The organism is Mycoplasma sp. 2261 (genome assembly GCF_053851575.1).
Window position 1 is genome coordinate 1 of sequence record NZ_JBSQAX010000001.1, and the last position, 111,990, is coordinate 111,990.

Annotated in this window: 78 protein-coding genes, 10 tRNA genes, 1 pseudogene and 1 riboswitch; of the genes and pseudogenes, 18 read left to right on the plus strand and 71 right to left on the minus strand. The window is 28.5% G+C overall.

The features are described from left to right. Window positions 1-155 precede the first annotated feature (155 nt). From ACWXVM_RS00005 to leuS, 4 genes are all read right to left on the minus strand, one after another. Window positions 156-341 (minus strand): hypothetical protein, encoded by a 186-nt coding sequence (locus tag ACWXVM_RS00005; protein ID WP_455993596.1) that lies wholly within the window; start codon window positions 339-341, stop codon window positions 156-158. Between the two features lie 358 nt (window positions 342-699). Next, the gene (locus tag ACWXVM_RS00010; RefSeq protein WP_455993598.1) at window positions 700-1,407 is read right to left on the minus strand and encodes a hypothetical protein; all 708 of its coding nucleotides are present in this window, start codon (window positions 1,405-1,407) and stop codon (window positions 700-702) included. Continuing rightward, entirely contained in the window at window positions 1,377-1,931 is a 555-nt protein-coding gene (locus tag ACWXVM_RS00015) for a hypothetical protein (RefSeq protein ID WP_455993600.1), read from the minus strand. The genes ACWXVM_RS00010 and ACWXVM_RS00015 overlap by 31 nt, the downstream gene beginning before the upstream one ends. Window positions 1,932-2,509: 578 nt before the next feature. Beyond that, window positions 2,510-4,915 carry a leucine--tRNA ligase gene (gene leuS / locus ACWXVM_RS00020; protein WP_455993602.1) on the minus strand — a complete coding sequence of 802 codons (2,406 nt, stop codon included), beginning with the start codon at window positions 4,913-4,915 and terminating at the stop codon, window positions 2,510-2,512. Between the two features lie 149 nt (window positions 4,916-5,064). Between leuS and ileS the strand changes: the two genes are divergently transcribed. The 3 genes from ileS to ACWXVM_RS00035 all read left to right on the plus strand — a co-directional run bounded on the left by ileS (window position 5,065) and on the right by ACWXVM_RS00035 (window position 8,633). Then, window positions 5,065-7,740 carry an isoleucine--tRNA ligase gene (gene ileS, locus ACWXVM_RS00025; protein ID WP_455993604.1) on the plus strand — a complete coding sequence of 892 codons (2,676 nt, stop codon included), beginning with the start codon at window positions 5,065-5,067 and terminating at the stop codon, window positions 7,738-7,740. After that, window positions 7,727-8,311, plus strand: coding sequence for a signal peptidase II (locus ACWXVM_RS00030; protein ID WP_455993606.1), 585 nt, complete (start codon window positions 7,727-7,729; stop codon window positions 8,309-8,311). Before ileS ends, ACWXVM_RS00030 begins: the two co-directional genes overlap by 14 nt. A gap of 82 nt (window positions 8,312-8,393) precedes the next feature. Further along, the gene (locus tag ACWXVM_RS00035) at window positions 8,394-8,633 is read left to right on the plus strand and encodes a hypothetical protein (protein ID WP_444704768.1); all 240 of its coding nucleotides are present in this window, start codon (window positions 8,394-8,396) and stop codon (window positions 8,631-8,633) included. A gap of 61 nt (window positions 8,634-8,694) precedes the next feature. Here the strand turns inward: ACWXVM_RS00035 and rpmE are convergent, their stop codons facing one another. The 11 genes from rpmE to rplJ form a co-directional block, all read right to left on the minus strand. Next, complete coding sequence (gene rpmE, locus ACWXVM_RS00040) at window positions 8,695-8,904, minus strand: 50S ribosomal protein L31 (protein ID WP_438340297.1); 210 nt, start codon at window positions 8,902-8,904, stop codon at window positions 8,695-8,697. Between the two features lie 72 nt (window positions 8,905-8,976). Next, the gene (locus tag ACWXVM_RS00045) at window positions 8,977-11,358 is read right to left on the minus strand and encodes a phosphoketolase family protein (protein WP_455993608.1); all 2,382 of its coding nucleotides are present in this window, start codon (window positions 11,356-11,358) and stop codon (window positions 8,977-8,979) included. Window positions 11,359-11,944: 586 nt separating this feature from the next. Continuing rightward, a complete protein-coding gene (locus ACWXVM_RS00050; protein WP_444704770.1) occupies window positions 11,945-13,321 on the minus strand; it encodes an MSC_0618 family F1-like ATPase beta subunit in 1,377 nt (458 codons plus the stop codon). Next, window positions 13,321-14,865 carry an MSC_0619 family F1-like ATPase alpha subunit gene (locus tag ACWXVM_RS00055; protein ID WP_455993610.1) on the minus strand — a complete coding sequence of 515 codons (1,545 nt, stop codon included), beginning with the start codon at window positions 14,863-14,865 and terminating at the stop codon, window positions 13,321-13,323. Before ACWXVM_RS00055 ends, ACWXVM_RS00050 begins: the two co-directional genes overlap by 1 nt. Continuing rightward, window positions 14,855-15,343 carry an MSC_0623 family F1-like ATPase-associated protein gene (locus ACWXVM_RS00060; RefSeq protein WP_455966474.1) on the minus strand — a complete coding sequence of 163 codons (489 nt, stop codon included), beginning with the start codon at window positions 15,341-15,343 and terminating at the stop codon, window positions 14,855-14,857. The genes ACWXVM_RS00055 and ACWXVM_RS00060 overlap by 11 nt, the downstream gene beginning before the upstream one ends. Window positions 15,344-15,442: 99 nt before the next feature. Beyond that, window positions 15,443-15,703, minus strand: coding sequence for a 50S ribosomal protein L27 (rpmA, locus tag ACWXVM_RS00065; protein WP_438340302.1), 261 nt, complete (start codon window positions 15,701-15,703; stop codon window positions 15,443-15,445). A gap of 3 nt (window positions 15,704-15,706) precedes the next feature. After that, window positions 15,707-16,009, minus strand: a complete 303-nt coding sequence (rplU, locus tag ACWXVM_RS00070) for a 50S ribosomal protein L21 (RefSeq protein WP_455993612.1) — start codon at window positions 16,007-16,009, stop codon at window positions 15,707-15,709. 168 nt (window positions 16,010-16,177) lie between these two features. After that, window positions 16,178-20,638 (minus strand): DNA-directed RNA polymerase subunit beta', encoded by a 4,461-nt coding sequence (locus ACWXVM_RS00075; protein ID WP_438340304.1) that lies wholly within the window; start codon window positions 20,636-20,638, stop codon window positions 16,178-16,180. Further along, window positions 20,638-24,231 (minus strand): DNA-directed RNA polymerase subunit beta, encoded by a 3,594-nt coding sequence (gene rpoB, locus ACWXVM_RS00080; RefSeq protein WP_455993614.1) that lies wholly within the window; start codon window positions 24,229-24,231, stop codon window positions 20,638-20,640. Before rpoB ends, ACWXVM_RS00075 begins: the two co-directional genes overlap by 1 nt. A gap of 144 nt (window positions 24,232-24,375) precedes the next feature. After that, window positions 24,376-24,747: a 50S ribosomal protein L7/L12 gene (rplL, locus tag ACWXVM_RS00085; protein WP_438340306.1), complete on the minus strand. Its 372-nt coding sequence runs from the start codon at window positions 24,745-24,747 to the stop codon at window positions 24,376-24,378. A gap of 44 nt (window positions 24,748-24,791) precedes the next feature. Beyond that, window positions 24,792-25,283 carry a 50S ribosomal protein L10 gene (gene rplJ, locus ACWXVM_RS00090; protein WP_438340307.1) on the minus strand — a complete coding sequence of 164 codons (492 nt, stop codon included), beginning with the start codon at window positions 25,281-25,283 and terminating at the stop codon, window positions 24,792-24,794. A 563-nt stretch (window positions 25,284-25,846) separates the two neighbouring features. Between rplJ and ACWXVM_RS00095 the strand changes: the two genes are divergently transcribed. After that, window positions 25,847-26,065, plus strand: a complete 219-nt coding sequence (locus ACWXVM_RS00095) for a hypothetical protein (protein ID WP_455993616.1) — start codon at window positions 25,847-25,849, stop codon at window positions 26,063-26,065. 508 nt (window positions 26,066-26,573) lie between these two features. Here the strand turns inward: ACWXVM_RS00095 and ACWXVM_RS00100 are convergent. Next, entirely contained in the window at window positions 26,574-26,732 is a 159-nt protein-coding gene (locus tag ACWXVM_RS00100) for a hypothetical protein (RefSeq protein ID WP_455993618.1), read from the minus strand. 101 nt (window positions 26,733-26,833) lie between these two features. Here ACWXVM_RS00100 and ACWXVM_RS00105 point away from each other — a divergent pair, with 101 nt between their 5' ends. Next, entirely contained in the window at window positions 26,834-27,274 is a 441-nt protein-coding gene (locus ACWXVM_RS00105; protein WP_455993620.1) for a hypothetical protein, read from the plus strand. A 412-nt stretch (window positions 27,275-27,686) separates the two neighbouring features. Then, window positions 27,687-29,057, plus strand: coding sequence for an APC family permease (locus ACWXVM_RS00110; RefSeq protein WP_455993622.1), 1,371 nt, complete (start codon window positions 27,687-27,689; stop codon window positions 29,055-29,057). Window positions 29,058-29,229: 172 nt separating this feature from the next. Here ACWXVM_RS00110 and ACWXVM_RS00115 read toward each other — a convergent pair whose 3' ends face one another. The 11 genes from ACWXVM_RS00115 to ACWXVM_RS00165 all read right to left on the minus strand — a co-directional run bounded on the left by ACWXVM_RS00115 (window position 29,230) and on the right by ACWXVM_RS00165 (window position 44,467). Continuing rightward, the gene (locus ACWXVM_RS00115; protein ID WP_455993624.1) at window positions 29,230-30,066 is read right to left on the minus strand and encodes a hypothetical protein; all 837 of its coding nucleotides are present in this window, start codon (window positions 30,064-30,066) and stop codon (window positions 29,230-29,232) included. Further along, complete coding sequence (locus ACWXVM_RS00120) at window positions 30,066-31,538, minus strand: putative cysteine peptidase (protein ID WP_455993626.1); 1,473 nt, start codon at window positions 31,536-31,538, stop codon at window positions 30,066-30,068. Before ACWXVM_RS00120 ends, ACWXVM_RS00115 begins: the two co-directional genes overlap by 1 nt. A gap of 505 nt (window positions 31,539-32,043) precedes the next feature. After that, window positions 32,044-34,836, minus strand: coding sequence for an Ig-specific serine endopeptidase MIP (mip, locus tag ACWXVM_RS00125; protein ID WP_455993628.1), 2,793 nt, complete (start codon window positions 34,834-34,836; stop codon window positions 32,044-32,046). 32 nt (window positions 34,837-34,868) lie between these two features. Next, complete coding sequence (locus tag ACWXVM_RS00130; RefSeq protein WP_455993630.1) at window positions 34,869-37,226, minus strand: putative immunoglobulin-blocking virulence protein; 2,358 nt, start codon at window positions 37,224-37,226, stop codon at window positions 34,869-34,871. Window positions 37,227-37,560: 334 nt separating this feature from the next. Continuing rightward, window positions 37,561-39,654, minus strand: coding sequence for an elongation factor G (fusA, locus tag ACWXVM_RS00135; RefSeq protein WP_455993632.1), 2,094 nt, complete (start codon window positions 39,652-39,654; stop codon window positions 37,561-37,563). A 44-nt stretch (window positions 39,655-39,698) separates the two neighbouring features. After that, window positions 39,699-40,169, minus strand: a complete 471-nt coding sequence (rpsG, locus tag ACWXVM_RS00140) for a 30S ribosomal protein S7 (RefSeq protein WP_438340318.1) — start codon at window positions 40,167-40,169, stop codon at window positions 39,699-39,701. Window positions 40,170-40,197: 28 nt separating this feature from the next. Then, a complete protein-coding gene (rpsL, locus tag ACWXVM_RS00145) occupies window positions 40,198-40,614 on the minus strand; it encodes a 30S ribosomal protein S12 (RefSeq protein ID WP_438340319.1) in 417 nt (138 codons plus the stop codon). A gap of 150 nt (window positions 40,615-40,764) precedes the next feature. Continuing rightward, the gene (locus ACWXVM_RS00150) at window positions 40,765-41,343 is read right to left on the minus strand and encodes a hypothetical protein (protein ID WP_438340320.1); all 579 of its coding nucleotides are present in this window, start codon (window positions 41,341-41,343) and stop codon (window positions 40,765-40,767) included. A 12-nt stretch (window positions 41,344-41,355) separates the two neighbouring features. After that, complete coding sequence (locus ACWXVM_RS00155) at window positions 41,356-42,531, minus strand: hypothetical protein (protein ID WP_455993634.1); 1,176 nt, start codon at window positions 42,529-42,531, stop codon at window positions 41,356-41,358. A gap of 15 nt (window positions 42,532-42,546) precedes the next feature. Further along, window positions 42,547-43,503, minus strand: coding sequence for a hypothetical protein (locus ACWXVM_RS00160; RefSeq protein ID WP_455993636.1), 957 nt, complete (start codon window positions 43,501-43,503; stop codon window positions 42,547-42,549). A gap of 67 nt (window positions 43,504-43,570) precedes the next feature. Further along, a complete protein-coding gene (locus ACWXVM_RS00165) occupies window positions 43,571-44,467 on the minus strand; it encodes an RluA family pseudouridine synthase (RefSeq protein WP_455993638.1) in 897 nt (298 codons plus the stop codon). Window positions 44,468-44,502: 35 nt separating this feature from the next. Between ACWXVM_RS00165 and ACWXVM_RS00170 the strand changes: the two genes are divergently transcribed. Both ACWXVM_RS00170 and ACWXVM_RS00175 read left to right on the plus strand, forming a co-directional pair. Then, window positions 44,503-44,850, plus strand: coding sequence for a YigZ family protein (locus tag ACWXVM_RS00170; protein ID WP_438340324.1), 348 nt, complete (start codon window positions 44,503-44,505; stop codon window positions 44,848-44,850). A 904-nt stretch (window positions 44,851-45,754) separates the two neighbouring features. Further along, complete coding sequence (locus tag ACWXVM_RS00175) at window positions 45,755-48,349, plus strand: hypothetical protein (RefSeq protein WP_455993640.1); 2,595 nt, start codon at window positions 45,755-45,757, stop codon at window positions 48,347-48,349. Window positions 48,350-48,742: 393 nt separating this feature from the next. Here the strand turns inward: ACWXVM_RS00175 and ACWXVM_RS00180 are convergent, their stop codons facing one another. The 27 genes from ACWXVM_RS00180 to ACWXVM_RS00310 all read right to left on the minus strand — a co-directional run bounded on the left by ACWXVM_RS00180 (window position 48,743) and on the right by ACWXVM_RS00310 (window position 74,020). Then, on the minus strand, window positions 48,743-49,078 hold the full coding sequence (locus ACWXVM_RS00180) for a hypothetical protein (protein WP_455993642.1): 336 nt from the start codon (window positions 49,076-49,078) through the stop codon (window positions 48,743-48,745). 160 nt (window positions 49,079-49,238) lie between these two features. Beyond that, window positions 49,239-50,042 carry a SemiSWEET family transporter gene (locus ACWXVM_RS00185; protein WP_455993644.1) on the minus strand — a complete coding sequence of 268 codons (804 nt, stop codon included), beginning with the start codon at window positions 50,040-50,042 and terminating at the stop codon, window positions 49,239-49,241. Between the two features lie 184 nt (window positions 50,043-50,226). After that, a tRNA-Phe gene (locus ACWXVM_RS00190) sits at window positions 50,227-50,302 on the minus strand. A gap of 1 nt (window position 50,303) precedes the next feature. Then, window positions 50,304-50,380: transfer RNA gene (locus tag ACWXVM_RS00195), tRNA-Asp, on the minus strand. Between the two features lies 1 nt (window position 50,381). Further along, a tRNA-Met gene (locus ACWXVM_RS00200) sits at window positions 50,382-50,457 on the minus strand. A gap of 6 nt (window positions 50,458-50,463) precedes the next feature. Further along, window positions 50,464-50,554, minus strand: a tRNA-Ser gene (locus ACWXVM_RS00205). A 1-nt stretch (window position 50,555) separates the two neighbouring features. Further along, window positions 50,556-50,631, minus strand: a tRNA-Ile gene (locus ACWXVM_RS00210). 27 nt (window positions 50,632-50,658) lie between these two features. After that, a tRNA-Met gene (locus ACWXVM_RS00215) sits at window positions 50,659-50,735 on the minus strand. A gap of 4 nt (window positions 50,736-50,739) precedes the next feature. Beyond that, window positions 50,740-50,816, minus strand: a tRNA-Ala gene (locus tag ACWXVM_RS00220). Window positions 50,817-50,821: 5 nt separating this feature from the next. Next, a tRNA-Pro gene (locus tag ACWXVM_RS00225) sits at window positions 50,822-50,898 on the minus strand. Between the two features lie 65 nt (window positions 50,899-50,963). Next, window positions 50,964-52,235 (minus strand): GTPase ObgE, encoded by a 1,272-nt coding sequence (gene obgE / locus ACWXVM_RS00230; RefSeq protein WP_444704788.1) that lies wholly within the window; start codon window positions 52,233-52,235, stop codon window positions 50,964-50,966. 105 nt (window positions 52,236-52,340) lie between these two features. Continuing rightward, the gene (locus ACWXVM_RS00235; protein WP_455993646.1) at window positions 52,341-53,381 is read right to left on the minus strand and encodes a hypothetical protein; all 1,041 of its coding nucleotides are present in this window, start codon (window positions 53,379-53,381) and stop codon (window positions 52,341-52,343) included. A gap of 103 nt (window positions 53,382-53,484) precedes the next feature. Then, window positions 53,485-55,050: a methionine--tRNA ligase gene (metG, locus tag ACWXVM_RS00240; RefSeq protein WP_455993648.1), complete on the minus strand. Its 1,566-nt coding sequence runs from the start codon at window positions 55,048-55,050 to the stop codon at window positions 53,485-53,487. Continuing rightward, a complete protein-coding gene (locus tag ACWXVM_RS00245) occupies window positions 55,043-55,840 on the minus strand; it encodes a tRNA1(Val) (adenine(37)-N6)-methyltransferase (protein ID WP_444704791.1) in 798 nt (265 codons plus the stop codon). The genes metG and ACWXVM_RS00245 overlap by 8 nt, the downstream gene beginning before the upstream one ends. Window positions 55,841-56,043: 203 nt before the next feature. Continuing rightward, a complete protein-coding gene (locus ACWXVM_RS00250; RefSeq protein WP_455993650.1) occupies window positions 56,044-56,826 on the minus strand; it encodes a hypothetical protein in 783 nt (260 codons plus the stop codon). Window positions 56,827-57,128: 302 nt separating this feature from the next. After that, the gene (gene secA / locus ACWXVM_RS00255; protein WP_455993652.1) at window positions 57,129-59,717 is read right to left on the minus strand and encodes a preprotein translocase subunit SecA; all 2,589 of its coding nucleotides are present in this window, start codon (window positions 59,715-59,717) and stop codon (window positions 57,129-57,131) included. Between the two features lie 95 nt (window positions 59,718-59,812). Continuing rightward, entirely contained in the window at window positions 59,813-60,004 is a 192-nt protein-coding gene (locus tag ACWXVM_RS00260; protein ID WP_438340334.1) for a hypothetical protein, read from the minus strand. 3 nt (window positions 60,005-60,007) lie between these two features. Beyond that, a complete protein-coding gene (locus tag ACWXVM_RS00265; protein WP_455993653.1) occupies window positions 60,008-61,042 on the minus strand; it encodes a carbohydrate ABC transporter permease in 1,035 nt (344 codons plus the stop codon). After that, entirely contained in the window at window positions 60,984-61,994 is a 1,011-nt protein-coding gene (locus tag ACWXVM_RS00270) for a carbohydrate ABC transporter permease (RefSeq protein WP_455993655.1), read from the minus strand. The genes ACWXVM_RS00265 and ACWXVM_RS00270 overlap by 59 nt, the downstream gene beginning before the upstream one ends. Further along, window positions 61,994-63,949 carry an ATP-binding cassette domain-containing protein gene (locus ACWXVM_RS00275; protein ID WP_455993657.1) on the minus strand — a complete coding sequence of 652 codons (1,956 nt, stop codon included), beginning with the start codon at window positions 63,947-63,949 and terminating at the stop codon, window positions 61,994-61,996. Before ACWXVM_RS00275 ends, ACWXVM_RS00270 begins: the two co-directional genes overlap by 1 nt. Further along, entirely contained in the window at window positions 63,950-64,918 is a 969-nt protein-coding gene (locus ACWXVM_RS00280) for a thermonuclease family protein (protein WP_455993659.1), read from the minus strand. 53 nt (window positions 64,919-64,971) lie between these two features. Beyond that, window positions 64,972-67,089 (minus strand): P68 family surface lipoprotein, encoded by a 2,118-nt coding sequence (locus ACWXVM_RS00285; RefSeq protein ID WP_455993661.1) that lies wholly within the window; start codon window positions 67,087-67,089, stop codon window positions 64,972-64,974. 249 nt (window positions 67,090-67,338) lie between these two features. Next, window positions 67,339-68,193: a DNA-binding protein WhiA gene (gene whiA, locus ACWXVM_RS00290; RefSeq protein ID WP_455993663.1), complete on the minus strand. Its 855-nt coding sequence runs from the start codon at window positions 68,191-68,193 to the stop codon at window positions 67,339-67,341. Between the two features lie 83 nt (window positions 68,194-68,276). Next, a complete protein-coding gene (gene lysS, locus ACWXVM_RS00295; RefSeq protein WP_455993666.1) occupies window positions 68,277-69,743 on the minus strand; it encodes a lysine--tRNA ligase in 1,467 nt (488 codons plus the stop codon). Between the two features lie 29 nt (window positions 69,744-69,772). Then, window positions 69,773-70,096 carry a histidine triad protein HinT gene (gene hinT / locus ACWXVM_RS00300; RefSeq protein WP_438340342.1) on the minus strand — a complete coding sequence of 108 codons (324 nt, stop codon included), beginning with the start codon at window positions 70,094-70,096 and terminating at the stop codon, window positions 69,773-69,775. Window positions 70,097-70,108: 12 nt separating this feature from the next. After that, a complete protein-coding gene (locus ACWXVM_RS00305) occupies window positions 70,109-71,839 on the minus strand; it encodes a HinT-interacting membrane complex lipoprotein P60 (protein WP_455993668.1) in 1,731 nt (576 codons plus the stop codon). Window positions 71,840-71,866: 27 nt separating this feature from the next. Further along, window positions 71,867-74,020, minus strand: a complete 2,154-nt coding sequence (locus tag ACWXVM_RS00310) for a HinT-interacting membrane complex protein P80 (protein WP_455993670.1) — start codon at window positions 74,018-74,020, stop codon at window positions 71,867-71,869. Between the two features lie 209 nt (window positions 74,021-74,229). Here ACWXVM_RS00310 and ACWXVM_RS00315 point away from each other — a divergent pair, with 209 nt between their 5' ends. Beyond that, window positions 74,230-74,991, plus strand: coding sequence for a hypothetical protein (locus ACWXVM_RS00315; protein ID WP_455993672.1), 762 nt, complete (start codon window positions 74,230-74,232; stop codon window positions 74,989-74,991). Window positions 74,992-75,366: 375 nt separating this feature from the next. On the opposite strand, the gene ACWXVM_RS00320 is transcribed toward ACWXVM_RS00315, so the two are convergent. The 9 genes from ACWXVM_RS00320 to ACWXVM_RS00360 all read right to left on the minus strand — a co-directional run bounded on the left by ACWXVM_RS00320 (window position 75,367) and on the right by ACWXVM_RS00360 (window position 93,123). Continuing rightward, window positions 75,367-76,281, minus strand: a complete 915-nt coding sequence (locus tag ACWXVM_RS00320) for an ABC transporter ATP-binding protein (RefSeq protein ID WP_444704803.1) — start codon at window positions 76,279-76,281, stop codon at window positions 75,367-75,369. Further along, window positions 76,281-84,647, minus strand: coding sequence for an ABC transporter permease (locus ACWXVM_RS00325; protein WP_455993674.1), 8,367 nt, complete (start codon window positions 84,645-84,647; stop codon window positions 76,281-76,283). Before ACWXVM_RS00325 ends, ACWXVM_RS00320 begins: the two co-directional genes overlap by 1 nt. A 124-nt stretch (window positions 84,648-84,771) precedes the next feature. Further along, complete coding sequence (gene rsmG, locus ACWXVM_RS00330; RefSeq protein WP_455993676.1) at window positions 84,772-85,476, minus strand: 16S rRNA (guanine(527)-N(7))-methyltransferase RsmG; 705 nt, start codon at window positions 85,474-85,476, stop codon at window positions 84,772-84,774. Further along, window positions 85,463-86,434: a ribose-phosphate diphosphokinase gene (locus ACWXVM_RS00335; RefSeq protein WP_438340349.1), complete on the minus strand. Its 972-nt coding sequence runs from the start codon at window positions 86,432-86,434 to the stop codon at window positions 85,463-85,465. Before ACWXVM_RS00335 ends, rsmG begins: the two co-directional genes overlap by 14 nt. Window positions 86,435-86,558: 124 nt before the next feature. Then, window positions 86,559-89,351, minus strand: coding sequence for a magnesium-translocating P-type ATPase (mgtA, locus tag ACWXVM_RS00340; protein ID WP_438340350.1), 2,793 nt, complete (start codon window positions 89,349-89,351; stop codon window positions 86,559-86,561). A gap of 208 nt (window positions 89,352-89,559) precedes the next feature. Next, window positions 89,560-90,303, minus strand: a complete 744-nt coding sequence (locus tag ACWXVM_RS00345) for a phosphonate ABC transporter ATP-binding protein (protein ID WP_455993678.1) — start codon at window positions 90,301-90,303, stop codon at window positions 89,560-89,562. Window positions 90,304-90,493: 190 nt separating this feature from the next. Next, window positions 90,494-91,462 carry a lactate/malate family dehydrogenase gene (locus tag ACWXVM_RS00350; RefSeq protein ID WP_455993681.1) on the minus strand — a complete coding sequence of 323 codons (969 nt, stop codon included), beginning with the start codon at window positions 91,460-91,462 and terminating at the stop codon, window positions 90,494-90,496. Then, window positions 91,455-92,798 (minus strand): hypothetical protein, encoded by a 1,344-nt coding sequence (locus tag ACWXVM_RS00355; protein WP_455993683.1) that lies wholly within the window; start codon window positions 92,796-92,798, stop codon window positions 91,455-91,457. The genes ACWXVM_RS00350 and ACWXVM_RS00355 overlap by 8 nt, the downstream gene beginning before the upstream one ends. After that, entirely contained in the window at window positions 92,788-93,123 is a 336-nt protein-coding gene (locus tag ACWXVM_RS00360) for a hypothetical protein (protein ID WP_444704808.1), read from the minus strand. Before ACWXVM_RS00360 ends, ACWXVM_RS00355 begins: the two co-directional genes overlap by 11 nt. Window positions 93,124-93,330: 207 nt before the next feature. Beyond that, a riboswitch (TPP riboswitch) is annotated at window positions 93,331-93,421 on the plus strand. 39 nt (window positions 93,422-93,460) lie between these two features. Here ACWXVM_RS00360 and cypl point away from each other — a divergent pair. Continuing rightward, window positions 93,461-94,594, plus strand: a complete 1,134-nt coding sequence (gene cypl / locus ACWXVM_RS00365; protein ID WP_455993685.1) for an ABC transporter thiamine pyrophosphate-binding lipoprotein p37/Cypl — start codon at window positions 93,461-93,463, stop codon at window positions 94,592-94,594. A 310-nt stretch (window positions 94,595-94,904) separates the two neighbouring features. Continuing rightward, entirely contained in the window at window positions 94,905-96,245 is a 1,341-nt protein-coding gene (locus tag ACWXVM_RS00370; protein ID WP_455993687.1) for an ABC transporter permease subunit, read from the plus strand. 51 nt (window positions 96,246-96,296) lie between these two features. Here ACWXVM_RS00370 and ACWXVM_RS00375 read toward each other — a convergent pair. Next, window positions 96,297-96,372: transfer RNA gene (locus ACWXVM_RS00375), tRNA-Lys, on the minus strand. A 3-nt stretch (window positions 96,373-96,375) separates the two neighbouring features. Next, a tRNA-Leu gene (locus ACWXVM_RS00380) sits at window positions 96,376-96,462 on the minus strand. A gap of 224 nt (window positions 96,463-96,686) precedes the next feature. Here ACWXVM_RS00380 and ACWXVM_RS00385 point away from each other — a divergent pair. The 6 genes and pseudogenes from ACWXVM_RS00385 (at window position 96,687) to ACWXVM_RS00410 (ending at window position 103,999) form a co-directional block, all read left to right on the plus strand. After that, window positions 96,687-97,064 carry a hypothetical protein gene (locus tag ACWXVM_RS00385; RefSeq protein WP_455993689.1) on the plus strand — a complete coding sequence of 126 codons (378 nt, stop codon included), beginning with the start codon at window positions 96,687-96,689 and terminating at the stop codon, window positions 97,062-97,064. Window positions 97,065-97,179: 115 nt separating this feature from the next. Beyond that, entirely contained in the window at window positions 97,180-97,365 is a 186-nt protein-coding gene (locus tag ACWXVM_RS00390) for a hypothetical protein (protein WP_455966384.1), read from the plus strand. A 438-nt stretch (window positions 97,366-97,803) separates the two neighbouring features. Next, on the plus strand, window positions 97,804-98,136 hold the full coding sequence (locus ACWXVM_RS00395) for a hypothetical protein (protein ID WP_455993691.1): 333 nt from the start codon (window positions 97,804-97,806) through the stop codon (window positions 98,134-98,136). A 375-nt stretch (window positions 98,137-98,511) separates the two neighbouring features. Next, window positions 98,512-99,708, plus strand: a pseudogene (locus ACWXVM_RS00400) (DUF4011 domain-containing protein); the annotation flags it as partial. Window positions 99,709-99,912: 204 nt separating this feature from the next. Further along, entirely contained in the window at window positions 99,913-103,206 is a 3,294-nt protein-coding gene (locus ACWXVM_RS00405; protein WP_455993703.1) for an AAA domain-containing protein, read from the plus strand. Between the two features lie 289 nt (window positions 103,207-103,495). After that, on the plus strand, window positions 103,496-103,999 hold the full coding sequence (locus ACWXVM_RS00410) for a nicotinamide mononucleotide transporter (RefSeq protein ID WP_455993693.1): 504 nt from the start codon (window positions 103,496-103,498) through the stop codon (window positions 103,997-103,999). A gap of 1,047 nt (window positions 104,000-105,046) precedes the next feature. On the opposite strand, the gene adhP is transcribed toward ACWXVM_RS00410, so the two are convergent. From adhP to lepA, 4 genes are all read right to left on the minus strand, one after another. Further along, window positions 105,047-106,099 carry an alcohol dehydrogenase AdhP gene (gene adhP, locus ACWXVM_RS00415; protein ID WP_438340362.1) on the minus strand — a complete coding sequence of 351 codons (1,053 nt, stop codon included), beginning with the start codon at window positions 106,097-106,099 and terminating at the stop codon, window positions 105,047-105,049. Window positions 106,100-106,329: 230 nt separating this feature from the next. Beyond that, window positions 106,330-106,554 carry a YneF family protein gene (locus ACWXVM_RS00420; protein WP_438340363.1) on the minus strand — a complete coding sequence of 75 codons (225 nt, stop codon included), beginning with the start codon at window positions 106,552-106,554 and terminating at the stop codon, window positions 106,330-106,332. 6 nt (window positions 106,555-106,560) lie between these two features. Further along, a complete protein-coding gene (locus ACWXVM_RS00425; RefSeq protein ID WP_455993695.1) occupies window positions 106,561-107,487 on the minus strand; it encodes an MSC_0882 family membrane protein in 927 nt (308 codons plus the stop codon). A 3-nt stretch (window positions 107,488-107,490) separates the two neighbouring features. Next, window positions 107,491-109,287: a translation elongation factor 4 gene (lepA, locus tag ACWXVM_RS00430; protein WP_455993697.1), complete on the minus strand. Its 1,797-nt coding sequence runs from the start codon at window positions 109,285-109,287 to the stop codon at window positions 107,491-107,493. A gap of 71 nt (window positions 109,288-109,358) precedes the next feature. On the opposite strand from lepA, the gene ACWXVM_RS00435 reads away from it, so the two are divergent. Further along, a complete protein-coding gene (locus tag ACWXVM_RS00435; protein WP_455993699.1) occupies window positions 109,359-110,222 on the plus strand; it encodes a diacylglycerol/lipid kinase family protein in 864 nt (287 codons plus the stop codon). A 123-nt stretch (window positions 110,223-110,345) separates the two neighbouring features. Here ACWXVM_RS00435 and ACWXVM_RS00440 read toward each other — a convergent pair whose 3' ends face one another. Beyond that, complete coding sequence (locus tag ACWXVM_RS00440; RefSeq protein ID WP_438340367.1) at window positions 110,346-110,690, minus strand: DUF4190 domain-containing protein; 345 nt, start codon at window positions 110,688-110,690, stop codon at window positions 110,346-110,348. 303 nt (window positions 110,691-110,993) lie between these two features. Further along, on the minus strand, window positions 110,994-111,990 hold a 997-nt coding region (locus ACWXVM_RS00445; protein ID WP_455993701.1), incomplete at its 5' end, for a hypothetical protein.

Below are 111,990 nucleotides of genomic sequence, written 5' to 3' on the forward strand. Positions count from 1 at the left end.
TAAATTACTAATTTCATTCTTAAATTGTTTTATAGTTTGATTAAGACTAAAATCTCTGCTAGATAATTCACCTATTTCTTGATTAGTTAAATCAAGATTTTTAATTAAATCTTTTTGTTTAATTTTAGTGTTATTTAATGTATGCTGTGCTTTTATTAGTATTTTCTTTGCAACTTCAATCTCTTTTGTTCCTTCTGTTTAATGATCGAAATACTATTATTTAATAAATTTTGATTTTTATTAACTAGTGAAACATAAGTTAATGTTGCTCCAGCAGTAACTACCAGCCCCGATGCAATCGCAAGGTATATTCCTAATTTATTTTTTTTAGTTCTTCTCATAAAAATAACTCCTCAATGAATAAAAAATGGATTATATTTCACCACATATTAAATTAAACTAGATAAATTTTAGTCAAGATTTTAAACCATAAGTTTATTTACGGGTGGATCTTATATGATAATTATATATATATTGATAAAAAGGTTAAAAATTCTTTAATAACCATTGAATATATGAAATATTTTAACTAATAAATTAACAATTATGTCTATAAATTCATACATATATTTATTTTTAGCAAATAAATAGCCTTCATTAAAAAGGTTTATAGTTGCGATTTTAAAAAATAAAAAAGGTGAGTTTAACACCTTTATTAAATTTTTTTATTTTAAATATTTACTTTTTTAGGATGGATTTTTAGTTGAAATTAATAGTTGTCGAATCTTCTTTTAGCTTTTTTAGCTTTTTTTGCTGTTCAACAATTATCTTATTGATAAAATTATGCATTTTTTCAACGGCATTATATGGATTAGTATAAAACGAATCAATTAAATTTTTGTATATATATATCTTAAATTGAATTTTTTCTCGCAATTCTTTAAAGGCTTGTTCACGATATTTAATAAGTTCTTCCTTAGGATAAGTAATACCAATATTAGATAAATCAGATTCCTTTATTGCTTTTCCATCAGAGGTAATAAATGTATTTCCAAAATCTTTATATTGTGAATATGTTTTTTCTAAAGTTTGAACTTGTTTGATATACTCTTTAACTAAATTAGCTCGTTGCTCAACATTTCAAAGAGTTGTTGTGTCGTTAATTGGACCATTTATCATATTGAAATAATCATAAATTTGATCTTCAATTTCTTCTATTTGAATTTCCAAAACATCTTCAAAAAAATTTTTAACCTTCTTAATTTCAGATTCAACAAAACCACTAAATTTAGCACTTATTTCATCTTCTAATTCTTTATGATTTTTTGTATCCTTCTTTAAATCTCTTAATAAAGTATCTTTTTCTTCCTGAGTAAATGGCAATTTTTTACCACTAAAAACTTCGAATAATGCATTTATTTTTTGATCACTTGTTATTATATAAAAGGTTCATCATCTTCATCTCAAGGAACATTGTGTTCTGGTTCATTTGGAAACAAAACTATTCCTTTATCATTGTTTAATAAAAAATCAAAACCTTGCTTGCCTTCTTTTGATCTATCATAATGTTTATATAAATTCTTGTAATAAAAATTATCAATTACATTCTTAATTTCTTCATTAGTTGGGTCACTAAAATCAATTTCAATTTTTGGTGCTTCATTTTTTATATTATTTATAAGATTATTGTTAGTGTTAATTGAATCAACTGAGTCTAGTTTAATTGCATTCTTAATTAATAGATCTTTAATTGGTTTATTTTGTTTTATTAAGTCTGTAAGAACTTCTTTTGAATGATGTTTCTTTAAATCTTCATAAACAATTTTAATATTATCGCCAAACTGTTGATTTTTATCTTCATTTGGAGTTTCTGGTTTCTTTGGTTCAGCTGGTTTTTCTGGCTTCTTTGGTTCAATTGGTTTTTTTGGTTCTTCTGGTTTAGCAGGATTTGCACATGATAGAGCTATAATTGGTGTTGCCAAAACAGGCAAAAATCCTAAAAAAAAGTAATTTGCTTTTTTTCATTTTTTTTCCTTTCAATTTAGTATTTTTTATAATTATATGACCAACCAAAAAAAAATAGCGCTTTTTTTAAAGAAAAATCATATTTTAAATTAAAAATTTATGGCTAATTTAACTTACTATACACTTTTTTTCCATCACTTAATTTTTGTATAATATTTCTAATTTTAGGCTTAAAAAAACTAAAGTTTTATACTGTCATAAACCAATGCAAATAAAAACATAAATAATTCATTAATACATATTAATAAAAAACGCGATAAAAAAATGAAAGTCACAAATTAAGCTTAAATTAAACATAAAATAAATAGTTTATATATTAATATTTAAGAATTTTTTAACCGATATTTCATTTTTAAAAAATATATACTTTAATAATATATGTTATCGGCCTTGATTATACTCATTTTTTGTTTCACTAGAGGCATTTATAATAATTGATACACGAAATAAAATAATAAAAAACTCAAATCATTATTTGTGACTTGAGTCTAATTATTTTATTTTGCCTAATGTATTCTTATTTTTGGTTATTATCTAAATTTCCTTATTTAATTAGAATGTTCAATATTTTATTTTCAATATAAATAACTTTAATCACTTGCTTGTCTTTTAATCATTTTTTAATTGAATCAAGCTGCATTGCCTGCATAACAATTTCATCATTGTTCCAAATTGGTCGAATTTCTAACTGACCACGCAACTTTCCGTTAATTTGTACACCAATTTGCGGATTTTTTTCAATAATTAAATTAGTTTTGGCAATTGGTCATTTTTGGTAAAATATCGATTTTTCACCAATCATTTCCAAAAATTCTTCTGCTATATGAGGAGCGAAAGGTGAAAATAAAATAGCAAAGTTTTTAATAATTTCTAATGAATTAATTTTTTCAATATTCGCAAGAAAATTAATAAAGACCATAAACTTGCTTATTGCTATATTAAACTTATATTTTTCAATATTTTCACTAATATCCAAAATAAGTTGATTAATATTGCTATCAAGTTCCTGATTTTCATCAGTTATATCAATGTTTTTTCTTAATTTATCAACAATAAGATAAATTCTATCGAGTCATTTTCTAATTCCGTTGAGAGAATCTGTATTTCATGACTTTGACTCAGTTAAGGGGCCCATAAACATCTCATATAACCTTAGGGCATCAGCACCATGTGATTCAACTAGACCATCAGGATTGATGACATTGCCAAGAGATTTTGACATTTTTTGTCCATCTGGTCCTAAAATTAAACCTTGGTTTATTAACTTTTGAAATGGTTCCTTGGTATTGACAATGCCTAAATCATATAAAAATCTATGTCAAAATCTAGCATATAATAAGTGTAATACGGCATGCTCTTGGCCGCCAATGTATAAATCCACTGGCAACCATTGATTAAATCTTTCCTTTGCTTCTTGACTATCAAGCGGTAAATATGTTCCGTCATCATTTTTTAAAATATAGGCCAGGAAATATCAACTAGACCCTGCTCATTGGGGCATTACATTAGTATCATGTCGATATATCTTATTATCAACTTCAACATATAATCAATCCTTAATGTTGGCAAGTGGTCCTTCTGTTGAGCCTGATGCTTTAATATTATTAACCTCAGGAAGTTTTACTAAATTATCAACTAAATAAATTTTATTATTTTCATCAAATAAAACCGGAAACGGTTCGCCCCAATATCGTTGACGTGAAAATACTCAATCTCTCAATTTAAAATTAGTTTTATTATCAACGACGCCCATCGCATTTAATTTATGATAAATAACTTCTGTTGCTTGTGCTTTTTTAAGGCCGTTTGCGATATCAGAATTAATATGTTTAGAATCGTCAACAAACGGTAACTTCTCCGCTTCTAATACTTGTTTAATAGTTAGATTATATTTTCTTGCAAACTCATAATCCCTGGCATCATGAGCAGGAACAGACATTATTGCTCCTTCGCCATAACTCATTAAAACATAGTCAGAAACTCAAACCGGAATATTTTCATTTGTTAGGGGATGACTAACATATGCCCCAGTGAACAAACCTGTCTTGTCTTTATTAAGTTGCGTTCTTTCAAGGTCGTTTTTTGTTTTTGTTATATTTATATAATCGATAATTAATTTCTTATATTCATCTGTACAAATTTCTAAAAGCAATGGATGCTCAGGACTAATAATAATCGATGAAACACCATAGATAGTATCTAATCTGGTTGTGAAGGTTGCAATATTTTTCTTTGAATTTTTAAGATTTCATCTAACAATATGACCTTGTGATTTTCCGATTCAATTTTTTTGTAATAATTTTAAACTTTCGGGTCAATCAAGGCTATCCAATCCCTCTAGGAGTTTATCAGCATATTTAGTGATCTTTAGGACTCATTGCTTCATCGGCTTCTTGACGACAGGAAAATTACCGCGCTCCGAAACTTTTTGCCCGTTAATTTCAATAATTTCTTCGTTGGCCAATACTGTGCCCAATCCTTCGCATCAATTAACGTCAATTTCCTCAATTGAAGCAAGTCCATGCTTATATAATTCCTTAAAAATTCATTGAGTTCAAATATAAAACTTGGGATCAGTAGTATTAATTTCTTTATCATAATCATATGAAAATCCCATTAGTTTTAATTGTCTACGAAAGTTATTAATATTTTTTATTGTGAAGGGGGCTGGGTGGTTTCCGGTCTTAATTGCATATTGCTCAGCAGGTAACCCAAAAGCATCTCAGCCAATTGGATGCAATACATCAAATCCGTTTAATCTTTTGTAACGTGAAATTATATCTGTTGCAGTATAGCCTTCAAGATGTCCAACATGTAAACCAGACCCCGAAGGATATGGGAACATATCAAGAATATAGGCCTTTTTATTGCTTTTTTTTGTTGTCTTAAATGATCTATTTTGTTCTCAAAAATCTTGTCATTTTTTTTCTATTAGTTTATGGTTATACATGTTATTAATTTTACATTAATATCTTTTTTTGCAAATATAATGTTGTTTAATTTCTTGCAAAAAACATTAGCACTGTTTTTATATAAATTATTGTAAAATTTAATATATTATTTTTAACTGTAATACAACAAAACAATAAAGGAAAAAATATGGCTGAAGAAAGTAAAGATTATAAAGACACATTATTAATGCCACAAACAGAATTCTCAATGAAAGCAAATCTTGCTGATAAGGAAATTATCTTCCAAAAAAAATGAGAAGATGAACAACTATATCAAAAAATTTTAGCTTCCAACAAAGGGAATAAAACATTTGTTTTGCATGATGGACCTCCATATGGGAATGGGAATATTCATGTTGGTCATGCGTTAAATAAAATCCTTAAGGACATAATTGTACGATTCAAAAATATGCAAGGCTTTTATGCTCCATTTACACCCGGCTGAGATACTCACGGGCTTCCTATTGAACACAAAATGTTAGTAGAACGAAAAATGACTGCAAAAGATTTTTCAGTTGTGGAACTAAGAAGAGCATGTGAAGAGTATGCCCTAAGTCAGGTTGCAAAACAAATGGAACAATTTAAAAAGCTTTCATTGCTAACTGATTTTAAAGAAATTTATGTTACTTTAGATAAAAGATTTGAAGCACAACAATTAAGACTTTTTAAAAAAATGCTATTTGATGGTTTGATATACAAGGACCTAAAACCAATATATTGATCGCCTTCTTCACAATCTGCCCTAGCAGAGGCTGAAGTTGAATACGCAGACCATATTTCACCATCAATATTTGTTGCCTTCAAGATTACAAAAGGCAATAATATTGTTTGTAAGGATGAAAAACTAATTATATGAACAACTACTCCGTGAACATTAATTGCAAATTCAGGTGTAGCTATCAATTCAGAATTTGAATACATCAAAATAAAAGTTAATAATATTACTTACATTTTAGCCGAAGGCCTAGTTGAATCAGTTGCTCAACAATGTAAATGAGAAAAATATGAAATTATTGGAAGCAGTTTCAAAGGTAAAAACTTATTAGGAATAAAATACGAAAGTCCAATTAATAAACTAATTTGTCCAGTCGTTGAGGGACACCATGTTACACTTGAAAATGGGTCAGGATTAGTCCATATGGCGCCTTTATTTGGCGAAGATGATTTTATTATTGGAAATAAAAACAACCTTGAAAAAATTATGCACGTCAATGATGATGGGACATTAAATGAAAAAGCACTTCAATTTAAGAACATTTTCTATGATGATGCTAATCCATTAATTGGTAATTTCTTAGAGGAAAATAATTTATTGCTTGGATTCAAAAAGATAAAACACTCATATCCTCATGATTGAAGAACCCATCTTCCAATTATGTATCGCGCCACTCCTCAGTGATTTGTATCCGTTAAAAAGGTTAAAGATAAAATTCTAAATGAAATAAATAATGTTAAAACATATAACGAGTGATCAAAAAACCGTCTTGAATTAATGCTTGAAAATCGCGATACTTGATGTATTTCAAGACAACGAAGTTGAGGTGTTCCTATTATTGTTTTTTATGACAAAAACAAAAATCCAATATTGGAAGAAGAAATATTTGACTATGTCATAAATCTTATAGAAAAACATGGCTCAAACATATGATATGAAAAAACAGCAGATGAATTATTACCTGAAAAATATCAAAAACTTGGATACACTAAGGAAAATGATATTATGGATGTTTGATTTGATTCAGGATCAACTTCACTAGGCGTTAAACCGGCTGCTATTGAGGCGCCATTTGACTTATATCTTGAAGGTTCAGACCAATATCGTGGTTGATTTAATAGCTCAATGATAAATTCGGTTGCTTGAAGAAATAAAAGTCCCTTTAAGTCATTTCTATCGCATGGTTTTACCCTCGATGGCAAGGGGCGCAAGATGTCTAAATCATTAGGAAATACAGTTGACCCGCTAGAAATAGTAAAAAAATATGGTTCAGATATTTTAAGATTATGAGCTGCAAACTCTGAATACACGGCCGATATTACAATTGATAATAAGATTTTGGAACAAAATGTCGAAATTTATCGTAAATTAAGAAATACAATCAAATTTATGCTAGGAGCACTATTTGACTTTGATTTTAATTATGTTAGTCTTGAATCTATTCATGCATTAATGTTTGAAAAAATAAATAACTTGGAAGCTAAAATTCTATCCTTTTATGAAAATTATAAATTTGTAAATGTTATTAAAGAAGTAAATAATTTTATCATTGATTTAAGTTCTTACTACATCACAATTACAAAAGATATTTTATATCTAAATAAACAAGATAACTATGAAAGAAGACAAGTTCAAACCGTTTTTGCCAAAACCATTAAAACTTTATTGCAAATACTTGCTCCTATACTTCCAACAACTATGGAGGAAGTATATCAATATTATAACGAACCTAATAAGCAAGAATCTGTACACTTATTAAAATGAAATCTAAATAAAACTTTTTCAACAAAGCTAAGCGATAAATGACAAGAATTTTTTGATCTAAAAGACGAGGTTTATAGATTAATTGAAGAAAAGATTAAATTGCAAGAAATTAAGAGACAAAACGAGGCATTTGTAACTATTACAACTAAATCAGAATTCATAAAATCATTACCACTAGCTAAATTACTAATGATTGCTAAATTGACCATCGGAAACGAAATGAAGGTTGAAAAACGCGAATCATATAAATGTCTAAGATGTTGAAATCACTTTGAAAAAGATCAATTTAGTTTTAAAAATGAAATTTGCTTTAGATGCGAGGAGGTTATTGATGCAAGAAAATAAAAAGGAAAAATACTTTTCAAAAGAATATTGAAGAACAAATTGAAAATTCATTCTTGTTAACATAGCAATTTTTTTGGGAGCATTATTTATTTTCTTATTAATAGACCAACTTACAAAGGAATATATTTTTAGATGAAAAGATAAAAGCATTTTATCTCCAGATCTAGACTATGAAATCGGCAACAAATTTATAATCTTTAAATCAGTTTTTCACGCTGGCACTACTTTAGGTTTTTTTGAAAGCAATTTGCCAGTCTTGCACACATTTAGTTTTGCCATTATTTTAGGTTCACTATGAGGCGTAACTTTTGTTAGAGAAAAGCATTCAATATGCATAACTATTTTTCTTGGTTTAGTAAGTGCTGGATCTATGGGTAATATGATTGATAGATTTATATTCGGTGGCGTAAGAGATATTATGAATTTTCCGTGAGCAAACCAAGGAGTTTTAAATTTTGCTGATATTTGATTAGTTTTAGGAGCAATAAGTGTGGTTTTATCGATTGTAACCATACATTGAATAAAACATTATAAAAAGAACAAACTAACAAAAGACGAAAATAAGGTTTAACTAAACCTTATTTTTTTCGCTCTTTTTTCATATATTTGTTATATTTCCAAGTTTATAAATTAAAAATTTATAGGGAGGAAAAATGAAAAAATTAAGTGAAAAAGAATGTGATGAAATTGCTGGCGGATTTGCTATATCAGCCTTAATTACTTCTATATTAGGAGCAATTCCAATAATCACCTCAGCAATAAGCTCTACCGTAGGTCTAATAAGATCAGTAAATTCTTCAAAGGGCGAAATTAAAACTAAAGATTTCAATGCAAAATGGGAAGACACTGATAATAACATTGGCTTCAATGTTGGCTTTCATTACTGCTTGTAAATAAAAAACTAGGAAACTTTCCTAGTTTTTTATTATTAATCTTCTTTTTTGAAATAAGTACTTATTTTTTTGATTTTTCTAATATCTTGTTAAATCTTTCTACACGACCACGTGCCTTAACGTCTGTACGATTTCCGGTGTAGAATGCATGACAATTAGAGCAAACATCTAAAGATACTTTTTCAGCGGTTGAACCAAAAATAAAATCTGTGCTACACGATGAACATGTTGCATGAATTTCAGAATATTTTGGATGAATTTCCTTTTTCATAGAATATGCTCCTTATATATTATTTATTGAAGTTAATTAACTAGCAAAAATTATAACATAAAAGCGTTATTTTTACTCATTAATATTTTTTCATTTTCACTCAACAACTTCTGGCATATCGTAGCCAAATTCATGAATATATTCATTATGTTCTTGTATTTTTTTGTTCATTAAATCGATAAAATTTTGTTCCTTAGAACCATATAATTTCTCTATTGCATCTTTAGCAATGTGGTATCTATCCATTTCACTTAATTGTCTGATATCAAAACTAGTTGTTATATCACCATTTTCACGATAACCATGAATAATTAAATTGTGATTTGTTCGATCAAAGAAAATATCTCTTATTAAACCTTCAAATCCATGGAAAGAAAACACAACTAGTTTATCTCTTGTAAATGCTTTATCAAATTCCTCGTCACTAATTCCACGTGGATCGATCTTAGGATTTCTTAATTTTAATAAATCAACAACATTAATATACTTGATTTTAAGCTTAGGAAAATGACTATGAACAATAGAAATTGCTGCTAGTGTTTCTAGGTTCGGTTCAACACCAGAGGATGCAAAGACAATATCAGGCGTTTCTGTTTCCTTAACATTTGAAGCTCAATCAATAACCTTATAGCCTTTTTCAACAAGTTCTTTTGCTTCATCGATATTGAAAAATTGTTCTCGCGGTTGCTTAGAAGCAACAATTAGATTGATAACATTTCTTTCAGTTAATGATTTTTCCATAACAGCCAAAAGTGTATTAGAATCTGCAGGCAAATATTCTCTTATTAATTCAGGACGTTTGTCGGCAAGATGGCCTAAAAGGCCAGGATCTTGGTGCGTATAACCATTATGATCTTGTTGAAATGCTGTTGAAGTTGCAATAATATTTAGAGATGGATAATCATTTCTTCATTTCAATTCTAAAGACTTCTTTAATCACTTCATATGCTGAGTTAACATTGAATCGATAACCCGTAAAAATGATTCATATGAAGCAAAAAAACCATGGCGTCCAGTCAAAACATAACCTTCTAAAAAGCCTTCAGCCTGGTGCTCACTTAATTGTGAATCAATAATTCTACCAACAGGACCAACAAATTCATCATATTTGTCCGAATATTCCTCTAATCATTGACGCTTAGTAACTCTAAAAAGTTCAAATAATCTATTTGATTTTGTTTCATCAGGACCAAAGACCCTAAAATTATCAGGATTTTTTGTTACAACATCAGCCATATATTTTCCTAGTTCAACCATATCCTGCCCTTTATTTTTACCAGGATATTCAACATTAGTAGCAAATTTTTCTCATGGAGATAAATCTAGATAGCGTGAATTGATTCCTCCGTTTGTTATTGGATTTGTTGCCATTCTTTGCTTACCTTTTGGAGCCAGGTTTTTAATTTCGGCTAGAATAGTTCCGTTTTCATCAAAAAGTTCTTCAGGTTTATATGATTTTAGTCACTTTTCTAACTCTTTAATGTGAGTAACATTAAAAGCACTAACAGGCAAGGGCACTTGATGTGCTCTAAAACTGCCTTCAATTGCTTGTCCATCTCAATCTTTTGGACATGTCCAACCTTTCGGGGTTCTAACAACTAGCATAGGCCATAATGGTCTTGTTACATTATTTGGCCCGACTAATTCTGCCTTAGCCTTAATATTTAGAATATCTTCAATAGCTTGATCCATGATTTTAGCCATTTCTTGATGAATTTCAACACTAGTTTTATTGCCACTTCATTCAAAGAAATATGGCTTTCAACCTAAACCTAAAAAATATTGTTCAATTTCCTTTTTTGGTTTTCTTGCTAAAAGAGTTGGATTAGAAATTTTCCCACCATTTAGATGAACGATAGGAAGAACAACACCATCATTCACTGGATTAATAAACGAATTTGAAAATCATCCAGCACAAAGGGGCCCAGTTTCAGCCTCACCATCACCTATAACCGCAGCTACAATCACACCAGGATTATCCAATATTGCTCCTGTTGCATGCGATAATGAATAACCTAACTCTCCACCTTCATGAATTGATCCAGGTGTTTCAGGAGCAGCGTGACTTGCTGTTCCACCAGGAAATGAAAAACGCTTGCACATTCGTTGTATCCCTTTTTCATCCTGTGAAATTTGGGGATAAATTTCTGAATAAGAACCATCCAAATATGAGTTAGATATCATGACTTGGCCGCCATGTCCAGGACCCTCTATATAAAACATATTTAAATCATATTTATTAATAACACGGTTTAAATGGGTATAAATAAAATTTTGTCCAGGAATTGTTCCTCAGTGACCAATAGGATATAATTTAATATCATCTTTTGTTAATTCTTTTTTTAATAATGGATTGTTTCTTAAATAGATTTGAGCAACACTTAAATAATTAGCTGCTCTAAATCACTTATCCATTAATTCAAAATATTCTTTTTTATCAAAATTACTATTCATATTCCTCCATAATATATTTTTGCAAAAAATATAGTAATAATATTTTACATCAATTTATTAAGAAGTAAAGGGGTTAATAGCTAATCATACATAAAAACAAAAAATGCCCTACAATAAACATAGTCATTTTTTTAAAAACACATTTTATTGTCAATTTCTCCAAAAAAGCGTATGTCGAGTTTCTTGATTTAATGACAACTGTAATCTTTTTTGTTATATCAATTTATTATAATTTTCTACAATAGTTTTTAGTTATAAAAAGCCATTTTTTTAACATATGTTTAATAACTAAATCTAGATCATTTACTGAAAATAAATTTTAATTGAGAATTTTATTTGTTTTGTGATGAATTACAACTGATAAATAAATATAATTTAATTTTTTGATGTTTCAATATATGAAACACAATGTTTGGCGTATCTCTATTACAATTTCTTTTTTTACATAATCAATAAACAAAGAACTCAAGCCTCTTATTTCTTCTTCTTTTTTTCTTTTAGCTATTTCCTATTAGCAACTAATTAAAAAAATCCAAGCACAAATGTGACTGGATTTTTTATCTATGTTCAACAAAAGCAAGTAATTTTATAATCCTAATTCTTCATCAGTCGGAATATCTAGATTTGAACCAACATAAGCAAAAATTTCGGGACTTTGTTTTAAATATTTACCATCTAAAATTCTTTGAACAGATTTTATCGTATCTTCCAACGAAACATAAACACCGGGAGATTTTGTAAAGTGTTCAGTCATAAAGAAGTTTTGAGTAAAGAAATTTTCCAATTGAAGAGCCTTTTTAACTGTATTCTTACTTTGTTCATCTAATTCATCAAATCCTAGAATCAAAATAACATCTTCAAGGTCTTTATATGCTTTTAAAATTCTTTTTGTTTCTATGATAGCGTCAAAGTGTGCTTTACCAATAATTTTTTCATCAACAGAGTGTGATGAAGAAGCTAGAGGGTCAAAAGCAGGGAAAATATTTTTTGAGGTTTGATTACGCGATAAAACAAGATTACCATCAAGGTGGTTAAATACTGCAACGGCTGATGGATCACTTAAATCATCCATTGGCAAGAAAATAGTTTGGAATGATGTTATTGATCCATTTTTGTTTCTAAATAATCTATTTTCAACATTAGCAACATCTGATTCTAATGTAGATTGATAACCACCTACAGAAGGTTTTTTACCCAATGAAGCAGAAACCTCGTTTTCAGCCTGAATAAAACGATAAATATTATCAATAAATAATAAGACATCATCTTTTTCATAATCTCTTAAATATTCGGCAGCTGTAATACCAATTGGTACAATCGACATTCTAGCTCCTGGTGATTCATTCATTTTTGAAATATACATTACTGAATTCTTCATTAAATTTGATGATTCTAACTCATCAAATAATTCAATAGCTTCACGTGATCTTTCTCCGGAACCAATAAAAATATTTGAAGTCTTTGTTGATTTTTTATTAACATTAAAAATAATTTCCTTCATTAAAACAGTTTTACCAACACCGGCGCCACCAAATATACCCAATTTATATCCTTTAATAATTGGCATAAAGAAGTCAATTGCCTTAATTCCTGTTTCAACTATTTCTAGATTACTCTCTAGATAGCGATCGTTGTTAATAATTGAATTCATTTCAATATATATAGGTTTTGTTCCACGTTTTTCAAGTAACGGTTTTCCCTCAAATGAATAGATATTATTTTTGGAACCTGAACCAACTGGAACCATAAAACTTTGTTTGGTATTAATAATTTCATCATTGATGTTAATTTCTTTTGAAGAATAGATAATAATAGCTCTAATTGTTTCCTCATCAATAATTCTTTTTACCAATAAATAAGTTTTGCCGTCATTCGTTGTTAGTAATTGATTAACTAATGGCAACTCTTTTTTATTAAATTTAACTTCAATAATGTCAGATCATAATTTAACTATTTTTCCCATTATTTATCTCCTAACTTTTTAGCAACTAATTCTAAATATTCCTTACTAAATTCAACAAACTCATGTTCATATTCAACATCTCATCCTAAATTTAAATAATCTGAATATTGTTTTAAAGCATATGCAAAAAAGTTTTTCATAATCTTATCATCATAATCTGTACTTGTTTGCATAGTATTATAAGCATTTTTAGCTTCCTGATTTGTTTCAATTAAAAGATCGATAAATCTTAGCGCTTTTTCTTCATCCTTAATCCCATGTAATATAGTTCATGAAATTAGTTTAGACATCAATAAAACAAATTTATTCGAATATAATGTATATCCTTTTTGGATAAACATCTTATCAATCATTTTTCCTTTGTACAATAATGTTGCGGTTTCTTTATTCAATTCATAATCAAGAGCAGCAAGCTTTAAATGTCTCTTATATTGTTTAAAGATTTTACCTACTTCTGAAGCTACTTTTGACATAATTCTATTTTGTACTGATGAACCAGTTCTTGAAACTGATAAATTAATATTGATAGCCGGTAAAACACCTTGAGAAAATAAGTCAGCGCTAGTTACAATTTGACCATCAGTAATTGATATAACATTAGAAGAAATTAATGAAGTTATATCGCCATCAATAGTTTGTAAAATTGGCAAAGCAGTAATTGTTTTTCTATTTTTAAATGAACCAGCACGTTCTAATAATTGTGAATGAGCAAAAAATATGTCGCCGGGCATTGCTTCCTTACCAACAGGCTTATCAGTTAATAAAGCAATTTCTCGAATAATATTAGCATGCTTTGTTAAGTCATCAAATATAATAACAACATCATCAGTTAATGAAATGTTTTCAGCATGTGCCATACCTACATACGGAGCTAGATATTGCTCGTATGCACTAGTAGCAGGCGCATCAACAATAATAGTATTTTTTAAAGCGTCATGTTCTTTTAAGGTATTATAAATTTTAGATATGCTTTCTCTTTTTTGTCCAATTGCAACATAAACACACTTGGTATTGGTTTTTGCTTGATTTAAGATAACATTAATTGCTATGTGAGTTTTTCCGGTTTGTCTATCCCCAATAATTAATTCACGTTGTCCTTTTCCGATAGGAATTAATAAATCTATTGATGTGAATCCTGTATATAGTTGCTCATTTAATGTTTGAACACTCATTAATTGATGAGCAAGTTTAAATGTGGCACTTTCAGGATCATTTTTTTGTTTTTCAACAGCAAGCTTTTTAGGTAAAACAACATCACCAAAAATATCGACTACATTTCCAAAATGTTGTTTTGAAGTAAATACATCACGCTTTTGGGTAGCGATTATTGTATCATTAATTTTTAACTCTTTATTTTCATTATTAGCTAATAAAAACGCGTGATCATTTGTAGCACTAATAAGAATTAATTTAATATTTGTATCTCTTTCGCAAACAAATTGTTGTCCTTGTTCATAAGGAAATTGTCCTGATACTTCAACAATATAACCAAAAATAGAAATTATCTTGGGATTTTTATTTGGTTTAGCATTACTATTTTCCATTTTCTTCTCCTTTATTATTCATAAAATAACTTTTTTTAATATATAACTTCAAAATTCCTGCTATGTCTGAGAAATATAAAATAATGTTAGGCAAGAATTCAACATAATATCCATCTTTTATTAGGTCCTTAAGAATCTCATTATATAATTTTTCGAAGTCATTATTTCATTCAAATTCTTCATTATTCGCATAAATTAATGGAACTTTTTTATAAATGCTAAATATAGCGTTTTCTTCGAAGTTAACAATAAAATTGGCAAATTTTATAGGTAGATAATCCATAAGTGATTTCTTAATTCTCTCTAGAAAGTCAATTACACGGGAATCCTTTGTATTAAAATTACCTTTAAATAAAATAGTTGAAATAAGTTTATTAAAATCAATTAATTTAATTTCATTTTGATTTTTTTGATCTTCAAACCAGAACAAAATTCTATCTTTATTTCCATCTATTAATATAGATTTTTTTTCAGGCATTTTTCTCCTTAAAATAAGTTAAATAATAAAACAACATTATTATAACCATAATTTCCTAATAATTTAGGAATTGATAATAAAAAAATAATAGCAAAGCCATTATTTTTCTACAATAGGATATACTGAAGCAAATTTTCTATTAATTCTATTTTCGAATTTTACAATACCATCTATTAAAGCAAATAATGTATCATCTTTTCCTTTGCCTACGTTATTGCCAGGAAAGATTTTTGTTCCTCTTTGTCTATAAATAATGCTTCCGGCTGTTACAAATTGTCCATCAGTAGCCTTAACTCCTAATCTTCTACCAGCCGAGTCTCTACTATTCGAGGTTGTTCCACCAGATTTCGTATGTGCCATGTCTTATTTCTCCTTAATTTCTGTAATTTGAACTTTTGTATAAGGTTGACGGTGACCTAATTTACGTTTATGAGTTGATTTAGCATTGTGTCTATAAACAACAATTTTCTTTGCTTTCCCTTGTTTTTCAATGATACCTAAAACAGAAGCAGCTTCTAAATATGGAGTTCCAATTTTATTTTCGACTGCTAAAACTTTATCAAAAACAACCTTGTCCCCTGCATTTCCATCGATTTTTTCGATATAAATAGAATCGCCTTTTTTAACGATTAATTGTTTACCACCTGTTTCGATAATTGCAAACATTTAAAATCTCCTTATATTTTGTCACATCTTTGAGGTACTTTTAAAAAGTTTAAAAACCTGTTTAGAATGGTTACTCTATAAGTAACTTGATTATTTTACCACAAATTTGCGTATATTTCGGCAAAATAAAAAAACAAGGAAATTATTCCTTGTCCTTATTCTAATTAATTATTCGTAATCTATTTTATTATCATCAAATTCTTCTGATTCATTATCATCAGTCTCAAAATCTTCATTGTCATAAAAATCATCAGCAAAGTCATTAACAAAGCCTTTATCGCTAAGACCTTCTTCGTCATATTCTTGTGTCAAAGTATCTAAATCAATCATATTTTCATCGCCTAATTCAATATCGTCTTGTTCTTCATTTTCATCAAAATTTGTAAAGTATTTAATCGATGGTTTAATATCGTATTTAGAATGTTCTTCAAATGAATATAATGCAGTTCCTGAAGGGATTTTCTTTCCAACAATAATATTTTCTTTTAGACCACTTAAATTATCTGTTCTAGAAGAAATGGCAGCATTAACAAGAATTTTCGAAGTTTCTTGATATGAAGCGGCAGCCAAAAACGAATCAGACAACAGCGGAACTTGTTTAGCACCTTTAATAACAACACTTCCATATGCTGGAATTTTGTTTTGGGATAATAATAATGAATTTTCTTCTTGATAATCAAAGATATCAACAATAGCACCAGCAAAGAATTTTGAATCTCCGGGATCACTAATAACAATTTTAGACATCATTTGTCTAATAATAATTTCAATATATTTATCACTAATAGCAATACCTTGAATACGATAAATTCTTTGAATTTCTTTTAGTAAGTAATTTTGGACTGTTCTAACATCAGTTAGTGCTAATAACTCTTTTAGAATAATTGGACCTTCTGAAAGCTTTTGGCCGACTTTAACATCATCACCAATAGAAACTCTTAATTTCTTATTAGTATTAACTAAAATAGATCTAGTTTCAATTTGATTTTTATTATTCAGAATTTCGATATAAACAACATAATCGTTATCAGATTTTTCAAGTTTTTCAATATCAACTACAATACCTTGATATGGCGAAATTGTTGCTGGTCTACCTCATGGTTGTTCATGAGCATCAATTAATTCAATTAATCTAGTAAAACCGCCAGTAATATCTTCAACACCAGCAACCCCACCAGTATGGAATGTACGCATAGTTAGCTGTGTACCAGGTTCACCAATTGATTGAGCAGCTATGATACCTACTGCTTCACCAATATTAACAACACGGTTTGTTGCTAAGTCTTTACCAAAACACATTTTACATACACCATTACGAGTATTACATCCAAGGATCGATCTAATTTCAACTTCTTCAATACCAGCATCAATAATTTTTTGTGCTATCTTATTAGTAATTAGGATGTTTCGGCTACAAATCAAATTACCTTCTTTATCATAAATTGGCTTATTTGAAAATCGACCAATTATTCTTTCTTTTAGAGATACAATAATTTGTTTTGTTTTAGTATCAATGATATTTCTAGCTAAAAATCCATATTCCGAACCACAATTTTCTTCTCTAACCACAATATTTTGAGCAACATCAACCAATCTTCTTGTTAAATAACCCGATTTAGCAGTATTAAGTGCAGTATCAGTAAGACCTTTTCTAGCACCATGGGTTGACGAATAGAATTCAAATGCGGTTAGGCCCTCGATAAATGATGACTTAACGGGAACTTCAACGGTCGAACGAACAACCCTATCATTTTTAGCATCAGCTTTAGTGGTTTTTGTATTGTTAGCCATCAGTCCACGCATACCAGCTAATTGAACATAGTTCGAAATGTTTCCACGAGCACCTGAGTTAATCATAGTGATAACTGGGTTTTGTGGATTTTCTTTGATGATTGTTTGCAATTCTTGTTGGATTTTATCTTTGATTTCAGCTCATTTTTTAATAGTTAACGAGTATCTATCATCATCAGTTATATAACCTAATTTGTAATAGTTTTTTAATTTAGCAATATATTCATCACCTTCAGCGATATATTCTTTTTTCTTTTCAGTTTCTAAAATATCCGAGAAGGAAATAGAAATACCTGAAGTAGTTGAATAATCAAAGCCAAGTTGTTTAATATCGTCAAGAATAGAAGCAACAATATTTGTATATTTAAATCAAACCTTGTCTAACAATTTAGCTTTCTCTTTAGCACTTAATGGAATATGAATTTGTCCGCGGTATCTCTCTTCATTTTCTAAATTTAATTTTTGTTTTTCTTCTAAAACAAATTCAGTCAATAAATCTGCATGTTCTCTTTCAAGATTTTGGCCCTTGTAGGTTTTTAATTTTAGAAATTCTAAAACAATATCTGAATCTTGCAAATCATTAATTTTATCAATAACGCTAGCAACTTCCGCTATGCTTATTGTTGCAACATAGTTATCAAACATGTAACGAATAATCTTGGCAATATTCTTTTTATTAAAGGCATCTAGCAATGGTAAGGTCTTAATATATTCAGGAATATTTATACCAGCTTTAACTACATATGTTTTATTAAACTCATTCTTATATTCCTCTAAATTAATTGCCTTTATTACTTTATTATCAAAGATAAAAGGAAAATCTTTTGGAAACACATTATTAAAAATAAATTTACCAACTGTTGAAATAACATAAAGTTGTTGATTAATTGTATTTTTATTAAATATTTTAGAGTTTTTTACCTCTTCAGCAGGTAATGCTACCCTTGCATGTAAAGAAACTTTTTTAGCCTCAAGGTTCCTTATCATGTGATCATAATTGTCAAAGACTCTTCCTTCGCCCTTAGCATCTTTTTGTTCAATTGTTAAATAATATAAACCCAAAATCATATCTTGTGAAGGATTAATAATAGGTTCTCCATCCTTAGGACCTAGAATATTTTTATTGGCAAGCATCAATTCACGACTTTCCAATAATGATTGTTCCGAAATAGGCACATGAACAGCCATTTGGTCACCATCAAAATCGGCATTAAAAGGGGTACATACTAAAGGGTGTAATCTTATGGCCTTTCCTCTAACTAAAACCGGTTCAAATGCTTGAATAGACAAACGGTGAAGCGTAGGAGCACGGTTAAGAAGTACTAATTTTCCTTTAATTGCTTCAGCAACATGAGGTCAAATAATTGGATTTTGATCTTCAATTATTTTCTTAGCATTTTTAACAGTTGTTGCAACCTGTTGATCAATTAAACGAGCAATAATTCATGGCTCAAATAATTTTGCAGCCATCTCTCTTGGAATACCACATTGATGCATCTTTAAATTTGGCCCAACAACAATAACAGAACGGCCAGAATAGTCTACACGTTTTCCAAGTAAATTCTGTCTAAAACGTCCTTTTTTACCTGTTAGTGCATCTGAAATAGATTTAAATGGACGATTGTCCTTTGATAAAACAGGGTTAGGGGTTCTTCTTTGATTATCAATTAAAGCATCGACGGCTTCTTGAACCATACGTAATTCGTTTTGCGTTACGAGTTCAGGAGCATCTTTTTCTTGTCATTCTTGTAAACGATTATTTCTAATAATAACTCTACGATATAGCTCATTTATATCACTTGTTGAGTGTCTACCACCATCCAATTGAATTAATGGTCTAAGATCAGCCGGAATAACTGGTAAATTGTAAATTAGCATATTTGTTGGCGATTGTTTTGATTCAATAAACGCGTTAATAACTTGCAATCTTTTATATAATTTTTCCCTATTTTGTTTAGTAGTAGTTGCAAACTTTTCGGGATTTTTAGATTCTTGTAAATTGAGCTGATTAATTTGCTCTGTTACATAAGCTTTTTCAGCGACTAGATCTAAATTCTTCAATAGATACTCAATAGCTCTTGCCCCAGTCATAATTTTTGCATCTGAGTAATGTTGGATGATATCATTTAATTCATAAAAGTCAATTCCATATTCTTGACCAATTTTTGAAGTAGCTTTTTCAACCAATTGCTCAATTGTTTCTGAAATTTCATCATAAGCTTCTTTATGATCTGGATTTTTTGGATCAAATCGTGTTAATAATTCATCCAATGCTTCTTTATATATAACAGCAGCATCATTGATTTCGATTATTAAGTTTTTAGGTAATGATTTAAGTCCACCATCTTCTACAACAATATGATTTTTATAATAAATAAGATTTTCAAGTTCCTCTCTTCTAACTGTTTCAGATGAATTTTGACTCGAAATTCTTAAACCTAATAATTTATAAATAATTGAATGGTCAACCTTAAAAAACCAAAAATGAACAACAGGGCTATTTAACTTAATATGCCCCATATGATTTCTACGTGCTATTTTAGGCAAGATTTGAACATTTTCTTTACGACACAAATCAGTTCTTGTACAATATGAACCTTCATTTATTTTCTTATATTTATAACCACAAGTAGGACAACGATAATCTATCATTGGTCCAAAAATAATTTCATCAAACAAACCACCACGTTCAGGTTTATATGATTTATAGTTAATAGTTTCTGGTTTTGTAACTTCCCCATGCGATCAAGATTCAACATCCTCAGGAGTAGCTAATGATAAAGAAATTTTTCTAATTTTTGATTCATCTAATAAATCGAATTTTGCATTGTTTTTCATTATTCTGCTCCCCCATCTCAATCTTGTTGATATTTAGTATCAATTCTTTCATATTCAAGCTCATTTTCTTCTCGTGAATCATCATGAGTTTCAAGTTTGATGCACAAACCTCTTAGTTCATATGCCAAAACATTAAACGACTCAGGCATACCTGGCTTTGGCAACTTTGTTTTTCTTGCAAGCGAGTTATAAAGCTGATTACGTCCATTAATATTATCTGACTTATATGTTAATAGTTCTTGTAATAAATTTGCTGCACCATATGATTCGATGGCTCATGTTTCCATTTCCCCGAATCTTTGCCCACCATTTTGCGACTTACCACCAAGCGGTTGTTGCGTAATTAATGAATATGGTCCAACTGAACGAGCATGCATTTTATCATCAACCATATGATATAGTTTTAAATAGTACATTATCCCAACCGATATTGGTTGATCAAATGGTTCACCAGTACGGCCATCATACACAACAGATTTACCTGATGGATTAATTTTTGCTTCTTCAAGAATTTCTTTAATTTGATTATGAGTAATTCCATCAAATGTTGGAGTAACAAATTTTGTATTTAATTTTTGCGCAGCTAAGCCAAGGTGCAATTCTAGAACTTGTCCAATATTCATCCGTGATGGAACACCTTGAGGGTTAAGAACAATATCCAATGGAGTACCATCTTCTAAATAAGGCATTTCCTCAACTGGTAAAACAACGGAAACAACGCCTTTATTACCATGACGACCTGCCATCTTGTCCCCAACTTTAATTTTTCTCTTTTGGGCAATTGAGACTTTAACAATCTTTTCAATACCGTCTTCTAAAACATCACCAAATTCACGACTTAAAACATCAACAGCAACAACTGTACCATTATGACCATGTTTAACTTTTAGTGATGTATCCTTTTTTGAAGCAGTCTTTTGTCCAAAGATAGCTCCCATCAGTTTTTCCTCAGGAGTTGGGTTTTCTTCACCTTTTGGCGATGTTCTACCAACCAAAATATCACCTGCAGAAACTTCAGAACCAACTCTAACGATACCATTATCATCTAAGAAACGCTTTGAGTGGTTTGAAACATTAGGAATATCAGTTGTTAAAATATCTTCACCGGCTTTTGAATGTCTAAATTGAATAGTTTGTTCTTCAATATGAATCGAAGTATAGACATCATCCTTAACTAGTCTTTCTGATAAAACAACAGCATCCTCATAATTAAAACCATGTCATGTTGTGAAACCGACCAAAACATTCTTGCCTAATGCCATTTCACCATTTTTCATTGATGGACCATCAACCAGTAAATCTCCAGTTTTAACACTTTGACCTACCTTAACTAATGGAACCTGATGAATTAAGGTACCTTGATTAGATCTCTCGAAAGTTCTTAAATGGTATTCATCTTTCTTATTACTTTCATCTCTCTTAATGATGATAACGTTAGCATCAACATAAGATACCACACCATCATATTTAGCAATAATGTTTGTTGAAGAATATTTAGCAATATCAGCTTCAACACCAGTTGCAACTAATGGAGCTTCAGGGAATAATACAGGTACAGCTTGACGTTGCATATTAGAACCCATTAATGCCCGGTTAGCGTCATCGTTTTCTAAAAAGGGAATAGCAGAAGCAGCAATTGAGGTCATTTGACGGTTTGAAACCCCAACAAAATTAACTTCATTAGCTGGGACTTCAAGATATTCATTATCACGACGAACCATTACCATTTTATCAACAATTATATCATTTTCAATATTGACGGTTGATTGCGCAAATGTATACCCAGCTTCTTCGATGGCTGTTAAATAGTGCGGACTTGAAAAATCTACCTTTTTGTCTTCAACCTTAAAATATGGCGATTTAATAAATCCGTATTTATCAATGTCTGCGAATGATGCAAGATTAAGAATAAGTCCAATATTTGGCCCCTCAGGAGTTTCGATTGGGCAGATTCTTCCATAATGGGTAGGGTGAACATCACGAACCTCAAATTGGGCGGTATCACGGTTTAGACCCCTTGGCCCCAGCGAGGTAATACGACGTTTGTTCGAAATTTCAGCTAACGGATTACATTGGTCCATAAATTGCGAAAGTTTTGATGTATTGAAAAATGATTTAAACTGGTTAAATATTGGTTTATTATTTGTTACATTCTTTGGCGTAATCTTTGATGTTTCCTTGGTTGAAATTCTTTCACGAGTATTTTTTTCTAATTTAATTAGACCGATTCTAAATTGATTTTGCAAAAGCTCACCAATAGTAACAATTCTTTTATTTACTAATGAGTCAGGATCATCATCGACACCAATATTAAACAATAAATTAAAATAGTATGATATTGTTGCAATTAAATCAGGAATTAGTAAAAAGTTTTCAGTTGAATTAGGATCATTACCTAGCACTTGAACTTTATTAATGTCATTTATCATGTCATTTTCTGTCGGATAAACTCATACCCTCGGAACAGATAAACGCAAAGCAAGTTTTTCATTTCCAGGCATATCCAATTGATTACCATATACTGAAGGATCAACATCAGGCAATTTTCACAAAGGAAGAATGCCTAATCTAAATTCCTCCGCAATCTTTCTTGCTATTTCTCAAGTAATTAACAAACCTTTTTCATACTTAACTTCACCATCCATATTAATGATATGCTCAGCTAAATAGGTGTTTACTAATCTTTCGGCGATATTTAACTTACGGTTCAAAGTAAAACGACCAGTTTCAGTTAAACTGTATCTTTTTTCATTAAAAATAGTTGATGGAATTAAATTACGGGCCGATTCGGCGGTCATTCTATCACCCTTTCTAATTAAGCGATATATTGTTTCCTGGGCATCCCTTGTAATTTCCTCATCAGTATTACCTAATGTTTTATCTTTTCGTAAAGTTTCATTTAATTCTGGAATATCACCAAACATTTTCTTAATACCTTTTTCAGTAAAACCAAGTGCTTTCAAAAAGGTAGATAATAAGAATGATTTATTTTTATCGATATGCACCTTAACGGTGTCCGGGTTAGATGAAGTAGTTTTGTGGTATATTTCAACTCATGAACCGACTTGAGGAATAATTTCAACTTTATTAAACAAGTCATTAGCCTGTTTATTTCTTACATTAACTCCAAAGTAAGCACCAGTTGAACGAATTAATTGAGAGACAATAACCTTTTCTGAACCATTAATGACAAATGAGCCTCCATATGTCATAATAGGAATTTCAGCAAAAACAACTTCAGCAGGTGTAACTTCACCTGTTTCTTCATTAACTTGTTTTAATTTAGCCTTTAACTTACCTTGATATGAAGAACCTTTTTGTTTTGCCTCTTTAATACACTCAAATTCAGTTTTATTAGGATATTCAAAAGTAGCAGAATTTTCAATATACTCAATCCTTACTTTTCCGCGTGATTCAATTGGATATATGTTTCTCAATTCCTCTTCAACACCTTTGGTTAAAAATTGTTCAACAGAGTCTCTTTGCATTTTTAAGAAATCAGGAGTATCGAATTTCTTTTGACTAATTGAATAATCTCTACGTTCGGTAACCGGTCCAAATTTTCTTAAAACATATTCTGGTTTTTTGTTCATATCTAACCTCATTTTTTGTTTAAATTTACTAAAATATACTCAAAGTATTTACAACAGTTTACACATACGCATGTATGCGCATTATTTATATTATATAAAAAACACAAAAACGGCTTTTTAAGCCAGTTTTTTATGTTATCTTTATTAGTCTAAAACTACTTCAGCCTTAACTTCAGCTAATTTAGCCTTTAATTCTTCTGCTTCTTCCTTCTTAACATTTTCTTTTAATAAGGCAGGTGCTGACTCAACCAATTTCTTAGCATCCATTAAACCTAAACCTAGTAAATCCTTAACTGCCTTAATAACAGCAAGTTTATTTCCACCGTCTGATTTTAATGTAACATTAAATGTTGTTTTTTCTTCAACAACTTCAGCAGAAGCTGGAGCAGCGGCAGCAACAACAGCACTAGGATCAATTCCAAATTCTTCTTTTAGTCCTTCTACAAGTTCCATAACTTCTTTAATATTCATTTCTTTCAATGCTGAAACGAATTCTTCTTTTGTTAATTTAGCCATATTTTTCTCCTTAAAATTTTATTTTATATTTTGATTATTAAGTTTTACATTTCCTTTTGTTTAACTAACTCGTTTAGACCAATTGCAAGATTTCTAATTGGTGCAAGCAATGAGTTTCCAAGAATCATAAGTGATTCTTCATATGAAGGAAGTTTTGAAATTTCTTCAAGATTTTTTGCATCAACAACTTTGTTTTCATAAATACCAGCGACCAATTGTAAGGCAGGGTATTCTTTTTTGAATTTAGCTAATGCTTTTAGTGTGATTAAGTCATCTTCATTAGCAAAAATAAATATATTTTGGCCAACAAGATAATCATTTAATGTTTTGTGTTCTGTCGATAATAAGGCTTGTTTAACTAAACGATTTTTATAAACTTTTATTAAAACGCCATACTTAGCCAATTCTCTACGAATTGCTTGCAACGAACTAACATCTAAAGTTTTATACATAGCAACATATAAAGCCTTAGACTGATTTAGGTTTTTAGAAATTTCATCAACCACTAAGACCTTAGCATCCCTTAATGCGCTCATTTCTCCTCCTATTTTAAATTATGTTTTTGCAATATCAATAGTCAAGCATACTCGGTAACTTATTAAGCGTTTGCCGTTACTGTCTTCATATATTGCAAAAGCATTATATCATAGAAAAAATAAAAATTTAATATCATTATCATAATTTTCCATTATTTAATATGTATTTATAGTATACAATATATTTTGACTCATTTTCTATTTTGATTATTTATATTTTAATAAGAGTCAAAACAAAAGTCAAGCGTTTTTTGGTGTTTGACTCTTCTATTTTTTCAATCTATTTGTAGCAAACAAAAAAATTGGAATGGAAACTTTTTTACAAAATACAAGGATTTTATTATGACAGGTAAAAATGCAGCAATTACATCTTTTATAATATATATTTTTTGCGCACTTTTTTTAACAATAGCCTTAGTTATGTTTTTGTTTTTAGCTTTAGTTAACATAAATCTAATTCTAATGAAGAAATATTTGAAGAAATATTTGTTATTTTACCTTTTTTACCTTTGGGACCAGCGTTGATATTAAATATTATAGGTTTAGTATTTTATTTTATAGCTATGGTTAAAACAGGTTTATCAGCAGCTAGAATATTAATGATAATCGGGTTATTTCTTCCACTTTTAGGATTAATAGGTTTAATTATTGCTATGACTGAACAAACAAATTTTAATAAAGCAAAAATTTATATAAATAATGGAAATTATTGTAGTTTATGTGGACAATTGTTACAAAAAAACAATCAAACAATACAAAATCCGCAAATCAACGCTCAGTAAGAGGCCACTATTATTAGAGAAGTAATACATGTTAGTGGTAATGATGCAAATCTAGAATAACAAAAATTAAAATAAACCTTAATACATAAATTATTAGGGGAAAAAATTTCATTTTTTCATTTTTCAGATTTTCTTAAGTTTTTGAGCAAAAATAAAAAGTGTAAAATTGACCATTATTTTCAAGCAAAACACACTTTTTGTTTTTTTATATACAATTTTTTACAATTTCTAAAATTTCATTATAAGTTTCTTCATTGCTCTTATTAATAGCGGGGTTAATAAATCTTTCTTCAATTATTTTCGCGTTTCTTAACTTAGTTAACTTATTACAGTCTTTTAAAAAAATCAATTAACTTAGTATTGGTTATTTTTCAATAAAACCTTGTTGATGATAGAATTCATTAATTTCAAATATTGTAAAATAAAACAATTAATGCAATGAAATTTAGTAAAAATGCCCTCGAATATGTTTTTCGGTTCAGATAAATATCGGTCAGATTTTTAGTGATTATTTCAATGTTTTGAGGTTTTCTTCAATTTGATATTGTTTGCGATAAACTAAAACAATTTCTTCAAGTTTAAGATCTTTTCTTGATGTTTCATAAACAAAATAACCATCAAATTTTTCATCTTCTTCGATTTTGCCTAGATCAAGAATAAAACTCATTTTTCAACTCTTTATTTAAGAAAATATCTAACAAAGATGCTTTTATTACACATCCTCAACACTATACAAATTCAAAAAAAGAAATGAGTTTATTATCCCATATGATATTTTACTTACTTCATAAGTCTATAGGAAATCATTTAGGTCAAAATCTAAGTGACATAAACCTAAGAAAAAAAACTGCTGGCAAAATAATGCATGAACAACCTAAAGAAATTAATGATTGATTAACTTTGAATGACTATGAAACGGATATAATCTATAGAAATATAAAATCAAAGAAAGTCATATTAACTTTGATAAATCGCTTAACAAAAAAATCTTATGCAATCATATCAAGACTCAATGCTAGAGCAATAAAAAGAGCTATCGAAAAATTGGCTGCTAGATTTAACTTTAAGATTAACACTTTATTAATAGATAACAGATCTGAAAGCTATATGTTGGACAAGATAAAGAGGATCAAACAAATTTTTCACACAAATGCATTTGCATCATCTCAAAAGGGTTCGATTGAGAATATGCATAAACTTATATTCTAAAAGAAAAAATTATTTGACTGATACAGCAATGATGAAACCTGATCCATGATGGACAAAATTAATAACGTTGTTCGGCATAATATTAAGCAATTTCCATTTCTGATGTCGGCTAATGCAGCTCAAAATTTCTTTCAGAATAATTAAAAGTTTTATGAACGAAATTGTATGTTAGATTAGTTATCCATGCAAACAAAAAGCAATTAGATATATGTAACTCTCAAATCCTTAGATATTAAAAATCAATGTAAATTGATTATTTTGTTATTGATTTTAATTAAAAATTCGCGTTTTTTTAGGAATGCTTTTGCATTTTTTTTACATAAAATTATTCTAATAAAATTTAGTGAAGATGCACTTTTTCGTTTTATATTTAACAAATAATGTATATAATTAGGAGCATTAGGTATTTAAAATGAAAAATAAATTTAGTGAAAAAAGTTTTTTCTTATATGGTATTAATTTTATAGTTGGTTTTGGTTTTATAACAACAATCACAGGAATAATTGCTCAAGGTATATGAGGTATGTTAGTTTTTGCGCTAACATCATTCATCAGTTTTAGTGTTATTTTAGCATTTGCGCGTGGAGCTCAAGCATTTGGAAATGAGGCCGGCGGTTCATATGTTTATGCCAAAAAGGCTTCAGCAAATAAATTTTGAGTCTTTTTTAATGGCTGGAATCAATTCTCACAGATACCGCTTTTTTCAGCCACGACAATTTTATTTTTTTCAACATTGCTATCAGAATTTGATAAATCACATCAATTAATCTATCAAATTGTTTCTCTTGTATTCTTTCTTTCCTTGACATTAATTGCAACGTTTGGAATAAAGACATCTAAATGATTTATTTTATTTTCCGCATCAGTAAAATGAATAACGATAATATTAGGTGTATCTTTAGGTATTTATTTATCCTTTAGTTCACTCGATTTTGCTAATAACATCTTGACAAATAGCAAAGTTTCAGTCTCAATAATTACTTTAAATGTATTGAATTTTATTTATGCATTTGGTGGTGCAGAAGGTCTTGCAGGAATAAGCGCTAACGTAGAAACAAAACGCTTTAAAAAGATATTATTACTAATTTTTGCTGCTGTACTTGCAATTTACTTTACTTTATATCTCTTACTGTTAGGACTGCAAAAAGGATTTATTGGTGAATCCACTTCATTTTCAAAATTCTTTCAATCGTTATGAGGTTTAGCTGGACTTATAATTTTTATGATAGGTACACTATTCAATAGAATTTCAAGCACTCTTTCGGCAAATATATACTATTCAAGAATTGTTGCTCCTTTAGCTCATGATGGATTCTTACCTTCAAAACTAGGCAAGAAAAACAAGCATGGCGAATATAGAAACGCATTATTATTTGCAACAGGTTTTAGTGTTATATCAATGATTATTTTTACAGCAATACCATATGCATTAGGCATAAAAGATCAATTTAGTTTTATCCTTAATGCTGGTAACGTGGTTTTCTTAATGCAGTACCTTTTAGTAATAATTTCGATTTTAGTTATTGCATTCAAACATAGAACATTTAGGCTTACTTGATGAGAAACTACAATATTTATTTTGTCTATTATTTTAATAATTTTTATATTAGTAGTTAATTTTATTCCTCCGATTGTAGGTGATGAATACACAAAAGGAACTATATTTTTAGCACCTAGTTATCTAGGTGTAATGTTGATTGGCTTTGTCATTTGAGGAATATATTCAGCAGTAAAACGACGTAAAAAGAAAAATATTTCAAAAACTTATGAGTTCAAAATATAGCTATATTATCACTTTGCTAATTTTCCTGATTACTGGTTTGAATTTTTAGGCCTTAAAAAATAAATTTGATATCATAAGTTTAATAAACATTTTTAAACTATAAAAATGTTGCAATTTGAATAAGAATTAACAAAATAAAAAATATAACCCAGAACTGTAGCTGGGTTTAATATTAATAATCAAGTGTAAAAAGTTTATTCTTATGAGTTAATTTTTTTACATCGATTTCGTATTTTTTTATATATTCATCATCGCTTTTATTATCCATTTCAGGATAATATCTTTCAAAAACAACAGATGCTTCGGCCTCTTCATGATAATGATTAACTCATATTGTGAATCCATCAATAACATCCAAAGTTTTATCTGCGCTATACTTAATTTTATTTTTTCTTAAAATCTTTAAAAGGGACCATTTCCCTTCTCCTGGTTGTCATGTATCGAAATATAATGGATTTCTAAATTTCATTTCATCATTGATAGTTCTTACATTTGATATCGGTATTATAAATTCTTCATTTTTTTTAAGAGGAGATGCAAAATAATCACTTGTATTATTAAATTGATCTGGAATTAGCAATTTTACAGAATGAGGAAAGTACAAAAATGTAATTTCTTTAGCTTTTGTAAGCCAAATTTTAAATTCTTTTTCGTATCCTTCTTTATTGGTCGTATCATTATTTTCCAATTTCACATTTATAGCAAGCATATAATAGTCTTTAACTTTATTTTCATTAACAAAATCTATTAATTCTTGATATTTATTTTCTGTTTTAAAAGTTATTTTTCTAAAAGGTCTTTTAATTACTTCGCCTTTATCTTTATTGCGAAGTTTTGAATATAAAAGCGGATTATGAGAGTATTCAGCTTTATAAATCCCACCTGGTTTTATAATGTCTTCATGTTGTTCATTATCTTCAATTTTGTGAATTATACAACTTGTAGATAATAGAACTGTACTTAAAAATGGAACGATAGTTATTATTTTTATTCATTTATTTTTTTTCATTATTTTATAAATCCTCATAATTTAAGTGACTCTGTCATTTCATCACCAGTTACATGTTTTACACCGTCTCAGAAGTATGGCTTTAGTTCAGTATTTCCTTTATGTTCCAAATATTCTGCGCTATAAATATGATCAATATCTAGTATCACCTGAGAATGTTTTTGTTTTCAATTGTAATTTATCAATACTCTTCCATCGTTGTAGGAACCATATGCTACACATATGTGACTACCATCTCTGTATACATATTTACCATTTTCGAACTTTTTTGTTTTTGATCATAGAAATAAAGGAATTTTTTTATTAATTATAAAATCATTAATACTTTTGGTATTTTTTAATGTTTTAAATTCATAATTTGCAGTTTTACCATTATTTTTTATGAAACTTTTTAACATAAATTGTCTATCTTCTGAACTGGCGCCATTCTTATAAACATGTTTTTTTAACATATCTATCATATAAATATTTTTCAATTCAGGGGAAAACTGATTTTCGTATAGATATTGTTTCTTAATTTCTGGTAAATAACTTTCCATTGCTTCTTTTAGTTTTATTGATGGAGATTTTCTATGCCTTGGACTTCATTCTTCTGGTCCTAATGTAGTTATATCAATATGAAAGTCTTCTTTTTTGTTTATATATTTGTCGCTTTCTGTTATCGTCATGTAATTAGAACCTAAAAAATAATGATTGTATAGCATCATTTGATTCACAGTAATATATGCACATATTCCTCCTCATTCTTCATATATATAATTAAAAGTGTCGTTTTCTCCAAATGTTTTTCTTGGTTCTGTTTTAAAAATTCAAGAATGATTTATTTCGTTATCTGCATATAAAAAGCCATTCAACTCATCTCTTATTCCAAGATTAGAATATTCCGATTTTTTTGCATTTTGCAGTTCTGATAAATTAAGGTATTTAAAATTATTGAAATTTACTTTACTCTTTTTGCTATCTTTTTTATTTTTTCAATCTTCGTTTATGCTCTCGTTATTAGTCTTCTTTTTTGGTCTTCTATGATCCCCTATCATTAATTTGTCTCGATCATTTTTATTTAATATTGATATATCTCCGATGGTTTCTCTGTAATATACCAAATTATCATTGGACATGATTTCTGAACTTAAATTAGATATGTTTCAATTTGGATTAACCTCTATTATTTTTTCTTTTTCTTGATCAAATACTGAAAAACCACCTTTCTCATATCCTACTATATATGAATATTTATTTGTTTCCGGATCTAGATAATTTCTACTTACAAATTTTACTTTTGTGTCTTTTCTTCCAGTTAATTTTATAAAATCATATAAACAGTATGAAGATAATTTTTCTTTATATTGTCTTTCTTTCTTTTCCTCAATATATTTTGTATCCTCATATGGCATTATTTTTAATGAAACCATTGTAAATGGTATAACGCTAGCTATCGTAGCTAAAGAAAAACTAAATAATTTATTTTTCACATATTCTCCTTTTTTGTTTCTTCATATCTTTATTGTATTATTTTTAAGAAATAGTGTTAAATTTATATTTAAAATACTCATATATTTTCATAATTATTTTTTTGTATTTCCCAGTTTTGGCATAAAAAATATAGAATTTCAAACCAAATAATCTGCTTATACTATTTATAGTATAGGTTTTTTATTTTCTTATTTTTTTAACAACATTTTAATTTAATATAGTCATGTCAAAAGAATCTAATTTGGTCGATATTTTTTCAAAGCCTAGAAAGAGGATTGATATAAATTCCCCCAACAAAAGAAATTATGAAATACAAAAAAGAGGATTCTAATACAATAAAAGACATTTGATCGATTTATGATGATATGAAAAACGTTGTTAAAAGATAGTTAAAAAATAATAAATATACCTCAAATTTAGGTAGATTTGTTATTTTTGTATAATAAAACTGGGAAACTCAAAAGGAAAATAAAAAGCAAGAAATAATTCTTGCTTAATTTTTAATTATTTATTAAATTTAAATTCAGAAGGTATTTCATTCAATCCGTTTTTAAATAGATTGGTTTTAAAATCCGAGGTTGAATAGAATTTTTTTAGCGCTTCACGATATGAATTTTTTTGTTCTTCACCACCACCATAAATTAGATCATATTGTGGAAGATTATATTTGCCATATAAACCATCATAGTTATAACCTTCGGATCTAAAAGCAACCGATAGGCCGACACGTGCCGAAATATTTGATGCATAAAATATTGAAACTAGCTCATTATGTTGATTTCGAATAGAAGTTCCAGAAGAACCACCAATCGGTGCATATCTACGTGGAATATAAGCTAAGCCCATATTTACATATCTTTTACCATTAACATAATAAAAATCTTCGCCAATTTTTGGAGCCGCTATAAATGTATCTAAAACACCAGGTTTATCAATAAATGAACGATAACCAATTTGATAAGAAAGAAAACTTCCTCGATCAAGTTTTTCTTTTGGATATGAAGAAGGTGTACCATCTTCGCCATTAGTTATTTTTGCATCATAATATTCATATTCGCTATTAATTCACAAGCTAAAACTATTGTTTTTTCTTTTAGTTTGATCATCATCAATATATTTCTTCAAATAATAATCTTCACGTGATGAAGGTCACCCTACAGCATACAAGAAATCTATGTCTTGAGGTAATTTAGATTTTAGAGGAAAATCAATTTTTGAATAATCCTTTAAGTATGATTTTTGTTTAAATTTAACTTGTTTATCAGCGTGATTAGCATAATCATTAGTAATTTCTTTTGCTAAATTTTGTGCAAAATCTTCGCTACCGACTTGTGGATATCTTTGAGTTACATTTTGGTCATTTGAAGTTGCATAATATTTATTAATCTTAGTAAAATCAATTTCTAAAACAGCAAAATCAACAAATTCTTCCACATCACCATATTTTTTCTTTTGACGCTCAGATAAGAAATCAGATGGATGAGATTTTAAATAGTCAGTTCCATCAAAAACCTTTCTAATTGCGCTAGGATCTTCAAACGAAAAGCGAGTAATATTATCATCTAATTCAGAAATACGCAAACTTTGCCCAACCTGTAATTTATTGTCAATCTTAGCAATTGAAAAACTTGTCAAATTATCAGTTAATGCTCTTGCAACGTGAGAATTAGTTCCTAAATATCATTTTGTTGGATAACCATTACTATCAAGTTGGTAATCAAGAATTCAAGTGGTTCCATTTTCGCCAATTAAATGTTTTTTTGATTTTGCTTTTAGTTCTAAATCAAGAATAGCTTCTCGTTGCTTTTGGATTTCAATTTCAGTAGTTCTTTTTTGATATTCTGCAATAGCGTCATCATATTTTTTTAGTTCAGTTTCTTTTTCTTTTTGAAGACTTTCAGTTAAATTAACATCAGTGTTCTTAGCAATTTTTTCATCTAATTCTTTTGTTAGAGCTTCTTTTTGTTCTTTTAATTCAGCAACCTTTTTGTCAATTAATTTTTTAAATTCTGATTCATTATTAAGATCTTCCCAATGTTTGATAGCTAATTCAATTTTTGCTATTTCATCTTTAAAATCATTAACTCTTGTTAAAGCAATTGTAAAAGTCTGTTTGGCTATATCAAGATATTTTTGATTAACAATTTTTCTTGCTAAGCCATTAGTTTTAAAGGGATCATTTTTACCTAGTGTATCAACTCATGAAGGTTGTTTTCCTAATTCTGAAGGCTCAAATAGTTCAATTCCATCGACTTCGCCATCTGCTTTATATGAAGGCAAGCTAAAACCTTTATATGCGGCATTTTCATAAGAATCTTGACCTAACGTTTTTGCTTTTTCATCATATTTTTTAATTTGTTCACTAGTTGCCTTAGTATTTTCTCTTAATTTAGTTCAATCATCAATACCAGCAGAAAAAGCCAAATATTGCTTTAGCGAACCGACGTATTTATCATTATCATATTTAAAACGCTCTATTTGGTTTAAACTAACATATTTTGAAACTTCATTATCTTCTGGAGTTGAATCAATTTTGTTATTCGGTTTATCACCATTTGAATCACTATTAAATGGCGAAGTTTTTAAACCTGATAATTCAAATATATGATTTTTTCTTGTTAATGTTGCTTTATTTTTAAAAACAACATTAAATTTAGCTTTTCCGGTAGTATTAGCGTCATCTTCTAAAATAATACCTTCAATTGATATGCTGATTTTATTATTTAGATTTACATCCTTAAAATTAATTTTTATATTGGAAACATTCTTTTGTAGCTCACTAGCAAATAGCTGTGACTTTGTATTGCCTGTTAAAAAGTTACTAAAAATAAGTTCAAAATTATCTTCAATGTTTGCATTAACAATTAATTTGTTAAAATCATCATTAAATTCATCATCCGAATATTTTATGCTTGTGTCCGGTGTCTCACTAGACTGATTTTTCTTAATGTTTGCCTTAATATTTGCGATTTCGCTTTTTATGGCATTAATGGCTTGATCTGCCTTATTTTTAGCCTTACGCAAATCAAATACGCCACTGCTTTCATTAGTTAGAATATCATTAATTTCTTTTTGAACTTTTATTCCTTCAGTATAAGCACTCGATTGTTTAGCATCACTACGGGTATCTTTTAATTCTCTTAAAGATGTCTCTAATTCGGTTAATTGTTTTTTAATATTGTCTTTTAGAGATGTTATGTCATCCTGACATGATATCAATGCAAATGTTGGAGAAAAAAGTAACGGCATTCCAAAAAACGCAGTAATAATTGCCTTGTTTCTTTTTGTTAATTTCATAATTTTAAGATTCCTTACATACTTTTCTAAAATTAGTTGAATGCTTCATCACTAGCAAAACTTACTTTGTAACCATTAGATTCAAGCTGACTCTTCAATGAACTTGCCCCCTGTGGAACTTGAACTTCCCTCGAAATTCCTGATAAATTAATTAAGATGCTTAAATTTGTTAAGGCTGAACTGGTCAAATTATCTTTAGTTGTCAATCTAACATTTTGTGTAACACTACCATTACTAAATTCAATTTTAGTTGGAGGAAATCCAGGTTCACCGCGTGACATTACGGTGTCAAATTGTGCACCATCTAAATCATCACCACTAATTTCGTATCAGGCTTTATCACTAAAGAATTTAGCATTTTTTAGTTTTCTTGGTTTATTTGATGATTTAATGTAATCATAAAAAATTAAGCCTTTTAATGATCTGATAGAAGGGGCTCTTGAGAAATCAATTCTTGTTGGATAACTATTTCCGCCTTCATTGGTATCTGGATTTAGACCAGGGCCGAACCCACCTTGAAATATCCCTTCATTATTTCTAGTGTAATAAGCCATTCTTAAACCATTGTTAATTCTTTCATATTTCTTTTGCGGATCCGATTCATCTTTTAGTAAATCAGACTCTTCAAATGCTAGGGTGTTAAATGTAATTCTTGAAGCAATTTCGGCTCCGGGTCTTGTATCTCAACTAACATTGTAATCAATAGTATTAATTCATTCAACATTACGCAATGCTCATGGGTTAATCGATCAATCATCAAGTAGAGAATTACCCAAGGTAAATAACGCTAGTTCCTTAATGTTTTTCTTTTCTAATTCGACTAATGCTGATGTATTAGTTGCTCTATGATCAAAGAAAAGTTCTAATTGCGGCAAGTTATCAGGTAAGGCTCTTAAAATATCTTTGAATTTTTGGTTAGGATCTTTTTTACCCATATTTTTTATACGATATGAAGTAATTTCAATACCTTTATTCTTTAATGATTCAATTAAATTCTTAGTTTTCTCATAACCATCATAGTTAGCAGCATCAATTTCCACAATGTAGCCTTTATTTAACTTACCTTCTTGTTGTTTTTGTCTTGTTAATTCAGTTATGGTTATACCATCATTATTTCCGACATTAAATTGTTTAAATTGTTCAGATTGGGTAACATCTTTTTTATTTCATCCTGGATATACACCATTTTGAATTTGTTCTGGGTTTCGACCAAAATATCCCTCAATGCCAAAAGCACGACGGTCACGATTATCTCTTTCACGTCTAGCTATCTCGCCGTTATAACCAGGAGCTGGTGAATAGCTATATGAGTCGATTTCTCCATTTTCATTAATATATGCATTATTAGGAGAAGCAGTATAACCTTGTTTTAAATATTCTTCTGCTCCTTTACCTAATTTTGTAAATTTTGAATAATCTAATTTTTTAATTAATCAAGCATATTTAACATTTTTACTCTTAAATTGTTTAGGTTTTAAATATTCTTTTTTTGCATCCTCTTTTAAGAAATTGACAACATTAGGGCTATCTAGAAGACGTCTGAATTTATCAATTAATTGAGTTCATACTTGACTATTTAATTCAATATATCTATCAGGGTCAAATAATTCATTTCCTCCAAGTAGTACATCATCGATAAGGCTTGGGAAATAGTTTTGTAGTCCATCTGCATTATTATTAATAAGTTTTTGAAGAGTTGCTTTTCTTAACTCATCTGTTACTTCAACACTTTTAACATTTCCAACAATTTCATTTACATAAGGATTTTTATTAGTAATTCCTGCAGCAACATCACGAGGGTCTAATGGTCTAGTTGGAGGTGGTGTTACTTCAGCTAGAACCTGAACACCATTAATTGTAATAGTAATTCTTTCACTTCTAGGTGTAGGGGCAGGTTTAGGGGCAGGGGCCGGCTTTGGCGCTGGTTTGGGAGTTGGTTTTGGTTTCGGTGGAACCGGAACAGGTTTCGGCGGAACTGGGATAGGTTTAGGTTTTGGTTTGGGTTGTGGAAGGGGGACTGGGTTTGTTTTTGGTTCGGGTTTGGGTTCAGGTTTGGGTTGTGGTTTGGGTTCAGGTTTTGGTTCGGGTTTGGGTTGTGGAGGAACTGGGATAGGTTCTGGTTCGGGTTTGGGTTGTGGAGGCACAACAACAGGAGGTTTTGGAATTTCTTTTAAATTCTTATCAGTTATAGACACATCAGCTTTAGTTACATCGGGTGTACCTTTGTGAAATATTTCAGAGTTTTCACCATAAATATTGTTAAATTCTATACCATTTTTATTCTTTTGGTTAGCAGCAAAAATAGCATTACCTATAATTGCTGAACCTAATATTGTTGATCCTAAGGTAAATAAAACGATCTTATTCTTTTTACTCTTTAAAAGCTTCATATTTTCTCCTTAAAATAATTTCAATTCATAAAAAAAATCTTATGAACCTTTAATTTAACCTACATTATACTAAAATTTATATAATAATACACAAAAATAAGCATAAGTTAACTACTATCTATTTTCTTTAAAATAACAATAGTTAGTCTAAAATAATAAAAATAGATTTTACTACTTAATTTAAGGTGTTTTTTTATCTTTAATTTCTATCATATTATATTTGCAAATAAGATAGGCTTGTTAATTTGCAAATATACTAAGAATATACAAGTATAATAAAAATGCCTAGGCAATTTTGCCCTAGACCTTTTTATTATTTTAAAATTTATTTAAATTAATCTTCGTCAACCGAAACTTTTCCGCCACGTTTCTTAATAATTTCGTCAGCTAAATTGCGAGGTAATTTTTCATAATGATCAAATCACATTTGATATGTACCACGTCCAGTTGTCATTGATCTTAATTGAGTTGCATATCCAAACATTTCGTTTAATGGAATGTATGCTTTAATAACATGCGCTCCATCGTTTCGAGTTTCGTTATCTCTAACTTGACCTCTTCTACGAGAGATATCTCCCATAACATCACCAAAGAAATCTTCTGGCACAACAACAGCAACATCCATAATTGGTTCTAATAAAACAGTCCCCAATTGTTCACGGCCCTTGGTCAATGATTTTGAAGCAGCAATTTTATAAGCAAGTTCTGATGAATCGACTTCATGGTAGGAACCATCAAATAGAGTTGCTTTAATATCAATCATTGGATAACCGGCAAGAATACCAATTTCCATTTTTTCTCTAAGACCTTTTTCGATCGATTTAATGTACTCTTTAGGGATTTTACCACCGACAATTTTATCAATAAATTCAAATCCACCATCAGGGTTTGGTTCGTATTTAATTCACACGTGTCCGTATTGTCCCTTACCACCAGATTGCTTCTTATGAATACCTTCAACTTCTGCTGACTTAGTAATTGTTTCACGATATGATACTTGTGGAGCCCCAACACTTACTTCAACCTTAAACTCACGTTTTAGTCTATCAACAATAATGTCTAAATGAAGTTCACCCATACCAGCAATAATAGTTTGCCCAGTTTCTTCATCTGTATAGTATTTAAATGTAGGATCTTCTGCTCCTAAACGTTGTAGAGCTAATGAAAGCTTCTCAGAAGCATCTTTTGTTTTAGGTTCAATTGCTTGTGAAATAACTGGCTCAGGAAAATTCATATTTTCCAAAACGATTTCTTTATGTTTTTCATCGATAAGTGTGTCACCAGTTGTTGTGTATTTTAAACCAACAGCAGCACCAATATCACCAGTTCTAACCTCGTCAATATCAGTTCTTGAATTAGCATGCATTAATAAAATTCTACTGAATCTTTCTTTTTCACCTTTTGTTGAATTTATTACATATGAGCCTTTTGAGATAACCCCACTATATACTCTAAAGAAGGTTAAATTACCAACAAATGGGTCATTCATAACTTTAAATGCTAATGCTGAGAAAAATTCATCATCAGAAGCAGGAATTGAAATTTCTTGTTCACCTTTGTATGCCTTCATTGCAGTAATATCCAATGGTGAAGGTAAATATTCAACAATAGCATCAAGCATTAACTTAACACCTTTATTCTTAAACGAAGTTCCGCAAACAACTGGGAAATATGTTGAAGTTAAAGTAGCCTTTCTAATAGCTTTTTTCATTAATTCAGCTGAAACTTCTTGTTCCGTTAGGATTAATTCAGTAATTTCTTCATCAAAATCTGCTAGTGATTCGGCAAGAGAAGCACGCATTAAATTTGCTTCGTCCTTTAGATAATCAGGAATTTCGATTTCCTTCATATTTTCGTCGACACCACCATCAAATTCATAGGCTTTCATGGTTACTAAATCAATAATTCCATTAAATTGTGATTCTTCACCAATATTAAGTTGGATAGCATGTGCATTAGCACCTAATAGCTTTCTTAGCGACTCAACAGATGCTTTGAAATTAGCACCCATTTTATCCATTTTGTTAACATAAACAATTCTTGGAACTTTATAGTTGGTTGCTTGTCTCCAAACAGTTTCTGTTTGAGGTTCAACACCTGATTGAGCATCTAGAACAGCGACAGCACCATCTAAAACACGCAACGAACGCTCAACTTCAATAGTAAAATCAACGTGTCCAGGTGTGTCAATAATGTTTAATCTTTTATTCTTTCAATATGCAGTTGTAGCTGCGGAAGTAATAGTAATACCACGTTCTTGTTCTTGAACCATTCAATCCATTTGTGAAGCACCTTCATGTGTTTCGCCGATTTTATGAATTTTTCCTGTGTGGTATAAAACTCTTTCTGTAGTTGTAGTTTTACCTGCATCAATATGAGCCATAATTCCGATGTTACGATAATCTTCTAATTTATATTCTCTTGACATACTTTGTTCCTAATAAAATAAATAATTTAAATAAAAATAGGTAATTATCATCTAAAGTGAGCAAATGCCTTGTTTGATTCAGCCATCTTGTGGGTATCGTCACGCTTTTTGATAGCTCCACCCATTTTATTTGCTGCATCAATGATTTCATGTGCTAACTTTTCTTCCATTGTTTTGTCATTTCTTAATCTGGCATATTGAATAATTCATCTTAGTGCTAATGTTTGTTTTCTTTTGGCACTAACTTCACATGGAACTTGGTAATTAGAACCACCAACTCTTCTTGAACGAACTTCAAGTTGTGGACTTACATTTTCTAGTGCAGAATTGAATACTTCCATTGGTTCTTTACCAGTTTTGTTTTTAATAATTTCAAAGGCACTGTATAAAATATTCTCGGCAACAGATTTTTTACCATCTAGCATAATTGTGTTAATTAATTTGGTAATAATTTTTGAGTTAAAAACTGGATCTGCTAAGACATCTCTCACAGGTGCTTTATGCTTTCTTGACATATTCTTTCCTTTCTATTTAACTTTCTAATTAATTACTTTTTGGTTTTTTTGTTCCATATAGAGAACGACCTTGTTTTCTATTGTTTACCCCAGCGGCATCCTGAGTACCACGGATGATAGTATATCTAACCCCAGGTAAATCTTTAACTTTACCTCCACGGATTAATACAACTGAGTGTTCTTGTAAATTGTGCCCTTCACCAGGAATATAAGCAGTAACTTCTTGTCCATTAGATAATCTAACACGGGCGTATTTACGAATAGCTGAGTTAGGTTTCTTAGGAGTCATTGTAGCAACCCGAGTACATACACCACGTTTAAATGGGGCTGGAATTGCTTTTTCTTTTTTTTGTAAAGAGTTGTACATCTTTAATAAAGCAGGGGCTTTAGATTTAGTTGTCTTATCTTTACGGCCTTGTTTAACTAATTGCGCAACTGTAGGCATTTTTTTCCTTTCTTAACATTGTTTTACATATTTTCAGATATTTTTAACTCTTATTTTAAAAATACTAAATTATTATACAACAACTAAACCAGTGTTTTTACTTTTTTATGTTTTTTATTAATAAAAAAGCAGCCAGATATAATTAGGCTACTAAAATTTCTTGGTAATAATATCAATTTGCTCTTTTTCTTTCTTTATTTGTTGTTCAAATGCCTTAAGTTTGCTTATTTCCTTGGTGATTTGACTAATATTTCAATCATATCTAAATACATGATCTTGCAAATATTTCTTAATTTTTAAAATCAAGGGCGTGTATTTAACATTAATCAAATTATCTAGTGTTCATTGTGAAAAATTACTTAGTTCTTCAAAAAATTCAGAAACAAGGCGAGTATTATTATTGTACATATCCACAAATTTCTGTACTAAGTTTTTAAATTTTTGTTTAGCTTTATTTATAAAAACATCAATATTATTTTCATGAGTTATCTTTTCTTCTTTTAGAGACCTTAGAAGATTGCTAATTTCATCCTTTAATTTAATAACTTCTTCATTCTTAGAACTTCCAAATAACGCATCAACATTTGCTAATAAATTTATAATATCATTCTTAAGTGAGTTAATTACATTATATTTTAACTTTTCGAGATTTTGACTACATGAAGCAACAAGGGGTGCAATAGTAATAACTGGCAAAAAACCTAGTACTAATTTTATTTTTTTAGCCATAGCAAAAGCAAATTATTTAGTTGCTAAAAATTTTGAAATTAAAAATTGTTTATATTCATGCATAAAATCAATAAGTTCTTTTTCATAAATAATATTTGAATCTTCATAATAATATGAAACATTCGAATGTGGATTAAAGAATAAATCTTCAACTTCATTATCACGATAAAATAATCATGAATTTTTAGTGGCGCTTTGATATAAAGGATCATTAGCACGAGCCGTGTATACATATTCCTCATATTTTTTATTAAATTCAGCTTTTGACATTGCTGCTAATTCCTTAGTTTCGTTAAGAATTTTAGCCTTTTTGTCCATTTTATCCATCCAAATAATTTCCTGTTCAATCTTAGATAAATCTTGATTGTGAATTGGTGTAGCAAATTCCGCAATATCAGAAATTTTTTGAGCATTACTTTTAATTTCGTTTTGGACTTCTGCAAAATACTCTACTTTAAATAATTGATTTAAAAATAAGTTATATTGTTTCTCGAATTTTATTTGATCAATATTATTATAAAATTTCATTCATCTTAATAACACATTAGATAATAAAAGATTAGAAGATTTTAACTTATCAAACTCTATATTAATTTTTTCAGGATATTTGGCTAATTCTTGTTTTTTTAGTTCCTTAAGAGAAATAATTTCATTATACACTGCCTCATTCTTATGTTTATATTGAGGATAGTTAAAACTTATGTAATAAATCACAACAAATGCGATACCAAACGAAATCAAAAGAACAATAGCAAAAGGAATAAATGTTATAAATAAAGGAATATATGAGGTAATGGTGTCTTTATATTCTAGATACTTCATTTCTGTAACCAGACCTGAATTAAATTTCTGGGTTGCAGTTCCCATATATGAATATACTTTTGACAATGATACAGATGAAAAAATAATTTGGATAGCTAGAATAACTAAAATTGTAACTATATTATAAAACGCGGTACTTTTTATATTTAACCCTTGTATATATTTTTTAAATAAAAACCCATCTAGTACTGCTTTTGTTTTATTAATGCTACGCTTAAAATTAATAAAAAACTTAATTATTAAATATAAATTAACTATTGCCAAAAGTGTCAATATTAAACCATAAATTAGAAAAGGATTAGAACCGACACTTTCAGAATTATTGGGAACCTTTGAATTCTGTCCTTGTAAAAACAGCTGACTCATTTTACCTCCTAAAAATTAATCATAATCATTATTATTCTCAATATCTTTTATTTCTTTGGCATTATCAGATTCTATTTCTTTATTATTTTCATTGTTACTCATATTAGCTTTTTCGTTATGACTATTATTATTTTCAAATATGGCACTGATTTTTTCAATTAATTGCTTACGCTTTAATTCGCTAGCACCAAATATATTTAATTTTTGCGCCATAATTATTAGTTTTTCATCACTTAATGTTTCTAATTGTGAGCTATATGATTTATTATTTTTTTTCTCAATAATCTCATCATTGTTTTTTTGTTCATTATTATCAAATATAGAAGGCTGTGTAGAATAAGTTTGTTGGTTAGTTTGTGAAAACTTTTGCCCAAAAATTTCATTTATTCTACCTTGTTCATTGTTGATTCTTACAATTCTAAATAATTTTACAATTCTTGAAAACGGCCAATATATTGTGAAATATCCTATTAAAAATATGATTGTAACAATAAGATTTAAAATTTGGTTTATATCCCATGGTTTAATTCTAAAAATACCACCGGCTGAGAAAAATAAATTAATAAATATAATCATAACAGTCATGCTATATAAAGTCAGTAACCAAGGCGAATATTTTGTGAAATCTTTTTCTTTTAGTGAAAGTGTTAAAGAAACAATGTGTCAAATCAATACAGCTCCAGAGAATAATGCCACAACGATAGAAAATGCAAATTTTCTTATAAACAAATCTTCAACTGAAGCATTAATGGTAGATATCTCATAACTAGGATTTGCATTTGAAAATGCTTCTTTATAATTCAATAAATAGACTTGTTTTCTAACTGCATACTCAATAAATATGGCCATTAATGATAAAAACATCACAACTAAAAATGCTGTAAATAATATTGATTTTACTAAAATTGCCTTTTTGTTGTGTTTGTAAAGTTCATCAATTGAGTTGTATTTATTTATATCAATATTTTTCATAAACACCTCCTTTTTGGTTTTAATGAGTTTACTTAATTTTAAAATATATTAGAATTATAACTAAATTTTATCTACCTTGCTCGATTTCTCTTTGCATTAGTTCGGGAATAGGGGCCTCAAGATGTATGTTTCTTCCCTTATTATCAATAAAATCTAGTTGTGCAGCGTGAAGCCTTTGATTAAAAGAATCAATTTTTTTATTATAAACAGGGTCACCATAAACTGGATGCTTAATATATCCTAAATGCACTCTTATTTGATGAGTTCGTCCTGTCTTTAAATTACATTTTACTAATGTTTTATCTTTATTATCAATTTTCAAATATTCAAGACATTCAATCATTGTATATGCATTTTTCGAGTTTTGATCGCTAACAGCAAATTTTTGACGATTTTTTATATCTCTTCCAATGGGCAAATTAATATGCATTTTTTTGTTAGCTATTCTTCCATCAACTATAGCAATATATGTCCTGTTAATCTTATGTTCTTTAAGCAAGGAAGCAAAATAATTGTGGGTTGAATTATTTTTAGCAATAATCAATAGCCCGCTAGTATCTTTATCTATCCTATGAACTATGCCAAGTCTTAAAAGCCCATTAACATTACTTAAATTATTTTTAAAGTGGTACATTAAGCCGTTGACCAAAGTATTATTCCTGTGGCCGGGGGCCGGATGAACTACTAAACCCGAAGGTTTATTTATAACCAAATAATCTTCATTTTCATATACAATGTCAAGGCTGATTTCTTGTTCCTCAATCTTTATTTGTTTATCGATGACTCTAACAATTTCTATTTCATCATTGTTTTTGATAACAAATTTATTTTTATTAATTTTAATTCCATTAACAAAAACAGCCCCCTCTTTAATTAATTCTTGAATATCATTTCTAGTTATTGAAGAATTATTTGCTATATATTTATCAATTCTTTCAGAATAGTTTGCAACAAGTTTCAACATAATTTTTAAATTATAACAAATGTTATAATAATAGCATGAAGTTTTTGGAAATCAAAAAATCAAAATTTATCCCCATTTTATTTAATATCAATTCAAAAGAAGATGTAAGAAAAAATATTGAATCTCTTTGAAAAGAACATAAAAAAGCAAAGCACATCGTTTATGCTTATATTATAAAAGACAATGATGTTATTATCAATGGATATACTGATGACCATGAACCAAAAGGTGTGGCTGGGATTCCTCTTTATAGCTATTTAAATAGTAAAAATTTAAAAAATAAATTATTAGTTGTTATTCGTTATTTCGGTGGTATTGAATTGGGAAGAAGTAATTTATTAAGAGCTTACTTGCAAGCAGCCAAACTACTTTTTAATGAGTAAATAAGATTCAAATTCAAATATAAGTCTCGCTTTTTTAGAATTAATGTTTTAAATATTTTTAATATTTAAAAGCTCTATCATTACACTAGATTGAAATTTAGCAAAAATAATGGAGTAAAAATTTAAGGAATTTATTTTTAGATTTAGTTGAAACTACATGTCTTTTTAAAATTAACATCAATCATATCCTTGTATAATAACTAGTTTTATTAGTGTTTTTTTATAGTTATCATACTATCAATGGTTATAACCTATTCTAACTTAAAGGTATTAAACAAAACATATCAATGTAACATGAAAGAAAGTAAAAAGCAATTATAAAAACTAAGAAAAACCCAAATATACTTTTTCTAATTCTTTCGAACCTTTTAAGGCAATCCTTTGAATTAAAATTATTTAATAAATTAAAACAAAACTCCAACTTGGGATCCTAAAAAAATAACTAACGAGCTAGTATAGAAAAACCCAAAATTGCAAATCCAAGAAATAATGAGAAATATAAAAATCCCCCCCTTTTAAAGATTTAATAATATAAAATTTTTCTTAATTTTGAATTCTAATTTGTTTTGTATTCTTAGATTTTAATTTTATTTTGTGTTAAAAAACTTAGAACTCAACTAAACTAACAATAGTTTCAAAAAATGCTATTTTTCACCCAATGTTCAAAAATTATGAATTATTTATAAATAAAAAGTAATAATTTTATATAATTTTTTATTTATTTATATTTAGCAATTATTAAAAAACTATAAACACTAATTTGCCTATTTTTTTCTTGAAATAAAACTTTTTTTGTTCTATTAATCTGGCATATTTATTAATATAATAATAAGATATATTTTATACCTAAAATAGCAAAATAATAAATTGATTTATAGTAAATTTTTTCATTAAAAGGAGTAATATGAAGTTTAAGTTAAGCCCATTGTTAAGTGCAGTTATGATAGCTGCAACACCATTAGTAATTAGTGCTCAAAACAATATGGCCAACAATATCGATAAAGAGGAAAAAAATTCTAGCAATAATGTTAGCGTTTATGCAACTGAGGCAATATCAATACCCACAAATGATGACTATAATGATGTTGAAAGTTATAACATTTACTGAAAGACTGAAGCTTTTAAAACTCATTACAAAATGTTATTTGCATATAGAGTACTAAAAAAATTAATTAATTTTCAAGGTGAGAAATTAGAGATACTTCCATATAAAGAAAAATTAATGGAATTTAAGATTTTTCCTGATGGTGTTTTTGATAATTTTAACAATGAATACTTTTTTTATGACCATAATCTTTTACATTGGGCAACCTTTATTAAATTATGATCAGATGTTAATTTTGACTATAATGTTTTCTTACTTAATGAATACAAAAAATTAAACATTGATAGTGTTTATAAGGTTGCAGATGATTTAAGATCAAATGTAACTTCTGGAAAATTTTCATCAAAAATTAGTGATATTTATATAGTCCAAACTATTATTGCTCATTTTGAAGCCATTAATTTATTGATTAAACACAAAGAAAATTCAAATATTAAAAATTTGATAAAAGATCTATTTAAGGTACAAAGTGGCATTAATTCTGCAGATCCTGCTTATTTAAATACCTTAAAAGATTCACTGCCAATTCTCAAAAAAATTAAAAAAGAAGCGAATGATAGTATTATTGAAGAAATCATAAAAGAAGTTGAATCAGAATTTTCACATGATAAGTTAATGTATGATGCATTAATTTCGGCACAAAAATCATACGGTTCTATCGAATACGATGAAAAAATTAAACCATTAGTTAAACTAGTTTCGAATTCTAGCACAATGGAATTTTTGGAAAATCTTAAAAATTCCGCTAACAATATTTATCTTAGTGAAAAACAAAAAGTCGATATGGCATTTAATGATTTAAGAAACAAAGACCCTAATATTAAAGAAAAAATTAATAAAGCACGTAATGTAGGAATTTTAAGAGAACTTTATGCTGATATTATGGCTAAAAAAATACAGGAATATCAAAACGATGTAATGATATTAATCGAAAAAACAAAGGGTTCTAGCATGTATGATGATTTTATGAGAACATTTAGTACCATAAAAGAAAAAAATGAGCAACAAATTGAACAAAGAAAAGTTGCAATAGAAGCTTTTGATAAAAAATGAAAAGATTTTGGCCGTAACCATACTAAAATTAATATTGATATTAAAAAAGAAAAAGATGAACTTAATACTAAATTATCAAGTCAAATAGAAAACCAAAGGATTACTATTGAACAATTTAATGCCCTTAATGATGAATCAACTAATTTGTTTTCTGATGAAAACAACAAAACAAAATTGCTTATAAATAGCATCAACTCAGTAGACCAAAGAACTAAAAAACTTGAAGAATTAAAAAAAGCAAAAAACATTGAAGATCTACAAAAATTAATAGTAGAGGCACAAAAAATTAAGAATGTAGAAGATTTAACAAAAGCAAGGGAAGAAGCTACAAAGGCACTGAAAAAAATTGAAGGTTCAGTGAATTATGAAGAATATAAAAAACAACATAGTGAAGCGCAAGATGATATTACCAAACTAACTAAGTTAGCGGAAAAAATAAATGCTGAATACAAATTAAAAAGAAATGAAGTTGAAAAAAATCTAAAAAGTTTAGATGATAAAACAGGATTCGAACAAGTACTAAAAGAAGCTGATAATATTCAAAAATTAAATAAATTAAATGAAGCACTATTAAATCAAATAAAAGAACAAGATTTAAACAAATTAATAAAAAGAGCGCAAAAAGCTGTTGATCAAACTGAAGGTTCAGAAAGATTTGAAGAATTTAAAACGTTGTTCGCCAATGCAAAAAATGATGTTGTTAAACTTACTAATGTAGCAGAAAAAGCAGAAGAAATTTATAACATAGAAAAGCAAAAAATATTAGATACGTTTGACAAATTGTTAGATAAAAAGGATTATCAAACAAAAATTAATAATGCAAATAATATAAAGAATCTAAAAATTCTATTAAAAGAAATAACTCAAGAAAAAATACTTCAAGAAAATGCCCGAATAAAAAAAGAGGCGAATGATGCTATTGACAGACTAGAAGGTTCTGAATTAAAAAAACAACTAGGTAGGGAAATAAGCAACAACAAAGAAAATACTAATAAAATAAAAGATATTGCAGCTAAAGCAACACAAGAATTTAATAAGGAACTTAATTCTACAAAAGAAGAACTAAACAAGCTAACAAATTCAAATACAAAAAAAGAGTTAGAAAAATTGATAGAAAACGCCCAAAATATAAAAGAATTAAGAATTATTAAATTGAAGATTCAAAAAGCAATTACTGAGCAAGAAACAAAATCTAAAAAAGAAGGCAAATCAAAGATAAATGTAGCTGCGATTGTAGGGCCTCTTGTGGTAATACTAGCATTAGCTGGCGCAAGTGTTGGGACTTGATATGCAGTTAAACGTCATAAGATTCAAAAAAGAAAAGAAATAAACAAAAATTAGGTCAAAATAAGAAAGTCTTGAATCTCTTATGAGGTTTTAGACTTTTTTGTTGACAATTTTTAGCTAATAAAAAACAAAAAAGTGTTACCATAAATAATTTTGTGCAATTTTTTTAAAAAACTTATTTCTTTTTGATAGCTCTTTAATAAGAGTTTATTTTACAACCCAAAATCAGTTAGAAAAATGAAATAAAGTTTATTCCTAATTGGGGGCCTGTTTTTAATCAATTACAAATTATTTTTGAAAAAAATAAATAATTAAAACAACCAAACAACATAATGTTGCTTGGTTGTTTTTGTATAATAAATTTAGATTTGTGTGGTTGCTATTCTCAAATCTCTTACTAAAAATAAGCCAGAGATAAATTTACACAAAATTATCTACACTACCACATTATTTTTTTATCAATCTTATTAATGATATTAGTGACAATATACCAAATATCGCAGCTATCGCTATACCAACATAAGATATAATTCTTATATCACCAAGTTTCAAAAAGCCGTTTAGTTTAAACACTAGTTTTCCGAGCGGTGTAGTAGCATTTGATAATAATGCTTCATTACTAAATGTAATAGAAGCAATTATTGATGAAACAACAAGTATTGGGAAGCTTATTATCAAACATATTACCCAACCAATTTTATGACCCATATTTTTTCCTTTCAATCTTAAATTAATTATATATGTTTTTTTAAATGATAAACTATTTTTTGACCAGTTCATCATGCACATATTTTAAAAGTAGCATACAAACAATAAATAGTTTTTGAAGCTTTGTTTAATTTTTTGTATTGTCCACCATTAAATTAAAACAGGTTTTTTATAAAAAAAAATAAAAAAGAGACTTCGATATATTTCAAGTCAAGGCCTCTAAAAATATAGAATCTTATTTTTGTTCCATTACATCGTCCTGTATCATCATAGTTCTTTTATGCAAAACCTCGCACTTTTTCATTTTCACTTCATATGATATAACAAATGAAAATTGCACTGTATAAACAATTAATGATACAATTTGCCATACAAGAGCCCCGATTAAACCATTCAAGGCAGCTTCCTCACCTTTGATATTTTTATCTACAATACTCAAAATAAAGAAAATAATTCATCATAAGTTATTTAAAATAAAAATAAATAGCATTCAAGGACTTATTGATTTAAAGTTTCTTGTTTTTAATCCTTTTATTAATTGAGGCATAAAAGCTAAGGTTGTTCCCGCAGGCGTAATTAAACCAATAATAAGTGATGTAACTTTATCAAATACCGCAATTCTATTCCCAACAATTGGATAAAAATAGCCAGTATTAATCTTTTGAAATACTAATACTATAAATACAGCGAATATCGAAGTTGCAAATAATTCTACTAAAACTATAGCTGCCGTTGCAAATTTTTTTTGATTTTTGGTAATTGCTTTATTATAGTGATATAAAAAATACATTGTAAAAGCATATATAAAAGAACAAATTAAGTTTGCTAAAAAAATGTATCAACCGTTTTCATCACCTGTAAATACACCATAAATTAACCAAATAATAATTCCAATATAAAAAATTCAAAATGAATAATAATTTATGTTTTCAGCTTTTTTGGTTTTAACAACCCTAACTAGTTGAGGAACACCTAAAAGAATTGTCGCTATCGCTCCTAATGCTCCAAAAAACTGAATAGATATTTCTAATGCTGTCATAACTAAAAAATTATACATTAATACTAATTTATAAACATAATATTGCCTAGTTTTTAATATTTTTTTATAGCAAAAACATATTATTAAAAATTATTATAAAAACCATCTAAATTTTGCTATGTAAAATTAGAACGTTCAAAAAAAAAAAAAAAAACACCAATTTGGTGTTAAGTCATTTCTGAAATGGTGGCTCCGGCAGGAATCGAACCAGCGACACACGGAGCTTCAGTCCGTTGCTCTACCAACTGAGCTACAGAGCCATGGCGGTCCAGACGGGAATTGAACCCGCGATCTCTTCCGTGACAGGGAAGCGTATTAAACCACTTTACCACTGGACCGTGGTTGCGGAGATTGGAATCGAACCAATGACCTTTGGGTTATGAGCCCAACGAGCTGCCGCCTGCTCTACTCCGCTATATTATGGCGGGCAATGAGGGATTTGAACCCCCGCGGGCCGTGAAGCCCCTGGCAGTTTTCAAGACTGCTCCCTTCAGCCTCTTGGGTAATTGCCCATGGTGGACCCAACAGGACTCGAACCTGTAACCGACCGGTTATGAGCCGGTTGCTCTAACCATTGAGCTATGGGTCCTAAAATTTCACTATTGGGATTTACATTTGGTAGCACCGAAGAGAGTCGAACTCTTGACCTTCCGGGTATGAACCGGACGCTCTAACCAACTGAGCTACAGTGCCATAATGGTGGAGAGGAAGGGACTCGAACCCTCTACCTCCTGCGTGCAAGGCAGGCGCTCTGGCCAGGTGAGCTACCCCCCCATAAATGGTGAAGAAGACAGGATTCGAACCTGCGACCGCTTGAGCCCAAGTCAAGTGCTCTACCAAGCTGAGCTACTTCTCCACACAGAAATTTTTGCTAAATGCTTTATTATTATATATTATTTTTTATGTTAGTTATTAATTTTTTTAAAAATCTTCGTTGTTTCAAATAAACTCATAATCCTTAATTTTAATAGTATCACCATCTTTAATATCTGAATTTTTAATTAAATCAAATACACCTAATGATTTTAATTTGTAATTAAATCTTCATAAATTATCAATAGAAATAACAGGAATTTTTTCATAAACCTTATAAATATCACTGCCAACAATTTCATAAGTATCATCAGACAGTTTGATAATTTCTATTTTCTTTTTATCTAGCGAAATAACAACAACTTCTTCAGATTCTTTTAATTCATTAACAATATTAATTTTGGCTTCTTGTAGAGTTTCTCATAATACCTTTTTTATTTCTTCTATATGCGAGTCAAGCAATGATGAATTTTCTATTAATTTAATATTAGGGTACTTACTTTTAAATTTTTCTAAATGAGTTTGATATGATTCGAGATCAGATTTGTTAGCTACAACAATCTGTGGTAATTTTTCAAGTCTAAGATTATAAGATCTTAGTTCATTATTAATAATTTCATAATCCAAAATTGGGTTTTTATTTGAATCACCAAAATCAATAATGTGGCATATAACCCTACAACGCTCAATATGCTTTAAAAATTGAATCCCAAGGCCTTTGCCCTCCGAAGCTTTTTCTATCAATCCAGGCAAATCTGCCACTACAAAAGTATTTTCATAAAATTTAACTAAACCCAATTGTGGAACAAGTGTTGTAAAATCATAATCGGCTATTTTGGGTTTAGCATTAGAAATTTGAGATAAGATTGTGCTTTTCCCTGCGCTTGGTTTTCCAACAAAGCCCACATCAGCTAAAACCTTTAATGTTAGATGCAAATTAAATCTTTCACCTAATGTTCCGTTTTCACAAATTCTTGGAGCAGTATTTCTTGATGATTTAAATCTTAAATTGCCTTTACCGCCTTTACCGCCTTTAGCAATCAGATATTTTTCTTCTGTAACAATATCAGCAACTAACTTGCCATCATTATAAACCATAGTGCCCAATGGCACCTTAACAATTAAATCATCAGCACCTCTACCAAAAGCATTTTTAGGTTTCCCGTTTTCCCCATCATTAGCAACAATCTTTTTTTGGTAGTAAAATGGCAATAATGTATTTTGCCCAGGATCGCCCTGAAAATATATTGAACCTCCATTTCCTCCATCGCCGCCGTCCGGACCGCCTTTATCAACATTAGCCTCACGACGAAAACTAATGATCCCATCACCGCCTTTTCCGGCAATAACCAAAATATCAACTTCATCTATAAATTTCATGTGTTTTATTTTATCAAAAATTTAGATAAATTTAGCCATTATGAGTAATTATTAAATAGTTTAAAAGCAACCTTTTTAAAATTGACAAGGTTGCTTTTCTATTATTTAATTTACTTTATTTTGTGATTCAATGGTTTTATTTAATTGTTGCAATAATGCATCTGTTAGTGACAATTTTTTATAAAGATCTTCGATATTTTTCTTCCAATCTTCTTTTGTCTGTGAATCCGTTATTTTTTCTAGAAGCTCAGTTAGTTTTTTATGTAATTCTTCCTGCTTTGCAAGATTATTAGATCATTTTTCTTCTGCTTTAGCTCTTGCTTCTTCTGAAAATTTTTCAATTAACTTATCACCTTTTTCTTTGGAAAATTCCGTTATAAGTTCTTTTATTTTTTTAAGAAGTTCTTCATCAACATCTTTATGCATATTTTTTTCATCTTTAAGTTCTGAAAATCTAGCAATAATTTTTTGATTTATTTCATTAGCTAAATTAATCCAGAAAGAAAGTTCTGTGTTATCTTGAATTACTTGTTGTCTGGTTAGTTTATTTATTTCATCTCCACTAAGTTTAGATTGTAAATCATAAATCTTTTTATTAACATCATTTCATTTTTGTTCATAATAGGCAAGTAACTCTTCAAATTTTTTTATAATGCCATTTTTATCATTTGGTATATTATCATCTTCTTTTTTGATCTTTGATTGATCATTCTTTTCTGGTGTATCATCATGTTTATCCATAGGATCATTTGGGAGGGGTGTTTGTTCAGGTTTTTGTTCAGGTGTTTGGGGATTTTTTTCTTCTTTTTTATTGTCATGTTTTGGATTATCTTGTTGAGGATTTTTACTTGACTGATCTTCTTGCTTTCCTTCGCCGGGTTTTTGGGGATTCACTATTGGAGGAGTAGTATTATCTCCTTGATCTGGTGTCTCATGCTTATCAGGTTGTTTTTCTTTTGGCTTATTTTCAGGGTTGCCTTGATCGCCAGGTTTGCCGGGACTATGCGGATTGCTTGGTTCAGCTGGTTTTTCTGGTTTTTTAGGCCCCGGGTTAGATGGATTTGAACACGAAACCAACACAGCTCCTGTAATAACTGGTAACGAAATAGATGTCAATGCTAATAGCAATTTATTTGATTTTTTCACTTGTTCTCCTTATTGTTAAATTCCTTATTTTGATAAAAAAGAATCTTTTTTGCTTTTTATAGATATTCCATAATTTCAATTATATTATAAATGAAAAATGGTCTTATTTCTTAATAACTCTTGCAAATAAGATTTCGTTAGCCTCAGGGTACAAATTATCAAACTTGGCAAAATTAGTTATTTGTTCATAATTAATCAAATCTATCTTAATAAAACTAAATATTTTTTCCATCTTTTGAGGCATGACAACAGATAACATTAAGGCTATGCTATAAATCCCGTTAAGCAAGGTATTTAAAACGCAATTAAGTCTCTCTAAATCTTCCTTCAACAATCATGGTTTTGTTAAATCTATATATTCATTTAATTTTGAAGACAAATTAATAGCATTTTTAATTGCCTTATCAGCATGAAATTGATCAAATTCTTTTTTATATTCCTCATAATAAACACTTAATGAGTCTAATATTTTTTGATCGATTTCAAGCAAATTATTCTTATCAAAGTATGTACCGTTTGCAAAGTTTTGATTAACCATTTTGATAGTACGATTAACAAGATTACCAAAATTATTTGCCAAATCAGCATTTAGGACATTAATTAAAAGTTCTTCACTAAAAGAAAAGTCATTATCGATATTAACCTGCGAACAAAAGAAATATTTAATTTCCTCAGCTCCGTATTTGTTAATTAAGGGAATTGGTTCCACAATGTTTCCTTTTGATTTTGACATTTTACCCTCGGGAGTAATAATTCATGAATGAACAACTTCTTTTGTCGGTAGATTGATGTCAAGTGATTTTAAAAATATTGGTCAGTAAATTGAGTGAAAACGCGAAATTTCCTTCGCTAAAACGTGAACACGTTCATTACCATTACGCCAAAATTTATGATAATTATCATCGTTATTTGTTTCATATCCCAAAGCAGTTAAATAGCTGAATAATGCATCTAATCAAACATAAATAACATGTTGCTTTTCATCATTATTTTTTTGTTTAGGTACATTGATTCCCCAATCAAAGGAAACCCGAGTAATTGATAGATCTTCAATTCCTTTGGAAAGAAAATTACTCTTTAGCTCCTTGGCAATATTTTTATTAGTTAAAAAGTTAGAATTTATATCAAAAAATTCATTTATTCAAGGTTCCAACTTTTTCATATCAAAGAAATAGCTTTCTTCTTTAATTTCTTGAAGCTCATGACCTGATGTCGGGTGGTAATATCTTCCGTCTTTATAGATAGCTTGTGTTTTAGTAAAAAATTCTTCATCGCTAACTGAATAAAGACCTACATACTTATCTTTAAAAATAAATCCCTTTTCGTACATTTTTTCGAAAATTTTAATAATTGCTTGTTCATGTTGTTTACTTGTGGTACGACTGTAGAAATCATAGTTAATTTTCAATAAATCTCATAAATCAATAAATTTCCGAGATTGAATATCAACATATTCTTGAGGGGACAAATTATATTCCTCAGCTTTTTTTTGAATTTTTTGACCATGTTCATCAATACCGGTCACAAATAAAGTTTCATATCCTTGAGTTTTTTTATAATTTGCAAAAACTCATGCCAGTGTCGTTGTTAAGACATGACCAATATGTAAATTTCCGCTAGGATAATATATTGGAGTAGTTATATAAAATGTTTTTTTTGAATTATTCATGTTTTTCTCCTTTTTGTTTCATTGGGATATAAAGTTTTTGCGTTTCTAGGCGATATGAATGGTCGTTTTTATCATCATTATGAAGATAAATATTTGGTTCAAAATACGTGCCTCAACCCGAGTTAAATCGTGATTCAACTAAACAAAATTTAGGTTGAGAATTGATTCTAGTGAAAACTAGTTGCACTCTTTTTGGTTCAAAATTATATTTGCGCAATAATGATATTAAATCAATATATCTAGCAATTGGAAGCACAACACTAAAATAACCTTTTTGCTCAATTATTTTAGAAGATAAAGAAATAAGTGTTTCTAAATCTAAATTAATTTCATGTGTAGCCAGTTTTTGCGCATATGTACCAGTTTTTCTAACTTGATTATAGTTTTCATTGTAGTAGGGTGGGTTAGCAACAATTGAAGAGTATTTCTTAGCAAGATTATTCCCACATTTAAAAGCATAATCTTTTGCATATTCTTTAAAATCAGCTTCAAAAATTTTTATTTGGTCTTCCAAATTATTTAAACATACATTTTGCTTAGCCAACAAAACTGCTTTTGGTTGAATTTCAACTGCGTCAATTTTTATTTTCTTGGATCTAGCAGCCATAAAGATTGATAAGGCTCCATTATTCGTACCAACCTCGAGCATATTCGATACATTGCGATTAATTGAAACGAAATTACCTAATAAAATTGTATCAACAGAATAATTAAACATCTCCTTATCTTGATAAACAAAGAGGTCATTACCATATCCTAAGTTATTTTTAAAAACACCGATTTTTTTCATAATAACTAATTATAAATTAATATTTTTTTTGATACTACATTAAGTTAGATTAATCATTTCGTTTTAATAAAATGTTTAAAACCTCATAATTTATAAAAGCCTTATACATAATGATAAATAACAACAAACTAGTTATCAAAAAAACAAATATTTTCCTTAAGCAAATTAAAAACCAGAATGAACCTGGTTTTTAATTTGAATTTCTATTTTTTTTCACCGGGGATGCCAAATATATCAATAATCGGACCTTTACCCTTAATTCCGCCTGAGAGAAGATCATAAATATTATCTCATTTTGATGGCCCATTTAAATCTTGAACTTTCGGTTTAGAATCACTTTTTTGTTCTTGTTTAGATTGCGCTTTTGGTAAGGATTGCATTGGTTTTGCTATACCAGGTTCATCACCTTCATACCATGGTTCATTATGTTCTTTTTCATTTTTTGAAAAAATATCTAAATCACCATAAGATGCATCATCTAATGGAAAATCAAATCCATGATTGCCATCATCCTTAGTTTTGTCGTATTCTTTATATAAATTCTTGTAATAGAAGTTTTCAATTACATTCTTAATTTCTTCATTAGTTGGATCACCAAAATCAATTTCAATTTTTGGTGCTTCATTTTTTATATTATTTATAAGATTATTGTTAGTATTTATTGAATCAACTGAGTCTAGTTTAATTGCATTTTTAATTAATAGATCCTTAATTGGTTTATTTTGTTTTATCAAATCTGTAAGGACCTTTTTTGAATGATGTTTTTTTAAATCTTCATAAACAATTTTAATATTATCGCCAAACTGTTGATTTTTATCTTCATTTGGAGTTTCTGGTTTCTTTGGTTCAGCTGGTTTTTCTGGCTTGCTTGGTTCAGCTGGTTTTTTTGGTTCTTCTGGTTTAGCAGGATTTGCACATGATAGAGCTATAACTGGTGTTGCCAAAACAGGTAAAAATCCTAGAAAAAGTAATTTGCTTTTTTTCATTTTTCTCCTTATGTTTAATTGAGTTTATAAAGCATATTTTATAGTATTTTTTTTTTTTTTTTGTTTTGGCATAATTTCATGATTAATGCTCTAATTATGACCAAAATTTAGACAAAAACAAGGCATTTATGAAGGCACTTTTTACTACTTAACATTAGTCTAATTTACGTCCTTGATCTAATAAAAAAGATATTTACTGCGAAAATATCACTAACATAAATTTGTTTTATTTAATTCGTTATTCAATCATTAAACTAAGAAATAAAAAATGGCAAAACAGCCATTTTTTTGAACAAATTAATTTAATCTGTTCTTTTTGTTGTGGAATCAAAACCCTCTAATTTTAGTTTAAATTCGCGCAAAACTTCATTCTTTTGATTATTAAGAATTTCAACTATTTCTTCTGGGGTTTTTCCTTCAGAAACTAGCCGTTTTCTTTCTGATTCAAGTAAAAAGTTAATAAATTCATTTGCAGCATTAATGCTTTCTTGAATATTGTTTGGATTAATATTATTTGCCAATCAAGGAAAATCAATTTGGCTATTTGAGGAAGGCAATGCCTCATAGTTATTCAATAAGTTAATACTACATTCCATTGCTATTCTATCAGTAAGTTCCTTAAATTTTTTTGAACCTAATTTAGTGTAAATTTGATATGGGTTTTTTTGAGCATACTGAACTAAATGAGTGCTACGACGCAATTTGTCCATAACATTAATATGGTCTTGCCATCCTGAATCAAAAACATTTAGGATAATATTTCTTTCTGATTTTACTAATGAAGTTAAACCATATTTTTCAATTATGTTTTGTCTTAAACGGTCATATTCCTTTTTTCAGATATTTGTTATATAATTTTTTAACTCTTCACGATCCATTTTTATAATTTCACCTGGTTCAAATTGATGCTGAGTTAATAGCATAAAATTACGATTTAGATATTCGGCAAAATTGTCAAAATCCATTGTGTCATTTTTCTTAACAAAATAAGGATTATTAACAATTTGCTTAACAGCCACATTAAACATCTTGTATATAATTGAACCCAAATCGTCTCGTTCCAAAATTAAGTCGCGTTGTTCGTATATTAGGTCACGTTGTTGTCTAATAACGTCGTCAAAATTTAAAACACTTTTACGACTATCATAGTTAAAACCCTCAATTTTCTTTTGCGCTTTTAAAAATGCTGAACGAATTAATTCACCAGGAATAGGATTTGAACCATATTCCTTAAATATTTCCTTTCATCTATCTTGAACAGAAAATCTCAAAATTAATTGGTCATCTAACGATAAAAAGAATTTAGTATAACCTATATCCCCTTGACGGCCAGAACGACCCTTAAGTTGATTATCAATACGACGTGATTCGGCTTTTTCTGTTCCTAGAACGTATAAACCGCCATGTTCAATAGCTTCTTTTGTTGGCTTAATATCCGTTCCACGTCCTGCCATATTAGTAGCAATAGTTACAGCACTTGCTTGGCCAGCCTTTGAAATAATTTCAGCTTCGCTAGCATCCTGTTTTGCGTTTAAAACAGTATGTGGTATGCCTTCTTGCAACAAATATTCATGCAGAACCTCAGAATCTTCAACTTGTGCTGTTCCAATTAAAATAGGTTGTTTACGCTGAAAGGCTCTTTTTACTTCTTTAACAACGGCCATTCATTTAGAATGCATATCAACATAAATTTCATCTTTTTCATCTTTTCTAATAACTGGTTTATTTGTTGGAACAACATTAACACGCATATTATAGATATCAATAAATTCCTTTTCTTCCGTTTTGGCAGTACCAGTCATACCGCTAATTTTTTTAAATAATCTAAAGAAATTTTGATATGTAATAGTAGCAAGTGTCTTTGTTTCTGATTCAATCTCAACTCTTTCCTTCGCTTGAATTGCTTGCTGCAAACCTTCAGAATAGGCGCGCCCTTCCATAATACGACCAGTAAACGAATCTACGAGTTCGATCTTATCATTTCTAACAATATATTCAACGTCAAGCTTCATAACTTTATGAGCTCTTAATGAATTTTGAATTCTATGAACAAGCTCCGAATTTTCAAGATCATATAGATTTCTTAAATTAAAATATTTATTTGCTTTTTCAATTCCTTCATCAGTAAGATAAACAGATTTTGTTTCTTCGTCAATAAAGTAATCATTTTGGTTTAATGTTCTTACAAATAAATCTGCAATAGTATACATTGTACTTTCTTCATGATCACCACCGGATATAATCAGTGGTGTTTTAGCTTCATCAATTAGAATAGAATCAACCTCATCCAATAAAATATAATCAAGCCCTCTTTGAACTTTTTCTTCTTTTGACATAACCATATTATCTCTTAGATAGTCAAAACCCAATTCTGAATGAACCGAATAAACAACATCACATGCATAAGCTTCTCTTTTTAAATTAGTATGCATTTGCGCTTTATTAATACCAACACTTAAACCGAGAAATTTAAAAACTTGTCCCATTTCCTCAGCATCACGTTCTGCTAAATACTCATTAACTGTCGAAACAATAACACTATTGCCACCAATAGCATTTAAATAAACGGGAGCGATAGATGTAATAGTTTTTCCCTCACCTGTTTTCATTTCTGCAACAGAACCTAAATCAAGAATAATACCACCTATCATTTGCACATCATAAGGTCTTTTGCCTAAAATTCTTTTTGTTGCTTCACGTGAAACAGCAAAAACTTCAGGTCTAATATCGTCCTGACTCTCGCCTAACCTAATTCTTTCGCGAAATTCAATTGTTTTATTTTTCAGTTCCTCATCACTTAATTTGGCAATACTTTCTTCTAATTGATTAATTTTTTTTAATGTTTGCTCTGCAATACGCATTTCAGTTGATTTGAATTTAAAAAATTTCATAATTTAATATTTTATATTAAATTTAGCAAAAAATAGACAAATTAAAACAGACCTATTATAAAGATCTGTTTTAATTAGATTTTGTATATTCTATTTTAACTCAATAATCTTAATGTGTCTTGAGTGAATATATTAGTTACACCAACAATTAAACCATAGATTATGAATCCTAGTATAACTAAACCAGCAACAACAACTGTTAAAATTCCTACAAAACTCAAAACTCTTTTTCCAACTTTTTTTGTTTTTTGTTGATCATTTATAATACTGTAATTTTTATAATCCATAGTTTATCCTTTTGTTGCATTTCCTTGTCTAGAAATAGCAGCCATAATTCTCTTTCTTAAAACAAAGTACACAATCATCATAGGCAAAATAGCTAAAATTGTAGCAGCCATTCTTACCGATAAAATTATTTGTGCTTCGCCACCATCCACTTCAACTCTACCGGTTGTAAATAATCATAAGTTAATTGGTGCATAATAACCAGCAGTTTTACCAGGTGCTGCATCTCACAATAATGCAGGTCATGTATATGAATTCCATGAAGCAAGAGCGGTCAAAATAATAACTGTTCATGTTGTGGCTTTAACCATAGGTAAAGCTACATTAAAGAAGTATTTAATTCCACTTGCCCCGTCAAGCATCGATGATTCCTTAACTGAATTTGGAATAGCTTCAAAAGCGTTTTTATACATATATGCATTAAAAATTGATGTAGCAAATGGGACAACCATTGAAATAATAATTAATGGATTTTTAGTACCGATTCAACCGGCTTTAGAAACTAACGTATATTGTAAAGACAATAAAGTAATTTCAGGAATAACTAACAATGATAATAGCATTCCGAAAAATGCATTTTTTCCTCTTCAATTTCTAAGAGATAATGCATAACCAAGTGTAGTTGCAAAGAATAATCTGACAACAACAGATAAAGCTGTAAATCCAGCTGTAAATACTAGCGCTTGTAGATAACCTTCCTGTAGTGATTGTAGGAAATTACTAAAGTAAAAACTAGTTCCCAAATTGCCGCCAAACTCTTTACCATTTGACAAGAATTTTTCATAATCAAATGGTCATCAAGCAATCTTTGAACCTGGTTGGCCATAAAATCTTGGGTCAACAAGCGATTGCTCAATCATAAAGTAAAACGGAAGAACAACTAAGAAACTAAAGAATGTTAATATAGCAATTTTAAATGATCAAGAGAATATTTTGCCTCATACATTTGTTGTTGAATAAGGCTTGGACATTAATTCTTGTTTAGATTTTAAAGCTGATTTTTCTCTTTTGTATCTCAGCTTTAAGCTTGTTGATAACATTTCTTTCTCCCAATTTAATTTTTAGTTTAAAAATTGATGATACTGATTTCTTCAATGTAAATGAAACTAAGGTACCTAGTATAAATAAGAACACTGAAGCAGCAGCGGTTCTTCCGAATTCTCCAGATTTTGTTGCTTGAAAAATGTAAAGCAATAACGTACTACCATTTTCTGTAATAGAAGCTGAGGCATCGTTATTATATAAGGCCAACGGAAAGACCTTAATACCATTAATAATTCCTATCGTAAATAAGAATGAAATTGTTTTTTGAATTGAAGGTAGGGTAATTTTAAAGAATTGAGACCCACTACTTGCGCCATCAATTGCTGACGATTTATATAAGTCAGGATTAACTGATAACATTGATGTGGTTAGAATTAACACTTGAAAGGCCAATCCTCCTCAAATCCCACGGATCAAGATCACTATAAAGGGATTTCATCTATTACCTGAACCATACAACAGTGGAAAGATAGCACCTTCACTTGTTTTACCAAAAATAGCTGAGAATGTTAGCGAAACAGCTACAGCACCAGTCATGTATGGCAAGAAGAAAACAGTTTGTCAAAAACTACGTGCATATCTTCTAATTACCGTTGTAATAGCAGAACTTATTAATATTGATATTGAAAGCCCTATTGGTAGAGCTACAACGGCATATAGCAATGAATTAACAACTGCTACATCAAATTTAGGATCATTAAAAACCCCTGCTTTTCCTTTTGTTTGATAATAATTTGCTATTGATCATCCGAATCCTCTAAATGATGTTGGGGCACGGAATGATACAATAATAACAAGAATAAATGGAATAATAATCATAAACGCCAAGGCAATTAAGGAAGGCAACATCAATAAAAATGGTTTTCAAAATGGTGTTTTAGTATTTAATATACTTAGAGCTTCCCCTGTCTTTTTGATACGATATTTTTTTCAAAAGTAAGTGTTCATTAAACTCTTTCCTTTGTATCAACATCAAACAAATGGTACAATTCTTTTCTTTTAATACTTAATCTAACGTTTTCACCAATTTCATATTTTGTTTTAGCTGAAAGGAAAACATTAGCAATCTTATCAATTGATTTTATATAAATTTGGGCTTGGATTTCTTTTCCTAGATATTCAACTAATTTAATATCACCAGTAATAATTCCGTTTTCGTCTTCAACCAACGATTCACCGCGAAACCCTAAGTCAATAGTTGCTTTTTTGTAATTTTCTGGGGCTTTAATTAATTTTTGTCCTTCGTAATATACATATCCATCTTTAATTGGTGTTTCAAAAATAGTCATTTCAGGAACACCAAGGAATTTAGCAACAAATTCATTTTTAGGCGTTAAATAAAGTTCCATTGGAGCACCAATTTGTTGAACTTTGGCAGTAGACATGCAAATAATTTTGTCACTAATAGACATAGCTTCTTCCTGATCGTGGGTAACAAAGACTGTTGTAATTCCAAGTTCTTGTTGAATAGAACGTATCCATTTTCTTGTAGAAACACGTAGCTTAGCATCAAGGTTTGATAAAGGTTCATCCAATAGAAGAATCTTTGGTTTCTTAACAATAGCTCTAGCAATAGCAACACGTTGTTGTTGCCCACCTGATAACTGCGTTGGTCTCTTACGTAAATTTTTAGTAATTTCAACTCTTTGAGCAACATCTAAAACATCTCTAATAATTGCTTCTTCTATTGTTAAAACATCTTTGCCTAAAATTCTAATTTCTTTTTGTAAATCATCCGGCAATAAAGCAATTAATTCATTTAATGACTTCTTTAAATTTCTTGTTTTTATATTATTGCTTTCTAAAATTGGAATAATTAAAGAACGAATAGCTTCTTTGTATACTGTTTCCGTCTCAATCTTCGTATGTTTTAAACGTTCCTTAATTTGCTTAATTTGCATTCCGATAGGATCGATCTTTTGAACAGCAATTTTTTCTCTCAAAATTTGTTTTGCTTCATTGACCTTTTGAGTATATTCAAGTCTACTTTCATTATATCTTTTAACATACTCATTTTTAAGATTCTTAATCTTTTCTTTAAGATGTTGTTTAATTTCTTTTCTTTTATTAGAAAATTCAACTATAATACTCTTTTGCTTTTCAAATAAATCACCACACCCTGACTTATCTCTAACCATCATAATTTCAATTTGTTCTTTAATTTCACTTATTTTTGCAGCGCGTTCAATTTCTAAGTCATTAAGTAACTTATTTGTTTCTTCCCTAACATCTTTAATATCTTTTAAAACTTTTTTAGTTAAATTAGATAAGATAGCTGTTTTTTTAGTAACAATGAAATTATAGTTATTTACTTCATTATCAATAATATTGTTATATTGTGTTTTTAACTCAGTTAAATAATTTCTTGTTTCGCGCGGATTATCAATAGTGTGGTATAGTTTTGTTCTTGTTTCAGAAATAAGTTCTTCAGAAACCCCATAGAACTTAAATATTAGTTCAAATATTTTTTGTTGAGCTAATTTTGATTTTTCAATAATTTCTTCTTTTCAGTGTTTATCATTCAATAGTGGAAATGCTATGTTATCATAAACAGTCATATGAGGGTATAAAGCGTAATTTTGGAACACTAACCCCAATTCTCTTTGTTGAGGTGAAAACTTTGTAACATCTACACCAGAGAAAAATAACTTTCCACTTGTAGGACGCAATAATCCAGAAATGGCATTCAGAGTAGTAGTTTTACCTGAACCTGAAGGGCCTAGTAATGTAACTAACTCTCCTTTTTCAATCGCAAAAGAAGCATTATCAACAGCTAGTGATTCACCAAAGTCAATGACTAAATCCTTGACTTCGATCGCAGGAACTAATTTTTTAGCCTGATAACGTTCTTGTGAAAAACCGTGAATATGGCTTTGCGTTATTTTTTTATTTTCCTTTTTCATTTATTTTACTTCTTTCTTTGATTGTTTAGTTCCTAAAAATTCAAAAATATTATTTTGTGGATTAACAAATTTTTGTTTATTTTTTTTCTCAATATTAAATGGATACATAAATTGATATGCATCATTAATCAAATCAGAGCCATGAGCTTGATATTCTTTTGACAAATCAACTGGCAATTTAAATTTAAGGTTAAGGTCTTGACCGCCGACAGAAATATTAACACCTTCTTTAGCATAAAATCCTTTATTGTTGAAATATCCGTCATTAAAAGCCCTTGCAGCATAAGGCAATAAATAAGATAATACTGCGCTCTTTTCAGTTTTTTCATAATCATTAACAAATGTTTTAAAATCTAAAGCGTCAATTCTTGGTAATGTCCAACCATTAGCCAACATTTCAATACTAAAGTTTTTTTCAAATAAATCGCCAAAGAATACATATGCAACGTATCTACTATATGAATTATTAGACCAATTATCAGATACTAGTCTTACATTTTTACCTTGAAGAATACCCTCAACATAAGCACTATCAAGATTTGATAATTTTCTTTCACGCTCTGTTGTACCCTTAGTATTTTGCTCTAAAGTATCAATTAATGGAATTCTAATCTTAATTTTTTGTCCATTCTCAAAGGTTGTTTTTGAGGTCAGATTTTTTTTGATTGTAACTTCAATAGTATCACCATCAAACACTTGAGTTACTTGCCCCTCAACAGCCCCAAAGTTTTCTCATAATGATAAAGCGATTTTTTTAGTTGTCCCTTTTTCCACATCATCAATAATTTCAGTTTCAATAACATTATCTAATGTTTTCCCAACACTGTGATAATTGCTAGGTTCAAATAAAAAAGTAGCATTTAATTTTAAATTATCATAGTATTCTTTTGTTTTTTCATTTTGACAAGAAACGGACAATAGTGGAAAGGTAAAAATTGGTGCTAATAAAAATAATTTTATTTTTTTCATTTCTTCCCTTTTGTTAAAAAAACACAAAAATTTTGTATTTTTTTATTTTGATATTATGCAAATAATTTAAGAATTTCATTAATAAAATCTTCGAATTTAACTGGTTTTTTATTTAAAACCTTGTTAACAATAGCTCTACCAGCGGAACCAATTGATTCTCTTAGTTTATCAGAAGATGTTGAATAAACGTCTTCTGCTGGTTGATATTCATTGCTGTTTGTTTGGATTTTTTTGAAGTTTTCAAACGCAATTTTTGATGCTTTATTTAAACCTTCAATATTATCTTGATTAATGTAATCTGCAGTTGGCGAAATATAGCTACCAAAGTAATTAAATGCATCAATTGGCTTAACATTTTTGTATTCAGTAGTTTTACCTTTATTTGTAAAACTTATTGATGCTATTTTTTCCTTAAACAATCATTGTACAAATAATTGGGTTGCCTTATCTTCTTTTTCATTAGCATGAATCAAAACAAGTGAAGGCCCTTGAATAAATACTGATTTTTTATCTTTAGAAGCATCTTTAACCAATGGAGTACTAATTCAATCAGCATCTTCAAAATTCAATAATTTTTCAGCAGTAAATACTAATTGTGAAATTAAACTTTTATCAACTAATACATATGAACTTCCATCATTAACAAATGTTGTACCTAATGAAACTACTTTCTTTATTTCTTCAGCACTAAGTGCAATTTTTAGTGTACTTGATAAAACTAGGTTATTGTTTTCAACGCTTCCGGCTAATAAGCGATAATCCTTATTTTTATTAAATTCATCAACTAATTTTACCCCGACTTCTTTAGATGCTAATTGTTTATCATATTGGCCAACAGTAGTACCTTGTGATAAATCATTTGCATAGATATTATTTATATGTCTTCCTGATTTGAATTTTAATACAACATCTTTACCATCTTTTTCGTCTTTATTTACAAGTTCATATAATTTTTCAACTTTATTTTTTTGATCCTTAATATAATTTATTGTTTCTGTATTACCGCTTATATATGTATGTGAGTATCCGGCTGTTGAACCAATGCTTATTGCCATATTATGTTTAGTTAATAAGCTTGAACCATAAGCTCCACCACCGCCAATTCAAACTGCTCCAGATTTAATACCATCAAAAATAGTTTTTGTTATTTTTTTAAATAATTCATTTTGGAATGTGCCATTTTGTTTAAATGATTCATAATCATATCCACCAGTAAGATCATGACCTGATGAAGGATTAATATATTGTTCACTTACATTACCCTTAGTGATAGCAACATTCATAACATTAACAACTGATGCTAATGAGTCAATGCCTAAAATAGGTTTATTTAAATCATTTGGATATAATTTTTTGGCAGCAATAGCAAATTTAATTAACTTATCATATTCTTGAAAAATTGAGTCATCAAGTGTTAAATTTAGTTCTAAGATACTTTTTTTAGCAGCTTGCATATCAGTAGCTTTGCTCTTTGCTCACTCAGTGTCTACGTAATTAGCATCACTCTTTGATGTCTTGTCATAATAATCAATGTATTCTTTAACTTTTTTGGTTGAAGCATCTTCGCCCATTTTTACACCAGCATCTTTTAATTCTTTTAATAATTTACCTAAAAGAACTTTATTAACTGATTGCATTTCAGAAGATCTTGAAAATGGAACTACTCATTTTTCTTTTGATTCTAGATTACCACCAATTTCATCATTAACATGCTTAAATGCTTCGGCAATATTCAAATTTTCATAAACATCATTTGGTAAAGCCAAATTCATGTCCAACTTTGCCAATATAGATGCAGCAGTTGGGTAGTTAATCATTATATTTCAAAATTCTTTTGTTTCTTTTGCACTTAATTTAGTTTCTAAGGCATTTGTTGAATAACCATTTGGTGTAAAAACGATTTCAACAGGTAAATAACCATTTTCAGTCTTTTTAGCTTGTTCTTCAGCTGAACCAGATTTTAATCATTTGTTAAATTCACTAACAATAGTTTTTAATCCAATACCTTGAACATTATTTTCAGAAAAACCAGTAGCAATTTTTAATTTGCCATCATAAACTTGGTCATATCTAGCACTAGAATGTGAAGGACCACATGATGCTAAAAACATAGGGACTGCAAAAAGTGATAAACCACTTAATGAGAATAAAATTTTATTACTTCTTTTCATTATTTATCCTTTCATTTTTTTACTTAAAAACAAAAAACAATAACGATCAGAAAACTAATCGTTATTGTTCAGTTGTGAAATGTGAGTTTTGATTTGTGTAATTCACAATATAAATTTTACTACTTTTTAAATTTTATTAATTTAATAAAAGCGACGGATTTTTATCAATTCATTCGATTTTAAACCCAAAAATAGTGTTTAAATTGCTAAGAAACTTATGCAAATTAATTTTAAAATATATTATTTTTTCTAGGTTTTGGCTAGTTTAACATTTTTTGAACTATATTTCTTTACAAATGTTCTTAATTTTATTAACGAATGATTTAATGATGATCTTGACTTATAAATTTTTTTATTAGCCAATAGTTCCACCAGGTTAGATAGACTACTATCAAGATTATTTTTTTTAATTTTAAAGAAAGCTAATTCCTGCTTAGTAAAAAGAAATGTTAGGTTATTTTTTTGTACAAAATCATAGTTTTCTAAAAACTGGATATTAGCATTAGCAATTCGTTGTTGATTATATATATCAAAGTTTGTAATGCGATTTATATTATTAAAATAATCTCGTTCAATTTTATATTCTTCAAGTTGATAATATGAATTAACCGTTTCAATGGCTTTCAAAAAATCACAAATATGTTCAATTTTTTTTAAATAAATTAAAAATTTATTTTCTCTTTTTAATAATTTAAATTCAAGATTATATTTATTTAGTATAGTCAAACATTGTAGAGCATTATCAAAATTATAAAACTTCAATTCAAGATGATTTGAAGAACTCTCAAAATTTGAGACTGAGCCAGATGCTAAAAAGATGCCAGAAAAATATTCACGTTCATATTTTAATTTTCCGTTATAAAAATCTGCAATTTTAATAACAAACTCATTTTTTCTTTCTAAAAAATAAGGAATTGATTGTTCTACTAAAAGCTGCTTAATAAATTCAAATATTATTTTATTATTAATGATTAATTTAAAAGCATTTTCTTCTATTTTTGACGTAGCAAAAACACCACTTAACAAGTTTAATTTATCTTGTTTTTTTAATGGTCTATTTATAATTTCTTCTTTGATTGTTTGAGTAAACGTTTTATTTCCCATAAGTTTATTTTAGTTATATTATATTAACACATTTTTAAATAAATAAAATATGTCCTTTATTGTGGAACATATTTTATTTAAAATTATTTTATTTCTTTTAATTGTGGAAATAAGAGAATTTCTCTAATTGAATCATTTTGAGTTAGAAGCATTACCAAACGGTCGATCCCAATTCCGCAGCCACCTGTTGGCGGAAGACCATATTCTAAAGCGTTAACAAAATCTCAATCAATTTCGTTTGCTTCTTCATTACCGTTTTCTCTTTCCTCAAGTTGGGACTCAAATCTTTCTAGCTGATCAATAGGATCTGAAAGCTCAGTAAACATATTAGCAAATTCTTTGGTTCCAATAAATAATTCTGCTCTTTGAGTAAAACGGTCATCATCTAATTCTTTAAATGCTAAGGGGCTAATCTCAATGGGATGGCCATAAACAAATGTAGGTTGTATTAATGTTTCTTCGATATATTTCTCAAATAGTTCATTAATAACGTGACCTAACTTATAATATTTTTGCGTCTTGATTCCATGTTGTTTAGCTAATTCAAGGGCCTGAGCATCACTTAAATTACGGACATTAATTCCTATTTTTTGCGAAACGGCATCAACCATATTAATCTTTGCAAAAGGGTATTTAAATTCTATTTCATAGCCGTTAAATTTAACATTTTTAATATTTAACTTTGTGGTTAAGTGTTTAAATACGCCTTCCGTTCTTTCCATCATTCCTCACATATCTGAATATGCTTCATAAAATTCAATTGAGGTAAATTCAGGATTGTGTGTACTATCAACCCCTTCATTACGGAAAATACGTCCAATTTCATAAACTCTTTCCAGACCACCAACAATACATTTTTTTAATGGCAATTCTGTGGCTATTCTTAAATAGAATTCACGGTTTAAAGCATTATAAAATGTTTTAAAAGGTCTAGCTGCAGCTCCACCTAATATTGGTTGCAATACAGGAGTGTCAACTTCGAGATAATCTAAATTATCAAAAAATTCACGTACACCTTTAATAATTTTGGTTCTTAAGATAAAAGTATTTTTTGATTCTTCATTAACTATTGTATCAACATAACGATGTCTACGTCTTTCTTCTGCATCAACTAAACCATGGTATTTATCAGGCAATGGTTTTAATGACTTTGTTAATAAAACAAGTTTTGAGGCCTTGATCATTAATGCTTCAGTATGGGTTTTAGAGATAAATCCCTCAACACTAATAATGTCACCTAGATCTAATTGTTTTAAAACTTCTTGAGAAAATTCATCTAATATTTTTTTATCAATATAAATTTGCATTTTACCATTGCGGTCCTGTAATACTAAAAAAGGACCACGTTGAGCGACAACCCTACCATTAAAAACAACAAATTTATTTTCAGCATCAATTGCTTCTCTTGTTTTGCTTTCATACAATTTCATTATTTCTTGCGATGAAATAGTTGGTCTAATAGTTGAATTAAATGCTCTAATATTTTTTTGCGCTAAGATTGAAATTTTGTTTCTTCTTATTTGTTCTTGTTCTGAATATTTTCTTTCCATAAATTTATATAATCTTTCAAAATAATATCCTAATCGTAATAAGGAATGATGTGAATATGTGTTCTAAAAATTGCTTGTCCAGCAGCTTCATTATTATTTATAACTAATTTGAAACCAGAAGCATTAAGCTTATCTGTTTGCAATAAAGCTAATTTTCTAGCTTTTTTGACCAATTTAACCAAGTCTTCTTCTTCAATATCATATAAGTTTTGCGAAAACTCTTTTGGTACAACCAAGAAATGGCCTTTTTCTACTGGATCAATATCTAGAAAAGCAATAACATCAGCATCCTCATAAATAATTGTTGCGGGTATTTCTCTATCAATAATTCTCTGGAATGTATCTTTTTCCATAATTTTCTTTTTTTAAATTAATCCTTCCACTTTAAATAATTCTAAAACAATTGGGTTTAGCTCTGTTAACTTAAATCCTAGATTGTCTATTATATATTTATTAGCCTCTCTAAACAAAGTGTTTCCTTTTGAGACAACAATATAGTTAGCAATAATACTTTGTTGCGTTGCATCATTTCATGGGGTATTTTCAAAAGTAAAAATTTTCTTATCAACAATTTCATTTTTTAGATTTTTTACTTTTTTAGATAAATATAATGGTGCTAATTTAATTACATATGAAGCATCAATTTTTTTATCATTAATAACATCGATAAATGTTGGATACTTATCTAGGTTATAATCATTTGCATTAGTTTGGTCTATAAATTTCTTATCCTTATATTCTAATTCAGCACTAAAATCGTAATAATGTCTCGATCCAAGTTCCTTAATACTTAATCTCATTGGCGCTCTTAGAATTTGACCACTAAAAGTTATCGAGTCTTTTAATTCAAACATAAGGGTATATTTTTTGCTTTCTAAAGTTATTTCTTTAGTAAATACTTTTTCATTATCATTTTGTCTTGTAAGGCCTTCAAATTCAATATCCTTAGCATTAAATACTTTTAAATTTTCTTCCTTATCTTGTTTAGATTTAAGTGATGCTGTGGCCTTAATTTTTGGTAACTTCTTTTCTTGAGCAAGAATTTTTGCTAATTTAAAATAGTCCTGGTCTAATACTTTTTTAGTTTTTGGATCTACAAAACCAAAAACAGGTGAAGTAAATTTTTTGGCTGTGTAAAATGAGTTTGATAAATCGCCTGTTGTTTCTGAATTAGCAACAATTCCGTTAAATGCTCTTAATGTTTTAAGTTCAAATCCTTCTGAAGCACCAGTTTTTAAAATATATTCGGGATATTTGGCAACCGGATTGTAATCATACTGTTGAGTTTTTTTAGGATTATATGATGCTAGATTGTTAAAATCGTTAAAGGTTGAAATATTTGCCTTACCAATTCTTAAATTCATATCTTTTGTATCAGTAAATGATCATCTTTGGATAAGGGGGTTTTCAAGAAGATACTTAATTAAATAAAGATTATTACTTGAAAAATCAAGGGCATCATAAATATCTTTTTTTAACAATGTAGTTGAATCTTTCTTTATTTCCTCTTCAAGACTTACTTGATATTTATCTAGGCCATTTTGATTAACGGATAGTTTTTTAAACTCATCTCTTGATTTTAATAGATAAATTTTAGAAACTAGCATTTTTTCTAACTCTAATCTAAGATTTTCCTGCAAGAACTTAGAGTTCTTCATTAAAAATATAAATTCATCTTCTCTAGGAATATTTTCAGGGGCTGGATTATAGGTGCTAGTATCAATATTTAATCGAATAAAATCATGTTTTAGATTTCAAAACTTTTGAGCATCAGTATTTAGTGAAACAGAGGCATAATATTTAAATAAGTCATATAAATCTTTATGAAGTTGATTATTTTTATTTTCAATCGCAGAAGCAATTTTGTCTTTTTGATTAATATTTTTTAAATCATTAACATAAAATTTTTCAAGATATGTATCAACAACTGATAAAATCATTTGATTCTTTGATGTTTGCTGTTTTAAAAAACCTGATTGATAACCCGGGGTTTCAGCATTATTTTGTGATTTATTATTTGCACATGATACTAGTAATGGAACACCAGAAAATATTAGAGGTGATAAACTAAGTAATACTTTTGAAAGTTTTTTCATTTTTTTCCTTTCCTTATAAAAACTTTTCTATTCTAAAACATATTTAACTATGATGTCAAATAAATAAGAAATAATATCTTTATTATCATGTGGTTTAATTATAAATTTATTTGTATTTGTATCATATTCGAAGTCAGCTACAAGATTATCATTAATTTGTTTCTTAATAAAATCTTTTATTTGACCATATTTTTTATTTACAATAGTTGCCTTATTTGTTTGTTCTAGTGTTGAAATATAGTTTAAAGCTCCTTTAATATCTGCATCATCAAAGTTTTTTTCTTTATCCGAATCAATAGGAGTAAATTTTTGTTGTTTTAAATATTCTTTGAATGTATCTTGTGAAAGAAGATCGTTAATTTGATATGTAGTATCTAATATATCGGCAAAAATAGTATTTAAATTGAACAATTCACTAGTAAATGTATTTTTGTAATTTGCTTTTGATTTAATTGCTAAATCTTTAACAATTAATTTTTGAACAGCTTCCACTGTATCAAACTTGTGTAAATTTTGAATTAATATTCCTTTTGGAGATACTGAAACAAAATTTTCCCCGACCTTGTAAATAGCGTTAATTTTATTGTCCTTATTACCATTCACAAATACATCTTTAAATGCATTACCAAATAATTTGTTAAATTCTTTATCTTCAAGGTTATTAATTATTTTCTCAACTTCGTTATTATACTTAGCATATTCCTCAACGTAATCAGCTTTTTTTTCTTTTGAAGTAGGTTCCGTATTCAATGCACTCTCAAGTTTTTTCTTAAAATCTGTTTCAAGATTATTATAACCACTAAGCGATTTTAAAACCTCAATTAGCTTTTTCTTTAAATCCTTAAACAAATCATTCTTTTGAGTATATTTATAAATACCTTTATCAGTTTGTGCGTCACCTAGTAAAATTGATAGTAGCCCAAAGTATGAAGATGGTTCACTTGAAGAAATTGCTTGTTTTAAATTAACAAAACCCTTTGATCCAAATTTTGAAGCATTTGCCTTATCGGCTGATAAATATTCAATTAATGTCTGGTCATTTTTTGCATGTCTTTCATCATCTGAAGTAATGTTATCGTTTTTTATTAATGTGCTAAATCCTCTAAAATCATTTAATGCATCAATTGCAAGTTTTAATTTATTGTGAGTATCATTTTCCGGATATGCTGAAAACTTAAGAAGATTAATTATTTCAGCCTTTGTTACAATCCATGGTTTTTCAGCACCAGTTGTATCTTGATGAGCAGATAATGAAAATTCTGATAAAATGGCTTGTTTTCTGTCGATTCATGGCTTGATAAATCTTTCAGGATTTCTAAATTCCTTAACAAATGATGTTGTAACAAACATCGGAATTTTGATTGAAGCTTGTGAATTTGTTTGTGACTCAATTGAATCCTCTGCTGGCAATACATAATTTTTGTTTTCATGAGCAAAAGGCAAAAATATTTTTTGGCCTTTTTTAGCTATTTCAACTCTTTTGCCATTGTATTCATAAAAAACATCTTTATTGGCTAGGATACCATTTTTTAATTCATTGTATGTTCAATCAGTATTAACTTCGGTTTTATATCTACGATAAGCATTTTTGTTGATTTCTAAATTAACTCGGTATTCCAAAGCTTGTTTCTCATTTTTTGATGATCCTCATGATGGCTTCGAAATCTCTTCTAAGAATTTTTCTTCTCATTTTTGTTCAAGGCCATATTGCTTTTGATACTGTCTTTTTAAATCATCAATTTCTTTTTGCACTTTTTCTTTAATTTTATCAATCGAATCTAGGGCAAAAGATTTTTCATCTGTTTTTGCTTTGTCGGCATTATAAACTGCTTGATATCATAAAGAAGCCTCATACTCTTTCTCATAAAGATATTTGGCAATGTTTTTTTCAATAGAATCAAAAATATTTTTGTTTTTATTTGTTAGAGTAGGATTTTTGTCTAGCTCGCCATATGTTAAAGTTTTAATAGAACCATCTGGTTGAATGATTTTAATAATTGAGCTTTTTTCATCCAATATTGGAGTTGGAGCAGGTAGGGCCTTCGAAGCTTGAACAAGTGGAATAGAAATACCAGCTGCTAAAACAGCTGAAATGGCGGTTGCTCAAAAAGTTCCTCAAATGACCTTTTTTCTCTTAGCTTTTTGTTCAGTGGTTATTTGTTTTTTAAATTTTTCTGACATATTTGCCTTTCATTCTGAATATAGTAATGTACAAATAAAAATATTCATATTTAATTAATTAAATAAGATAACAAAATTTTACCACTTTTTACATATATTTTGCTAACAACAAAACCAAGTTAACACAGGCAGCTTAAGCAATATTTAGTAGAGAATTAGCAAATTAAATAAATTAAGGTAAAAATAAATTTAAATTATAATTTTAAAATATGACTAAAATTTTTAACCATAAACTTGACATCTTGAAAGAATTTATTAATATTTGCAGTAAGCATGAGCTCTGATATAGTCTTGATTTTAATAGTCTTTTAGCAGTGGTTAATAACCTGGAATATTGAAATGAAACTGATCATTATGAAGTAATGATGACTTTTGAATCATATGAAAAACTAAGACAATTATATCCACACAAGGTAATTGATTCGGTCAAACACTCTGACTATTATTCGTTACAAAATAAATTTGTTGAAGATAGTAAAAATATATACAATGATTGCCCTTTTGTTGATATTAATTTAATCATTCCCACAACGATTAAAAAAATAAAAAAGATGTATAAATTTTCTAATAAAAGTAAAAGCTTTATACAATATTATGCTACTATGAATTATTCAAATATTCCTAAAATTAAAAACAAAATTATTATTTCTAAATTCCTAAAGGCTTTAAAAAAATCGATAAACTATAAGGATTTAGTAAATGGTCTAAACGATGATATGTATGAAGGTTTTGTTATAACATCACCAATAATTAATCATTTTTTTCTAACAAAATGATTAACAAATACTAACTATAACATTCGTATTTTTGAAAAAGATGGGCTAAAACTTCATGTTATAAATGAATATCAAAATTATTTAAGAAACATCTTTGGAAGTGATTGAAAAAACATTAAAGAAATTGCAGTTCCATATCACTTTGGCTCATGTATCGACATTATAAAAAGTGTTTCTAACAACGATGATAAATAATTAAGATTTTCTTAAATTAAAATAAAAAACCAGTTTATTACTGGCTTTTTTTCTTCAACTAATTACGCTCTTTTTTCGGCTATTCTTCTTTTTTTGGTTTGAGTAGCAACTTTTATTCTAGAAATACCAAATACAATTGCTGAAACAATTATTAATATTAGCGTAATACATATGAATACAAGTAATACTATTTTCGTCAATGTGAATGCAGAGATAAATAAAGCGATCCATATTGGTAAACACGATGATAACATGCAATATGAGGATACTATGTAAGATTTTTTAATTTTCTTTGATAGCAAAAATGCTGATAGAGTAATAATAGCAGTTGATAGTATTAACCCAAATATAATAAATAATATAGTTATAATCATTTTAATTTTCTTTTTCCTTTTTTATTAATCATTTTCGTTCTTGATGTTTTATATCCTTAATATGTCCTAATTCAAGATAAATAACTTTATCCGCAATTTGTGCAACATCAGCATCATGTGAAACAATAATTATCGTAGTTCCATAATCGCGGTTGATTTCTTGAAGAATTTTTAAAACAATTCATCCTGTTTTTTCATCAAGAGCACCAGTTGGCTCATCAGCAACAAGAATATCAGAATTTTTAGCTATTGCTCTTAGGATAGAAACACGTTGTTGTTGACCACCCGACATTTGTGAAGGGTATTTAAACATACATTCTTCAAGGTCGAAATCCTTAAATAATTTCTTAATATCCAAATGTTTTGACTTGTCCTTTTGTAAATAAGCGCCGGTCTCAACATTATCATAGCTATTTAGATTTTGCAATAAATTATAGTTTTGAAAAATAAATGAAATATTATCGCGTCTAAATAGCGTTTGTCTAGATTCATTTAGATAAGGCAAATTTATATTATTAACAATAACCTTACCACTAGTTGGTCTATCTAGTGCACTTATTATATTTAAAAGCGTCGATTTTCCTGACCCTGATTTACCATACAATATTGCAATTTCGCCCTTTTTTATGGTTAAAGATACACCTTTTAGAACATCGGTTGCAACGTTTCCTGATAAATAAGTTTTCTTAACATCAAAGACTTCGACAATATTGCCATCGCTATTCTTTTCCTTTTCTAATCCATCTTTTTTTCGAGGTTTATTATTTGCTAATTTATATTTTTTTAACGTTGCACTATCTAATGGATGTCCTGATATTCCATCAGCATTCGAAGCTATTGATGTCTCTTTTTTATTATTCATGGAAACATTTAAATCTTCATTTTTAGATTCAACTTTTTTATTTCTTCTTCACATTATTTTCCTTTCAAGGTGTCAATGGCCTTAATTTTATTTAAACTCTTTCAAGTAGCCATCGAGGTCAGAATAAACACTGTTAAGCAAATTGCCGCTGAGATAATAATTGTTGAATAGTGTAAAACAAGTGGCAAGACAATTTGAGATGTAGCCATCATAAATGCATTAAATACCGAAATCAATAGTAATGTTGCAGGTATCATTAATAAACAAGCAAATATTATAGTCGGAACAAAGTTAGCAAAGAATAGTGAAATCTTTTCGCGATTAGTATAACCTAAAACTGAAAACGTAGCTATTGCTCTTTGATTTGAGGCAATCATAATATTAGTAATAACAATTAATATTATAATGGAAATCAATAGCGACATAACAATAAAGGCTATTAGAATAACATTTACAGTTTCAGAAATATCAGCTATAAAACCTGCTTCAATATCTTTACTATTAACGTTAAATGAAGCACCATACATAATATTTTTACCATAAATAGTATCGGGTTGTATTCCATAAAATTTCGTAAGAATACTGCGTGCTAAACCTTTAAATTCTTCATTTGAATTAGCTTGTTTTACAATCTTTTCATATTGAGATTCATTTATATTAAGAAGTCTAAATAATACGTCTTTATATCTTAATTTAGCTCCAGGGTGTGCTTCATTATAGGAATCAATATTATGTTCATAAACGGATATATAATTTAGATCTTTATTAGATATAAATATGCGTTTAAAGAATTCTCAAACAGTTTGATCGCTTGCACCTTCAACTTCAAATGAAGAGGTAGCACCTCAAAAACCGGTTGATGAATAAGTAGTTAAGGTATCGATCGTTTGGACTGGTGTTGTATCACTAGATAAAATACCATTAAATGCTTCATATTTTCGTCTAAAGTCTCTAGTAATTTTTTGTTTATTTTGTGGGTTTAAGAATATAGCATTTTCTAGTTCTTGCTTACGTGCGTTTTGCAAACGAGTAGTCAATGTGTCATAACCCAAAATTTTGTCTAAGATGTCCTTTCTTGTAATAAATTCACTATTAATGTATGTTTCGGATATATCAATAACTTCAAAGGTATATTTAGTTCTTGGTGGCTTTTGATTTAACGCACGATAACTAAAGCGATCAACATGGTTTAATAAATCAAATTCAATTTTTGAACCAATAGAAAGATTGTATCTTTTTTGGGCAACAGTATTGACAATCAATGGGATTGTAGTATTTTCATTATATTGATAGTTAGCTAATTTTTGTTGTAAATCTTCATTATTAGCATTGTGCATTGAAATGAATCTACTATCACCATAATATCCATAAATCTTTATTTCTTTATTATTATATAGTGTTTTAGCATAAGTATATTTTTCATTAGTTACATCATTTCAATAAATACCGCCAAATGATACAAAGAAATCAAGACTTTCAATACGACGGTAGGCATTAACCAAGAAATTACGATATTCCTGTCTATATCTCGATGTTGAAACAGATTTTGGTTTAAAGTATGTTTCATTAATGGGATCTCATTCAATAAATTTAAACTGTTCGCTAATTCTTCCGTTGGATTGATTGTTTTGATATAAAGACGACGAAGTGAAATAAAAGAAGCTCGTACGATTTTTTATATCTTCTGGCTTATTATTGGCGAGATCTTTTTGAAATTTTTCCAAATCAGTAACGGCAATAATATTTGATATGTCACTATCTTCAACATTTAAATAATCCTTACCGGTTTTTAACTTAGAAATATCAATTAAATATTGGGTAGCTTGCATTTCTTTTGATACACGCTTAAATATTTGCGCGACTCTAGCTCTTTGCGTTTCAGGCAAACTAGCATAAGTAATATCTCAAGGGCTTAATTCAACCGATAAATCAATCAAGATATCAAGTGATGATTTAGTCAACACTGTTGGTGCATACGGAATATGTGGGACATCGGTATTAAATGAACTGCCTGGTCTTAAGAAATTCGGATTAGCATAATCAAGTTGACTACCATTTGATGAAGATGATCCAGCTAAATCATTAGGAACATATAATAATGAATTTATATCAGATTTATTATAAGTAACATAAGGCCCACCTTCAGTTGTCGGACTTTCAAGATCAAGCTTAAATTTATAAAGTCTATCTTTATATGTTTTTGTTATAGCCTTATTAAAAATGTTGTTTGACGATAAAAAGAACATAGAAATCAACGATGTGGTTGAAAATGCTAAGAATAGCGAGAACATTTTTCAGAAATTATTTAGTGCCATAGAGGCGATAAATCTTGCTTTAACTGGCAGTTTTCTAAACATTGCTGAAATTCTTTGAGCAAAATTCCCAACCTTAACCTCAACAAGACCACTCATTAACTCAATAGGTTTTTTTCTAACAGAAATTGCTGTTATTATAAAAATTAAGAAACTAACAAATAACAACGGTGCAATTATTGTACCAAGGATGGCGGAGGTGTGAATAGGAATTATATTATTTTCAAGTGTCCAGTATGAAGACAAAACATTCATTGCTGTTCCCTGTAAGGCAAAACCAACAATATAACCAAGTAAACCACCAACAAAAGCAGGGATTCAACCAAAAGCACAAAATGCAAATGCTATTTTTGAGGTTTTATAACCCTGAGCACGCAATATTCCAACAACTTTATTTCTCGCTTCAATATATCTCTTCATAATAAAGTATATAATGAATGCAACTAAGATAGTTAAAACAGAAATTAAATAGAATGTGGCATTTTTGATTGAATTAACAATAGTTCTAATGGTTACAATTCTTATCTTTCTTTCAGGATTTATATTGTCTAATTCATCTTTTAAATAAACCTTTTTGTTAAATGAATTAGGATTAATAAGATTAATATCATTATTAAATTGCTCCTGCAATTCCTTCGGCGATTTATTATGCAAATATTTTCCATTCTCATCAACAGGTGCTTTAACTAATGCATAAGTCTTAACAGCAAAAGTTGGATATGCTGAATTTATACGGTCAAAACCCTTTGAATTGACATAAATAATTGCTTGGGTATTAGTATCTACTTGAATATTTTCTTCATTAATAACAGGATATAAATAATCAACAGTTGAATCAATACCAATGATTAAATACTCCTGCGTATTAACTTTAACCTTGTACTTTTCATCTAATGAAGAAATAAATAATTGCATAGCATAAGGGTTCGATAGATATTTGCTTATATCACCTTTATAGACTTCTTTACCGTTTTTAGATGCATAACCATAATTAACTTTAGCAACATATGAACCTGAATCTGAATAAGAAATTAAATTTGATATTTTAATAGGTTCTATGATTTTATATACTGATTTTTCTAAAGATGAGGTAATGTTAATACCAAATAAATCAAGTCCCTTACCATTACTATTTCTTAATTTTTGATTAAAAATATAATTAAATCTAGATAGGTCTAAATCAATAGAAGTATCGTTTTTCGATTCAACATAATAAGCAGAATTTTCAAAATTTTGTGTAATTGCTTCGATTTGATAAAATATATCCTTAACATTCGAAGACTTAAGATTATTTAAAACTTTTTTAACAATATAAGCAATATTGCCTTCGTTTGGATTTGGACTTAAAATATAATATAAAGGAATTTGAGGAAAGCTTAGTAGTGTCAAAGGATTTAATAGATTATTAGGAATATTTAATAATGATAAATGATTATTAAGTCTTGAATTTTCAATAACCTTTTTGAATGCCAAATCTAGTTCATAATCATCTTTAATTAACGGTTTTATAGGAGTTTTGTCATTAGTTTCAAGGAATGAATCAAGAAACATTTTTAATGAATTATTGTAATAAGTTGGAATTTGCGAGGCTGTTGCAATGTAACCAAAGTTATAAGTAAGTTCATTTGAATTCTTAATTAAAAGGTCAATTATTTTATCAATAGTTTTGGTGTCAATTCTAGCATTAATTAAATTAGATTTAAATAAATTAATACCGTGCGATTTTTTCAATAAAGAAATAAGTTCACGATTTGCTAAATTAGTATGTGCATGAGCATAAGGAATTTTTAAAAGTGTTGCTTGATACTTATTATCGCTTCCTAATATTCCTAAACTAGGAATTGGATTAATAACTTTATCAAAGTTTTGCATTGCCTTAACAAATTCAGGATTTAACGCTAGTTTATAGATTTCATTTAGAACAAGTTTAATTTGTGCATAAGAAAGTTTTTTAGCATATTGCTTTTCAATAATCTTTTGTCCAGTATTTTGATCAATAGATATTTTATCCTCAATACGCTCAATTCTATTCAAAAAATAAGCCATCTTAATCCATATGCTATATAAAACAAACATATTTTTAATAATTGATTCCTCACCATTTGCAAGAAATGATGAACCTAGATATTTAGCAAGAAAATTATGCAAGGTTTTTAGAATTTCTATTTGTGATTTTTTATCTTTAGCATTTGAATCAATAATTGCTGATAAATAGGCTAAATCAGCATATGATTCGGGCTTTTGGTTTTTGTCTTCTAATATAAAGTCGAACTTATTATCCCTTGGTTTAAGAGATTTGAGTTTTAAAAGAGATACAAAGTTAAAATATTTTTCAAGTTTAGCAAGTAATTTTGATAGATTATTTAGCTCAATATCATTAACAAGTGCTTGCTGTTTAACAAAATCAAACTCAGATTTAGTTAATTTTAATAAAGTTTTAGAATTTATTGCTTGTTTTACCTTTGCAATAATCTTTTTGATATCAACTAAATCAAACTCATTAATAGGAACATTATATGACGAAGGAATAGAAAAACTGCTAGACAAATTATTTGGCAATGCTAATTTAGGCAAAATAGTCAAATCTAGTAATGAAATTTTTCCTTCTTCTTTGGTTGGAATAGAAATATTTAATTCTTTAACCAAACTTTCTGTTTTGTTTGAAAAGTTAAAAATTTTAATAATCGCATTTTGAATTTGAATAATTTTGCTTGCTGAAATTTCATTTTCGCCAACAAGATTTAGAGAGGACATAAATGCTGCCAAATAATCAGATTGATTTAGATATTCAGTATTGTAATCGTTATAAATTTTATTATTAGCTGTAATTGGATATTTATTAATCTTAATTAATTTATTAAGTGAATTAGTGAATTGTTCAATATTTATATTTAAAAAAATACTAAATAGTCCTTCGTTAATATTCTTATATGAGCCATCTTTATTAGCGTCTAAGGCTTTGAAGAATTTTTTAGCCTCATCCTTCGTATTTTTATCTAAGTCTTGATTTATATTTTTGTATGCTTGAACTCATTTTTGGTAGTAGCTGCTTTTTTGCTCTGGATCAAGTATTTTGCTAAAATCTACTAAATTAAAAAGGTTCTTAATGGATTTTTTGAATTTTTCTTCATTCAATGAACTTAATAAAGAAATAATCATCCGTTCATGAGACATTGTTCAATATGTATCATTTACCGCAGTAAACGGTTTATATGGATGGCGATCGTATCAATCGTTTATTATTGCTGAAAATTTAACAAAATCAATTGATGAAAATATTTCGGTTAAAATATCGAAAATTTTTTCTTTATCTCTTATATAAACAAATAGATCTTTTAATGAAATCTTGAGTTGTGGAATAATGTATAAATTAGAAAAATTTAAAATTCCGCTTAGATTATTTATTTGTGAAACAAGATAGTTTTCCCTTTCTTCATTAGTTTTAGCCGATAGTAAATATTGTTTTTTAAAATATAAAAATATCTTTGCAAAGAAATTATGAATGAAAGCATTTGCATTTATATTTATGTATTCAAGATTTTGGTTATTATCTTGCGGCAGAGGTTTAACTAAAAATTTAATAATATCTAAAATTGTTTTTTTTAAAATAAAACGATTAGTTTTTCCGATGGCAAGCAATGTATGTAACCCATTGCTTTCAACAGAATCGGTGACAGCTTTGAAAATACGATATACATCACGGCGATCAAATAATTTTCCAAAATCTGTATCTAAAAGAACTGAACGTAATCTATCAACTAAGGTTTTAATTGTATTTTTTTGTGTAATTTCAAGAGTTAAATCTGGTGAAATTGATCCGAATGATATTGGTAAACTTATTGCGTTTCTAAATTGAGGATTAACAACGGCTCAACCGTTTGCACCTATTTCACCACGAACAGTATAATCTTGTTGAACAAGGTAATTATAAACTTCATCCAAGCTTAAATATTCCTTGTCATTAACTAAAACCTTATTTCACACGATATCGTCTGTAAAACCATCAATATTGCTTTGAACTAAAAATATATATTTATTTGGTCTAGGCATTGCAATTGCCCCAACGACAGTAGATCCTCCGGGGCGCTTTATTTCTGGCGTAGCAGTAGTTAAAACCAATATTTTTCCATCAACTAGGGTTGGAATTTTTGTGTTTTCAAGAAAATCATAGTACTTTTCAAATCTTATATCCGCATTAAAATATTCATTATTTGGCGTAAAATTACGAAAAATAGTTTCAACTAACGACCTAGTATAAACAGCAGGAATTTTAGTTATAAGATTGCTATTTTTATCTGGCTTTAATAAGAATTTATCAACATTTTCATTTGAAATACTTGAATGCAAAATAGATGGATTAAGACTTTCGTTATATAACTTACCGACATTATTTTCAAATCCTAGTATTTTTTTATCCTTATCACCAATATTAACAAAATGAAATACATTCTTTTTTGCATTGCCCTCATTAACTGTTTCAACAGTGATGGTTTTTCTAATACCTAAATTATCTTTACCAACAGTTTTTTTAATATCTTCTAGTATTGAAGAACGAGCAAAACTTAAAGCATTATTACGAATAAAATTTTGAGCTACATTAAGCTTGCTAACATTTGATACATCTTGAAATTCTTCATCACTTAATGGCTGCGATCCTAATTTATTAAATTCTACTTGCTTAATATTTCATAAATTAAAGGCATCAAGGTTTTGTTTATTTTTAGGAATTCGTGTATTTTCTTTTCCTCCACTTCACGGCTGTTTAAAGGTAACATCAATATCATTTTTATCAATTGGAACCGTTTGCACAAAGGTTTGTTTATATTTATTTCCAATACTATAGGTAGTGGTTATGGTCTTATCTCAATAAGAGAAATATAAATGTTGCTCATATTCTTTAGGTTGATTTTTGCTAAATTGCTCAATAAATTTAAAGTACGATCCTTTTCAATTGGACTTATCTTCTTGATTGCTTTCATTTCAATTTAAAATGTAACGATATCAATTATATGAAACCATTCGCTCAGCTCTTCTTATTCATCCTTCCGGAATTTTATAAGTATTATTAGAAGCTAGTTCGATATATAGAGGAGAATTAGAAACTATTTTATTTACATTTGCAAATGTCCCGAGTTTAAAATCATCAACAAGGATATCATCATTAATAATATTTCATTGTGTTGTTTTTTGGTTGCCAGCGATTTTAATTTTTGCATTTTTAGCTTTTTCTTCATTAAAATATCACTTTTGATCATTTGATTTTTTTTCAAATCCCATTAATTCAAGGACTTTATTAGATTCAATAACATATAAAACACCTTCTGCTTTTCATTCATCATAATCTTGGGTCAAAAATGATGCTTGCTTAGTTACGGTATTGATATAAAGAGGCGAGGATTCTACAACGCTATCTTTAATTGTTTGTTGATTAAAAGGTCCTTTGGGACCATATGATATAGTTAAAATATCACCTAATTTTACTTTTGTTTTAAATCTTATTAAGTCATCGGTATTAACTCTGTTTACTTTAGTTACCAAAGAATATTTATTTCCCTCTTTTTGATAAACTTTAAATTTTCTATTTTCACCTGAAAAAGTAAATTCTCTAATCTTTTGGGGATTAGGGTTTTCTTTATTAATCTCGAATCTGACACTTGAAACTTGACCTGAAAGTTGTTCATAATATAATTTTAAAAAGTCTTCAGTCTTCAAATAATATTTAGGATTGGTGTTTCAATTTTCGATAGTATCTTTTATGTTAATAAAATTGTGCTCGCTTCCCGGCAAATTAATCGTATAAGAAACATCCGAACCATTTTTAGATGATTCGAATTTTATTGGCGAAGTAATAACGCTATGATTATCCTTATCAATTTGATTATATCCATGGCTAGGGATGACTCCTGAAGGATTAATATCTAAATCAACAGTTAAATCATGCAATTTAGAAACCTTATCATATGCATTTATTGTTCGTGAATATGAAGTCTTAACATCATTTAACAAAGTAAATAAAAATGTTGTTAAGAAAATTAAGATTGTTAAACAAATTAATGTAACTTTGTTTTTAGCAAGTGACCTAAAAACTTCTTTAAATAATCTCTTCATCTCTCACCCCTTCCCAAACTTTGTAATGTTAATTATATAGTTTATTAAATTATTATTTAATAAATTTTTTTAAATATGCAACAAAAAATTCTGCTCATGTACATAATGAGCAGAAAATTTAAATTTATTTTTTGGAATTTTCTTTAATAATTATCGACCATTTTCTTGGGATAAAATTAGGGGTAGGAATTTTTTTTTCATAATAAACCAAGACATTATCGATAGTAAAAAATTTATTTAAACATAAAGTATTAAATTCAATTTTTAATATATTCTTAATATTTTTAGAATTATCAATTTCCTTTTGAAAATTAGTTGATTTTAAAAAACAAAAAATTGAGCCTATTTTTCCAACATGATGAGATATTTCAACAAGATTCTTTAATTCTGAAACTGCTCTTGCGCTTATAAAATCAAATCTTTCCTTTTCTAATGATTCTTCTGATCTTATTTTAAGAATCCTTACATTTTTTAAATTACATTTTTTGACTACAAGCCATAAAAAATTTACCCTTTTTTGCATCGGCTCATAAATTGTAAGATTAAAATTTTGACTATATATTAAATAAGGGATAATAGGAAAACCTGCTCCTGAACCAATGTCAAGAACCTCCTTATTACATAGATTTGCAATATTTTTATTTATATTTTTAAAAATAAGAATCGATTCTATAATGCCCTCTTTAATTAATTTTTCACCGTAAAAACCTGTTAAATTATACTTCTTATTTTCCTCTTCAATTAACTGATAATATAAATAAAGTTTAGCAATTATGTCTTCATCTTCAATGCAAAGATATTGAGTTATAATTCTTCTAAATTCTTCCATTACTATATTCTTTATAAATTTCACTTATTGATGTGCTATTAGTATTAGCCTCAATAACTAAACCAAGAAATTCGGCCATTGATAATTCTTTTAGCTTCTTAAAATGTGATAAATGTGAGTGATCTACTGAATTAGTTATTATAACTTCATCAATGATAGGATTGCTTTCAAACATTTCAAAACCTCTTGAAAATAACCCGTGTGTTGCAGCGATAATAACTTTGTTAGCGCCTTGTGCCTTTAGTGTTTCTGCGGCATGTATAATAGTTCCACCAGTATCAATAATATCATCATAGATGATTACATTCTTACCATTAACATTACCTAAAACGCCCATAATTTCAGATACATTTGGGCCAGTTCTTCTTTTATCAATAATTGCAATTGGTTCATCGGAATTTAGGCATTCTGATAATTGACGCGCTCTAACTGCGCCGCCATGATCAGGTGAGACAATAACAAATTTATCTTTTCTTTTTCTTAATTCCTTAGCAAAAATAAATTGACCTCTTAGATCATCAACAGGAATATTAAAAAAGCCTTGAATTGATGCATTGTGCAAATCAACAACAATAATTTTATCAGCACCAGCAGTTTCTAATAAATCAGCAACAAGTTTGGCTGAGATTGGATGTCTGCCGCTTGTTTTTCTATCCTGTCTTGCATAACCATAATAAGTAGTAACACAAATAATTCTTTTTGCGCTAGCACGCTTCAGCGCATCAATAAATATCAAAAGACTCATTAAATTATCATTGACTGGTTTTCCTGTATTGTTGATAACAAAAACAGTTTTATTTCGAACAGTTTCGTCGGGATAAACTAAATTCTCGCCGTCAGCAAAAACAACTTTATTAACCTTTTTAACATCAGTGTCTAAATATTTAGCAATTTCATTAGCTAGTTTTTCAGAATTATCCATCCCAAAAATAATTACATTTTCATCTAATTTTTTCATTTTTTTTAGCTTAAATTTTCCTTCCCTAATTTTTAATATTAATTTTAATATATTAATGTGTTAATATTTAACTTTTTCTTAGATTATTACAAAATTAAAAAAATAAGCCAAGTTGACTTATTAATTATAAGAAATGCTTATAGATCTTACGATAAATAATTTTGGTTATTATCACAAGAAATGTATAGGTCGAAAGCAACAGTGCAAGCCAAGCATAAAATATCGAGGGTAGCGGTGCTAGTTGCAAGGAAGTATTTAACTTTGGAATATAAGGAAGAGCAGTTACCAGCGCAACTCCGGTCAAGGTTGAAATAATCACCGGAGTAGAAGCGTTAGATTTAATTAGTGGCACTTTATCAGTTCTTAATAGATGAATAACAAAAGTTTGTGTTCACATTGAGATAACTAATCACCCAGCTCAAAACATCAATCTAAATTCTTTTTGTTGTTCAAGAGATAAATTACTATAATCACTAATTTTGGTAAATGTTGTTTGTTTAATTGCTTGTGGAATGATAACAAAAAATAATAAACAAAACGACATAACATCAACAATCGAACTAGCAGGGCCAAATCATAGCATAAATCGTCAAATAGACTTATGTCCCCATTGCCGCGGAGATTGAATAAATTCTTTATCTACATTATCTCAGGGAATTGTTCCACAACAAAAATCGTAAATTAAATTTAAAAAAATAATTTGCACAGGTGCTAAAGGAATAAATGGAAGCATAATTGAGGCTATAACTACGCTAAAAATGTTTCCAAAGTTTGAGGACACAGTCATTTTTATATATTTATTAATATTGGCATGAGTTTTTCTTCCCTCAACTATCCCTGTAGCCAAAACATTTAAATCTTTTTCAAGAAGAATGATATTAGCTGACTCTTTTGCAATATCAACTGCTGTATCTACAGATATTGATACGTCAGCAACCTTCATTGCTGGTGCATCATTAATACCATCACCCATGTAGCCAACAACGTGACCATTATTACGCAAAATGGTAATTATTCTAGCTTTTTGATCGGGGCTAAGTTTAGCAAAAATTTGTGTCTTTTCGACTTCGATTGCTAGCTCGACATCACTAAGTTTAGTAATATCTTTTCCTAGCAATATTTTTTCATAAGGAATGCCGACTTTTGAACAAACTGCCTTTGTAACCAGTGGATTATCACCAGTTAGTATTTTTACTTCTACGCCCAAATTATGTAACTTCTTAATAGCATCTTCAGCAGAATCTTTCGGTGGGTCTAAAAATGTTAGATAGCCTATTAAAGTCATATCTTTTTCATCGTTTACACTCAGTTTTCCGACAGCATCAATATTAGACTTTTTGGAAGCGACAGCAACAACTCTCATTCCTTCTTCGCTAAATTCTTCAACCTTATTCAAAACTTTACGGATTACCTTTTTATCAAGAGGAATTACTTTTCCATCTAAATAAATTGTGCTACATACATTAATAATTTCTTCAACAGCTCCTTTAGTAATCAATGTAACCTTATTATTTTTAAGAGACTTTACAAGCACTGACATACGCTTTCTATTGAAATCGAAAGGAACCTCATCAATTTTCAAATAATGCAGTTCAAGATTATCTAATGATTTTTGTTCATCAGCTAAATCAAGGGTACGATTAATAATCGATTTATCTAGTAGGTTTTTTAATCCCGTTTGATAATAAGAATTTAAAAAAGCATACTTTAAAACATGATAATCCTCTTTCCCATTAACATCAAGGTGTCTTTCAAGAATAATTTCATCTTGAGTTATTGTTCCAGTCTTATCAGTACATAAAATATCCATAGCACCAAAATTTTGGATAGAGTTAATATTTTTAACAATAGTTTTTGCCTTACCCATTGCGATTGAACCCTTTGATAAACAAGCAGTTACAATCATTGGCAACATTTCAGGGATTAATCCGATAGCAATAGATATACCAAATAATAAGGCATTAAATCATGCATTGTTTCCTTCAATCTTTTGATGGGTTAATCCAACAATTAAAAAAATGATAGGAATAACAAAAGCAATGATGCAGGTTAACATTACAGAAATTTTTTTAATACCCTTTTCAAAGTTAGTAGGGACTTGTTTTTCATTTAATTTTGAAGCCACCTTACCAATGACAGTATCATTTCCGACTACTAGCACCAATGCCTTTGCTGAACCAGAAATAATGTTTGAACCCATAAAAGCAAGATTGGGTCTATCTGTCAGATTATCATAATTAGTTTGTGCATCAATAATACTATATTTTTCAATTGCATCGCTTTCGCCAGATAATGAGGATTGCGAAACAAATAAGTCTTTTGCCGCAATAATTCTAACATCACCAGGAATAATATCGCCAGCTGCTAAATGAACAATATCACCAACAACTATTTCGTCCATCGGTATTTCCTTTAGAACCCCATCACGCTCAACCAAACAAGTTGTCTCAATAATTTCAATAAGTTTATTGGCACTAGAAGCAGATTTTTGTTCTTGAATAAAGTGAATAATACTGCTGGCAAAAACTATTACCAGAATAATAATGACAGTTATATAATTAACTTCATTATACTTACCACTGCTTATTGGCAATATAATATCGACTACAGCAGTAATAATTGTGAGTATAAAAAGAATAATATTAAACAAATTAAAGAAAGAGCGGATTAATCTTTTTCCAGCAGTGTCAGCCCCTTTTTTGGAAATTTTATTTACACCATATTCATCGCGGTTTTGCTCAACTTGTTTTTCAATCTTGATACCATTTTTAGAAGATTTATATTTTTCAAATAAAAGTTCTACATCACTAATAGATGCTTCAACTAGTCGCTTATTTATCGGATTATTTTTTGCTAAATCTTGCTTAGATAATTTAATATTTTGACTCTCAATATTATTAACCTTTGCTTTCTTCATTATTCACCTCCTTTATATTTAAAATATGTTTAAGGAAGCAGTAATTCTACATAATTAACAAAATGTGCTTAGTGAAAACACAATATTTGCACTACTTCGATCACTACTTTGTACTTCCATTAAGTCACCTTTCCATTTTATATTTACTTAATTTTACATTAAACAACAATTTAAAAAATAAAAAAGTAATAAACATACCTCTTAATATCTAACTTTCATATAACTGTTCTAATTCTTTTTCAGAAAGATTATAAAGGTCTCCATTCTTAATTATTTGACCATTATTAATAAAAATATATTTAGAAAAATTATTTCTAAGGACATTTAAATCATGAATATTAACTAAAACTGTTGTGTTATATTTCATGTTGATATTTTTTAAAATTGACATTATATCCTTTGATGTCTTAATATCTAGTGAACTAGTTGGTTCGTCAGCTAAAATAATATCAACGTCTCTTAACAAAATTTTTGCTATTTCAACACGTTGTTTTTGTCCACCTGATAAATCAGAAATTTTTGTAAAGATCTTATCTAAAATTCCTAAGGAATCGAGAACATTATAAATTTCTTGTTTTTGTGATTTAGTTATTATTTTTAACAAGGAAAATAACACATTTTTATATTTTGAATAAAAATGCAAAATATTTTCATACACATTTAGCGACTCAATAAGATTTGTTTCTTGCGAAAGATAACCAACTCTCTTTACTATTTTTTTTCATTGTCGTTTCGAAATGTTCTCTATATCATATTCATTAATAAAAAGTTTGCCTTGACTAGTTTTTAGTTGTTTTAGAATGGCATTAAACAATGTAGTTTTTCCTGAACCAGATCTTCCTATAATAGCAATCATTTCACCTTGATTAATTAACAAATTTATATCATTTAATATATTCATCCTTGATCTTGGATATGCGGCATAATAATGCTCAAATTGAATTTTCTTCATATTTTAATATTATATTGTAATTTTTAACATATTAATATAACGCAATTATGCAAAAAATAAATTTACATCATATTAATATTAACAAATAGGCCTGACATTATAAATTCTCAATAAATTAAACTTAAAAGAAATAAATAAAAAAACTCCCAATTAAAGAGAGATTTCCATGTTTAAACAATAGCTTTAATCATTACTTAAAATCTGGTTCTATACCTAAATTTTTAAGAATTTCAACAACAGTTTCCTTCATTTCCTTTGAAAATGAATCAAATATGGATTGTTCATCATCTGTTAATCTAATTTTTGGTAAATGACGATAACCATTTCTTCCTAAAATTACAGGTAATCCAAAATAAACACCACTATTTTCATACTCTTGTGGGAGTTTAACTCCTAATGAATAAATTGCTTGACGATCTGTTAAAATTGATTGCGTAATTTCGGCTAGGTTTTCACCAATTCCAAAATTTGTAATTCCTTTTCCAGTAATAATTTCAAATGCTTCATCCTTAACTTTTTGATTTAATTTTTGTAATCATTCTTCCGAAATTGTATTATTTGCTAATCAATCCTTTAATGAACCAAGTCCTATTCTTATTTTTGAAAACGGAATCAAACATCTTGCTCCGTGTTCTCCAATAACGAATCCAGTAATCGATCCTGCCTTAATATTAATTTTTTCAGACAGGAATTTTTTCATTCTAGCGGTTTCAAGAATTGTTCCAGATGATATAACTCTTTCAGGAGCAAATTTTGTGATTTGTTGATATATTGAAGCCATAATGTCAACCGGGTTTGAAGCGATAATAGTAATACCATTGAAACCTGATTGCTTTATTTTTGTTCCTATTTCAGCAATTAATTTAGCATTATCTGTTAATAATTCAAGTCGGTCTTTTAAAACTCCATCCTTCGGTTTTACCGATGCAGTAATAACAATGATCTCAGCATCTGCTAAATCTTGATAAGTTCCAGCCATAAATGTTGAACCGCTTTGTAACATCGAACATGCAGCATCATTCAGATCTTTAGCTTGTGCTTTTGCATATTCAACAAAGGCATCAACCAATACATAATCAGCCTCAATCGATTTATTCAATGAAGCATATAAATAGGCCGAACCAACGGCCCCAACGCCAATAATTCCTATTTTAGTCATTTTTTTGTCCCCCCATTAATTCGTTAATTTTTTTAGCCATAACGATATTAAACGTTTTTAATCCGGTTTCTTCAAATGGATCTATCTTCATAAGATGTGCACTCATTATTGATGCACGATGAATAAAGGAAACAATTCAACCCAATGTTTTATCCTCTAAATCGCTAATAACTATATCTATAAAAGGTATTTGAATACCTAGATAATAATCCTTAGTTGCTTGCAATAATGCCTTATTTACATTGTTAAATGTTTTCTTCATTAAAAAATTAAGTTCATCGCCATCATTGTCATTAACAATAGCTATATTGAAGTCAAACATGGGATTTTGAACCAAAATATGAGTATTAAACATTCTTCTTTGCTTATTATAAAACAAATTAGCAAACGTTTTAGTATCAGAAGGATGAATAAATGTGTTAACCTGTATTCCTTTATAACTCCGATATGAAGACGAAACCAGATACATAGCAAATAAATCATTTAAACATTTATAAATTTTAGATCCCGAAACAATATTCTCAATTGCAAAAATGTCTTTCTCTTCATGATTGCGATCTTGTTTATTAAATATATATCTAACTAGAGCATAACGATATGCACTATTATTTTCTAAATTTGTGTTACTAAAATATTCATTTGCTTCTTTTGCTCCTTCAATATAATCATCAATGTCAATATTAGCACAAGCAAGAGGTAATAAAACTGCTGCTGAATAGTTTAAATATCTTTCAGGGGTATTATCTAATAAAACTAAATGATTATAATTTTTTGTTTGAACAAGATTGAATAATTTTCCATAGTTGTTATTAGTTGTTATAAAAATATAATTGGTTGCATTATTTCTGCCAACCTGTATATTAAGTAATGTAACCAATTCTCTAAAAACAATTAAGCTCTCAATATCCTCTCCATTTTTTGATATAACATTAATTGCAAATGACCTATTTTCTAAATATTGAATTAGGTTTAAGATATCTATTCCTTCATAACTTTCATCAACATACATAATCTCAATTCCACAATTGTTTCTTAAGCGGGAATTCGCTAGGCCTATTATACTCTTTGATTGAATACATATATGTTGTGGAGCAATGACAACAAAGGTTTGGATTTTTTCATCATTAAAAAATTTGACAATTTTTTTTATCTTTGAATAATCACTCCTTTGGATATTTCTATCAATTTCAAAAAAACCAAAATTTTTATATCCTTCAATTTCTTTGGATTTTATTTTATCATTAATATCGTTAATAATATCCTTATATTTACCACTAAATAATTTAGAGTCAATAACCTGGTCAGATAAAAAATCTATCTTACTTTTAATCGCCATAATGTATTCCTTTATTTGTAAAATCAAGCAATTTATCAAACTTAGCGCCATTTTTATCAAGTTTAAAACTAAAAGGATTTCTTAATTCCTTTGGATGAATTTGCTTAAATGAAAAAATAAGTTCACCATTTGCTGCTATATCAATAATTATTAGTTCTTTAATGTCATTAATCTTAAAAAATGAATTCAAATTACTTATATAATAATCACTAACTTCAGAAATGCCTAAATAACCAACATGGTTGGTTTTGGTTATAAGAGTTATAAATTTGCTTGAAATTTTGTAAACTTTTGCCTTTATTATTTGACCGACTGAATAACTCATCTTTTTCCCTTTTAAATGTACTTAGTAGCATATAAATTATATGCTAAATAACAAAAAATAATTATGATATCCAAAGTATATTTTATATTTTCAAAGCAAAATAGCATATCTATAAAACTTACTCTTAAATCCAATATTAATTACAACATAAGTAAAAAGACATTTTTTCCTTTTTGCAAACTAAAAAGTACTATAATTGAATCATAAATTTATGAACAGGGGTGCCCATTAAGGCTGAGAAATACCCTCGTTAGCTGATCCAGATAATACTGGCGTAGTGAGTTCTTATTTTTTGGTCATCATCCCTTTTTAATTAAATTGAAGGGATTTTTGTTTTATGAAAAATAAAAAAATAGCGTTTATACTAAGCCTAAGCACTCTAATGTCCACATTTGCCTTTATTTCTATTGCGTGCAGTGCAAAGCAGGATGCTAATTTAACATTAAAATTTGTTATAAATGAGCCTTTTTTTGGTAATAAAAAACATCTATTTTTTAGCAAAATTTTATCTGAATTTAAAAAGAAAATAAATAAGGATGCAACAATTAAAGTAAGATACGTTTCAGCAAATAATGATATAGCTGGTATTGTTAGAAAAAAAACAAGCAACGTTGCTATCATTACGACTCCTTTATTCATCAGAAACAATGACCAAAATATTATTCCTATCTTGCAAACTATGACTAGGGCATTTAAATTTGATAAAAATTTTAATGATAGCTACTCAGATGGATCAAACACTGACAAATTAAGAATTATTGCTGCTAAATTACAAAAATTGTTTAATAAAAAATCATATACCGCATGAACCGATGAAGAATATAGTTGAAATGGAAATATATACGAATATTTCTATGCAAAAAATAATGAATTAGTTGAATACTATCGTGGCATTATAATGATTCAAGGCACAAATGAAGAAAGAGAACAAATTAAAAAAGCATGAGACAATAAAGATTGAAATACTTTTAGAAATTTTGGTATTGTGACCGGTAAGGAAAGCAGCGGTTCAAAATATATTCTACAAGAAGCATTATTCAAAAAGCATTTTAATCTAGAAAACAATAAATTTAATTCTTTTGCTGAAGATAAAATAAAAAATATCGAAAAATATACACAAGGAGAAGCAAAAAATATAGCGAATGGTTCACTTAAAAAATATCATATTGTTTTCGATGAAATGGCCTCGTTTGCCTATCGCAATAATAAAGGGGGCAAGTTTTACACCCCTGATGATGGGAATGTTAAAATTGAATTTTTAACGGCCACTGATCCGCTAAAGTATAATGTTGTAGTGGTTAATAAAGATGATTTCAATACGGAACAAATAAACTATTTAAAAAATATAATAATAGACTTATGAAGAAATAACGAAGATGATTATGGTCCTACCGTAGGATTTAATGGCTACAAAATAATTAATGATGTTGATAAGGAAGTAATACAACCTTATAATAAAATATTTAGTTAATATGTGATTAAAAAGAAACTTTTTTAAAGAACAGTTAAAATTAGGCAATACTATTTTAAAAAACGGACCATATCGGCTAGTTTGAAAAATAGCATTTTTTGTTTTTATTATTTTATTAATTATAGCTTCAATCTATATTGTTAATTTTAGTTTTGCACCATCAGGTATTAACCTCTTTATTAAAAATTTAAGAGATTTTTTTTCTCCAAGTAGTTTTAGTAATATATATAAACAAAATCTCTTTTATATTTCTTTTTTGTTTTTATGAAATAGTATAAAAATAATTTTCCTAAGTACAATTATTGGATTCATGCTCGCATTTCTCACTTCGTATTTTTCTAATATTAAAACCAATAGCAAATATATAGCTATTCCATCTAAAGTTATAGTAATTGCTTTAAGAATTTTTCCAGAATTGTTTTTTGTATATTTATTTAAAATTTCTTTTGATAAAAAACTAGCGATAGCATTAATTTTTTGTTGATTTACATGACTTTGATTGCATGAGTATTTTTCACAAATAATTGAGAATGCTAATTTTAGTATTTTTTATCATTTGGTAAAATCACAGCACTCAAGACAAAAGGCTTTTTGAACAGAAATATGACCTCAACTTAGAAAAAAATTCATAAGTTACTTCATCTATGCATTTGAAACAAATTTACGTTGGTCAGCAATACTAGCTAATATTGGTTTTTTAGGGATAGGAATTTTAATAAATCCTCAAATTCAGCCAATAAATTATACAGAACTAATAATACCTTTGTTAATACTAGTTTCCTTCTTGTTTTTAGTGGAAATTATTAGTGAAAATATAAACAAATTTCTATTTGAATCTCGAAAACAAGATAATATAAATTTTAAGAAATATCAAACTAATAATATAATCAAAAAAACTTTTATTTCACTATTTATTTTACTTACCTTTGCGCTAATTTGCGTAGCTATAAAAGATTTAGCTCATGAAAAATTTTATGAGACCGAAGCTACTGGCTTTTTAAATAATATGTTTAAGGGGAGTTGAAAAGATATAATTTTTAGCTTCAGCGAAGATGGAATTTTTTGGATTATCATTCAATTTGCATCACTTGTATTCTTAACCTTCATTTTAACATATTTTATTTCATATTTTAGAATGCTATTAATGTCTAAATCAATAGTAGGAAAACATTTGAGTATCTTCTATAAGTATTTAAATATATTAATAAGAGCAATACCTGCTGTTATTATATTTCTAATGCTTTCTAATCTTTTTGAAGAATTGTCAGCATCATTTGTTTTTGCTTTTGGTATCCATAGTGCATCTTCAATATCAAGAAACTTATATCAGACAATTAATAACATTAGTATAGAAAAAATAAAAGAATTAAAAAAACTAGGCTTCTCTAATTTTTTGATATATAGAAATTTTATTCGCCCAAAAATTAGACTAGATTTCATTAGCTTTGCAAGCCTAGAACTAGAAAAAATAGCTAGAAATTTTATAATTTATGGTTCTTTGTCTTCTTCATTATTAGGCCAAAAAACAAATCTAACAAGAGCAAAAGATATAGCTGATGTTTCGCCTTATTTGTGAATAGGTTTTATTATCATTGCGCTAATCAGTTTCACTCCATATTTCATAAGATTTAGTATTAAACAAAAAAATTAAAATAAAAGACAGATAATCTGTCTTTTATTTGTTTATGTCAGTCACCTGAAATGGTACGCCCTAGAGGATTCGAACCTCTGACCCAATGGTTAAAAGCCATTTGCTCTACCTTCTGAGCTAAGGGCGCTTCTGGTGCCCAGAACTGGACTTGAACCAGCACGGCCATTACAGCCAACGGATTTTAAGTCCGTAGCGTCTACCATTCCGCCACCTGGGCATTAATTGATTAATGCTTAAATATTATAATATATTTTTTAAAAAATAAAAAAAATTAATTTTTGTAAATTCTCAATTATTTTGCTACATTGCAATTCTCAATTATTTTCAACATCCTATAGTTTAAAATAATTATAAGAGGTAATGTGAAATATAAAAAAATAGAAATCCAAAATTTAACAGATTTTGAGAAAAAAAGAAAAGATATTTATACCGATATAACTTTTGGAAAAATTAAAAATAAACCAAATCGCCATAAAACACGAAGTTAGCCGTTTTACAGTTTCTAAAATTAAAAAATCTATAAATTTTAGCGGGACATTTAATGTCTCGCACAAAAATAAAGGAAATAAAAATAGACAAAAGTTTAGTGATGATCTTGTAGATTATGAAATTGAAAAAATCAGATATTTTAGTTTTTTTGTTTTTGAACAACCTACAGATAGAACTAGAAATGTTACTATAACAATTTATTATAGAACAAAGGGTTCAATAATGTCTTTTAAAACGCTTTACAGACGCACCTTAAAAAGGGGGTATGAAACAGAACACTTGCACAAGGCGACAGAAAAGAAGCTAAAAGAAACGCAAAAAATATTTTAAATAACGCAAGTTTTAGAAACAATATTTTATTATGCAATAAATAGCAGATTAGAGAATCCTAAACAATAGAAAAAATGCAGTAATAAAAAATACCTGGAAAAATCTTTCTTCAGGTATGATCGTTGAGATCGATGCTACGCCAGACACAATGGGATTGGGTGAAACTTTTCATACTTACCACGCTATTGATCCTGCCACTGGTAGGCTTTTAGCAGTCCATATGTCTAAAGAGGAAACCAATATTGGTTATATGAATCTGATTGAAAACTTTTTAGAACACAAGGAATTCCACGGATTATAAAGAACGATAAGAGAACAACTTTTTGAAAAAGAGTCTTCATACACACCTATTACTGAGTATTTGCGATCTTTAGGCTTTAAAGTTCAATCTTCTAGTGTTTCGCAATTTAAGTCTTTTGTTGAAAGGCATTTTAAAACTGTTTAATTAAATTATCCCATATGCTTTAAAATAAAGAATATAAAACATTGAACAGAAATTAGTAAAATTGAAGACCAATTAATAGATTACTTTAATTCTATATCTCCAAAATTAAAAAGAAATAGCAATAAAAACTGTTTTAGAAAAATAACTGAAGGCGATCCTGGTTGGTATGTTGATTATCATTTTAAAAACAAAACTCATTTTGGTGCAGTTAAGTACCTAAACGAATATTATGGCCCAGTTGATACTGACGGCAATAGAGTTAATTTTTCAAAGAAAATAAAAGTTTTATTTTGCATGAACTCAAGCGGTAAATATTTTTTTCAAAACTCCGGAAAATCATTACAAAGCAAGCAGTGATTTATACTAACTTTAACTCACAAGAGATTTTTTTTAATAGGTAAAAATCTTGACGTTTGAGACGATTTGGCTTATAAATTGAGTTTGATAGTCGTAACGCATAAGTCAGTAGTTTCGACATTTATGGACAAGTTTAATTACTTGATTAGAAATTTAGAAAAATTTAAATTAAATACATCAGGTTTAAAAGAAGAAATGAACCACTTAAAATCAATGTTTAAAAACGCAATTAAAGAAGTGGATAATAACCTATCTGAATACTTTAAGTAGATTTTTAATTCTATTCTATTGTCCGCAAAAGTGGGTTTAAAAAATTTTGTTTACCAACCAATCCAAATATGAATAAAGCTTAAAAAATAAATTTAATATCATAAGTTTAATAAACATTTTTAAACTATAAAAATGTTGCGATTTGATTAAGAATTAACATGCAATTTAACGCATAAAAGTAAAAAAAGTGCCGTTTTTTTAAGCAAATCAGCACTTTTTGTATATTTTTATAATTAGTTATAAAATTATAAAAATCATTAAAAGTTTAAGCTGTATAAAAAAATCATTATTGAAAGTATTTTAAACATAAAACCAGCAATAACAATCTAAACTTAATACAGTATTAAATGTACATAGAAATGGGGATTAAAAGACATGATCGATAATATCAAAAAAGAAAAACTAATAAAAAATATTAATCATTGAAAAACGAAATTACTTGACTTAACTTTAAGAAACAAATCCTTAAATATTGGTATCTCTTTAAAAAAGACCATTCCCAATAAATTAAAAATAGTTTATCCTGACTTTTATTCATTACTAGAATTGTTCAATAACACTGAAAAAGAAGTATTCCCATTGGCGATTTATGACCAAGTTAGAAAATATACAGAAAGCCAATACGGATATGAAGCTTTATATTCACATAATTTAGAAGATATTGAGCAATAAACAACTATCAAGAAAAATCAACTTTATCCAGAATTTGGTGAGTCTATATTTTTAGAAACCATTAAGAAAATTGAGAAAAAGGCAAGAACTTTTAGAGAGGAATATTCAATTGATATTGCTTATATGACATTTGGTTTAGTTAAGTGATACGAGTCAACAACTTCATATGAGCCAAATTACGCTCCTTTATTATTCTATCCAGTAGAAATTAAAAAAGATAGCAATACATCAGGTTGAAGAATTACAAGAAAAGCGGAAAATGATTTTATTCAAAATGAAACATTAGTACGTAAAATGAAAAATAGTTTTAATGCTGACTTTACATTTGAACCTTCAAATAATAATGCCAATGAAATGTTTGATGAATATGCTGAAAAAATTCTAGGCCAAATTAGCGATAAAAGATGAGAAATTACAAAAGATATTTATTTATCTACATTTGATTTTAGTAATATATACATCTACAAAGATATTGAACAAAATATTGAGAAAATATCTGAAAGTGAATTTTTCAAAAGAATGATCAGCGCTGAAATTGACGATGCAACAGATATATCTAATATTAATGAAACAAATATAAACCAAAAGATTGATATTCAAAATCAATATAAAATTCTTAACTCAGATTCTTCACAAGAAATCGCCATTCAAAATGCCATTGAAGGAAAAAGTTTCATCTTACAAGGACCTCCCGGAACAGGTAAATCCCAAACAATTACAAATATTATTACCGAACTTATAACAAGAGGTAAAAAGATTCTTTTTGTTGCTGAAAAAAATGCTGCTCTTCAAGTCGTTTTCAACAACCTTAAAAAAATTAAATTGGAAAAGTATGCGATGCCTATTCACGACACAAAAGTCGATAAAAAAGAAATATTAAGAGATATTAATAAATCAATCGAAGAGGCAAGATTATATGAAATCGATGACAACAATATTCAAACATTGATTTCTAACTATCAAAGAAGCAAAGATTTTTTAGAAAAATATGGAGAAATCTTATTAAGAAAAAGAGAACCTCAATACAAAAATCTTTACGAATATATTGGTAAATATTTTTCATTAAATGACTTCCCAAACATAAGATTCAGTATTAATAATATAATGTCTATTAATGGTGAAGATTTTGAAAATATTAAGAATACAATTCAGTCATTTGAACATTCACTGAAAAACATAGATTTTAATTTTAAACAACATCCATGGTACGGTTTATTAAAGGACACAATTAAATTTAAAGAAAAAGATGAGATTGAGGAAAAACTATTTTTCTTAAAAGATCATTCAAAAAATATTGCTACTTGAATCAAAAACTTGAATATTTTTGCACAACCAAACGACTTTTATAATGAATTTTCTAAACATACTTTAAATATAAAATTTGTTGCAAACTTCATTGAAAATAATAACTTCAAGGATATTTCAAACTATTTAAATGGCGGTATTGATTTAGAAATAATAAATTTAAAAGAAATTATTAGTGTGTTCAATGACAAAACCACTAAATACGAAACCCAATCTAAAATTTGAAAGAATTTAGAATTTTTTGAAACTAATGATGCTATAGAAGTTTATTCAACACTTAACAAAAACAAATTTAACCCTTTTAGGGTTTTTTCAAAAACGTGAAGACAATACAGAAGTTATTTCAAAAAACAAAATGTATATGAACCTGAAAATCTGTGAAAATTAAGAATCCTTGATGAGGCTAAAAAATTCGCTGAAATAAAAGAATTGGACACAAAATTTAATGAACTAATAAACAAAATAAATCTAAATTTAGACAACTTCAATATTGATAAAGTTAATGAAGTTTTAACCAGTCTTGAGTTTATTAAACAAAATAATAATGATATCCTAACAATATTCAATGCGTATGTAAAAACTTATAATCAAAACAAAGAATCAATAAAGACAAATATAAATAATTTAAACACACTATGTGAAAATATTGAATTTCTTGGTTCCTTATTCGACAATAATATTGTAAATTTTAAAACAGTATCACTAGATGATTTTCTATCTAAAACAATAACATTATTGACAAATATGGATTCAATAACTAGCTACATAAGTTTCATTAGCGCAAAAAATAGGCTTGCCAATTTAGCTCAAAGTTCTTTCATTGAAGCCATTATTTCAAACAATATAGATAGCAATTTTGAAAACATTTATCTTAGAAAATTCTATGAAAAACTAACAGAAACTATTATTCAAACTGAAATTTCAAATGCAGATACAGTTTTACTAAATCAATGTGTAAATGTATTTAAAGAAAAAGACAAAGAAGCTAATACTTTGGCAAGAGATAAAATTATTTTAGAAAATGATAAAAGAATTAAATCTAGTTTATTCTTCGCCGCTGCTAATAGTCAGTATATGTTGCTTAAAAAAGAAAGCAGTAAAACTCGTGCCATTATGCCTTTTAAGAAGTTTTTTGAAAAAGCGCTTGAACTTATTTTAAATATAAAACCTTGTTTAATGCTTTCTCCTCTAACAGTAAGTAACTTCTTTAAAGATGTTGAATATACATTCGATACAGTTATATTTGACGAGGCATCTCAAATTAGACCCGAAAGTGCTATAAGTTCATTATTTAGAGCTAAACAAGTTATAGTCGTTGGTGATAAGGAACAAATGCCTCCATCAAACTTCTTTTCATCAGCAGAAAATGAAGAAGGTTTTCTTGAAGTCGAGGATTCAACAGATAACTTTTCAGATGGCTATGATTCACTTTTAAATTTAGCCGAAGCTAGCCTTAACTCAATTAGACTAAAATGACACTATCGTTCAAAATTTGAAGAATTAATTTATACATCAAATAAAGAAATTTATAAAGACTTAATAACATTCCCTAACTCTAAACAACCTAATGATATCGAAGGATTAAGATTCCTTTACGCAAAACCAAATAAATATATTGACGAAACAAACACATTATTTGAAGAAACAAAGAAAACAATAAAGGACATTATTGAAAAGTATCAAAACAAATATTCAATCGGTGTTGTTGTGTTTAACGCTGAAGTATTAAATCAATTTGAAAGAGAAATGGATAAATTTATTCATGATAATCCACATTTAAAATTTTATTTTGATGAAGATAGAGAAGATGCATTTTTTGTTAAAAACATTGAAACAGTTCAAGGTGATGAAAGAGATATCATATTATTCTTGCTAGATAATAAAAGGAACGCAAACGGTGAAGTTAGTGTAAACTTTGGAGCAATAAATAACAGCGAATCCGGATATAAAAGACTTAATGTTGCAATATCTCGTGCCAAAAAAGGTTTAATTCTTATATCATCATTCAAAAGTCATGAAGTTAATTGATTCAGAAGTGAACAAAGAGGTGTTAAACTTCTTGAAAAATTCATTAAAAACGCTGAATTCGGAATAAACGCCTTAGAAGATTTAAAAGAAACGAGCGGAGGTGTTGAATCACTTTTCGAACAACAAGTTTATGATAAACTTACTGAACAAGGTTTGACTTTAAAAACACAAGTCGGATCATCAGGATTTAGAATTGATTTAGCAGTGGTTCATAAAAATAATCCAAACAAATATATTCTAGGAATAGAATGCGATGGATCAACCTATCACTCTTCAAAAACAACACGTGATCGTGATAGATTAAGACAGGAAGTGTTAGAAGCAAGAGGTTGAAATATTCACAGAATTTGATCAACCGACTGATTCAAAAACCCCGATGCACAAGTTAACATTATTTTAAATAAATTGCAAGAATTATATAACAACACTAATTCGACTGACGAATCAGAAGACAACGAAGAAATGATAAAATCATTCACAATAGAACTAAATGAACATGAAAATGAACAAGCAACTTTCCCAGCATTTCCTGATCTAGATAAATTTATTGAAATGAATAGTTTAAAATTTTTAAAATCATATCAAGGAGAAAGAAGTCTTATTATTGCTCAACTATTTTCAGTTGCAGGTGCATTGCCTTATAAAACTTATGAAGGTATCGTTAAAAAATTACTACGCGAAGATCGTTTAACAAATGGTGTTAAAATGTTAGCAAGCAAATTAGCATATGGACTGGGTAGCAAAGATGAATACCTATTCATAGTTCCTTCTTTCCCTGATTTCAATTTTAAATTTAGAGAAAGCTTTTCAAAAGAAACAAAAAGATCAATTTTTGATATCCATCCATATGAATTGCGTGATCTATTTATAACAATATTAGAAAATTCTTATATTACAATTAGCTTAGATGATTTCTGTAGAGAATTATCAAATAGAATTAAAACACAAGTTTCAAACCTACAACAAAAAAATTACGTTCTTGATATTTTAAACAAAATGGCAAAAGAAAGAAAAATTCAAAAATTAGATGATGAATTATTCAAAGCCAATGATAAACTCGACTAATAACTAATCAAATAAATTCAATATAAATATTCAAAATTATTTCCCAGTTTAAGTATAAAAAAATACAAATACATCTTAAATTAAGGCGTATTTGTATTTTTATTATTATTTTTTAACTACAATTATTAACCGCAATATACAGATATTAAACAATCTAAGCACCTACTCCTTTAAAATAAATGAAACAAATTATTAAAAATAGAAGAAAAATTAAAATTTCTTTTTTTATCATAATCGTACTGGTTCTTTTTATTTTTTCAATATTTAATATTGACACCAAAACATTTATATGGAGCTCTCTGATCTCATTATAAAAAAGATAACAAATATTTTTGTTGCCTTATCGGGGTTTTTAGGAGTTATTTCAATATATTGATTTGCAAAGAAAAAAACAACAGCATACTTAACTGAAATACTCAATGCAATTTTATACGCATTCTTTTCATTTACAAATGGCTTAGTCATTGATGGAATTCTACAATTCATTTATATAGCAATATTGATATCGATATTAATTAATAAAAAAATCAAGAAAAATTTCAAAATAAGTGAGCCAAGAAGTTCGTTATATTCGTCACTATTATTTGCGTTATATTTTTTAATTTTCTTTGTAATATTTTACTTTTCAAACCCGTTTACCAACAATATATTAGGAAAAATATTCAATATAAATTATTTAGAATTTGGCTCAAATTTTAAATATAAATTAGTGTCTGCTATACTGTTAGCAACATTAAATTCAATATCAGTAGCCGCTTCAACAATAATGGCGTTAGATTTTAAAGATTCGTAAATTGTATGATGTTTAAAAAGCATAATATGCTTTGCGTTTTTCTCTGGTGTTGCCTTTCCAAATTTCGATGCTTTGATCATAAACATTATCCATTTTTCAATTTCATTATATCTATATTTTGCAACTTCAAGGAGAACAACATTAAGAATTACATTTTCAGGAATGGAAGCAGCAAAAAATCTACTGTTATAAAAAATATTGCTCCTTTTCTAAATGAGCACGGTATTAAAATTATTGACAAAAGACTGACTGATACAAGCATTTTTCTAAACTATATGAATGATTTGAAAAATAATGGGTATAAAACCAAAAAATATTTTTCAAGTATAGACTAGAACAAATTAAAAGTATGCAACAATTTGACAAGTGTTTAATTGATAGGCATATGATTGATGACTTTTTATTCCTAAGGTTTTGATCAATATGAATTTTTTTACAAAATCACAAAAAATTAAATGAAATTTATTTTATAAAACCAAATACAAATTCCTTTTATTAATACAACTAAAAATTGATATATGCTTTGCAATTCTAAGAGATTACGAATTCATACAGAATAATAGAAAAAACGCCAGCTTAAGTCACAAAGTAGAGTTCGAAATATGAAGAAGATTGGTCAAGCTAAAAAATGATTTATTTTTTAAAAATGTAAATAATATTTACAAGATAACGGAGTACTGGGAAAAATATTGGCTAAAAATCTTAATTACTTCTCTAAAAAATATTTTGTATTCATAAATACAGAATATCAAATTTCCAGCAAACACATCAAGAAAATAATCAAAGAAGAAATGAATAAAAAATTTATATAGTTTAATGAGGTAAAAATATTCGGGGTCCGAATATTTTTTTATGTAAGGATTTAAGTGAAAATAGTTTAATTCTATTTCGCACATAATAAAATCGCCGATAACATTTTACTATATATAATAGATGGATCATTTTTGTTACAATTTAACATTTATATTCATTTTTTAAAAATACTACTCATATTAATTGAGTAGTATTAGAGACTTATATTATTCTACTTGGTATATTTTTAAAAAATTATTTTGTTCTAAAATCAATAACTGCTCTTCCGAGAAATTCGCCTTTTTCAAGTTTTTCAAAAATTTCTTCAACATCTTCAAGTTTAACAATTTTTGTAACTTCTGATTTTACCTTTCCCTCAGCTGCATATTCAATGGCTTCTTTAAGATCTTGTCTAGTTCCTACAATTGAACCAACCAATTCTTTTTCTAACAGAACAGTTCAAAAAATAGAAACATTAATATCAACCTTTCCCATAGCATCCTTGGCCGGCAATCCCACCAAAACTTGACGCCCACCACGCCGTAATATTGCCATTCCTTGTTCGGCTGCTGTCGGATGCACTGAAGTGTTGATAACAGCATGAACTCCACCGTTTGTTAACTGCATAATTTTACTTATAAAATCAGGATCTTTTCGTGAATTAAAGGCAGCAACCGCCTTACTCTTCAATGCTAAGTCAACCTTATCATCGCTAATATCTATTCCAATAGCCTTATATCCCATTGCATTTGCATATTGAATCGCAAGTTGACCTAATCCACCAACACCTATAACCGCTACATAATTGTTAGGTTTAATGTTAGTTCTCTTTAAAGCCTTATATGTTGTAACACCAGCACAAATAATTGGCGCGCCAGAAACAATATCAAATTTTTCAGGAATAATTGCTACATAATCCTCATGACCAATAGCATATTCAGCAAATGTGCCATCTTTTGTATAAGCAGTCATATTTTGGTTAGGACATAGAGTTTCTCTTCCGGTTAAACAAAACTCACAATGACCGCATGTGTCATGAAGCCAAGCCAAACCAACACGATCACCAACCTTAAGTCTTGTGCATCCTTCTCCAAGTTCACTAACAATTCCGATCCCTTCATGTCCAGGAATGAGTGGATATTTTGGATCTACTAATCAATCAGCATTAGCTGCATGCAAATCAGTATGGCATATTCCACTTGTTTCCATTTTTATTAATACTTCCTTATATTTGGGTTTAGGAATAGCCACTTCTGTTATCGATCAATCCTTTGGCCCCCTCACAACAAATGCTTTCATTTTTGTCATTCTAATATACCTCCAAAGTTATTTACATTTAACTTAAATTATATCAATAATATTCTAACTTATCATATTTTAAAAATGTCGGTTTGATATTGTGCTTGTTGTTAGTAACTATACTCATAGCATTCAAAAAAATATTTAATAATAAATATCGATAATGCATATTAAACACAAAAATTTCATAACGCATGAATAAATAATAAAAATAGAATGTGCTCATTATTTGGCACACTCTATTTTGCTTGTTTCATCGAACGCATTACGCTTCTAATTTGCGCTTCAGAAGCCTTGCGACCCATTTGTTGAAACATAACTCTAATCATCTTTTCATTGATTGGTGGGTTTTCTTTTAATTGCTTTTCAAATTTTTTCTTTGTTATAAAAATAGCTAAAATAGCACCAGCAATTCCAAATATGATAGGTAAAATTACTAATAAAACGATTCCTCATACAGGCATAATATTTTATCTTCCTCTCTTCATAATTCTTTTAACAATTAATAAAATTATAATAGGTATAACTAAAAGCACTAACACACTTATAAAAAAAATTTTAGCTCAAAACTTATGTGCTTCTGCTCTTATTTTTGATAGTTCTGTATTGCTCATCACGTCACTACCAAAAAAAACTTGAATATCAACCATTCTTTTTTTTCTTTGGATTGTTCCAATAATAAATAAAAGTAAAACCCCAAGCATTATTCCACAAAGAATATAAATAACTAAATTTGGGTCAGAAAAAGCCTTGTGTATTCAATCCTTAAAGTTCAAAATTCATCACTGAGTATCCTTAAGGCCTCAAAAGGCAAGAGTAAATAAACCCACATAAAATAAAATCGCAACAACAAATCATGTAATTCTAACTTGTCTTCTCATAAGTTTTTCATACAATGAGGCAATAAAAGGTGGAGCAAAACTAATTCCTTGTTTTATTTTTTCACGATAATCATCAACAGACTTAGATAGTGCATTCAGGTCTATTACATCCAAAATAAGTAAGACTAACGATATTAATCCAAATAGGATTGGAGAAACATATCACCCTCATGGGACTAATTTAATATCTTGGCTTAGATAACTAGAAAATAATGAGGGCGCAAATGCAAATAATAAGCAAGATATTAATGCCAAAAAAAATACAAATAAATAAGCTGATATGCTAAACTTTTTTAATGATTTTTCAGCTCTGAAAACCTTATATATTCCATTTGGTATTAATCCTTCAGGGTCGAGAGTTTTTTTAATGTTGGAACTTAATGATTTTGTCTTGATTTCTGCACCTGACATATTATTAACAGTTAACATTTCAGAATATTTTGCAACTACATCGCTACTTTGAGAACTATTGGTTATAATTGGTTTTAATTCCATAAAAGCGCAGTCCTTTCTCATGACCTATTTTTTATTGTTATCTGTTTTTAAGATTGCTAAAAAAGCTTCTTGTGGCACCTCAACACTGCCGATCTGTTTCATTCTTTTTTTGCCCTCTTTTTGCTTCTTTAGCAATTTTTGGCGTCTTGTAACATCTCCACCATAAAGTTTAGCAGTTACGTCCTTACGATAAGCCTTAATTGTTTCTCTTGCGATAATTTTACCACCAATCGCCGCCTGAATCGGAATTTCAAAATTTTTTCTTGGCACTACCTCCTTAAGCTTTTCGGCTAATTCACGACTCTTATTGTATGCGAAATCACGATGAGCAATTAGCGCTAAAGCGTCAATTTTTTCCCCATTCAACATTATATCTACCTTAACAAGATCGCTTTCTCTTAAGCCAATATGTTCATAATCAAAAGAAGCATAACCTTTTGAGTAGCTTTTCATTAGATCAAAAAAATCGAATATAGTTTCATTTAGTGGAAGTTCATATATTAAACGTCTTCTTTTTTCATCTAAATACTCAATATTAATATACTTCCCTCTTTTTGATTGACAAAGTTCCATAATAGATCCAATATATTCCTCAGTTAACATAATTGATGCTCGGATATATGGTTCCTCAATAGTTTTAATATAACTACGATCAGGAAATAATGAAGGATTGGTAATATATTCAACCTCACCATTTGTTAGAGTAACAACAAATTCCACAGAAGGGGCAGTTGCTAATATATCAATATTAAATTCTCTTTCAAGTCTTTCTTGTAAAACGTCCATATGTAATAGACCAAGAAAACCAATTCTAAAGCCAAATCCAAGGGCCTTTGAGGTTTCGGGTTCTCATATTATTGAAGAATCAGAAAGACTAATTTTTTCTAAAGCGTCCTTTAAGGCGTTATAATCCCTGTTATCAACGGGGAAAAATCCAGTATAAACAACAGGCTTCATTTTTTTATATCCAGCAAGAGGATAATCGACAGGATTATCTAACAAAGTTATAGTGTCACCAACAGCGACATCCTTAACATCCCTAATTGATGCAGTGATCCAACCAACTTCACCGGCAGTAAGCTTATCTCTTTTTTCTTCATAAGGATTCTTAACACCTAATTCTGTAACCATATATGATTTTTTGGTTTGCATAAAGTAAATGGTATCACCTGGTTTTACTTCGCCATTAAAAATACGCGTATAGATAACAACCCCTCGATAATTATCAAAATAACTATCAAATATCAAACCTTTAAGAGGCTTGTTGGGATCAGCTTCTTTGGGAGCAGGTATTCTTTCAATAATTGCTTCAATAACATTATCGATATTCTTTCCTGTTTTAGCTGAAATTAAAATTGCATCACTTGCATCAATGCCGATTATACTTTCGATTTCTTTCTTAACTCTTTCCGGTTCTGAACTAATTAAGTCAATCTTGTTTATAACCGGTATTATCTCAAGATTATTTTCAATAGCTAAATAAACGTTAGCTAATGTTTGTGCTTGAATACCTTGTGTTGCATCAACTAATAAAATAGCCCCCTCACAGGCTGCTAGACTCCTACTTACTTCATAGGTAAAATCAACATGACCAGGCGTATCGATCAAATGAAAAATATAATCCTTATATTTAATCTGAACAGCATTTAATTTAATAGTAATTCCTCTTTCCTGCTCCAGATCCATCGAATCTAGAATTTGAGGTTTTGATTCACGCATTGTAATTGTATTAGTTTGTTCCAAAATACGATCTGCTAATGTACTTTTTCCATGGTCAATATGTGCAATTATTGCAAAGTTTCTAATTTTAGGATTCGTCATATTTTTATAATTATAAGTTTAAAATGGATTTTTAATACTTTTTTCTAATGATATTATTATATAATACTTCCATGCTATACGTTTTATATAACTCATTATCAAAAACAGGTAGAAATCAATCGAAAATATTCAATATTGTTTCCAAAATCGTCAAAATAATGAACGAGGATTCCTTAAAAATTATCAATGTAGCAAGTAGCAATAATAACAATTCCCTGCTAGATTGCCTTACTAACGAGGATAAAATTATAATCATTGGTGGTGATGGTACCCTAACACACATTATTAACACTTTAAAACAATCGTGCGCTAAACCAGAAATATATGCATATAAGGCGGGTACGGGAAATGATTTTGTGCGAAATGTTAAGATCCACCATAAACCAGAAAAAAGATCGCGACATCTTTACAAAATTAATGAGTTTATTGAAAAATTGCCAATAATTAAGTCAGGAAATACATATAGATATTTCTTAAATGGAACTGGTTTTGGAATTGATGCTCTAATTGCTAAAACTGTTAATGAAAAAAAGAAGTCAGGTGCAAGGGGTTCTTTTTTTCGAACAACAATTGAATGTTTAAAAAAATATAAGAGATTAAACAACATAAAGATTACTGTTGATAAAAAAGAGTATTTTTTTAATAACATAAATCTTGTTTCAGTAATGAATGGGCCTTATTATGGCGGAGGAATGAAAATTGCTCCAAATGCTGATATACTATCTGATAAATTATGTGTTATTGTCGTGCATGATTTAGCAATTACAAAACTTCTCGGTGCTTTTATGCTAGTCTACTCAGGAATGCATACTGCAATAAAAAACGTTGAACAAATATTTGGCAATGAAATCAAAATCGAAAATATAACCAATGATTTTTCGCAAATTGATGGCGAAATATTTGAAACTGGATCTATTATAGAATTTAAAAAATAATTTTTTTTTTTTTTTTTGCTACAGCTTAAACTTTTAGTAGTTTTTTATAACTGAAACAAATTTAAGGTGAAAAACAATAATTAAAAATATTTGGACAAATATCCAAATATTTTAAAATTTTCATTAAATATTATAAGAAGGCAGGCTAGCAGCAGCTGCGTGCAAGGCGAGACCAAAAATTAATGAAAAAATTAAAATTGGTAATATTAATGAAACAACAATACCACCTATCGCCAATCCTTTACCAGATCCTCCAAGATTCTTAGATTGTACAAGACCAACAATACTAAAAGCCAAACCTAATAAAGGCATAAAAAACGCAAAAACCAATCCAAGAATCGCAAAAATATTGTTTTGTGTATTATTCTTTACTTGCTTATTAGAATTGTTAGAAAGATTTGCGCTGCAAATTGGACAAAACTTAACATATTCATCAAAATGCTTATTACATTTTCCACAGAATTTCATATTTTTAATATCCTTTCAATATATAAATAAATATAACATTATTAAATGTTCCATATAAATAATACTATATATATATATATACGAATATCATCTAAAACAGGGCACTTTTTAGCTTTTTCTAGTGATTTTACTATCAAGAAGGCAGTTGTTTATTGAAAGCATTCTATTGATTTATTTCCTATGTTTATCATAAAATTTTTATGTTTTAGAAAACAAAAAAACATCCTGAAATATAACAAGATATTTTTTGTTAAAACATTTTTTGTTTTCATTTTGATAAACTTCATTAATTATTATAGATTTTTAAATAACTGATAGCTTATTTTTTATTTGTTCTAATTCCTTAATTTTGTGCTCTAATATTTTTGCTTTTGATAATACGTCCGTCGCCAAAAATGAAATTGCCTTATCTGTATTTTCAACACTTGCTTGAATATCTATAATTTGCTGTTTAAACGACTCTTTTTGCTTAAACAACGAAGCTAATTCATTTTTAGCATTTTGATATTTTTGTATTAACATTTCTTTTTGTTTATTTAAAACTTTATATTCACTATCAATCTTATTAAGATTTTCTGAGTTCATAATTTGTTCTTTTTTATTTGCAATTTCTAGAACTTCTTCAAGTTTCGCTTTGTTAGATTCTAATGTTTCTTTTTCTTTAAATAGGTCTATATATTCTTGTTTTACTTGATTAAATTTTTGGGTTCTGTGCTCTACTAAAATGTTTGCGGCTTGAAAGTTATTTAAGGCATAATTGTAATTTTCTCTAGCCTTTGTTAGCTCTTTATAAGTTTCAGCAACCTTTTTTTGATTATTTATGTTTTTAGTACCAATCTTATTATTATATTCATCAAACGAAGCTCGAAAAGCTTCGTGAGCAATACGAACTTGCTTTTCAGTGTCTTCTAATTTTTTAGCTACAGAAGAAATTTCTTCATTTAAATCACTAATTTGTTCAGGAACTTGATTCGATAATTGGTATTTAATATTATCCATATTTTCCTTTGAACTCATAAAATCATGGTAATAAACTTCTGCATCAGAAACCAACTCTTTTATTTCTTCAACATTTTTATTTTTATCTTTTAGCGCTTCATTTAATTTTTTATTAGTTTCCTCATACTCAGATTTTCATCTGTTAGCATCCTTACTATATCAAGTTAATCGTTCCTCTAATTCGGATTTCCTTTCATTTATATGATCTAAATCTTGCTTTAATGATTCATATTCTTTTTGAACTTTTTCCAATTCCTTTTCTTTTTCAGCAAATTGCTCGTGTACTTTTTCATGTTTAGGT